This window comes from Methylococcales bacterium, assembly GCA_030949405.1.
GTDB lineage: Bacteria > Pseudomonadota > Gammaproteobacteria > Methylococcales > Methylomonadaceae > WTBX01.
This window is the reverse complement of sequence record JAUZSN010000002.1, coordinates 115,344-230,686: the sequence shown is the minus strand read 5'-3', so window position 1 is coordinate 230,686 and position 115,343 is coordinate 115,344. Positions and strand designations below refer to the sequence as shown.

Below are 115,343 nucleotides of genomic sequence, written 5' to 3'. Positions count from 1 at the left end.
GATAAAGACGAATTAAACCGTGTTTGTAAAAGTGGCAGTTTTCTAGGCGGAATTCCTGATCCAATCATCCCTGGTTATGAAACCGTCAATGGTTCATTAGGGCATGGATTAGGGGTTGCCTGTGGGATAGCATTAGCCTTAAAAACCAAAAGATCCGCTAAGAAAGCCGTCGTATTAACGGGCGATGGTGAGTTAAATGAAGGCGCTAATTGGGAAGCCATTATGTGTGCTGCTCAACACAAGCTGGATAATTTAACCCTGATTGTTGATTACAATAAAGTGTCAATGCTGGATTTTAGCAAAAATATTATTGATTTGAATTCATTATCCGAAAAATTCAAGGCCTTTAATTGGGATGTCTATGAAGTGGAAGACGGTCATAATATCGAACAGGTTTATAACACCTTAAAAACCGCTTTTTTAGATCAACACCAAAAACCGAAAGTTGTGATCGCGCACACCGTAAAAGGCAAAGGAATTCCCTTTTTAGAAACACACCCGTTAAGTCATATATTATCGGTGAAAGAAGGTGATATTGATGGTTTAATTGAGGAGATTAATAATGCAGATTAAAGCGATGCGGGATGTTTTTTTAGCGGCATTACATCAAAAAATGCACGAAGATGAGAGCCTATTTTTTGTATCGGCTGATTTTGGTGCGCCCATTTTAGATAAAATTCGGGCTGATTTTCCTGATCGGTTTATTAATGTCGGGATTGCAGAACAGAATTTAATTAATGTTTCCGTAGGTTTAGCCCTAGAAGGCTTTACGGTTTATGCGTATGCCATTGCCCCGTTCATTACTATGCGTTGTTATGAACAGATTCGAGTCAATATCGCCATTTTATCGCAATTAAGACCGATGAATATTAATCTAATTGGCGTGGGTGCGGGAGTCAGTTATAGCTTAAGCGGACCCACCCATCATTGCCTTGAAGATTTGTCGATTATGCGTACCTTGCCTAATGTGGAAGTTTTTTCACCCAGTGATTACTTACTAACCGAAGCGTATGTTGAACGCACCATCGCTAATAAAACTCCTAAATATTTACGCTTTGATGCCATGCCGATGTTACCCATTTTAGACTTGGTTGAAAATTTTGAGGATGGCTTTAGAGTTTTAAAAACAGGCTCGAAAGCGGCGATTATAGCGACAGGTTATATGAGTCAAAAAGCGAAAAAAATAGCCGCTGATTTTGATGTGATGGTCATTGATCTTTATCTTTTAAATGCTTATGACTTAGAAAAATTACAAGTCTGTTTAGAGAGCATTGAAACTGTGATTACCTTGGAAGAAGGCTTTAAAGGCGTTGGGGGTTTGGATAGTGAAATTAATTCTAAATTGAAAAATAAACAAGTGACTAATTTAGGCTTTGAACAAAAATATACCTTTGAAGTCGGTTCGCGGGAATTTGTTCATGAAGAGAATGGCTTGGGTGAGCAGGATTTAGTGCGGTTATTACAGATAATCTAATGAAGATTAGAAAAATTAGAATCAAAAACTATAAAATGTTTGATGATTTAGAATTAGATTTTACGGATTCTAATGATGGAGCATTGGATACTATTGTCTTAGCAGGGATTAATGGCAGTGGAAAAACGTCTATACTTCAATTATTAGCAAAAATATTTTCAGAAGCAATACCTGTTCAAGGTGAAATATTCATTGAATTTGAAAGCACAGAAATAATTATTAATAATCTCATCGAATTGATGTCTATTTTTATGTCGGAAGGGACACAAATGAATTTTGGTGGAAAACCTCTTTCTTTTAAAAAAATTAATTCTAAATTATTAAAAGCCATTGAAAATGAAAGGGCTATAAAAGTATTCACGTTGAACTATAAAGTAGATGCTAATAATAATCCTATCGTACATGATTTTATTCTATTTACTTGTTTTTCATCTCCTTTATCAAAATATTTTAATATCTTATATTTTGTTTGTAGTTCTTTTGATTTAAACCTTATAGCAGTTGAAAAAAATAGCCTTATTAGGTTAGTTGATATTTTTTCACATAAAAAAGAAATTGAAAGATATCTTGTTGATTCAATTATAAATAGTGTCTTGAAAAATAGAGAGATGAGTGTTAAAGAGGCGGTTGACTCTCGTATTAAAGAAATAAATTACCTTTTAAAAGATGTAAAACTAAACACAAAATTAATTAATATTACCGCTGAAAAAGCAATTTTTGAAAGTTTTAATCATAAAGAAATATCAATGGATGATTTATCCAGTGGTGAAAAACAACTTTATTATCGAGCAGTTCTTTTAAGTCAGCTTAATATAAACAATAGTCTGGTGTTAATTGATGAACCTGAAACATCCCTACACCCTGGATGGCAAAAAGAAATTATTAAACTTTATCAAAATGCAGGAGAAAATAATCAACTTATTATAGCCACCCATTCACCTCATATTATTTCAACAATAGACCCTAAAAACCTTTTTGTACTTAATTGTGATAGTACCGATAATAAAGTAACCATCACTAACATGGAAAAGGAACAAAAATACACCAAAGGCGTTGAACCTAATAGAATTTTGCAAGAAATTATGGGGATGGAATTAAGAGATGATGAGACACAAGAGCGAATTGATGACTATGTCACCCTACTTCGTCAACAGCCCGAAAATAGAAATACCCCTGAAAATGAAGAAAAACTGCGTCAATTAACGGCTGATTTAGGCCCTCAAGACCCCTCAATTATGCGGATTCAGCATCAACTATTTTTATTAAATAGAAAAAGATAATATCATGCGATTTATAGGTAAATCAAAACGTTGTGATGAATTTGATACATATATAAAGGATAATGTTCAGCTTTTATCTTCAACAGGAAAATGGAACTTGCCAACCGATATAAAAACAAAGCTACATAACGATATTTTAAAGCAACAACAAGGGCTTTGTATTTATTGTCAGCAAGAGCTTCCTGAAAAAGAAAATGCTCAATATTTACCTGAATCCATCATAGAACACCTTCGACCTAGAACAAAATACCCTGAACTAACTCATATTTTTTGTAACTTATCAGTTGCTTGTAAAAAACATAAACAAAAAAAAGATAAAAAAGAACTTATTGATTTTTGTGAAGATAGAAAGGATGAGGAATATGATGAAGATAAATTTTTAAACCCTCATGAGTTAGTTGATATTGAAACGTATTTTGAATATGACACCGAGGGTAATATTTTTGCACATCAGTAAGATGAGTGTGCTGATTATATGATTAACAAAGCCCTAAATTTAAGTCATTCAACATTGAAAGAAATGAGAAAAATACAATATGACATTTTTTTAAATATGAGTGAAAACGATCTTGAAGTTTTTGAAGATATTTTATCAGATGATAATGCTGAAAAATTACCGCCATTTTATTCTATGCTGAAGTTTTGCTGTCTCTGAAAGCTGTGGAGAGTGATGCGAGGCAGGTTAGTCCCTAAAAGGATTAGAGTAGCAGATTTTTCAAGTTTATCTTACAGCTCAAATTTAAACCTTGAACTCAAGTAATTACCAAGATTAATCAAACTTTTTTAAGAAAATAAAAATTTCTGACCTCGAATGAGAGCTACTGTAAAATTTTAGCTATCAAACAATAGAATTATCACGTAATGATTCAAGTTGCCTCACTACGCTACGGCGTTATTTTTAAAAAGGTTTTTTCCAAACCCCATATTTTTACCGCCTTCGTCAAAGATATTTTAGGATTGGAAATTGAAATTGATAAAGTCGAAACCGAAAAATCATTTTCACCTGTGATCGGTAATGTCGCTCGCTTTACTTGAACAAATCACCAGTTTGGGAAGCTATAAACCTAAAATGGATGTGTATACCATTGTAATTTTAACCACAGGTGACCGACATAAAACTGACATCTTAATTAATGATTTTCGCCCTCGAAAACTAGATGACAGCTATATTGCTGAAACCTAGCATAAAATTATTTACCTTTGTCCGAAATATGTCACCGATAAAACACCCGAACCTTATCGAGAATGGTTAACCACCATCAATGATAGCCTAGATCAACAGGTTGAAGAAAATGATTATCATAATGAAACTATTAAATAAATATTTTCCTTAATCAAAGATGATAAGGTTAGCCCACAAGAAGCCTTTCGGATGAAAGACGAATATTTGGATGAAGAATATTTACGTGATGAACGAAAAGAGGGCATAAAAGAAGGTATAGAAAAAGGGCTTGAAGAAGGAATGGAAAAAGGCTTGGAAGAGGGAATAGAAAAAGGAAAAAAGAAAAAAGAAAATGCTAAAGCTATGATAAATAAAGGACTTGAGCTATCTTTAGTCTCTGAAATCACAGGATTTTCTAAGAAAAAATTACAGACATTGGGATTATTAAATAATGATTGAAGTTGCCTACCTACGCTACGGCGTTATTTTTAAAAAAGCGAGTAGCCCGTATGTAGCTTTTGGAATACGGGCGTTCCCCCGCTTAGAGGCTGTGAAAATATTCCTAATTCAAGTAAAAAATCGCAGTTCGGTAACGAATAATTAATAATTTACAGCACATTTTTTACTATTTTTAGTGATTTTATTGAATACTTTTACCGTCTCAGGGCGTGGGAGTTTCTACGGGAAAATAATTCTTCCCTGCATAAATTTGTAATAAAGCTAATTGTAATTCATGAGCTTCTGCCGTTTTACAAATATAACCTTTAACACCTAGCTTAAATGCCATTTGTATATCTTCAATTTCAGTAGATGCCGAAATAATAAAAATAATTAGATCAGGATTGTTGATTAATAAACGTTTAAGTTCTTGCTCCCATCAGTGTTGTCTAGGCATGAATAGATCCGATAAAATTAAATCAAAAGGGTGTCGCGATGTTATTTCATAAACATCTATCCAACAATCGCAGTATTGTAATTGACTCAATGGAAAAATATTTTCAATGATTAAAGACAATCCTTGTCTAAATAAGCTGTGATCATCTGCTAATAATAAATTCATTTTTTATTTTAGATATAACATGAAGGGCTAGCATTGTTGAAAGCTACTCTCAATGTTTTCGTTAGGAACGTCCAAATGAGACACTCTTACTTTAACATCGTCAAGCATAATACGGGCTACTTGCTGGAATAATAATATAATATTTATAGTTTTATGGCTTTAGCCAATAATTCAACTAGATAGAGTACAATACCAAATTATCATATCATCCATTGAGAGTTAAAATAATGATCGAAGTTGCTTCTTTACGTTATGGCGTTGTTTTCAAAAAAGCCTTTTCTAAACCGCATATATTTACGGCATTTGTCAAAGATATTCTAGGACTGGACATTGAAATTGATAAAGTAGAAACTGAAAAATCCTTTTCACCCATCATCGGCAATGTTGATAGCCGCTTTGATTTATTTGCCGAAGATAAAAAAAATCGCTTCATTATTGATATTCAACACCGCCGCTACCCAGATCATTATGATCGTTTTTTACATTATCACAGTGTCGCTTTATTAGAACAAATCACCAGCTCGGGTAACTATAAACCCAAAATGGATGTCTATACGATCGTGGTTTTAACATCAGGTGATAAACATAAAACTGATATATTAATCAATGATTTTCGCCCTCAAAAATTAGATAAGAGCTACATCCCCGAAACACAACATAAAATAATTTATCTTTGCCCTAAATATGTCACGGATAAAACCCCAGAACCGTATCGAGAATGGTTAAGAGCCATCAATGACAGTTTAGATACACAGGTTGAAGAAAGTGATTATCATAATGAAACCATTCAAGAAGTCTTTTCACTAATCAAAGAAGATAAAATCAGCCCTCAAGAAGCCTTTAGAATGAAAGATGAGTATTCTGATGAGGAGTATTTACGAGATGAAAGAAGTAAGGGGGTAAAAGAAGGCTTGAAGAAAGGAATGGAAGAGGGGATGGAGAAAGGAATAGAGAAAGGAATAGAGAAAGGAATAGAGAAAGGAATGGAAAAAGGAATGGAAAAAGGAATGGAAAAAGGAATGGAAAAAGGAATGGAAAAAGGAATGGAAAAAGGAATGGAAAAAGGAATGGAAAAAGGAATGGAAAAAGGAATGGAAAAAGGAATGGAAAAAGGGGTAGAAAAAGAAAAAATAGAAAATTCTAAAGCAATGATAAAAGAAGGTCTTGATGTTTTATTAGTTTCTAAAATCACAGGAATTTCTGAGCACGAATTAAAAACATTATAAAATAATAGGCATCTTAAAATAATAATCGAAGTTACCTCTTTACGCTATGGCATTGTTTTCAAATAATATTTTTTTAATCCCGCTATATTTACGGCATTTGTCAACGATATTCTGAGGCTAAACATTGAAATTGATAAAGTAGAAATCGAAAAACTCTTTTCTCCCATCATCGGTAATGTTGGTAGTCTCTTTGATATTCAACACCGATTCGACTATTAAGTAATCATTTTTTCTGTTGATATAAATTAAGTAACCAAGGGGTTCAAGGGCTTGGCGTTGTTGATTTTATTTATGGCTTCTTGTTTTTTGGTTTTTCAACAACGCCGCTCCCTTGATTTAAGCCTCTTGATTCACCTGTGCTTGAAATTTATTTTGTATCCGTGTGGAACGCGGTAGCAAGTAGCCTAGCCTAAGCATTTCTCGAATATCACTTTTATTTGCCTTGCCTACAGTGCCGAACAGGGTATCGGTAAGCGGAAACACGACGTTAAAATTTTTCCCCATGTCTTGGTGATGAATAAAATGATGTCTTGCCAAAAAACGATAGATTTTCCAATTACGAAAAATAACATCTTTTGGAATGTGCATTTGTCTATGGATGGTGTTCCATAAAAAACGATGTATAAAAAACATGCTAATAAAAATAATCCCTGCTAATGGGTTAAACCACATCAAGGTTGCCCAGGCTGGTAGAGTCAAAAGAAGCATGGCAAAAATATCGACCAGTAAAATTTCTAAGTTTTCCTCCCGACCAATAGGGTCAGGTTCATAATCAAATTTACGATACCATATTGAATGATGGCGAACGGCGTGGGATTCAAAAACTTCCAAAAGATAAGGCATACGATCATATACGCGCTCTGGAAATTTCTTGTGATGCATAAAATATTTATGAATGAGGTTTTCAAAGACTGAGATCAGTAAGTAGCTGAAGATAACCCAGAAAATAATTGATAAAAAAACGGACTGAAAAGGTAACAATTTAGTTTTACTCCTTATGAGGGGTTAATATACGAAACGCTTGTTGAAAATCACGCAAAGGGATTTTTTTATATTATATATTTTAACGGCATACTGAAATTTTGGCTTGAGTATTTATCTTGTTTTAAAATTAACACTTGTTTTTTAAGACGACTGGTCGTATTATTAATCCATGAACGCTACTCAGAATAAAGAAAATAAACGCGAAAAATTACTAAAGCAAGGGGTTAGCCTATTGATGGCACAAGGCTATCATGGAACAGGATTAAAAGAAATTTTGAATTCGGTGCAAATTCCTAAAGGTTCTTTTTATAATTATTTTGAGAATAAAGGCTACCAACTTAAGGCGGGACAGCAGTAAATTCAACTACTGCATGGTTATTAACTTTCATTCAACCTTGAAGTTAAAAGTGTCCCGCTTTAAGTTGGTAGCCAGAATAAAGAAGCCTACGGTGCAGAAGTTATTCAGCATTATATTCAGCCCTTTATTTATCAACTCAGCCAGCATTTACAAAACCCAAACTATGATGCGCTCACGGCGCTCACAGTTTATTTTGATGAATTAATCCATTTAAGCGAGCAAGGCAGTTTTAAAGGCGGCTGTTTATTAGGCAATTTGATGGGCGAGTTGGGTGACACTAGCGAAGTTTGTCGTTGTGCTTTAAAAAAAGCGGTTTATGATTATCGAGATTTATTACAGCAAGGTTTAGAAAAAGCCCAGCAACAAGGTCGGATTAGAAAAGATAAATCGGCACAGCAAATGGCAGATTTGCTGGTTGATAGTTGGCAGGGGGCCTTGTTACGGATGAAAATAGAACAATCCATAACCCCTTTAAAACGCTGTTGTGATAACTTATTAAACGATTATTTTAAACCTTAATTTTTATCAAGCCGTAGTCATCATTGCGGCTATTTTTTTATACTTTTTATAAGACGACCAGTCGTATTTATAAATTATAATACAGGAGATATCATGCCAAAATATATTATTGAACGAGAAATTCCCGACGCAGGGGCTTTAACGACTGAACAATTACAAGGTATTTCACAAAAATCTTGCTGCGTACTGTCAGAGATGGGAAGCAAAATCCAATGGCTACAAAGTTATGTCTGCGATGACACGGTGTACTGTATTTATATTGCACCAGATGAGGCGGCTATTTATGAACATGCAAGTAAGGGTGAGTTTCCTGTGACTAAAATTTCACAAATAAAAATCATTATCGACCCTTGCACCGCAGAAAATTAAAATTTCCTTTATAACTCAATAGTTCGGACAGTTTTTGTAACCCATTGATTTAAAAAAGAATTTACCAACACATCTCGTAAATATAAAACCCTTTAAAATCAATGCCTTATAGAATTAAGACCGCTATCTTTTTTAAAACTATCCGAAGTATTGATAACTTAAACATCTCTATAGCGATGTTTACAATTTTGAGAGATATTATGAAAATAATACCCACATTTAAAAAATCATTGTTTGCTTTAACCTTACTTTGCCCAATGATGGCACAAGCTGAAATGTTAGCCTTGGTTAATTATCAAAGTAAACCCGATCAAACACCCAAACGAGAAGGATTAGCAATTATTGACCTTGATTTTGATTCTGAAAATTTTGCAAAAATTATCACCGATATTCCCTTGCCGACTGATTTAGAGGCGCATCATGTTTTTTATAATAAAGATGTCACTAAAGCCTATGTCGCTTCCTTAGGTAGCAACCCTTTGCAAGTGATTGACATGACCAAGCAACCTTATAAACTTAAAACCATTGATGTTCCTGAATGTCAGGTTGCAGAAGACTTGGTTTTTTCAGCCGATAAAAAGCGGTGGTATGTCACCTGTATGGGATCTAGCAATGTCATCATGGGCGATGCTCAAACCGATAAACAAATTAAAGTCATTTCAGCTCCGAAAACAGAGACCAGTAAAAAGTTTATTAGTCACCCGCATGGCATTGGTATAAATGATAAGATTAATCGCATTGTGATTGCGAATACGCTGCATCCTACGGATTTTAGTATTGCAGAAGAGACGGTAACGGTTATTAAAGCGCGTAGTGGTAAAGTGCTTTCCACCCATAAAATGTCAGACAAGCCATCACCTTCTGGTGTTGCCCCTGTTGAAGCCGTCTTTTTACCGAAAGCAAAGCCTGAGCGACTTTATATTAATACCGCATTTGGCAATACATTGTGGACAGGTGTCTGGAATACCATGAGTCAAAATTTTAGTTTTTCACAAATTTTTGATTTTAATTTGTTGAAGCAAGGCGTGCCTCTGGAAATTTATTTTAGTCATAAGCTGGATAAAATGTATGTTACCACTGCAAGTCCTGGGTACTTAAATATTTTCAATATTAAGAATCCAGCTAAACCGATACTTGAAAAAGCCATTCCAACGGCGGAAGGTTCACATCATGTGGTTTTTTCACCCGATGAACGGTATGCTTTTGTCCAAAATAACTTTTTAGATTTACCGGGAATGAATGATGGTTCTATTTCTGTGATTGATTTGCAAAAAGGAAAAGTCAAAATGTCAATTAATACCTTTAAAGATCAAGGTCTTAATCCAAATGCTATTGTTATGATGCCGAAATGGTATCATGATAATGCGCATTGATTTTATAATCATATAGCGGGGGTTACGCAGAGGAGTGGAAAATAAGTTTTTTCACTCCAAACACTAAAAATATTTCCTACCTCTGATTTGGCTATTTACAGTTTTTGCATAACAATCAGTCATATAACTAAGCCACTCAAGTTACAGTTAATACATTCAGACTTTGTTTTTAGGCTGGACTCCAAAACATATTTTGTAAATAAAGGGGAGTATTGTTGATTTTATTTATTATCGTTATATTTTCTATCTCCGTCATACGTTAATGGAGTAATTCATCCTTCATTAGACAATACTTCGGACAGTTTTAAAAAAGATAGCGGTCTTAATTCTATAAGGAATTGATTTTAAAGGGTTTTATATTTACGAGATATGTTGGTAAATTATTTTTTAAATCAATGGGTTACAAAAACTGTCCGAACTATTGTATACTCTAACTCTAACTCTAATTATTAGTTATTTTAACCTCAATTATTAATTTTATAGGAACTGTGAATGAGTACAAATGAAGTGCAAACCCTAACAACCGATGAAGCATCAAAAATAAATGCGTATTGGCGAGCAGCTAATTATTTATCCGTTGGGCAAATTTATTTACTTAACAACCCATTATTACGCGAACCTTTAACGTTAGAGCATGTTAAACCTCGTTTATTAGGGCATTGGGGAACAACGCCCGGGTTAAATTTTATTTATGCACACATGAATCGAGTCATCAATAAGTATGACTTAAATTCTATTTATATCGCAGGCCCTGGACATGGTGGCCCTGGGATTGTTGCTAATACATGGCTAGAAGGCACTTATAGCGAATACTACCCCAATATTTCCGAAAATGCAGAAGGGATGCAGCGTTTATTTAAACAGTTTAGTTTCCCTGGAGGCATTCCTAGTCATGTTGCGCCTGAAACCCCTGGGTCCATTCATGAAGGCGGCGAATTAGGCTATGCTTTATCTCATGCTTACGGTTCAGTCTTTGATAATCCTAACTTAATCACTTGTTGCGTTGTGGGTGATGGTGAAGCCGAAACAGGGCCGTTAGCCACGTCTTGGCATTCAAATAAATTTATTAACCCTATTTCAGATGGGGCTGTGTTGCCTGTTCTGCATTTAAATGGCTATAAAATTGCGAATCCGACGTTATTAGCACGCATTCCTCACGAAGAATTAGAAGCCTTATTTATTGGTTACGGCTATAAACCTTATTTTGTTGAAGGCAGTGATCCTGAGCTCATGCACGAGCGAATGGCAACCGTTTTAGATACGGTGATTGAAGAAATCAAAGCGATTCAAGACCAAGCACGTCAATCGGGTGAAGCCAAACGTCCACAATGGCCAATGATTATTTTGCGTTCCCCTAAAGGATGGACGGGGCCTAAAACAGTTAATGGTTTAAAAGCGGAAGATTTTTGGCGATCACATCAAGTTCCTTTTGCAGGCGTTCGTGAAAATCCAGAACATTTAAAATTATTGGAAAAATGGTTACAAAGTTATGTGCCTGAAGAATTATTCGACGAAAATGGTACTTTATTACCTGAATTAGCGGCACTCGCCCCCACAGGTAATCAACGAATGAGTGCAAATCCACATACGAATGGGGGCTTATTATTAACCAAGTTACGCTTACCTGATTTTTCTCATTATGCCGTTAAGGTTTCAACTCCTGGCGGAACAATTGCTGAAGCCACGCGTGTTCAAGGCGAATTTTTACGAGATGTTTTAAAATTAAACGCCGATCAACAAAATTTTCGCTTATTTGGTCCAGATGAAACCGCCTCTAATCGTTGGAATGCTGCTTTTGAAGCAACGGATAGACGCTGGATGGACAGCACTATTCCAGAAGATGACCATTTGGGAACCGATGGGCGAGTGATGGAAATTTTATCTGAGCATACCTGCCAAGGTTGGTTAGAAGGTTATTTACTCACAGGTCGGCATGGTTTTTTCAATTGTTATGAAGCCTTTATTCATATTATTAACTCCATGTTTAATCAACATGCAAAATGGTTAAAAACCACGAGTCAAGATATTGAATGGCGTAGACCGATTGCCTCCTTAAATTATTTATTATCCTCACATGTTTGGCGACAAGATCACAATGGTTTTTCACATCAAGATCCAGGGTTTATTGACCATGTTGTTAATAAAAAATCTGAAATAATTCGAGTCTATTTACCTGCCGATGCCAACACTTTATTATCGGTTACAGATCATTGTTTGCGTAGTCGAAACTATATCAATGTCATTGTCGCGGGCAAACAACCTGCGGAACAATGGTTGGATATGGATGCAGCGATTAAGCATTGTACACAAGGATTAGGAATTTGGGATTGGGCAAGTAATGATGTCGATACGGGGGAGCCTGATGTAGTGATGGCCTGTGCGGGTGATGTACCAACCTTAGAAACCTTAGCTGCCGTTAAATTATTACGCGAATTTTTACCCGATTTAAAAGTGAGAGTGGTTAACGTCGTTGATTTAATGACCTTAATGCCTAAAGAAGAGCATCCACACGGTTTAGACAATCGCAGCTTTAATGATATTTTCACTACGGATAAACCGATAATTTTTGCCTATCATGGCTACCCTTGGTTAATTCATCGCTTAACCTATAGACGTGACAATCACAACAATTTACATGCACGGGGTTATAAAGAAGAAGGCACAACCTCCACGCCTTTTGATATGGTGGTTATGAATGAACTGGATCGCTTTCATTTAGTGATTGATGTGATTGATCGAGTACCTAAATTACGTCAACGGGCGGCTTATGTTAAACAGTTAATGCAAAATAAATTAGTCGATCATCGTATTTATGTGCGTGAATATGGCGAAGACATGCCTGAAATTAAAAATTGGAAATGGCAGGATTAAAATCAAAATTTAGTTAAATTAACGATCAATGAGCTTGGAAAGTCAGTACGTCAAATTATTGGCTTTCCAGTTTCATGACTTTCAAATCACCGCTCAATAAATCATGAAGATTCTAGTTATTAATTCGGGGAGTTCATCCCTTAAATACACCTTATTTAAATTTCCAGAGCAGATTAGTTTACTTAATGGCCTATTTGAAAATATAGGGACGGATGCAACGATACATCATTTACAATGGGGAACTCAAAAAAAAATCAAACAACCGTTACCCTTAGCCGATCATAAACAAGCCTTATTATGTCTTTTACAAACGATTAAACAACAGCATTCCTTCAAAACAATTAATTTAGTCGCTCATCGAGTCGTGCATGGTGGCGAAAAATTTAAACAGCCCAGCCTCATGAATGCCACTAACTTGGCAGAATTAGAACAATTAAGTCCACTCGCTCCGCTACATAATCCCGCCAATAGTTTAGGGATTAAAATTTTATTGCAGCAGTTACCCGCGATTAAACACATTGCCGTGTTTGATACTGCTTTTCACGCGACCTTACCTGATTACGCTTATCGTTACCCCGTCCCAAATGACTGGTATCAGCAACATAAAATTCGCCGTTACGGATTTCATGGCAGTTCACATGCTTATGTCGCCAAGCAAGCGGCTTTAATGCTTAATAAACCCTTGAATCATTTAAATATTATTAGTTTACATTTGGGTAATGGCGCGAGTGCCTGTGCTATTCAAAATGGAATAAGTATTGATACCTCGATGGGATTTACCCCCAATGAAGGTTTGATGATGGGAACGCGGAGTGGGGATATAGATACCGCAATTTACCCGTATTTACAGGCTCAAACCGATTTATCCATCACAGAAATAGATGGGCTATTAAATAATGCCAGTGGTTTAAAGGCGATTGCAAGCACTAATGATTTACGCGAGGTGCATAAATTGATAGCGGCTAAGGATTCAAAGGCTAAACTTGCGTTTGCAATGCTGTGTTATCGAATTAAAAAATATATTGGGGCGTATTATGCTGTGTTGGGTCATTTGGATGCCTTAATTTTTACAGGCGGCATGGGTGAAAATGATGCAGAATTACGGGCTAAATGTTGTGAAAATTTAGCGGGGTTAGGTTTGAAAATTGATATTGATAAGAACCAAGCGCATGATGATTGTATTCAAGCACCAGAAATGAATATTTCTATTTTAGTCATTCAAACGAATGAAGAGTTAGAAATTGCTCAACAAGCGCACGCAATAATCAATTAACTTACTTACCTATCCATTGCAAGATTAGAAAAACCAAGTTTGTGACAAGAGTTTTTACCCTGTAAGAATGATAAGTTACGCTTGCTGTATCAAGTCTGAGTCTTTCGCTCCAGCTTGGGAATGCCTACCGTCAAGCTCACCGTATAAAGTAAAACTGTAAGAGTAAAAAACTCAAGACCTGACCCTAATGCCTTAATGTCCTAGTTTACTATTTTATAATTAGACCCATTTTTGGCTACCAACTTAAGACGGGACAAGTTGAGGGTAAGCCGTTCGTACTGAGCTTATCGACGTATGAAGGGTTTAACCATCTTAAGAACTTTAAGCGTGCAAAATACAAGACCTGATCCCAATGCCTTTATTTGTTATAGTACCTGTAAACGAATTTCCATTTTATTTTGAGTTGCAAATCTTATTTTAGGCATTATTATTATGAAAAATATATTATCAAGTTCTAGCGAATATGGTCGTGAAGCGGTTGTTTTAAAAGAAATAAATAACTGGAATCATAAGATATTTATTAGAAATAAAAAAGATAAATATCTTAAAATGGCGTATTCGCCTTTTATATTTTTTCGGGGAACCGCTCATTTATTTTGGTCAGGTTTTTCAGGGGATTGGCGATTAAATAAGTTTGGTGACGCAGATACTAGAACATGGGTACAAGGGGATAATCATGTTGAAAATTTTGGAGCATTTCTTAATGCTAAAAAAGAACTTGTTTATGGTTTAAATGATTTTGATGAATCGGTCGTTGCTGATTATCAGCACGACTTATGGCGCATGGCGGTGAGTATTGTCTTGGTGCTTAAACAAAATAAAAACCTCTCGAAAATAGAGCGTGAAAATGTGATTAATACATTTACTAAAGCGTATTTAAAAACGCTTTGCTCTTATCGTGATCTTAAAGATAAAGACTTAAATAAAATTTATTTTACGGAGCATAATACCAAAGGGATATTAAAAAAATTCTTAAAAGAAACTCGAAAAAATAATAGTTACGATAAAATGCTTAAAAAATGGCTTTCGAGTTCTAAAAAAGCAAACACATTTAATTTAAATTTATCAAAGTTAGATTATGTTTCTCAAGATGAATACAGTGATATAAAAGCGGCTATGGTGTCTTATGGAAGAACGTTAACGGGCGGCATTAAATACAATAATGATTTCTTTTCTTTAAAAGATGCGGCTCGACGTTTAGACGCAGGGACAGGTTCTTTAGGAACTTCACGTTATTATATTTTAATTGAAGATAAAACTAAATCGGTTGATGATGACCGTATTTTAGATATAAAACATCAAGGTAAACCGACCCCTTATTATTATTTTAATGAGGCAGAAAAAATAAATTATGATCGAAATATTGAGAATGATGCACAACGACATGCAGAAGCCTATAAAGCGTTATCGCATGATGCGGATGATTTTTTGGGATGGATGAAACTTTCCGATGGGTATTATTCCGTGCGTGAACGCTCGCCTTTTAAAGAAACACTTCCCTCAGATCGTCTTAAAACTGAAAAAGAGTTCATAGAAATGGCTAAGCAGTGGGCAATAGTATTGGCAACAGGGCATGAACATGCTAGTCGATGTTTATATCATCCTTTAGCTAAAAACGTGTATGCGTTGACAAAAGGTCGTAATAAAGAATTCTTGGAAACGGTGCGTGAAGTTGCTTTTGATTATGCCGATCAGGTAGAGCGTGATTGGCATTATTTTGTGGATGCGCTGGCTTTAACCTCTGTTGATTTAAAAAGACAAAAAGGTTTGTTGTAATGTTTAGTTTAAAGGGCGGAGTAGAAAACATGCTTTGTATTCTGAGTCGCTGTTTTATGTAATAAAAAATAGTAATTATTAAACGTCGTTTTTGCTCGCTCCTCAGATCCAACTTGGGAATGCCTACCCTCAAGCTCTGCTTGATGAGTACCCACTCACTCTCTTAAATTAAACGTTATGGGACGAAGCCGCTATAAAATCTTAAACGAAGAATATCCTTATTTTCATACGGTGACGGTTGCAGGCTGGCAACCTATTTTCACTCGAAAAGAAAGTGTCCAAATACTTTTCGATAGCTTTACATGGTTACAAGAAAATACCAGAATAAAGGGGCAATAGGGGGCAGGGCAAAGTTAAATTAAAGACTAAAGGATTTTTAACTTTACATTTTACACAGCCCCCTATACTCTCGTGTTCTAATGACAGGCGTTTGGGCGGCTAAACAACGAAACAACCGCTAGCTCAGGCGGATTATTAGTTCAGGATAAAGGTTTAGGCGAAATAAATGCAGATGATTTAACGGTTGTGAGTAAACTCAGGCCTTCAGAAAATGAATTATCTGATTTATTATTTGCTTGGGAAATGAGCCGTGTTTATTCAGCCAGGAGGGGTAATTCGTGATGATGAAGTGATGCCAAGCGGTTAATGAACATAATCTTGCAATGGTCTTTACAGGAATGCGTCATTTTAGGCATTAAGTGTCAGGAACCGTGTGATTATATACCGACAAGAAGCGGGTCTTTATTCCAAGCAAAAAGCATAATGTCGGAAGTTCTCAACGCTATTAAAAATTAACCAAATCCTATGGCTTATCAACTACATTCTGAAGCACGCACAACACCCAAGATTCGAGCTGAAATTCAGGCCTCAACACTTGGTCTGACAAAGTTAGCTAAAAAATACAATATCACCAAAGCAACCGCTTTAAAATGGCGTGGACGCGATGAGGTTGAAGATCGTTCGCATCGTCCACACAAACTTAATACCACCTTGAACGAGGCTCAGGAAGATATTGTCGTTGAGCTGCGCCGCTTTTTACTGTTACCGATTGATGATTTGTTAGTTGTTACCCGCGAGTTTATTAACCTCGATGTTTCTCGCTCTGGATTAGGACGCTGCTTAACCCGTCATGGCGTGGGTAATATCAGGGCTTTAAGAGCCGAACAGAACCCAAGTGAAGAGAAAACAGTCTCCAAAAAAGCGTTTAAAAATTACGCGCCTGGCTTTATTCATATCGACATCAAATATTTACCCAAAATGCCTGACGAAGCCCATCATCGTTATTTATTTGTCGCCATTGATAGAGCCACACGTTGGGTTTACTTTCGTATTTATGCTGACCAAACCCAAGTCAGTAGCGTTGATTTCCTACGGCGGGTAACTGAAGCTTGCCCCGTTCACATTAATAAAATATTGACGGATAATGGTACTCAATTTACTGATCGCTTTACCAGCAAGGAAAAGCAAGCTACAGGCAATCATGCGTTTGATAAGGCTTGTACCGAACACGCAATTGAACATCGACTCATTCCGCCACGCCACCCACAAACTAACGGCATGGTGGAACGATTTAATGGACGCATCAGCGAACTAAATAAACAAACCCACTTCACCAGTGCGGCTGAACTTGAAGCTACTTTATATGCCTATTTGAAAGTTTACAACCACCAAATTCCGCAACGTGCCTTAAACCATCAAACACCAATACAGGCATTAATGGAATGGCAAAAAACAACCCCCGATATTTTTACTAAAACCGTACATAATCATACGGGTCTTGACAATTAAGCTATTGGTTCATAGTCTTAGGCATTTATGCAATTATTATACAAATTAAGGAAGTATGAAACTCTCTATTTTTATTAAAAGGTTAAAACATCCTCGTGTTAGGAGGCGATTAAAGATAGCACTCTCCGTTTATGCGGTGGTTATTATATTGAGTATAAGCTTTAAGACTGTTTATAATATCGGTTATTTTAATGCCAAAGCACTTGATGATGAAAAAAGAGCGAAACGAAATTCGACTCCTTTTGTGCAAAGAATGATGACAAAAGAATACGCACAACGTATTATCTCAAGCGCATTAAAAGAAAATCCTATTGACCCACAAACTATTGTCGAAAGAATTAGTAACAGCAATCGTAAACTTTCGTCCATTGTTATAAAAAATAATGGGGTAAAAAAAGTTGCTTGGATTATTGATATGCGTTTATTTTTTGTGGGTAATATACTTGATGAAAGAGGCTATAGTTTAACTAAAGCGGTTGAACGAAAACATAATATTATTAATTCTTATTAACTTATCATTTGTTGGCTTATTTATGATTTAAGTAAGCTAGCAACAAGGGCTATTCTCATTACGAGATGGCTGGATTAAGGACTCAGGATTTAATAAAACCCGAAGATACAAGGTCAACAGGGACGGCAACATAATTCCATTGCGGAAATAAGCGATGTTCTATTGGGTTATATTTCGATGTATACGGTGGATAATGGGCGATACGAATATTAATCTTTAATTCCTCTGACAATTTTTCCAAATCTTCTTTGAAAATATAATAGCGTGCATTATTACTACCACCGCAGTCACATAGTAGCAATAAATTTGTCGATCCCTCATACAATGCCTGTCCATGCTCTAACCACCATTGACGAATACATTTGCAGGCAAACTCAGAGGTATCATGACTGACTCCCAGAGTGATATAACCTACGTTACGATTAATATCATACAATCCCATGAGGTACAACTTTACCTTTGGCATAGGATGGAAAATCATGGTCATTTACACGGATAATTTCTTGTGTGTAAAGCGTACCTGCACGAAAGAAATTACCGATTAATTCTTTTTTTTAACATCCATACTCAAAACAGGATCTCCCTGTGTTGTATATTCCTGCTTGAGGCGTTCAATATTCTTAAATTGTTCGTCTCGATAAGGGATATTAGACTTTCCTGCCTCGGCTTTAAAAGCTTGCCGTGGACGAAAATTATGTTTTTTCAACAGTCTATCAACAACCGTTACACTCATTGGAAAGCCTTGTTCCCCAAGCTTTTTCGCGATAGCAGGGCGCGATAAATTTGTCCATTTTATCGTTTCATCCATGGGAGATCCCGCCGTGTTATTTTTCAATACGTCTAAAAATACCTCATCTATTCCATCAAGGGTTGGCAGTAAAAAGTTACGTCCTCCTCCTGATTTGCGAATGCGTTGCTTTTCATTAGATAGGTCGGTTTTTAATTCCTGTTGACCGCGAGTAACGGCGACGGTCTTTTTCCGATAAGCTATTATAAAAATTGCGCATTTGCGCTTCAATGTTTACTGGATAATTTTGTATTTTCATAACAATAGAGCATACTTGATTCAAAGCTTGTTACCAACTAATATAATTTATTAATTTTTGGGTTTTATTAAATCCGCATTCCTAAGTGTCATTACGGTTAGTGAAATGCCCTGTGCGGATCCGCACGCAGGGTGTTGTGGGGGCTGAGGGTGAAATACCCTTGGCTACCCCGATTATAAATTGTACTCACCGATACAGTGTTGTTTGAAATAGCTCTGTACCTGAAAAAGATTTGTTTACTATTTTTTTTGGTAAGTTATTTAAAGTTGGTTGATACATAACTATAAATACTTTTTCAAGCTTGCGTATAAATTCGTTCCCTTTGTTATTAGCATTAATAATCATATATTTGTAGTTATCAATTACGGATACGGCTTCAACATAACCATCAAAATCTTTAGAAAAGCCAAGATTTTCAACTAATTTACTGAGAAAAGTATATTTATAATTTGGTGACATACCAAAATGGAAACCAAGCCTATCTACAAAGTGAGAAGATTCACATTTACCAACATATACACACTTATTTTCGTCATTAAATATAATATAGACACCATGCCTTATTGCTTCATTTGTACGTTTATCTACTAACATACTTAAATCAATACTTCGGACAGTTTTAAAAGTAGAGGAAATCTTCAATTCATAGGAAAATGTAGTTTCTAAAGCAACAATTTCCTGAAAAGAAGATTTCCATGCAACTAATAGAAACGATTTTAGAAAAAATGTCTAGTGGTTCTAAACCACAAAAAAATTTTATCTAGCCTATTAAGTAATTTGATAAGCTTTAGAGGTAAGGCTAACTATACAAATCTCAGCCGTTACAATGAGTTATCAGAAAAAACCTATCGTCGATGGTTTAATAAAAAGTTAGATTTTCTTAAATTTAATCAGGTAGGTAATAATGAAATTCTTTCAACGTCGGGACAAAAAATAGCGGCTTTAGAGTGTAGCTTTGTTAACAAAAGTGGTGAAAAGACTTATGGTTTAGCTAAGTTTTGGGATTCTAAACAAAAGTTTACCCATGGCGTGATCGCTAAAGGTTACCATCAAATTGGAAAATTACGTTGTGATGCTAATTTACGTTTACTCTACGAAGGTGAGCAAAAAGAAAAAGGTCGCCATAAATGTTATGACAGTAAGTGGATTGTGGGTGAGACGAGAAAATTAGAATTAGCAGGTAAACAGGGTGGTGTTAAGATTTATACAGCAATCGTTAATTCTGTCTCATTGAAATGTAATATTCGCATCGCTTATTTAGTTAAAACAACGTCACAAGGTACACGTTATGCCTTGTTGTTTTCAACAGATACAGAGATAGATGCAATGACACTTTATAATTATTACAAGGCACGGTTTCAGATTGAATTTCTATTTCGTGATGCTAAACAATTTACAGGACTTTGTGATTGCCAAGCACGTTCTGAACCTGCTTTACACAGTCATTTTAAGGCAAGTTTTACTGCGCTAAATTTGATTAAATGGCATGACCGACTTTTAAGTCCTAAACGAAAACCAATTTCAATCGGTAGCTGGAAGACTAGATTTTTCAATGAGTTATCGATTGAACGTATTTTATTAAACTCTGGGGTAGACCTGAGTTTAATAAAATGCTCTTCTCAATACGAGGAGCTTTGTAGCTTCGGGGTTATCTCGCATTAAAACTGTCCGAAGTGTTGATAATTTCTTCTTGCGTATTAATATAAAATAGTCTACCTAGTAAATTTAGTCGGTTTATCTTGCCGAAGGGTAACTTATTCATAAAATTTTGTACTCATTTTAAAATAAAAAAATAATACCTGGGGCGGGAGTTGCTGATATTAGATTTATTTAGTGTCTGGTCTCACCACATTATCCAAATTTAGTAGAAAATAAAGCAATAGCTTGATACCATACGAAATCTTTCAGAAAAAAGGATTTATATGTCACAAGTCTATCACTCGAATGCGAGGTTGAACAAGCATTCAAGAGCTATTATACAAAACTCAGCATTAAAGAGTAGTGAGTTAGCAGAAAAATTCTCAGTAAGCCAGAAGACAATTACAAAGTGGAGAGGTAGAGACTTTACAGATGATGATAGCTCAATACCTCATACGATACACTATGCCCTTAACCCACTGGAAAAAAGGCTTATAGAGCTTGTTAGAACAACAACATGGATGAGCTTAGATGATGTAGTGGATACTGTAGTTCCAGTGATACCAAAAGCAAATAGAAGTAATGTTAGCAGAACATTAAAAGCACAAAGTATCAGTCAAGTTCCAGAAGAGAAAAAAGCGAAAGCAAAGAAGTTTAAAGAATATGAACCTGGGTATCTCCATATAGATGTCACCTATATGCCAAAGCTAGAAGGAATCAAATATTACCTCTTTGTCGCCATAGATAGGGCTACACGGCTTATGTACTACAAGGTATATAAAAATAAGACAGCTGATAATGCAGTATCATTTCTAGCAGAGTGTAAAGAGTTCTTTCCTTTTTATCTCTCTCATATACTCACAGACAATGGACTAGAGTTCACAGATAAATGGGCAAGAGGAAAAGGAGTAGTCAGTGGTAATCATAAATTTGATAAGGAGTGCAGTGAGGACAATATAGACCATAGACTAACAGCTCCACATACTCCTGCAACCAACGGAATGGTAGAGAGAGTGAATGGTACTATCAAAAATGCTACAATTAAAGTAGAAGAGTATCAAAATATAGGAGAACTCAAAGAAAGTTTAAATAAGTTTTTGCTATATTATCTTTTTACACGAAGACACGGAAGCCTAAGAAGAGAGTTGAAAGTCAGAACTCCCTACGAAGCTATGGAAAGTTGGTTTAAAACTAAACCTGAATTATTCAAGATTTCGCCTGATGAGTTTAGAGCTAATGCTTTTGAAAAATTGGAACAACGTGGTGAGAATTGACAATATAGTTTGATTACGTTATACTTTTAAGATTTAGATAATTACGGATTAACATGAAAAATAAGATTATAGTTTTATCAGTTTTACTCTTGATGCCTTTGACCAGTTTTGCATCAAGTTTGAAAATTATCAATGATACAGGCAGTAAAATGAGTGTGCATACGGGCAGTGGTATTGCAAATTTAAACAAGGGTGGATCAACTTCTGTTACCTGTAAACCTGGTAAAAAGATTTATACTGCAAATAAGGGGACGAAAGGAAGTTTTCTTTTTAAAGTAACGTCATCACATTGTGGTACAAGTGTAAAGCTGTCTTCTGTTATGTAATTTAGAGGGCTTGTTGATCTCATAGTCGCTCTGATTTTAGGTTGTCTTACGTTTAAATTAAAGGGCGGTTGTTTTTATTTTTAACGCTAGAAAATAAAAAATGAGTCCGCCCTAATAAACAAAAATAATGTATCTACTTTAAATCTCAGGGTAAAACAAATATCAGACCTGCAAACTTTGCGCTTTTTGAGCGATAAGATTCGCCATAGACGGCATTTTGAATTCACCACTAACTCGGTCATAAACATAATCATAAAAACTCACGGCTAGTTTTTTAGCCGTTTCAGCAAGACTCATAAAACTGTCTTTGATTTTCGTGCCTTTCTCATTTCGAGTCTGGAAGCTTATGTCTCGCGCACGCGCTTGTCTTCTTGATTCATCACTGTATTAACAGGTATTTGAGCATCAACTTTTACCCGCGCTTTATCAGCTAACTTGAACTCGTCAAGCAAGGATTGAGCTTGTTGATTGTAGATATAATGGCGTGGCGCATAATCGGTCAGCACGTCCAGAACCGATAAACGGTCTTTGTTTTTAGGGGTGAAATAAGCGGTAAACAAGTCATTGCAGACCACCTGACAATAGTGGTTGTCACCGTTGACTCGCGCACTGGTATCATCAATATGACCGTATCACTGTTGAGAATACCGCTGCGATAAAGCTCGCTTTTTTCCTGAGACTTAAGCATGGGAATTAAGCTACGAAAAAGCCTTTAGATACTAAGTCGCTAGGCAAGCCAGTTTTGTCGAGTAGGCATTTTAGCGTTTGGTCGATTTTAACTCGTGGGATCTTGGGTTTACGGCGGCGTTTTTTCTTATCCGAGTCCGTATTTTCAGTGTCGTTATTAGTTTCTTTTTGCGCGTCAACTTGTGCTTTTTTACGTTCGTCTTCGGATGAAATATCATCACCCTTATTATTTTTATTGGGTTTGATATCAGGCTTTCCCTGCTCACCTTTCAAGCGATTAACCTCGTCACGAAGTTGCTGTAATTCAGTTTCTAAAGACAATTTATCACTGGCTAAGCGTTCAATAAGATTGAATATTTTTTTGACAATATCCTGCGCTTCGCTACTTTCCATTTGAGCGATTGCTTGATAAATGACGTTAGTTTCAGCCTGTCGGTCGTGGATATTCAAAGTATGTAACTGTTCGTTCTTTTATGATATGTTGTCAAATCTATTTTAGAAATTTTATCTTTACCCTGAGATTTAAAGTAGATACAAAACTTGAGCTGTGGGTGCGATGAAAATTCTATGTACTCTGTTTAGAGGGCTTCCCCACCGTTAGGTGGGGCGGCTACTCGACTTATTGGCTATTGTTTAAACAACAACAACTTTATTTGCACAGGGACCTTTTTGTCCTTGACCAACTTCGAATTCAACGGTTTGACCGTCATTCAATGTTGCATACTCGCCATTTGCTTGAATTTCAGAATGATGAACAAACAAATCTTTGCTTCCGTCTTCAGGTGTAATAAAACCAAAACCTTTATCTGCACTAAACCACTTAACTGTGCCTTTACTCATAACGCTCTCTTTAACTTTAGTGAAAAATATAATTCTAATTTGCTATCACCATTACAAAATCAGAACTTGAATCTAATTGAGCACATAACGCTCCAGAATGTACACTAAGACTGATCTTTTTGTACAATGCTTCTGGGACAATGCAGCCCTTGATTATCAATAATATCAGAAAAATAACAATGAAGATAGTTAGGACTATTTTTATCTACTAGAGTCAGGAATAAAAGAGTCAAAATAAAAGGATAAAAAAATACTTTAAAATCATTATATTTCAATATCTTGCCTCAATATAGGTCTTTATTATTTGATGAAAATAGTAGGGCCTTTTTTATTGATTTCTATCGCCCTTTATTGCCTTTTATCGAAAAAGCGGGGGTATTTTAAATTTTTATTCCTAAAAGCACCTCACTTTAAATGGGTAGCCTCAATGTCCTACTACACAAAACAAAGGGGAATAAATTAAAAAGTGTGCGCCATTTTTATAATTATGACGTATTTTTTAACCACTGCGCGGCCTCTTTGGCATAATAACTTAAAATACCATCACAGCCTGCCCGCTTAAAGGCTAATAAGGATTCTAAAACAACCTGCTTTTCATCCAGCCACCCATTCATAGAGGCCGCTTTTAGCATCGCATATTCACCACTGACTTGATACGCGAACGTCGGGACGGAAAACTCATCTTTAACGCGACGGATAACATCTAAATAAGGCATTCCTGGTTTTATCATCACCATATCAGCCCCCTCTTGTAAATCTAAGGCAATTTCACGCAAGGCTTCATCTGAATTTGCAGGATCCATTTGATAACTTTTTTTATCACTTTTACCTAAATTACTCGCAGAACCGACCGCATCCCGAAAAGGCCCATAAAAACTAGAGGCATATTTAGCTGAATACGCCAGAATTTGCGTATGAATATAGTTTTCGCTTTCCAATGCCGTGCGTATTGCGCCAATACGTCCATCCATCATATCAGAGGGGGCAACAATATCAGCCCCAGCTTTTGCATGAGATAAGGCTTGTTTGACCAACACCTCAATGGTCTCATCATTCATGACATACCCTTGCTCATTAACCAACCCATCTTGTCCATGGGTGGTGAAGGGGTCTAAGGCAACATCGGTAATCACCCCTAGTTCGGGAAAGCGTTGTTTTAAGGCTCTAACCGCGCGTTGGGCTAAACCTTCTGGGTTATAAGCTTCTTCGGCTAAAGTGGATTTTTTATCCGTCTCTGTTACGGGAAAAAGTGCCAGTGCGGGAATTCCTAATTGAACCAGCTCTGCCGCTTCCTCTAACAATAAATCAATCGTCAATCGTTCTATATTAGGCATTGAAGCAATGGGTTGACGATTATTTTGCCCTTCAATAATAAAAAAAGGCTGAATTAAATCATCAACCGAAAGTGTGACTTCCTGCATAAGACGGCGAGAAAAATCGTGATAACGCATTCTTCTCATGCGTACAGTGGGAAAATTGATGGTATTATATTTCATCTTGTCCATAATATGAGGATGAGTTATTTTAAAAACAATCTACTCAGGACACCCCTAATTACCGATACCGTATGAGTTGCCCTTTCGTAACTTATAGGGTTTTATTGTATCAGGGTCTCGTGTATTACTGATATTTGAATAAGGATAAGGTTATCCTAAAAGGTGAAAATTTTATGAAAACAAAGCATCACTATCACTCAAAATTTATTTCTTTAGCTCTATTTGGAATACTATTAGCGTGTATTCCATTGACTAAAACTTTGGCGGTCGAGCTGGCTACCCCTCAACTAGGGATTGAAAGTGTCTCAACACAGTTAAAAGAAAAAATGGCTGTGGAAGGGTTTTCGAAGGATTTCAAACAAATTACTAATTTTGTTGAATCGGCTATTTATCCCTACATTGATTTTTACAGCATTTCAGCGTTAGTACTGGGAAAGCATTGGAAAAATGCCACGACGGATGAAAAGAAGCTTTTTGAGCAAGAGTTTAAAACACTCTTAATTAGAACGTATTCACGGGCCTTTGTGGAATTTAAAGATTGGTCTGTACGCTACCTTCCCTTAAATATGGTTGAAGGGGCTAACAAGGTCATTGTAAAAACAGAAATTCTTCAACCTGGCATACAGCCTATTGCGATTAATTATCGAATGCATTTGACTAAAGGCCAATGGAAAGCCTATGACATTATGATTGAAGGCGTTAGTTTAATTACAAACTATCGGACCAGTTTCAAAAATGAAATGACCCGTTTTGGTTCGTTAACTGAAGTTATTGATGCTTTAGCAAAACGAAATCAAACTGCCTTAGCTAAGTAATTAAGGTTCGTTTAAAGCGTTTAAAATTGAGCTGCGTAGAGGGGAATAATCTCATTCTACGCAGCATTCTTCCTCATAAAACGTTCGTTTTTTTAACTTACGTCCATTGAATCCTCTCTTAATCATTTTTCATTCCTCCAGTTAGAGTCTAATTAAACACATCCCCTTTAATAGTTTTAAAATTCGTGTCAATGTCCACTCATAAAGATTCTCTTTACGCTGCCCCCTTTACAACAATTGATAACTTCCAATTTGACGAAGCGGTCGTTAATGTCTTCCCTGACATGATACAACGCTCAGTTCCTGGTTATCAGATCATTATTTCAGCCATTGGTTTATTAGCCGCCCGTTTTGCTCAAGATAACAGCCATTGCTATGATTTGGGGTGTTCTTTAGGCGCGGCAAGTCTTGCTATGCACCAACAAATTACCGCTAAAAACTGTAATATTATTGCGATTGATAATTCACCTGCGATGGTCGATCAATTTCAATCGCATTTAAAACCCGAAACGAATATTAATATAGTCTGTGCGGATATTCGTGATGTCGAAATAAATAATGCCTCCGTCATTGTGTTAAATTTCACCTTACAATTTATTCCACTTGAAGACCGATTGGCTTTTTTACAGCGACTCTATGAAGGGTTATTACCCAACGGGGTTTTAATTTTATCTGAAAAGCTCACTTTTGATGATGAAACTCAACAACGATTACAAACCGATATGCACCATGTTTTCAAGAAATCGCAAGGGTATAGTGACTTAGAAATCAGTCAAAAACGAATGGCGTTAGAGACGGTTTTAATTCCTGAAACCTTTAATCAACATCAACAACGCTTAATGCAAGCAGGCTTTAATAGTGTGGAAGTCTGGTTTCAATATTTTAATTTTGCTTCTATGATTGCCTTAAAATGACGGATTATCAAGCGGTTTACACTCTGTTGGATGCGAGTAATAACAAAGAATGGCTGGAAATATTACCTAATCAAATAGCACAGGCTTTTGATTTTAGTACGCATGGTACCTCGGCTAAATGGCAATCTATTATTGAAACATTAGATTTACCGTCGCCGTCTCATTATGATTTCCAAGGGGATGTCGTAAAAATGGGGGAGGCCAGTGAAATAAGTGCTACGCGACAACAGCAGTTAAAAGCAGACTTAATGGCGTTTCATCCGTGGCGCAAAGGGCCTTATGATTTGTTTGGTATTCATATTGATAGTGAATGGCGATCGGATTGGAAATGGCAGCGTCTTATCCCTCATATAAGCCCACTCAAAAATCGTTTAGTCTTAGACGTAGGGTGTGGTAATGGTTACCATTGCTGGCGAATGCTGGGGGCGGGGGCAAAAAGGGTAATTGGCATTGATCCCACACTGATTAATATTATGCAGTTTCAGTTAATAAAAAAATTAAGGGGTGAGGCTCCTATTCATGTACTCCCGATTACCTTAGAAGCGATTCCTGCGGGGATAAACTTATTTGATAGCGTATTTTCAATGGGCGTACTTTATCATCGACGCTCACCGATTAACCATTTACTGGAGCTAAAAGATACGTTACGTGAAGGCGGTGAATTAATTTTAGAAACGCTTATTATTGAAGGGGCTTTAGGGGAAACCTTACTTCCTGAAGGACGTTATGCAAAAATGCGTAATGTCTGGTTTTTACCCAGCAGTGAAACCTTAGTGAGTTGGATGCAGCGTTGTGGCTTTAAAAATATTCGAGTCGTTGATAGTAATCAAACCTCGACTCAAGAACAACGGAGTACCGAGTGGATGACCTTTTATTCATTAGCGCAGTTTTTGGATGTTAACAATACAGACTTAACCTGTGAAGGATTACCCGCGCCTAGACGAATTATTGTCATTGCTAATAAATAATAAAGCGATGTTTTTAGATTACCGTAAACGATTTCCCGTGACCGCATCATAAATTTTAGATGGTTTTTTATGACCCCCTGTTTCCCCCCTTAAAATTTTCAGGTTGGGTGAGGTTGAAAAATAACCGCGTACTTGCAAGGCCGTATAAGCGGGGCGTTGATGGTGATGATTCGCACTGGTTGAAACAATCGGCCCACAAAAATGTTCACATAAAGCCTTAGATAACGGGTGTGTGGTTATTCTTACGGCAAGTGAAGGATGATTTCCTGTTAGCCAATGAGGAACCCACGATTGAGCAGGAATAACCCATGTAACCACATCGGAAGAACGCGCTTGCATTCGAGCTACTATTTTTTCGTCATAATCCAAAAAAGGGGTCAACTGCTCAAAATTAGCGGCGATTAGAATTAAACCTTGATTAACAGAACGTTGTTTTAAGGCTAATAAATGCATAACCGCCCGCTCATTCAACGGATCACAGCCTAATCCATAAACCGCCTCGGTTGGATACGCAAGGAGCTTACCTGTTTCTAATTGATAACAGGCTTGTTGTACTCTAAACGGGGATAGGTAACGCATAAATAGAAAGAGTTAATGATTTTTTAGAAAAAGAAAGAGCCATCGTTAATAGACAGCTCATCAACTTAGTTTTCAATTAACTTTAATTAACTTTAATTAATTCAACTTCAAAAATTAAAGCCGCATTTGCAGGGATATTTGCCCCCGCACCGCGTTCACCGTAAGCTAAGTCAGAGGGAATAAAGAAACGGTATTTAGCCCCTTCTTTCATTAATTGTAATCCCTCTGTCCATCCTGCAATCACACGATTTAAAGGAAAGGTTGCAGGGGATCCTCGTCCGTAAGAGCTATCAAATTCATTCCCATCCAGCGTTGTTCCTAAATAATGGACGGTGACTTGATTCGATGCCGCAGGGGATCCGCCTGTTCCTTCGGTTAAAATCTCATATTGCAAACCACTCTCTGTGGTAATAATCCCCTCTTTTTTCGCATTTTCAGCTAAAAAAGCAATGCCGGCTGTTTTGTTTTCATCGGGGGTAGACGCGTTAAGTTTATTAAGCACAATATATCCTATAATAATAAAAAATAAAATTGAAAGGGAAAATACAAGTAATTGGGTCGATTTCATAAAATGATCCCTAGAATAAAATAACCCATTATAAATGTTTTTTTAAGTAAATCTTTGTTTATGGCGCGATAACCAATACTGCGACGCTAAATCGGATGCGTGTTGTTGATTCGTTGCCTTCCCTAAAGTTTTTAAAGCAATGGCCGCCGTACTAATAATCGTTGCTTGAGCAAATTCATTTTCTTCATTACCTTGCCAAACATTAATTAATTCGACAGGATCTAAGGTATCGGCTTTCGGATGACGACGAGAAAATAAGGGGGGCCACTGTTCTTCGGTTAATACACCTTCTGTGACACTTTTTACTAAACATTCGACATCAGGATTGCGTTCAGTTTCCCCGCCTTCGCCCTTTAAGACCGCCATATTTTGTTGACCTAATAACAAGGCCGCGTGTTGATGAACATCTCGATAGCTCGGATGAAAAATCCCTTGCAAAGTATGACGGGCATTAAGCGGGTTAAGTAATCGCACTAAGGTATGGACAGGTGAGCGTAATCCCATTAATGAGCGTAATTCAATAATTTCGTATAAAGCAGGGCAAAAATGACGTAAAGGGAGGTAACTAAAATTTTGACTCAATAGCTGTTGATTGGCTTGTTCAAATGAAGTCGCTATCGGGAGGCCTAATGTCTTTAAAACATCTTCCGTATAAACGCGTCCTTCGGTATGTCCGCCTGCGCCATGCATAAAAATGGTGATATTATTTTCAGCTAAAAGCAATATAGATAAAATAAACCACGGTAAATGACGGCGTTTCCCTGCATACGAGGACCAATCTAAATCAATAGTTTGTTGCTGTTTAGGACGCGTCAAGGATTCCCGTGCGGCCTGTACAAAACCTGCGAGTTCTTCGGGGGTTTCTTCTTTAACACGCATTAACATTAAAAATGCGCCGAGTTGTTCGGGTTCAAGGTCACGATTCACGATCATTTTCATCGCTCGATAGGCTTCATCTTGTGTTAAAGGACGTGAGCCACGTTTACCTTTACCAAGGATTTTAATAAATTCTGAAAAGGGATGAGGGGGAATTGAAGTCATATTATTTTAAAGAAGAAAGTGAGATTATTTTATTTGTAAAGTGCAATAGTCCAACACTTCGGACAGTTTTAATGCGAGATAACCCCGAAGCTACAAAGCTCCTCGTATTGAGAAGAGCATTTTATTAAACTCAGGTCTACCCCAGAGTTTAATAAAATACGTTCAATCGATAACTCATTGAAAAATCTAGTCTTCCAGCTACCGATTGAAATTGGTTTTCGTTTAGGACTTAAAAGTCGGTCATGCCATTTGATCAAATTTAGCGCAGTAAAACGTGCCTTAAAATGGCTGTGTAAAGCAGGTTCAGAGCGTGCTTGGCAATCACAAAGTCCTGTAAATTGTTTAGCATCACGAAATAGAAATTCAATCTGAAACCGTGCCTTGTAATAATTATAAAGTGTCATTGCATCTATCTCTGTATCTGTTGAGAACAACAAGGCATAACGTGTACCTTGTGACGTTGTTTTAACTAAATAAGCGATGCGAATATTACATTTCAATGAGACAGAATTAACGATTGCTGTATAAACCTTAACACCACCCTGTTTACCTGCTAATTCTAATTTTCTCGTCTCACCCACAATCCACTTACCGTCATAACATTTGTGGCGACCTTTTTCTTTTTGCACACCTTCGTAGAGTAAACGTAAATTAGCATCACAACGTAATTTTCCAATTTGATGGTAACCTTTAGCAATCACGCCATGGGTAAACTTTTGTTTAGAATCCCAAAACTTAGCTAAACCGTAAGTTTTTTCACCACTTTTGTTAACAAAGCTACACTCTAAAGCCGCTATTTTTTGTCCCGACGTTGAAAGAATTTCATTATTACCTACCTGATTAAATTTAAGAAAATCTAACTTTTTATTAAACCATCGACGATAGGTTTTTTCTGATAACTCATTGTAACGGCTGAGATTTGTATAGTTAGCCTTACCTCTAAAGTTTATCAAATTACTTAATAGGCTAGATAAAATTTTTTTGTGGTTTAGAACCACTAGACATTTTTTCTAAAATCGTTTCTATTAGTTGCATGGAAATCTTCTTTTCAGGAAATTGTTGCTTTAGAAACTACATTTTCCTATGAATTGAAGATTTCCTCTACTTTTAAAACTGTCCGAAGTATTGATATAACCAAGCTCTGGTCTATCAATTAAATCATCTAATTGATGGTAGATAACCGATGGTAAATTATCTGTCATGCTTTACCAACCATTCTGTTATAAATTTTATTTATTTTCTGCATTACCTCATCATAATCAAGCGAACTATCCCCAATATTTTTATCTGGGTGAAACATTCTTTGAAATTTTATTTTCCATTCCTTCGCAGCATTTTTATCTACGTAATGTTTCTTTTTAATACCTAACTCTTCATCAAAAATATTTCCTTGATGTTTTAATATTAGGAAAGCAAACTTATCTTTCTCTGATTTAAAAAATTCCTCATCAGACTGATATTTTAGTATTTTTTGAAATGCCTTAACTACTTTCAAAAGATTATCTTTTGTTTCTATGTTTAATAAACCTTTAAGGCCAGTATCATTGATAACTTCATCTTTTAAACTATCGTATTTATTTTTTAAATCACTTTCAGGTATGGAAAGCCAGAGATACTTATTCATTACGATTTTCCTTAATTAGTGAAATTGTTGAATGTTATTTTGAAACTTAACACCCGCATCAGCGGCAGTTAAAAGCAGAGTGTAGCGAAGCGAAACGCCGCTTTTAACTAATGGAATGGTTCGTCCCACTTTTACAACCGCCCTAAAAGGGATGATAATAACCGTTATTCATTTTCAGCACAAGTGTGAGGTCATAGTCATGAGCAAAGTTAATTCAAACAAAAATATCGCCGTCTTAGGGATTGATTTGGCGAAGAATAGTTTTCAGCTACATGGCGTGGATGAAGACGATAACGTGTGTCTGAAAAAGAAACTCACACGCAACAAGCTGAGTGCCTTTATCGCTAATCTGCCGCCGTGTTTAATTGGCATTGAAGCCTGCGGCGGCGCGAATTATTGGAAGCGCATTTTCTCTCAATTTGGGCATACGGTCAAAATTATGGCTCCACAATTTGTGAAGCCGTATGTGAAATCAAACAAAAGCGATGCCTTGGATGCGGAAGGAATTTGCGAAGCTGTGCAACGGAAGTCGATGCGCTTTGTCCCCAGTAAAAGTGTTGAGCAGCAGGATATTCAATGTATGCATCGCATTCGTAGCCAGTTGATTGGGCGACGCACTGCGCAAGCGAATCAAATTCGCGGCTTGCTGATGGAATATGGCATCATCATTGCGCAAGGCATTCACTCGGTCAGTAAGATTATTCCTGAGTTGCTAGAGGATGCAGAAAACCAACTTTCACCGATATTTCGAGAATTATTGCAAGAGCTTTACGATGAAATGAAGCACCTCAATGAGCGGATTGATTCGATCGAAATCAAGTTAAAACAGGTCTGCGCTCAGAATGAAAACTGCCAACGATTACTCACTATTCCCGGTGTCGGACTGTTAACTGCCACGGCTTTAATCGCTGCGATTGGCGACATCAATGTGTTTAAAAATGGACGCGAACTCGCGGCATGGCTAGGGCTGGTGCCGAGGCAACATTCCACAGGCGGCAAGCCGACATTATTAGGGATTAGCAAACGCGGCGACACTTATCTGCGCACCTTGCTGATTCACGGTGGACGCTCGATGTTACGGGTAGCGCATAAATACGAAGACAAGCGTAATAAATGGATTGTCAGTTTAAAGGAACGACGCGGCGAAAATATTTCCACAGTTGCCATCGCCAACAAAAACGCGCGTATCGCATGGGCGGTATTGAGCAAGCAAGAAGATTACTGCATCAAGAGTACTTAGGATTTTAGTTAGGAAAAATCGAATCCACTTTTTAAAGACGAGCAACAGAACAAACGATCAGTTTACAACGAATTGCGTAGATAAAGTTTAAGTGATGGCATAAAAGGTAACACCTGCATTTCCAGCAACCTGTAGCGGACGGAGACCTTCGAGGTCGTTTAGCTGATGAGGAGAAAATGCGCGGATTCCATCAGGGCTAGAGGGCTTTCAGCGCCTCATTTAAAAGCCGGATATATGGCTGCACTATTTTTTTATGTCACGAAAAAACTTTACTTGCAATACGGGACGAACCATATATGTCCGCTGGATTTTTTTGTTATGTGTTTTAATTTCATATTCACCTGCAGGCTCAAACAAACTCATTTGTTCAGGGTTAGGCTGATAATTTAACTCGAATGACTTGTTAAATAATTGATTATTAACTTCTTTTGCTATTTCAATAACCATAGGTACAACAATTGAATTACCGACCCTGTTATACTGTTTCGATGTAGTTCCAATTTTTTTGAAATCATCTGGAAACCCCATTAAGCGATAGCATTCAAGTAAAGTTAATTTTCTAACTTTGCCATTATGATATATAAAATATCGCCCTGTAGGCTCTTGTGAAGAGAGTGTTGGGTGAGTTCCTTCAGAAGAATAAATTCTATTCGGCTGTTTATGGACCCTTGATAAATGCTCCGTGTTTTCCCTAACACCATTTTTCCTTATTTTTTTGTTTCTATAGCCAGAAAATATAAGACCAGACAATTGTTTTTTAGGCGTTTTTATTAATGTATATTCAGATTCATCAAGGTATTCAAAGTCATCTCGACTTGATTCTAAAATATCAGAAATTTTAGGTGATGGTGATGTTTTTAATTTAGAAAAATCAAATTCAATACCATTTTTAGCTCCCACAATAATAGTTCTTTCCCTATTTTGAGGGACACCAAAATCTTTAGCGTTCAAAAGCTCCCAATTAGTTGAGTAGCCCATATCTTTTAATATTTTTAAAACTGTTTTTAAAGTTCTACCCTTATCATGATTTTTAAAATGCTTCACATTTTCTAAAACAACTACTTTAGGGCTATGGTATTTAATAACCCTAGAAATATCAAAAAATAATGTTCCCCGTGTGTCATTAAACCCCTTTTTATCACCTGCAATACTAAATGGCTGACAAGGAAAACCAGCCAATAAAATATCAAATTTAGGAATTTCAGACTCTTTTATTTGTGTAATATCTCCAAATGGTTTTTCACCAAAATTTTTACAATACATATCTTGAGCATGAGTATCCATTTCCGAAGAAAACACACATTCAAAGCCTTGTTTTTCAAAGCCTTGCCTAAAGCCACCTATACCTGAAAATAAATCTATAAATTTATAAGGCATGTTCTAACCTCAACATTAATTCATTCCATTTTTCTTTATGGCAAGCTTTCAATTCAGAGTCATCCTGAATTAAAGAGGAGTATAACGTAATAAATAGATTTAAATCAGATACCAATCTTAAGTAGTATTTTAAAGTAGGTAAAACCCCATTAATTACGATTTGGCATCCATGTTTTTCTTTTACTCGCTCTATAACTTCATTAATTTGGTTAATTTCACTTTTTTTAGCTGGGAAATATGACAATATGTAATATCTTTGAGGGTTATATCTTATTATTTTCTCTTCTGCAATTCGCAATATATTTGCATCAATTTCTTTATCTAGTTTTATTTCAATGGACTCGAATAAAACTGAATTCTTAAACAACTCTATATCGCCTGAGCTTTTTGATGTTCTGTCTGATGCGGTATGACTACCTAGGTCTTTTAATTCGCAGTCACTGTATCTTGAAACTTCATTTATAATTATTTGATAAATGGCATAAAATGCAATTACTGGCAATTTAGAACCTCCAAAGTCTTCATAATGATATGAAAACTGTGTATCAAGAGATTCAATTATTTTTAAGATAGTTAATCTTTCAGGATTTTTCAGAGGGGTAATAATTATTTTATTTTTTTCTTGAGCTTTAATAACCTGTCGTAATAGCTCTACCATTATATATCTAGGGTTTATATTATTATTTTCTATATCATTTATTATTTCTAAAAAAGCTTTTTTTACTACCTTATTACTTACTTTTCCATTGTAATTTAATAGACTTGTTCTTTAAGAAGAAGTTAATATATCATGTTAAAATTCCATAGGATAGCCGCTAAAAAAGAAAATAAATCTTTTACACCTTCTTTTTTATTTCTAAACTTGTCAACTAGGCATCTATATCTTTTCATTCCACCGATTACATGCTCAACAATGACTCTTTCACGACTCATCTCTTTGTTTTCTTTTTTTTGATTTTCTGTTAATGTTGGGTTTGGATTATGCTTAGATTTATTTGGTTTTTTATGAGGAATATTTACCGAATTAGTTTTATATTCATTATTAAACCCCAAATAACCTAAATCAATAAATATATTAAAATTACTAAACCAATTTAATTCTGGATTAAATTCTTTTTAAACATTCCATAATCATGATTTTTACACGGAAAACTAACCCCAATATATAAAATTAAATGACCTAAAGAAGCTATAGTGGTATTTTTAATTGTATGCTGTTTTTTTACCACTGTAAAATTCATTTTGTTCTTCATAGTCACTAGGGCGTTGTACAGCACGCTCTGTAGCATCTATTATCAATGTTTGAACTCCGCCAAAAGCCTGCTGCATTTCTTCAGGGGTTGAAAAACTTGTTGCAGGTAAAACATTAAATATATCTAACGTCTTTATTAAAATTGGAAATAATTTGTATACATGAGTATGGGCGCATGATTTATTCATATTAAAAGAAAACCCTAAGTGATCGAAAGTAGAATAGCACTTCATATAATTTAATATAAATAATAATTTGTCTGCGGGTTTTTTTAATGTGCTATCTAAACCACTACCGTATTTTCTTTCTTTATTTTCATGTTTTTCTTTTTGATCTTCAATAAGGGTCTTTTCAAATAGAGATAATAGTAAAATAAAATGTTCTGTTTTTAATCCTGTTAAAGCTCTTAACTGTCTATCATCATAAATTCTTGGTAAAATTTCTTTTATTTTCATGTTATACTTTGATTTTTATTTTTTATAGAAATTTATTATAAAGCTTATTTATTATTTTTAATAATTTAATTTAAAGTTTATTTATTAGGCTGTATCAACTGATTGTGAATGTTATCAAGTATATATAAGCAATTGATTTTAATATATTTTATTTAGAAGAACAAGTCTAATGTATATGGGTATGGTTGTTCTAAAGAACGTGTAAGCCACCCACTTTCAGCCATTGATGGTAGTTTTAATTCTTTTAATGTTGGTGTTATAAATTGTGTATCAATTGTCCTACCAGAAAAACCATTTTTGATTTGAGTTTGATGGTTTCGTATATCTTGCTCTGGATGTAATATTTTATAGATAGATAAAGTTATTAATACCGTATAAACACCTTTTTGAGTGAAGCATTTTTCAGAAATCTTTCTAATATTAGCTTGAGTGCTATCACTTAAACTTGAAAGATACGACTTTCCTATATTTGCTTCATTATAGAGTTCGATTAACTGCTCTTTATAATTCATAAATTCCCATTCGCATATCTATTTTTACCTATAATTCCGTGCATAACTGTCCATTTTAAGCTAACGAAGTTCAAAAAGTAATCACTATTTTAACTAAGAGATAGAAGGTTTAGGGAGAAGGTTATCGTTGGTTACTTCTTTAACACATAACGTTTGAATTAACTTGACGGTTTTACACAGAGCAGAGCGATAGCGGCGCGGCGTGTAAAACCGGTCAACGTTAAATGACTTGTTATATTTTTACTTTGCACTCTATCTATGACTTAGAGTACAAGCTGGATTTCGTTCAAGATGCTCAAAATGTGCACCTGTAGAACCACCGTCATTGTGAGCACGCACTGGTTGATTGCATTCAATGCAGAAATAATCTTCTCTATCTGCACCCCTGTTATCTGCTTGATCTCTTAATGTTAGTGCTTCACGTATATCTATTGTGTTTCCATTCATGATGCATGTAGTCATGGTGGGCATTTTTATCTCCTTATTTTGCTTTTAAAACATAACGCCATGCTCAGCGACAGGCTAAAGTGGCGGTTTTTTGTGTAAAATGGAGCTTGCGACTTACACAAAAAAACGACGCTTTAGACTGTCCGCTGGATTTTATTGTTAGCCTTTTATTTATTCGTAAGCAACCAAAGGCGAGTTTTCAATGGTAACGTAAGCGCCCAAATATTTTTTAATAACCATCCAATTAATTCTTCATGCTTAATAGGTATCACTTTTTCCACACTTTTCCCACTATAAGCCTCTTTATTAGTTGAAAAAAGATAAATAAAAGAGTTATTGGTTACATGTTTTTTATAATCACTAGGACATAATTTATTCGGTTTTTTTCCTGATTTTACTTGTACATAACAAACTTCATTTTTACTATTAAGCATTGAAAATTCAAAAACGGGCTTACTTCTAAAACAAGTTGACTTTGTTAAAAACCATTTTTGAGACTGTAAGTAAAATGACACAATATCCTCCATATCATCGGGAGACATCATGGAAAATAGCTCATAAATATCAATTTTTTCTATGTTTTTCTGTAACTCTTTATCATTTATGTTAGGCTTCCACTCTTTATTTTTAGATAGTTCTTTTTCTAACAATAAAGAGTACTTTTTCTCTTTTTCAGAAATTTTAATTCTCTGAATCATTCTTTGAGCAATTGTTCCTCTTTGAATTGCCCCAGACACAAATAACTCGGGGACTTCAATCCACTTTACTTTCCTCACATGACCTAAATCATACTTTAAAAAATCATCTGATATTTCTTTTCCATATTTACTTTCTTCACCAGCAATACACAAGTAATATTTTCCATTTTTATGTACCCACAGGTGGTCATTCTCTTTAACGGATTTAAGCAGGTGCTTTATTTGATACGGAACTTTCCCATACCTGATTTTAACAAGATTTTTTGCATTTTCAGCATCTGAAGGCGTTTCTTTCTCATACGCCCCTGACCAACCTAACCCTATGTATGAATTATCTTTACAAAAATCAAAAGCATTAAACCCTTTTTCACTTGCTGGTTTAATCGTGAATTTCCATGTGTTCATTTTCATACCTATGACTTTTTTTCTTTAGGCTAACGCCAAAATAAGCGGCGGATAAAAGGGGCATGGCTTTTGCGTCTTTTTGCAAAAGACAGTGTGCCTAGCATGGGCTAAAACTTGCTACCTGTAAAGAGGTAGTCGGGGAATGTAACGACAACCGTAGCGAAACGCAAGGGGGAAACCGTGAGGTCAGCCTGAAAGCAGCGCGTAGCAAATGCACGACCGTAGGAACACGAACAAGCAGTGAGGCAGGGTGTGGGCGATAAGTGTGCTGTTAAACACAAAATCCAACTGTTACCGAAAGACACATCAAGTAAAGCTTGGCGGCGCGGGCGGAAAGTTTTAGCAATTACCTAGGGAGGTCTTTGATATGAGAATATCGAAGAAGTCAGCAGATGCCATAGTAGTGTCGAAGCCGCTGTAATGGCGGTGGAGCGAAGGGCTGAAGAATCTAGTTCATTAATCCAAACGAGGCGAATCGGAAGCGAGCAGTACTTTGAAACAGGCAGGCGTTGTTGCGTGCAATAAACTACCTAACTGGTGGGAAATTCAGTATCAAAGTGGATTCTTTGAGAAATAAATTCCATGGGGTGCAAGCGAAGATAATCGGTGAAAAAGGAGAAAGAAAATGACGAACAAGTGTTTGATGGCGAGAATGTTCAATTGGTTAAGTTTTGGCATCGCTTTTGAGGCGGTTAAACGCAATAAAGGCGCGGCAGGAATTGACAGGAAGAGCATTCTTGAGACTGTGCAGCATTGGGAGCAATATGGAACGCAAATCGAAGAAAAGTTAATCGAGGGAACGTATGTTCCAAGTCCTGTTTTGGGCGTGATGATTCCAAAACCAAATGGGGGCGAACGGCTGTTGGGGATTCCTACGGTGCAAGACCGTGTGATTCAGCAAGCGATACAGCAAGAATTAACCACGATTTTTGATAGCGGTTTTAGTGACTCAAGTTACGGTTATCGACCGTTTCGGAGTACGCATGATGCGGTGAAACAAGCGCAAGCCTTTGTCAAACAAGGTAAAACTTGGGTGATCGATATAGACATTAGCAAATTTTTCGATGAAGTAAATCACGATATTTTACTGCATCAAATGAGTCAGAAAGTTGATGAGCCAGAAGTTTTGGCTATTATTAGAAAATACCTGAAAACAGGCATCATGCTGAATGGCAATGTAGAGCGACGAAGCAAGGGCGTGCCGCAAGGCAGTCCGCTTAGTCCTCTGTTAGCGAATATTTATTTAGACCCACTGGACAAAGAACTGGAAACGCGCGGGTTGAGTTTTTGCCGTTATGCGGACGATGTGAGTATTTATGTCGGTAGCGAAAGAAGCGCGAAACGCGTCTTGGAAAGTCTCACTCAATGGATAGAAAAGCACCTAAAACTCAGTGTCAATCAAGATAAAAGTGGAACAGGACGACCTTGGAACGGACAATATTTAGGCTTTCGGATTAACGAAAACGCCGAAATAGAAATCTCACCTAAGAGTATCGAAAGATACAAAGGAAAAGTGCGCCAACTTTGGGATGCACAGCAAAGTCGAACCAGTAAACAACTGGTGAAGCAATGGAGACAATACAGCATTGGCTGGTGGAATTATTTTAAACTGGCTGAAAATCTTTGGAATATCAAAAGGTTGCAAGGCTGGACACGCCGCCACATGCGAAAATGTTTCTGGTTACGCTGGCATAAAAAGAAAGGCAGACTGAATGCTTTACGCCGCCTAGGTGCAACGCCTAGAGTGCAGAAAATCGCGGGCAGTTCACGCGGTGCATGGCGGATAGCAAAAAGTCATGCTTTGCACAGAGTATTAAGCAATTCCACTTTAAGACGTTATGGGTTATTTGCGCCCTCGGATCTTGCAGTAACTTAGGTTGCTGGATTCAACCGCCGTATGCGGAAAACCGCATGTACGGTGGTGTGGGAGAGGTAACGGGCGCAATCCCGTTACCCCGACCCGATTGACGCTTTTAGCTAATGGAATGGTTCGTCCCACTTTTACAACCGCCCTAAAAGGGATGATAATAACCGTTATTCATTTTCAGCACAAGTGTGAGGTCATAGTCATGAGCAAAGTTAATTCAAACAAAAATATCGCCGTCTTAGGGATTGATTTGGCGAAGAATAGTTTTCAGCTACATGGCGTGGATGAAGACGATAACGTGTGTCTGAAAAAGAAACTCACACGCAACAAGCTGAGTGCCTTTATCGCTAATCTGCCGCCGTGTTTAATTGGCATTGAAGCCTGCGGCGGCGCGAATTATTGGAAGCGCATTTTCTCTCAATTTGGGCATACGGTCAAAATTATGGCTCCACAATTTGTGAAGCCGTATGTGAAATCAAACAAAAGCGATGCCTTGGATGCGGAAGGAATTTGCGAAGCTGTGCAACGGAAGTCGATGCGCTTTGTCCCCAGTAAAAGTGTTGAGCAGCAGGATATTCAATGTATGCATCGCATTCGTAGCCAGTTGATTGGGCGACGCACTGCGCAAGCGAATCAAATTCGCGGCTTGCTGATGGAATATGGCATCATCATTGCGCAAGGCATTCACTCGGTCAGTAAGATTATTCCTGAGTTGCTAGAGGATGCAGAAAACCAACTTTCACCGATATTTCGAGAATTATTGCAAGAGCTTTACGATGAAATGAAGCACCTCAATGAGCGGATTGATTCGATCGAAATCAAGTTAAAACAGGTCTGCGCTCAGAATGAAAACTGCCAACGATTACTCACTATTCCCGGTGTCGGACTGTTAACTGCCACGGCTTTAATCGCTGCGATTGGCGACATCAATGTGTTTAAAAATGGACGCGAACTTGCGGCATGGCTAGGGCTGGTGCCGAGGCAACATTCCACAGGCGGCAAGCCGACATTGTTAGGGATTAGCAAACGCGGCGACACTTATCTGCGCACCTTGCTGATTCACGGTGGACGCTCGATGTTACGGGTAGCGCATAAATACGAAGACAAGCGTAATAAATGGATTGTCAGTTTAAAGGAACGGCGCGGCGAAAATATTTTCACAGTTGCCATCGCCAACAAAAACGCGCGTATCGCATGGGCGGTATTGAGCAAGCAAGAAGATTACTGCATCAAGAGTACTTAGGATTTTAGTTAGGAAAAATCGAATCCACTTTTTAAAGACGAGCAACAGAACAAACGATCAGTTTACAACGAATTGCGTAGATAAAGTTTAAGTGATGGCATAAAAGGTAACACCTGCATTTCCAGCAACCTGTAGCGGACGGAGACCTTCGAGGTCGTTTAGCTGATGAGGAGAAAATGCGCGGATTCCATCAGGGCTAGAGGGCTTTCAGCGCCTCATTTAAAAGCCGGATATATGGCTGCACTATTTTTTTATGTCACGAAAAAACTTTACTTGCAATACGGGACGAACCATATATGTCCGCTTGATTTTTTTGTTAAGTGTTGTTTACATTAAACTATTTGCAATTTCTAAGATTGCAAATAATTCAAAACCCGCAAACCAAGAAGTGTAGATTTTCTCTTGATTTGCGGTGTAGAAAAATTAACTTGGTTTTGGTGGGTTATTTCCTCTACCGCCACCAGAAGGATTACCAGTTTTACTTGGAGCATTTACAGGTGCTGTACCAGCATTTAAGTTTTTCATAACATTAGACTTGTTCTTCTAAATAAAATATATTAAAATCAATTGCTTATATATACTTGATAACATTCACAATCAGTTGATACAGCCTAATAAATAAACTTTAAATTAAATTATTAAAAATAATAAATAAGCTTTATAATAAATTTCTATAAAAAATAAAAATCAAAGTATAACATGAAAATAAAAGAAATTTTACCAAGAATTTATGATGATAGACAGTTAAGAGCTTTAACAGGATTAAAAACAGAACATTTTATTTTACTATTATCTCTATTTGAAAAGACCCTTATTGAAGATCAAAAAGAAAAACATGAAAATAAAGAAAGAAAATACGGTAGTGGTTTAGATAGCACATTAAAAAAACCCGCAGACAAATTATTATTTATATTAAATTATATGAAGTGCTATTCTACTTTCGATCACTTAGGGTTTTCTTTTAATATGAATAAATCATGCGCCCATACTCATGTATACAAATTATTTCCAATTTTAATAAAGACGTTAGATATATTTAATGTTTTACCTGCAACAAGTTTTTCAACCCCTGAAGAAATGCAGCAGGCTTTTGGCGGAGTTCAAACATTGATAATAGATGCTACAGAGCGTGCTGTACAACGCCCTAGTGACTATGAAGAACAAAATGAATTTTACAGTGGTAAAAAAACAGCATACAATTAAAAATACCACTATAGCTTCTTTAGGTCATTTAATTTTATATATTGGGGTTAGTTTTCCGGTAAAAATCATGATTATGGAATGTTTAAAAAGAATTTAATCCAGAATTAAATTGGTTTAGTAATTTTAATATATTTATTGATTTAGGTTATTTGGGGTTTAATAATGAATATAAAACTAATTCGGTAAATATTCCTCATAAAAAACCAAATAAATCTAAGCATAATCCAAACCCAACATTAACAGAAAATCAAAAAAAAGAAAACAAAGAGATGAGTCGTGAAAGAGTCATTGTTGAGCATGTAATCGGTGGAATGAAAAGATATAGATGCCTAGTTGACAAGTTTAGAAATAAAAAAGAAGGTGTAAAAGATTTATTTTCTTTTTTAGCGGCTATCCTATGGAATTTTAACATGATATATTAACTTCTTCTTAAAGAACAAGTCTATTAATTCTCCGCATCCAATTAAATAAAAAAATTGTTAGGTGGGATGCACAAAACACTTAATGCGTCTGTGAGCGGCGAAAGAGTTTGCGAGTTTCGTCCGTTCGACAGACTTGTTATCAGGTCGCCGCTTAGGTGCTTGATGGCAAGTTTGGCGTACGGTATCCGCTCACAGACGCATTATCAGGTCGTTGTCTCGCTCGACCTGATAATGCGTCTGTGAGCGGCGAAAGAGTTTGCGAGTTTCGTCCGTTCGACAGACTTGTTATCAGGTCGCCGCTTAGGTGCTTGATGGCAAGTTTGGCGTACGGTATCCGCTCACAGACGCATTATCAGGTCGTTGTCTCGCTCGACCTGATAACAATTTATTAGTAGGCACTTTCGCCCGAATAACCCGACATAGCCAGAAATTCAGGTAATTTTGCCCATTTTTAAATTTTTCAGGTAGATTCACCCACATATTCTGCTATTAGCTGGATATTCAGACGAATATATTTTACTTAAAGAATCATTCTAAACTCTAATTTAAAAATGTCAATAAAAAAATGAAAGGGCTTCCCCTCTATAAGGTGGAACGACTACTAGACTTAGATTAAATGTTGGAGTTAGTCCCTCATTGCCGTACTAGAACTTCCGAATAAACATAGCACGCTATTAAATGTACTTGGGTTTATGACTAAAAATAAAATAGGAGGGGTTACCTTTGAATTCACACTTTTAAAAACTCTGAAAAATGTAAAACCTCTAATACCACAGGCTCAGGTAAACCGTAAGCATTACGGATAATTTTTTCTGCTGTGTTCATACTAAATCCACACCATTAATCAGCCTTATTAAAACAACCCAGAAAAAGCTTGAACATTAACATAATCACCTTTATTAACTGTAGCTTGCTCATGCTCAAGCAAAATAAAAGCATTCGCCAAACTCATCGAATATAAAATTCCCGATCCTTGCCTCCCTGCTGTTTTAACCGTCCATTCCCCCGTTGAATCTTGCTCTAAAATACCCCGTTGTACTTCTGTGCGCCCAGCCCGTTTACGTATCGTTTCTAAGGCCCTTACTTTAAAAATTGGCACAATCGGTTTATCCGTCATCCCTATCATTTTTTCTATCGCAGGAATAACAAATTGATAAAATGTCACCATCACCGCAACAGGATTACCCGGTAACCCAAAAAAAGCCGTTTGATTAATATGTCCAAAAGCCAGCGGCCTACCAGGTTTAATCGCAATCTTCCAAAAATCAACCGTCCCTGTGGCTTGTAACGCCGATTTAGTATAATCCGCATCCCCCACCGAAACCCCGCCTGTCGAGATAATTAAATCAACACGTTTAGCAACCTCTTGAAACGTCGCTAATAACACATAAGGATCATCGGCAATAATACCTAAATCAATAACCTCTATGTCAGGTCGCGTTAAAGCCGCTAATAAACTGTAACGGTTACTATCGTAAAGTCCACTTGACGAACGTTGCTCCCCTAATGCAAAGACCTCGTCCCCACTTGAGGCAATAGCAATCCGTAATTTACGTTTTACGCTCACCTCAGCGAGACCTAATGAGGCCAATAAACCTATATCAGGCGGCGTTAATCGCTTTCCTACCTTTAAAACACACGCTCCTTGTGTTAAATCTTCCCCAGCTAGTCGAACATTTTGACCCAAGTGATGATTCGCGTCTATCTGTATAAAATCACCCTTAGCATCAACGTGTTCTTGCATAATAACCGTATTCATTTTTGAGGGTAAGACGGCCCCAGTCATTATGCGTAAACAGTCACCTGCTTGTATTTCCCCTTGATAAGGCTTTCCTGCAAACGCCTGTCCAACTACTTTTAATTGCAGAGTCCCTTGTTTGGGAATATCGTCATCCAGCACCGCATAACCGTCAACCGCTGAATTCTTATGTGACGGAACATCAAAGGTCGCATAGATGTTTTCAGCTAAACAACACTGAACCGCTTGTTCAATTGGACGTTGTTGCGAATCGTTCAAGGTGTGAACCGACTTCAAAATTGTCTTTAACGCCTGCTCAACAGAAAGTAATCCTGTTTCATAAATATCATCACAACTTATTTGTTTTTTAATCATCGTCGAGTACTCGGAGCATTAATGGGAACACCTTGCCCCATAAAGGTTAAAAAATAGTCTAAATTACGCAATTCAATGGATTGAGCTTCGGGAGCTGTTGCCCGAATTTGCTGATGACACTCAATAAAACGTCGGTGTAATGTTCCCATTTCACCCCATTTTAAACGATATGTCGGCCAACCACTGGTGTGACCTAAAGCAGGGCTTAAGACTTCCGATCGAATATGTTGACCCGCATAAGTAACATGACATAACGCACAGGAAAAATTTAATTGCCCCCGACGTTGATAATAATAGGCTTTACCTTGTTCGTAAGCGGCCAATGCTTTAGGCTTATCAGGAATAGTAATGTTAATTTTTTTTCCCCGCGAAGTATAGGCCATGTAAGCTAATAACTGTGTTATCTCCCCTTTTTGATAGGCTAATTTAGGTAATTGATAGTGAACGCGACAATCATTAATCGCTTTTGCTAAGGTAATTACTTCACCCTGTTTCTCACTCCATAAAGGATAAAGATGCGCAATCCCTAAGCCTTTGTTTTTAAAGCAATCCGCATAGTATACCCCCTCTTTTAACGGCGTTTCAAAAAGCAACTTACCCGCTTCTATTGCAAATTCATAAGGGGGAAATAGTTCAATTTCTAGCCATGATTGTCGAGAAATCGAATCAATCGCATAAAGCCCATCCGCATAATCTTCTAAGATTAATTGGGGGAAACGCTGCTGATAATGGGTTCTAAACGCCTGTAAATCATCTAAAGGGGCCGCATTCAGCGCGAATACAGGGAGTAATAAACATAAATAAATTAATCGAATTATCATTCAGACATCGCTAATAAAGTGTAATCAAATTGAGTTTCTGTTTCTAAAGGGACAACCCCCTTTGCTTTAAGTTGATAAACAGTCTGCTGTGGATTATAAATACAAATCGCACCATAATGTTGAGCATTGATGTCTAATAACCAATAATCCCAATGACTCGAAACCTCTTTTAATTTTTCATCAAAGCTCAGTTTCAATCTCTTTTTATCAAGATTAATACTAAATGAAAATTGCTCTAAAGGCTGCGATAAGCCCATGCCTTTTGCTTTAATATACGACTCTTTTAACGTCCAATATTGAAAAAAACGCTGCCGTTGGCTTGATATTGGCCCCTTTAATAATTCATCCACTTCATGCGGTGAAAAAAATCGTTGGGCAATGTCAACAGGATGGCTTCTATGCTGTTGGGTTTCAACATCTACCCCTATATTAGGTTGCCGACTTAGTGCGCAAACGATCAACGTTTCCGTATTAGAAAGATTAAAAAATAAATCACGAGCGGGCGTTATGCTCGGTTTACCGTATTGATTGGTTGAAAATTGCCAGTTTTCAGGCGGGTCGTCTAAATAGCGTGATAAGGTAGTGCGTACTAATGCCCGTGTCATTAAATATTGATGTTGATGTTGTTGAAAACGAAACCGTTGCCAGCGTTGCTGTTCATCGGAGCTTAAAAGCTGTCGATAGCGTGACAGTAAGTGCAGATCACTGACTTTATGCGGAAAAGTAAACCAAAGGTGAATTTCATTAAAGGGCAAAGTAAGCATTATATTTTTATAACGTAATTTATAATTTTGAGACGGCTGTCACTTAAAATTATACCTGACCGTCAAAAATGCTCAATTCATTCCCTATTAATCAATCCACCTTAGTGGTAGTATTATTTTTTTATTCGCTAAATTTAAAAAGGGTACGCTATGAAATTATTAATTTTACCGTTGCTTATTGCCAGTATTGGTATTGCAGAAGCACGCGTTTATAAATGCCCAGGAAAAGTTGAGGGACGCTATACTTATCAAGAAAAACCCTGTTCTAAAGCCGAGGGGGCCGCTGAAAAAAATAAAGTAGACATTGTCCCCGTCAATAAGAAACGAGTTAAGGCTGCGGTTGAAAAATTAAACCACGATTTAAAAGATCACAAAAAAAAGAAGGATGACGCGGCAAAGGCGAGTGATAAAAGTCATACCGAAATTAACGTAACCATGCCGACTAAAAAGGTTGAGGATAAATCAGAAAATAATCAGTCTGAAGAGGATTCGGGCGAATCTGAAAATTCAGGTGGTTAATTCATAATTAGTGCTAATAAGGACAACAGATGATAGAAATAGGTCGCTTTAATCAGCTCACGACTATTGAACATAATAACGAGCTGTATCTTGACGGCGAAGAATTAGGAAATATTGTACTCCCCGTAAATGAACGCCCTAAAGACTGGGCGGTAGGCAATCCGTTAACTGTTTTTATCTACAACGGTAAAAAAGGCCAACTAACCGCAACGCTACATACCCCAAAAGCACAAGTGGATGAGGTTGCGTGGTTAAAAGTAATTGAAATAGGCGAGGCGGGTGCCTTTTTAGACTGGGGGTTATCAAAAGACTTATTAGTACCGTTTAATGAACAACGTCATTCACTTGAATTAGGTAAATCTTATTTAGTTAAAGTTTTTGTCGATGATAAAAATCGTATTGCAGCGACCGCTCGCTTTGAGCATTTCATTATTGATGAATCCTTTTATTTTAAAGAAGGCCAACAAGTTGATATTATTGTTGTCGATAAAACGGATTTAGGTTTTAAGGTGATTGTTGAAAACAGTCATTGGGGCGTTATTTATGAAAATGAAGTCTTTCAACCGCTTCGTCGAGGTAAAAAACTAACCGCTTACATTAAAAAAATTCGGGACGATAAACGACTTGATATAAGCTTACAACCGCTTGTCCCAGTTCATACTCAAACAGGTGATTTAAGTGATCGCATTTTAGCTCAGTTAACCGCTCAAAATGGTTATTTAGCGTTAGGCGATAAAAGTCCCCCTGAAGATATTTATCGGACGTTTGCGGTCAGTAAAAAAGCCTTTAAACAAGCCATTGGCGCCTTATATAAAAAACAGTTGATTACCACGGATAAGCAATCCATATCTCTACGTTAAAGAGAGAGCCGTCTGGGTCACGGCTCTTTATTTTTTATGAACGATATTTCGCTTCATAATTGGCTTTTCGAGCTAAATAATTTTTCGTAAATTGCTCAATACTTTCTTGATTATAATCCCGCATTCCACTGATTAAAATTCGTTTGGATCCACGGCCTACCTTCTGATGACTCTCTGAGTTAATTTGAAAATGAAACCGCGCATCGCCGCGTTTTCCTTCAATACTTAAGGTATTTTCAATCGCCTGTAATTCAGGGGTTTTAAACGCCATTGTTTCAAGTTCAAATGACATACTTTCATAAATAACTAAAGGCCGTGTGGTATTAATCATCACCTGCTGTTCAGCCATTAAAGGGACAAGAATATGCGGGAAATTAGGCCCTGAAAAAGCCACATAATCCCGAATAAAACTCTCTAGTAAGTCCGCATCATTAGCCACGTCACCCTGACGGTGAACCTGCATATACGTTTTGCCATTGTCATCCGTAATATCAAAACTATCCGCATCCGTCTCAGGAAAATTCAGAGAAATATTATGGCCGACCATTCCTGAAAAAGTAAAACGCATGGATTGACTCAAGCCATATTTAGCAATAACCAGTGATACGAGTAAATCACCGGGAACACAAAAGCGTTTAGCATCTTCATCATGCAAGGGATTAAAGTCTCTTGCAATATCCTTGGCAAAATGACTCGCTTGCTCGGCACTAATTAAAATTTGTTTCTCGTGTATGCAGTGAAATTGGTCTAAAAACATTTGAAAGTAATCATTCAAGTTAGCTAAAAAACTGAATTGTATCACTACTTTTTATTTTATAGAGATTAAAACTTAAATTTGTACCCTATCTTTAAATTTAGCTTAAATTCGAGGTATTTAACACACTAAATATAGGCCATATAACACACTATTTTTCCTCCCTGTCTTTATTCCTAAAAAAGACCTTATATTCAATACGTTACCTTTTGGCCTGAAAATTGCGATCACTAATAAATTACTTTTGATAAATTCCAACATAACGTTGGTAAATATTAACAATTATGACAATACCCTCCCATTAGTTGAACGTTAGTAATCCTAAAATAAAAGGAAAATTTATAATGCAACCTAAATCCCCCCCTAGACAACATAAATGGTTTTTATTACCATTTATGTTGTTTCTATTTACGCAGGTGACCTTAGCCGCCACCGAAAATGCTTATGATAAAACCGTCATGCATCCCGCTATTCCTTTATTAGATGAACAGGGACAACATGTATTAACAACCGGGAATGCTTATAGCCCTCGGTCCAGTTGTGGATCCAGTGGCTGTCATGATTATGATGCGATTACTCATGCTTACCATTTTGAAATGGGGCGTGATGAAGCGGATGATATGTACGGTAAGAAAAGAGGTTTACCTCAATTAGTTTCTCCTGGTTATTTTGGAGGCTACTCTTGTATGGGTGGAAGTCGCCCTAATATTCTTTCAAAAAAATCTAATGCTAATGCGGTTGAATTTAAAGATCGTGGTGCAGCAGGTTTTATAAAAGATTGTGCGGGTTGTCATGCGGGAGGTGGTTTTGGTGAAAAAGATCGTAACGGAATGCGTTATGACCAAAAACAAGAAGCCCATATTACGCCATTAGATGGTGATTATTTTGAACGTAAATCTAATGTTGCAGGGGTAGGACATGACCCTGAATTAAAAAAACAACTTGTTCGCTGGGATTGGAAAAAAACAGGTGTCGTTGAAAATGATTGCATGATGTGTCATGCCGATTTTTCCGCTTTGAAAAAATTTCCAGCAAGTGGCGCAGGATTAGGCTTAAATGATTTATCCGATAAATCCAGTTCTGCTCTTGATTTTTACAAAAGAGCTAGAAGTTCTATTTTAATAGGGAATGATTTTTTCAGAGAGTCTACTTCGCCTATTTGGGAATTTTATAATATCAAACCTGACGCGCCTGAAGGTTTACAGTTAATGCATATGGTGCGTAACTTTAAGGAAGGCAAAGAAGGGGATGCTAGAGGCTATACTTTTGCTTTAGGCGAAAATGGCAAACCAATGATGAATTGGAACCCAGCTGCCTTTGATGAAAATGGCAAAGCCCATATTCCAATGCTACGTTTCCCTGGTAATGATAACTGTATGTTATGTCATCGCACTAGTAATTCACGCCGTGGATTTTATGGTTTTGGTGATGCCGCTGTCGCGTCCTTTGATGATGATGGTGTTATTGAAGAAGACTATCAAGATGACGTTCATAAAGGTAAAGAATTTACTGATGACAACGGTCAAGTTAGAGCGATTGAAAACTGTAATACCTGTCACTCACGTAACTATAAGAAACCGACGTTTTCCAATGCGGAACTAAGTGCCGATCATAACTTTTTGAAAGGTAATTCCGACATGGATGTGCGTAATGATTTAGATTATGCGCCGAATGCAAAAAGCTGTGAGAACTGTCATGACACGATGATAAATAATATTGTCCCATCGGGTCAAGCCAATATGCAGGATGCTCACAGAGAATTGTGGAAAGCAAATGGTGACATGGCAGGTTATGAGCTTGCTCAGTTAGATAGCATTACTAAAACCCATTTGGATGTAATTAGTTGTCAAGCTTGTCATATTACAGGTAAGCAATCCCGTGGCACACCGATTCAAACCTTATTCCGCTACCGTCAAGCCGAAGATGGTAAGTCTAAAATCTTCCCTTATAACCCTAAAATTCGTTATTATTGGAAAGATAAAAACAGTGACTATGTATTATCACGCTTAGACAATGATGCTGTTTTTGAAGTCAGGAAAAATGCAGCGGATGAAGAATATGCCGCAATTGTTGATGCACAAGGGAATGAGTTAGGACAAGTCACCTTTAAACAAGGCAGACATGGCCCATCTTATGGCGCCCCTGAAAACTACGAAACCTTTGTTGCGTTGAAAAAAGCGTATGACAGTGTTTTAGCGAGTAAAGGAATTCCTAACGCCAATGTACAACAAGTTTGGTTAGCCTCGAACATGTATATTATGTCTCATAATGTACGTCCATCAACATCTTCTGTTCCATGTGAAAGTTGTCATACACGCAAACAAAGCGGTGCCTTTAGCGCATTGGTTGCAGCGGATGGTATTTTAGGGACGGGTATTGTTAAAGAAGTGACGACTGTTCCTGATAAACGTTTAGTTGATGAAGGCTATATTGTTTTTAAAATGGATACTTATAAAGTTCATGCGGATGGCAAAGTAACCGAAAATGTCGGCGATATTCTTTACAGTTCACGTCTTGATCCATTTGTTACTTTCTTAAAAGGAAGCAGCGCAAATTTCCAAGAAGCTGAATTTAAAGCCAACACATTAGTTCCCGCGTTGGCTAAAATCGGCATGTTAGGTGGAATTAAAGATCAACTGGTTGCGTCACTCGGTGGTGATGTTCCTATTTTCTTATTAGATACACACCAAGGTAGTAAAGCCCTTAAAGGTTCCAGTGTATTTGGTATTAATAAAGGAATGGCTGGCTTATTATTTCCTAGCTACCGTATTGAAACCCAAGCTATTAGCAGTATTCCTGCTGACTTAGCGGCTTTAGTTGAAAGTGTTATTCCAGGTAGTAAATTAGCCTCAAGCATTCATGGTTTTATTGCTAAAGATAAGGATAGAGCAAGAGTTTCTAATTTACTGGATCCTGTTTATGTGAAAATACCTTATACAGGTAGAGCCTCATCTGCGAGTCAAGTCAATGTCGTTTGTTCTAAAACGGGGGCGCAAATAGGCCGCTTAGATCCAAGCAGTATTGTGTCATTTAACCCGCATACCGAAGCAAGTGATGGTTATTTGATTTTTACCACCACGCAGTTGCAATATTGTGCGATATTGGATGTTATTTAACCTCATTAAATAATTTGTTTTAACTTAATTAATAGAGTGGCGAAAGTCGCTCTATTTTTTATAACCGACCCAAACGAATAAAATGAATACAGAAACTGAAACCGAACAAACAACTCGACTAATGAAAGTCGCGCCTTGGGCCGCAGGGGCTGGGATTGCTGTGGGACATATTCTAACCTCATCCAATTGCACTATTCCTAAACAAGGGCTATGCAGTACCTGTGGAAGTTGTGTTGTTGCGTTAGGCTCATTAGTTGCGTGGGCAATGATAAAAAAACGTCAAGGGAATGATTTTTATTCCGAGGAAAAAATAAGCTAAGAATGTGTATAAAATCACTTAGACTTTTTGTCAAAGTCATTTTATGGACATTACTTTTGTCCGCTACAGCTCACGCAGGTAATTGGAACGGATCACTGACGACTAAAGTTCAAGCAGACAACCGAATCAGTAACGAAACCAGTTATTCCAGTGAGATATGGGGAACCTATGAATATCGAGGGGCTAACAATAATTGGCGAATCGCTTATGATTTTTTATTGCGTGGAAGTGATTTAGACTCCAAAACGGATGATCTAGCGGAATTTGGAATAGGTTATGAAAGTGGCTATAAAACGTATCAAGCCTTCATAGAAAAAACCTTTTCGTTTATGGATACCACTATCAAAGCAGGACGCTTTCAACGCTCTGATAATTTGGGGTTTTATTTATTAGATGGCGCAGAAATTTATTATCAATCTAAAAACAAAGGGCTTGCCTTTAGACTCTATGGCGGCAAACCCAGCCGAATAGATCATTTAAAAACTGAAAAAGCCGATTTATTGTACGGCGCGGATGTCATGTTTCACTATACCCCACGATGGGAAGGAAACAACTGGCTTCCTCTAGCCCTTGATGTTATTGACTTACGCCTAGGGTTTCAACAGTTTAATAATACCACTGACATTGGGCTTTTAATTGATGCGGATGATAGTGTTAAGCTGATTGACCAAACCCGTCTTTCTGTCGGATTTAACACCGAGGGACGGATTCTAAATTGGCTGAGTGATAAATTTGAAATTCGTTTATTAGCCACCTATCGACTGGATAAACATTTTTTTGAAAATATGCTCTTTGAGACTCAATTAGATGTGAATAAAAATTTACGATTACGTTATTCGTATGAACTTTATGATCCTAATCGAATCTCATACCCCAGTTTCAGAGAACGTTTTTATAATTATACCAACTTGGGACATCAAGCGTTATCACGAGCGCGTTTTGATTATCGCTTATTTGAAGCCCTCACGATTTCACTCGGAGGACTCCATAGTAACCGAGAGATTGGAGGAACAGGTAATGGTGTTAATGCGGCTTTAAAAATTAAACCGTGGTCAGGCAATACAACAACTGTTTCGGCTGATTTTCTTGAATTAGGCGATGAAAGTCTTTACACCCTTGGATTCCGATTTAAGCAAGCGATCACCTCAAAACTTTCATTAGAAGTGGAAGCCATTATTCGTAAAGAAGATAAATTACTCTATGGGGATAATAACGTGCTGGGTGGCGAAATCAAAGTGGATTATATGTTAAAAAATAACTTAGTCCTGTCATTGGACACCAACTACATCCGTAACAGTAATTTTGGCGATGAGCATTTAGGGCGTTTTCAAGTGACCTATTATTTCGACAACTTCAAACCTAAAGGTCAATAGTGTTTAAATTATTAATCTTGATCGTCTCCTTACTCCTCGGCTTCACCGCCATCAGTGATGAATTACCCGATAAAAAGCCCGACGATAAAAAAAGCTGGTGGGAAAATCGTAATGCCAAAGAAGAACGTGCCGACATCTTTTATCCTCATAATGCTCACATGCAAGTGATGGATGAAGAAGGTGATAGCTGCATGTTATGTCATACCTTTAATAGCAATAGCACGATTAAAGAAGCGCGTTTAAAAGCCTTAACAACGATTGCCAATGAAGCCTTAGAACCTATTTGTCATGATTGCCATGTCGATGATTTAAGAGCGCCGTGGCGGTGTAATTTATGTCATCCTGATCCTGAAAAAATATGGCCTGATGACCATAATTTTGATTATATTTTACATCACAGTGAAGATGCTCGACAGGATGAAACCATTTGTAAAACCTGTCATTTAGACCTCTCATTTTGTACCAATTGTCACTTACGCCGTGATACCAGTGGTGATGATTATCATCCTATGGGCTACCAATCAAGACATGGGATGGAATCTCGAATGATGTCAGGAAATTGTGGCCGTTGCCATAACACTTTTTTCTGTCGTGATTGCCATCGAAGTAAGGAATAGGAAAAAATGATTAAATTTTATCTAGGGGGGTTATTAAGTTTATTGCTCTTAATTAGTTACCCTGCACAGGCTTTAGAAGAAGGCACTTTATTTTTAACCTCCACTCATGGGGGCGACGGTTCCGCGTGGAGACAAACGCAATGTGATGGTTGTCATCTATTAAACCGTATTCATCAACAGCGCGGGCGTTCAGTTCAAACCATTGTCCGTCGTAAAGGCTATGAAAGTTGTACAGGGTGTCATGGTCGTAATGGCACCGATCTTAAAAAACCCTGCATACTTTGCCATAACCCACAAGATTTACCCACCGCACCCACCTTAACAGGGGCGGAAAACCATAATTTTATCGTAGGTCAAGTCAATGGCTTAACCGATGAACAGTGTATTAGCTGTCATCAAGCTTCCAACATGAATGGACAATTTGAACTTAATGTTGATTTAACCGCCTTTCCTGATGCGAATGGACGTAATGAAGACTATTCACGAATCACTGATTTTTGTCTACGTTGTCATAATTTAGACCATCAACAACCCGGTTATGAAATTTTAAATAAGAATTTTCGAGATCCGTTAGTTGCGATGGAAAAAAATTATAACTTTCTGGATATGCACGGTTATCCCAAAGGCAGTGGCCAGCGAACCTATTTTGGTTTAGTGCCTAATTACCGCTACGCCTCGGTCGTTGAATGTACCGATTGTCATGCGATGCACGGAACTCATAACCCTAAATTAATTATTGATTCCGCCTCAAAAGGAGCGACTCAATTAGCCGACCCCACGGATTACCCTGTGAATGTTATTAATGGGGATTATTCACAACTTTGCGTGTTATGCCATCGAATGCAAAACCCCGTAGAAGATGGCCGTTTAGATACAGGGAATGGATTATCAGGGGTTCATTTAACGGGCGCGGATGAAGATTGTCGTCAATGTCATACGCATGGCCAAGCGGTACAAGTTGGCTTATGAACACCTATTTAGGCTTTTTATTATTACTCCTGAGCTTTAACGCACATAGTTTTGAATACATTGATAAAGAAGGTAAAAAACGAGAAATGCCTGAGTTGCATCATATTTTAGATGTTAAATTATTAGAGACCATGAGACCGCCTAAAGAGTTTGAAGTCAGTGATGATAGAACCTTACAGTGTGTAACCTGTCATGGCACTGAAGAGATAGAAACCCTAGCCATAGAAGATGTGGATAAAGAAGCGGATAACTTTTTACGGGGGGGACGTTATCGCAAACTAACCGATTTTTGTTATAACTGCCATCAAAAAAAGGCCAATACACGTAACAATATTCATATTTTATTAGACGAAAATGATCATATTATTGAACATAAATGTAAATATTGTCATGAAGAAGTTCAAGATCAAAATGAAGCCAAACTGATTGATGAAGTGAAATTAAGACTTCCTGCGGAAATACTTTGTTATGGTTGCCATTTAAAAACCCCGCATTTGAATACAATAGAGCATTTAGTTGAATTAAAAGATAAAAAGCTTGAGCAATGGAAATATACCACTAAAGAAAAAAATATTTATATGCCGTTAACAAAAAAGGGAAAAATTATGTGTATAACCTGTCATGCACCGCATCAAAAAGGGATTTTAAAAGCCAGCTTACCCGCAGCAAAACAAGTTGAAGATGTTGCATTAAAAGAAGGGGTTCTTTATCAAAAACATCCTTGGGCAGACGTTTATAAAACCGATAAAAAAGTGCGTTTGGAGGCCTTTAATCAAAAAACGGGTGAAAATTTACGTTTAGAATATAAACGAATTAAAGCGGAAGTTTTATTACGCTTACCTGCTAAAAATGGGGAGTTATGTTTAAGTTGTCATACGTTTGATTATTAGCGTTATTACTCGCGTCTATTTTAAAGTCATACATTTTATATTTCACATTCCATTTTTATAGTTCAGGTACTTTATGCGTATTCTTAATAATATTAAAGCGATCCCTTTTGTTCAAAAATATCGCTATTCAGTGATATTAATTTCGAGCTTAAGTTTTTTAGGGCCCTTAGCATTCTTACCGCAACTGGTTGGCAATGATGATTTATGTGGCGTACTGTGTATGCGGCGTTTTTATCTGTATTTTCCTGGGATGACTTTTGAGGATTTTTTCACTCATATTAATGTTGCATTTATTGGGGTTATTGCTTTTGCCTTAATTTTATTAACCACTTTTTTTTATGGACGACTTTGGTGTTCGTTTCTCTGTCCTGTGGGCGGACTCGCTGAATTAGGCAGTCGCATGTTAAATGATCGTTGGAAAATTGAATTTCGTGCCTTACCGCAAGTTCAAATTCGCTATGGTTATTTCACGGTTTATTTAGTCTTAATGCCGTTACTGGGAATTAGTGCCTGTACTTTATGTAATTTTATAACCATTCCCCGTTTAATAGAAGCCCTGCAAGGGGAATACCGAGGGATAGTTTATATTGTTTCATCCGTTGGTTTAGTGAATTTAGGCTTATTGTTTATTTTAGGTTTTTTTGCAAGTAAAGGACGGGCTTATTGTCAATTTTTATGTCCGATTGGAGCAGCCGATGGTTTGGTCAATCGTTTAGGGGCAAAATTTAATTTTACCCATCATATTCGGGTTGAAAAAGAACGGTGTACAGGCTGTAACGTCTGTGCGCGAGCGTGTATGTGTGGTGCAATTAAAATGGTTGATCGTGTCGCGGTTGTCGATCAATTATCGTGTATGTCGTGTCATGATTGCGTGGATGTGTGTGATTGGAATGCGATTGAATGGACACCTGCATCGCGTCATAAAGAACCGAAACGGATTAAAAAGCATGTACAAATTTTCCCCGATCCTAATTGGCAATCTATTAATGTACATGATCAGCCTAAAATTAATATTACTTCAAAGAAAGTTAATAGAGCGCGTCTAATTAATGGATTAATTGTTAGTTTTTTTCTTTCTTTTATTGCGGTTACTTCAGTAATGGCAATGGTTTAATTATTTTATTATTCTTTAACTTTTTGATGAGACTATTTATTCAAATTCTAAGCATTGTTTCACAAATTATGATTTATTGTTTAATTGCAGGAACATTATATGCTAATGAACGGCATATTGATCCTGATGGATGTTTATCTTGCCATGCTTTAACAGGATTGCAATTTATAGATAAAAAAGGTTTATTACGGATTAGTACAATTGATAAATCACATTATTATAGCTCGTTACATGGTAGTGTCCCTTGTAAAGATTGTCATCGAAAAATAACCAATTATCCACATAAAGTTGAGAATGGCTATGTTGATTGTGCAGAATCGTGTCATGTTAATGAACCGTCCAAGGGGGAAGCTTATACCCATAAACCTATTGTGGAAGAATTTGAAAAATCGGCACATGGTCAGGGCTTAGTCAAAGATTTTGCGGGTGGAAATCGTTTAAAAGAAGAATTAGAAGAAGTCAATCCTTCTTGTCGTCGTTGTCATGCGAATACGGCTTATATTGCTGACGATCAAATGGAGCAATTTAAAACGGCTTTTATGCACACAGAAACTGAGTGTGGAACATGTCACCAAGGCGATGTATGGCGTGACCAGTTTGGCGGACATATATTAAGACGGCTAGTGGGATCTCGTTGGAAAAAACAAGGCAATAATAAAATGTGTGTGGATTGTCATGCAAATCAAGAACGGATGGCAAAAGTTGAATTAGAAGACCCAGAAACCCACGAAAAGCATAAAGTAGATCGACGATGGATAGATGCCACTGAAAGTTATGATCGCACCTTACATAGTCGAATTTTAAAAACGAAAATCGAAGCAGGAGCATCGTGTTTAGATTGCCACGCGCCGACAGAAAAAGGTAAATTTCGACATAATATTTATCGTGATGAAGATAAACTCTCGGCAACGCACCCTGAAAAATTAGCCAAAACCTGCGCTCAAAGTGGGTGTCATGAATTTGCAAATACACCGCTGAATGCTGGCTTTGTGGAAACGGATTTACATGATGTTGACCAGCTTCAAATTCTTAATTGGTTGAGTTTAATTGATAGTGAACGTTTAGAATCAAATTGGCAACGTGCTTTTTATATCGTTGGAATAGTGGTGATAGTTTTTATTTTTGGGGCCTTTATCTGGTTATTTACGGGCATTAAAGCCAAAAAACAAGCCCCTATTTTAGGAAATGACTCTTTTGAAAAAATTATGATTGGTCGAAAAATAAGAAAAAAACCTAAAAAGAAGCCCGTCGTTAAGAAAAAATCACCCCCTGCTATTAAGCCAGAAGTTGAAGCATCCCCTATTGTTAAATCAGAAGTAAACGATAATTCTATTGAAAAAGCTGAATCTAATAGTGATAAAGGTAAACCCTCTATATGAAAATCATAAAATGGCAACAAAGTTTAACAATTGTTAGTTTGATTTTTGGATTACCCATCGTTTACGCTAATGAGTCACCACTCATTGTTAAATTAATTGAAGCGGCTCAACCAACAACTGATGAGATTGCTCAAGCTAAAAAAATATTAAAGATTAAAAAAGAAATCAAACTGTTAGATGATTTAACTTTAGCCCCGTTTCATAAACGTGATAAATCGGCCATTAAAAATACCGAGCAAATTTATTGTAATAGTTGTCATTTACCCTTGCCACATTCTAAAAGTTTGCGAACCCGTACCTTTATGAACATGCACAGTGAATATATCGCTTGTGAAAGTTGTCATTTTAAACCTAAAAATATCAGCCTTGATTATCGCTGGTATGATTACACAAAGAATCAAGAAGCTGAAAAAAAATCAGGTCGTCTACATTCGGGGCGTAATAAAAATGATGAAACGCCTTTATTAGTAAGAACAGGTGCTGTAAAAATCGCGCCTTTTTTTGAAAATAAACCTGCATTAATTACTCGAAACCATGCGTTTTCTAAAAATTTACAACAGCGTTGGAAACAAGCCGATCTTGATGAAAAATCTGAGATTCAGGCTAACATTCATCAGCCTTTAATCACTAAAGGAACAGAATGTGTTGATTGTCATACGAAAGCATTAGGAAAAGAAAAAGGGTTATTTAATTTATTTTCCTTAGCCGATTCAGAGGAACAAGCAAAATCAATTCAAAGGAATACCATCGCTGATTTTTTCAAACATTATAAACCTGAAAAACCTCTTGCTGCGGGTGAATTACCTAAATTAGAACAACGGATTAAAATGACCGATTTACTTAATTAAAATATGAATAAATCAAGCTTTTTATTTTTACTCCTCATTTTTCTCAGCTTTCCCGTTTTAGCCAACAATATTCCTGTTGTCAATAAAGTAGTTAAGTTTCAAGGCAATTTACAACAACCCAGTGCCGTAGCTATTTCTGAAACAGGACAGGTTTATGTCTTAGACGGGACAAATCACCGAGTGGTGGTTTTTTCTGAAACAGGTCAACGTTTATTTCAATTTGGAGCAAAGGGAAAAAATGGCTTAAATAAACCGATGGATATTAGCCTTTTTGGACAACAAATTGTTGTGGCCGATACAGGATTAGAACGGCTGGTTATTTATAATTTACAAGGTCACTTTATTAAGGAAATTGAGTTAGATAACGGCGGTGACGAAAAAATAAACCCGCCTGTGCCTATTTCTGTTTTTATGGATGAAACCCATATTTATTGGGGTGATCGTCCCAATCATCGCATTTGTAAAACTAAGCTTAAAACGGCACAATTAATTCAATGTTTCGGTAAACGCGGTGAAACCGAGGGCTTATTTCAATATCCGTGGCAAATAGCCAGTGACCGTGATGGTTATTTACATATTGTGGATGTGCTGAATGGACGCGTGCAAATTTTTCATAAAACAGGTCGATTTTTTTCGCAAACCTCACATTTTGGTTTAAATGAAGGCGAACTTTATCGCCCTAATGGTATTGCCATTGATGACACCGATACGGTTTTTATTAGTGACAGTTATTTTGGGACAGTCTCGTTATTTAAAAACAATAAATTTATCACCCCCTTAAGAATGGCAGATGGTTCACTGTTAAAATTTAAAGTTCCAGTTGGCGTGGCTTTACATAAAAATTATCTTTATGTGGCGGATGCCGAAGAAAATAGTGTTTATCAAATAAGTCTTAGCTATGTTGATGAAAAAAGCCTAAATTTAAAACCTAGTCAAAATAAATCACCGTCAATTTCCCAAAAGAATTGTGTTACTTGTCATTTATCATGGGCAAAAGAAAAACAATTAACCTCGCAAGATTATAAAGATGAAGTCTTACCCGTGGCTTCTTTTGAAATGTGCTATAGCTGTCATCATGGGGTTATTTTAGATTCCCGTTTAATGATAAAACACGAGGGACAGCATCCGAGTATTTATGATCCTGAAAAGGACAAATGGACGCTTAAGGAAATGAATAAGCGCACCGATGAAATGCCCAAAGAATTTCCAATCACCCACAACAAGGAAATGTTATGTACCAGTTGCCATACACCGCATAACAGTGATGAAGGGGCGCAAACCTTATATGTTGAACATCAAAATTCATGGATGCGAATCAGCAGTAAAGACGGCGATTTATGTGAGCGGTGTCATGAATCAAAAACTAAAAATGCGCGTGAATTTGATAAAAATAACCGAGGCATTAATCATCCTTTAGCGATTAAATTAGAGCGTCCGTCTAAACAAGGGGATGCGGGTTATGCAACCGAAAAAGCGTTACAAAAAGGCTTACCTGATGATTTGAAAAAAGCGTTAGCCAGTTTAAGCACTCAAAACCAGATTATTTGTCAAAGTTGCCATCAGGTTCATGGTGGCAAGGGTAATGACTTATTAGCGATTACGAAAGATAAAGGGGCGTTGTGTGTTCAATGCCATGCAAAACAAGATTCTAAAGATGAAAAAGAGGCGCGGCGTAAAGGCATTCATCCCGTTAATGTCAAATTAGAAAAACCGATTACTCGAAAAGGTGAAAAAATAACCAAGGTCGCTTGCGATAGTTGCCATAAGGTTCATAACGGTAGTTTAGGCACGGATTTATTGCCTAATAACATGAAAAAATCCGAAGATTTATGTATGGATTGTCATGCGCGTCAACATGCAAAAGATGAGGATGAAGCCTTAGCTAAAGGCGTGCATCCCACTAATGAAAAATTGGAAGACCCTGTAAAGATAGGGGGTAAAAAAATTCATAAATTAGGTTGTCTAAGTTGTCATAGTATTCATGATGGTGAGCCTAACACGCCTGCTTTATTAGAAAAATACAAACAAGATGAAATTTGTAAAAATTGTCATAAAAAATACTTTGCCAAAGATAAAAAAGAAGCGACCAAAAAAGGCTTGCATCCTACGCATGAGAAATTAGAAAAATCGGTTAAAATTGGCGATAACACCATTAAGAAATTAACCTGTCGCAGTTGTCATAGTATTCATAAAGGTAAAAAGAATACACCCGCGTTAGTTCAAACTTATAAAAAAGATAAATTGTGTAAAAACTGCCATAAAAAATATTTTGCTAAAGATAAAAAAGAAGCAGTCAAAAAAGGCTTGCACCCGACGCATCAAAAATTAGAAGAAGCGGTTAAAATTGGTGATAACAAAATTGAAAAATTAACCTGTGGCAGTTGTCATAGTGTTCATGAAGGTAAAAAAAATACACCCGCCCTTGTTCAAGCTTATAAAAAAGATGAATTATGTAAGAACTGTCATAAAAAATATTTTGCTAAAGATAAAAAAGACGCCTTAAAAAAAGGCATTCATCCGATGAATGATAAATTGGATGAAAAAGTTAAAATTGCTGATAAAGACGTACAGCAAATGGGGTGTTTAAGTTGTCATGTGATTCATGAAGACGGAGAGCCTGAAACGCCCGCGTTATTAGAAAAATATAAAAATGGCGAATTGTGTAAACATTGTCATGAAAATAAACGTCCGATTGTGGGAACAGATCATGATTTACGGATTACCGCAAAAGATAAAAAGAATCATTTTGATGAGTTACCGAAAGAGTCGGGGGTTTGTGGAACCTGTCATACAATGCACCGAGGCGATGGCAAACAGCCTCATTTATTCGCCGCTAAAAGGGTTCGTAATACGGATACAGGAAAAGATAAAGGCGACAGTCCTTTATTTGAAGAAGACAAGTTATGTTTAAATTGTCATCAAGAAGGGGGAATGGCGGAGAAAAGAGCGGTTAAATATTTTAGTCATCCGTATCGAGATATGGTTTTGCGCTCGAATGAAAAGATTATGCCGTTATTAGGTAAAAATGGAACGATTAAAGAATTTGGTTCAATTGCGTGTATTACCTGTCATGAGCCACATTTATGGCAGCCTTTAGCCGTTAACAATAACCCTAAGCCTTTTTTAAATAAAAAGAATCTTGAAGGGACGAGTAAAGATAGTTTTTTAAGGCGTTTAGGCGTGATTGATACGTTTTGTGTGGATTGTCATAGTCTTGAGGCATTGCCTAAATATAAGTATTATCATGATAAAGATAAGGTTAGGAATATTGGGGTTGATTATTTGAAATAATAACTGGAAATACCCGAATTTTCGGAGCTGCTTATTGGCGAAAAGGAAAAAAATTTATGAGAAAAAAATTCAATACAGTAATGAACCCATAGGCGAGTTTAAATTGGTAACAGATTTTTTACCTTCTCCCTCTGAATTAGCTTTAAAAAATAAAAAGACAAAAGTGACTACTTCACTTAGTTCAGAGAGTCTTTCTTATTTTAAAGATATTGCCGAAATACATCACATGTAATATCAAAAAATTATTCGGCAATTACTTGATGAGTATGTTTCAAATCAAAGAAAATGTTGATGAAAAACTCAATTGAGAGTCAAAGAGTTATGTTTTTGAGTTGAGGCAGCAACATTATGATTAACCGCAAGATGTCTTCTATTTTTCCCTCGGGTCGTATAAAGAGTTCGTTACGGATTTGCATTTTGTGGAAAAGAATAAAGCGTTTTATCCAATCACAATAGCTGTTTTCGGTATGGATGGAATAATGTTTGGGTCGCATTATATTTTTTACGTCACTAAGCAGTTTCATGTTTTTGTTGACATTTTTTCACAGGGGGCTAGAATCAGTCTTATAATTAAATATAAGGTATATTCGCCTGACAATACCTTCGCCAATTTGAATTTTTAGCCAAAATTTTCCAAAACCTAATATTTTAGGTCTAATAAAATCAATTGGTTACAAACTTTTAAAATGATATTTCAACTTACTTTAATATGTTTGGCGAAGGTATTGGCCTGAATATCCAGTTAATATCAAAATATACTGGTGAATCTATCTGAAAAATTTTAAAAACGGGCAAAGTTACCTGATTTTCTGGCTATATCGGGTTATTCCGGTAAAAGAGCCTACTAATCAATTGTTAGATGCAAAGAGGATTTATGAGTATCGGTAAAACAATAAGGATATATCTTGATGACGGCTCGGTTTCGGGTATTCGTCATGCTGAAATTGTAAATTGGACTGGTCAAGCCGTTTCATCTCCTCGAACTCAAATTAAATCTCTTTCAGCATGGGAAGAGTCAAAAAAACCTGGAGTTTATTTTCTCTTTGGGGTTGATGAAGAAAGTGGTCATGATGCTGTTTATATAGGTGAAGCAGAAAATGTATTGGATCGTTTACAAAACCATATTGCGAATAAAGATTTTTGGAATGAGGTGGTTTTCTTTACAAGCAAAGATGAAAACCTGACAAAATCGCATGTCAAATACCTCGAATCACGCCTAGTCCAGATTGCAAAAATATCGGGTAGATATGTCGTTCTAAATGGTAATGAGCCTCAATTACCAGTGTTACCGAGAGGCGACAGGGATGCAATGGAAGAGTTTATTTCAAATTTAAAAATTTTATTGGGAGCTGTTGGATATAAAGTATTGGAACAGTTAGCAGAGGGAATATCAAATACTGCAGTTTCGGAAGAGGTAGTAGTAGAACTGGATAGTTCAGAATCTATTTCCTTCGAGCTACTATTAAAGGTAAAAGGAATTAATGCAAAATCATATTTAACTAATGAGGGTATTGTTGTATTAACTTCATCACAGGCATCAAAAACAGTTAAAGAAAGTCTTTCTGGAGGATATAAAAAATTACGGGAGCAACTGATAGAAAATGGAGTATTGATGAAAACTGACTCTGGTTATGTTTTTACCAAAAACCAATTATTCAAAAGCCCGTCTCAAGCCGCAGCTATAATTGTCGGGTATGCAATAAATGGAAGACATCATTGGCAAACCCCAAACGGATTAAGTTTAAAAAACATTGAAGAATCTAATGCAAAAAGCATCTAATCGGGTAGCCAAGGGTATCTCACCCTCAGCCCCCACACCACCCTGCGTGCGGATCCGCACAGGGCGATTCATTAACCCAGTGTTACTAACACTTAATCCAGCTATTACTTACATAGAATAGCCCTTGTCGTTTAGACAAGTTTTCATCAAAGGTTGGGGTTATGTTTTCACGCTGACGATGACCTTTTCCTGTCGGAAAATAGGGCTTCTTCAAGTTAAACATTCCTCTTACCTTTTGGTTAATGTTCAGCCCTTCACCGTGTCCCAACCATTACGATGGGCGTTTGATTACTATGGCTTCTGCTGACTTCTGCTTAAACAATCAATCCATTACTGAATTGACCGCCGTCGATTTTCCATCACATTCGCTCTCTTTGGTTGATGGATTCCAAAAAGCCAAGACATTTTCTAACCCTGCGCCTTTTACAGGTTTCTTATCGACTGCCTGTTAAGCAGACCTCCCCAGATAAGAACATGAACTGTCACGCCACAACCTCATCATTTACGTTATCTCACAAACCTTGGGTTTCGTTGTCTTGTGCCAACTCACCTCAGAGACTACGCCTAATATGATATTTCTGTTCGTAGGCTTGTCGTTTTGCACTTAGGCTTCCTTCTCACAAACCCTCGCGGTCTTGCAATTGCCCTCAGCTAGTAGTTATACTTAGCCTACAAATGTACGCTAAGGACTCAGGATTTAATAAAACCCGAAGATACAGGGTCAACAGGGACGGCAACATAATTCCATTGAGGCAAGAATTCATCAAACTGAATTCGCATATTTTCTTTGAAATCATCCGCTACTTTACGCCCTATTTCAAAGGTTGTATTGAGAATGCTCGAAAATACTTTTAAGCCTGTAGTAGTTTTGGCTTTTGCCATCAAATTATTAACCAATTCAACATTTTTAAAAACAACGCCTTTGCAAGCTCTTGTAATATGCGGAAATAAGCGATGTTCTATTGGGTTATATTTCGATGTCAGGAACCGTACATAATCATACGGGTCTTGACAATTAACGAGACTGCGAGTAAACCAATAACAATCATTGAATACATAAATTTGAATGCAGGCTCAAAATAGACCCGACGACTTTCACCTGTAAAAAAAATTAAGGTCGCATTTAAATCAATGTCTAAAACAACATGTCCTTTTAATGAGCCATCATTCTGATAAATTTTTATACACGCAGAAATACATAATTCACGCCCTACACTGGATAAATTAAGGTTCGGTGACCACAGGAATATTACTATCAACACCCGCTAAATAATAAGATCGCCGACTACGATCAATTCCCTCTCCTATCGCAGGAATATTTTTAAAATTAGTTCCTGAAATATTAGGACAAATCTGTTTACCCTTTTCATCTAATAAGTAAAGGATGCTTATGAACGGATAGTGGTCGCAAAGTGAGGTGAGTAATGAGGATAATTCATCATAAGATTGCTCAAACATTTTTTCATTGGCAAAACAACCTAATATAGAGGCTAACAAATAATGAATTGAATCACGATGGTCATCGTACTTTTCAATAATATTAATGTAACTCATTTTAGACATTTATCATTCCTTTTTGCTTATAGTGTGATTACGTTCGTCCATGTTGAAAACTAATTTAAAGTAAACCTAAAATGCCAAAACCACCCAAGTTGTAATAACTTGGGTGGTTTTAAGGGGATGTCTTTAAATGAGCGACTAACTTAAATTGATCGAATTAATTTTAAGGGATAACGTTTAAATTATTTAAAATTAAAATCAAGCGAATAAAGAATTAAAAGCTTACGCCCGCACCAACCCAAATGTTTTGAGCATCAAAACGCCCATTATCGCCTTGAAAATAAGCGTATTTCGCGAGCAAGGAATAATGTTTAGCAAATTTTTTGGTGACTAAAAAATTCCATTCGTTACCATAATCCGTACTGCCTGTATCATCGGTATATTCATGGTAAATACCGACAAGTTTAACGCCTTTTATTTTTGTTCCTAATGAGGCATAAACATCACGTAAACCATCGGCTGGGGTACCTAAAAATTGGTCAGACCACCCATTAAACGCATGGCCTGTTGCTAATGGTGTATCGAAAGTTTTTAAGGCCCCTTTACCATCCAATTGCTCAAAACCCACTTTTGCAGTCACATTAAAGGCTGAAAGTCCGCCCATGACATGGTAATAATCGGCTTCATACTGCGTTGGGTTATCACCATAATCTTTTTGATACGCGTACTCAGCCCGATAAAGTGCTTTTAGGGTCTCGTTAATTTTAGTTCCACCGTTAAAGCTGATGCCATAGGTTTGATTTGACGCGTGTAAATTATAAGGCGCAGGGGTTGAACCATTGATGTCCATCCAATACCCATAAGCGGTTAATGCGCCAATATCTTTAATTTTATAGCTAACATTTAAAAACGGGGTTTGCATCGGTTCAACCATCGAACGAATGTTTTGCGCTTGTGCAATATAACCTACTTTAATGGTGGTATTCGGCAATGATTTATTAGTAATTAAAACCGCATCAAAGGTTTGCTCCATTTGTCGCCAGCCAACATTACCAATGAAGCGATCATTATCTAATTTTATCCGTTGTCGCCCTACTTTAATAACCGTATCCGCTAGGCCGTTATAACTTAACCACAGTTGATTAAGTTCATGTTCTTGAGGGTCAAGAATCGTTTCAAATTCACTTTTTCCATTACGGGTACTGTTATAAGTATTTACGCCAATATCTTGCATCCCTTCGTATTCGGCATAGCCTTGAAAACCATGAAATTCAGGACTTAAATAACCAATCCGCAAACGTACGGTTGAGGCATTACCCACTTTTTTTGAAGGATTTATTGAATCGTCATTTTCATAGCGATAATTTAAATCGAATTTTACTTTTCCATATTTACCTTCACTATTACCAAATTGAAGGGCTTTTTCAATATTTTTATTAATAATGTAGTCAGCGGCGTATAAATTGGAGACCAGTAAAAGTGATAATGTCCCCACTGAAAGCAATGATCCCTTGAGTGACGGGGGGCCAAAAATAGTCATGATATTTCCTTAATATAGATGAAATGATTAATATGAAAAGAGTGTGACACATAAAAAATAATTTAATGTATTTTATCGCATTCCACTAAAAAAGTGAGCAAGATTTCATCATATCTATAACAATCAGGGTGTTCTAATAAACTTTGACGATGATGAAGTCTGGGGCGTTTTATTTCCTCAACCTTACCTATTTTAATCAACGCATCAACGGCTTCTTTAGCTGTTTTTTTGTAAATAAAATTATCAGCCTCGAACAATATTGATTCAATTTAAGCCAACTTTCTAAAATATGATGGATGAGGGCAACCCTATTAATTATTAAAATATCAGGAATCATACTTTTTACAACCAAGCCCTACAAGATATTTAATGGTCTTTTTATCAGTAGGTTAATTAGGTGGATTAGACTATTCCGCTACCCACTCACGGCTTTCTTATAAAAAAATTTTGACAGGCGTATAATAAAGGCACTTTTAATAAGGCAGTGTTCATTGACAAAATAATAAAGATAACCGATAGATGAGAAACGTACCTTAAGGATTGAGGACGTAATGATTTAATGACTTAATTTTTAGATTTAAAATACACTAACATGCTTGATATTATAGATGTTTTTCCTTGGAATGAGAATTTTGAAACCGGTATAAAAATTATTGATTCTTAACATAAGCGATTAGTTGAATTATTAAACTTATTAGCGAGCCATATTGCTTATCAATCAGAAAAACCCACCTTAAATACCATTTTTACAGAGCTTTCAGAATATGCTCTTTATCATTTTGAGACTGAGGAGAAAATTTGGCAACACTATTTTAAAAACGATGACTGGCTAATCAAGCATCAACACGTTCATCAAGAATTTATAACAACCATTAACACGCTAAAAAAAGATAACCCTTCTGAAAAAACACGTGAAGAAATTCTTTCATTTTTAATCCACTGGCTGGCTTTTCATATTTTAAAAAGTGATCAGCGAATGTCTAAGGTCGTGTTAGCACTACAAAATGGCGACTCATTAATGGCGGCCAAAATAAGTGCTGATAAAGAAATGAATGGCGCAATGAGAATTTTAATCGAAACTATTCTCTGTATGTACGATAATTTATCAACCCGAACCTTACAATTAATGCGTGAGGTTGTGGAACGTGAAAAAGCGGAAGAAAAGCTACGATTAGTGGCGAATGTTTTTAATAAAACGCTGGATGCGATTTGCATTACAGATAACGACTTTAAAATTATTGATGCTAACCCGACGTTCTATCAACTTTCAGGACGTACTGAGCTTGAAATATTAGGAAAAACCTTAGAATCTATTGAATTTGGTCTTAAAGATGATAAATTAACCACCATTATCTGGGAGCTTGTTCATGCTCAAGGGTATTGGAATGGCATTGTTTCTTGCCGTGATAAAAGGGGGAATTACAGTCTGAATGGCTTACCCTGTCTTCAATAGACTTGTTCTTCTAAATAAAATATATTAAAATCAATTGCTTATATATACTTGATAACATTCACAATCAGTTGATACAGCCTAATAAATAAACTTTAAATTAAATTATTAAAAATAATAAATAAGCTTTATAATAAATTTCTATAAAAAATAAAAATCAAAGTATAACATGAAAATAAAAGAAATTTTACCAAGAATTTATGATGATAGACAGTTAAGAGCTTTAACAGGATTAAAAACAGAACATTTTATTTTACTATTATCTCTATTTGAAAAGACCCTTATTGAAGATCAAAAAGAAAAACATGAAAATAAAGAAAGAAAATACGGTAGTGGTTTAGATAGCACATTAAAAAAACCCGCAGACAAATTATTATTTATATTAAATTATATGAAGTGCTATTCTACTTTCGATCACTTAGGGTTTTCTTTTAATATGAATAAATCATGCGCCCATACTCATGTATACAAATTATTTCCAATTTTAATAAAGACGTTAGATATATTTAATGTTTTACCTGCAACAAGTTTTTCAACCCCTGAAGAAATGCAGCAGGCTTTTGGCGGAGTTCAAACATTGATAATAGATGCTACAGAGCGTGCTGTACAACGCCCTAGTGACTATGAAGAACAAAATGAATTTTACAGTGGTAAAAAAAACAGCATACAATTAAAAATACCACTATAGCTTCTTTAGGTCATTTAATTTTATATATTGGGGTTAGTTTTCCAGGTAAAAATCATGATTATGGAATGTTTAAAAAAGAATTTAATCCAGAATTAAATTGGTTTAGTAATTTTAATATATTTATTGATTTAGGTTATTTGGGGTTTAATAATGAATATAAAACTAATTCGGTAAATATTCCTCATAAAAAACCAAATAAATCTAAGCATAATCCAAACCCAACATTAACAGAAAATCAAAAAAAAAGAAAACAAAGAGATGAGTCGTGAAAGAGTCATTGTTGAGCATGTAATCGGTGGAATGAAAAGATATAGATGCCTAGTTGACAAGTTTAGAAATAAAAAAGAAGGTGTAAAAGATTTATTTTCTTTTTTTAGCGGCTATCCTATGGAATTTTAACATGATATATTAACTTCTTCTTAAAGAACAAGTCTAATTAAAAATGATTTAAACCAATTGACTCATTATGTTGCCGTTTTTTCTAATGTCACTAATTTATTAAAAAACAGCATAATCTGGAACGTATCGCTCATTATGATCCCTTAACAGGGCTGGCAAATCGTCTCTTATTTTCTGACCGTATAAAATTAGCGATAGCACATGCCGAACGGACAGGAACTTTTTTAGCCATCTGTTATCTTGATTTAGATGGCTTTAAATTAATTAACGACCAATTAGGTCACGCCGCAGGTGACATTCTGTTAAAGGTAATCGCCCAACGCTTTTTAAAAACCGTTCGTACCGATGATACCGTCGCACGTTTAGGCGGCGATGAATTCGTTATTTTATTAGGCGATTTAAAACAAACCCATGAAATCAAACAATTATTAGACCGATTATTATCAAAAATAGCCGCTCCAATCATTATTCAGGCGAATACAGTTCATGTTTCTACCAGTATTGGGGTCACTTTTTATCCCAAAGATGATAGTGATGCACACAGCCTTTTACAACATGCCGATGAAGCAATGTATGAAGCAAAACGCTTGGGAAAATCAAGGTATTGTTTATTTGGTTCAAAGCAACATTAATATAGTGTAATATGATTTTCTATATTAAATAATTTTCCCTTGGGTAACTAAAAATATGAGTGATATTCCAAACGATTTACACTATGCAAAGACTCATGAGTGGATCAAACTTGAATCGGATAACATTGCCCGTGTGGGGATTAGTGATTTTGCACAATCTCAATTAGGCGATTTAGTGTATGTTGAACTTCCGAGTATCGGTGACAAGGTTGATACCAGTCATTCTTGTGCTGTTGTCGAATCCGTAAAAGCGGCCTCTGATTTATTTGCCCCCGTTTCAGGTATTATTACCGCCGTTAATACCGACCTAACGGACAGCCCTGAATTGGTTAACGACGAACCTTATGAAAGCTGGATATTTTGTCTTAAAATTGATGACCTTGAGGCGTTAAAAACATTGATGAGTGCCAATGATTATCAAACATTAACCAACGATAGTTAGCGCATGGCCAATCAAAACACAGAAGGATTAAAAAGACTGATTAATGCCTGTTATTTTTCGATTGCAGGATTAAAAGCCACGTGGCAACATGAAGAAGCCTTTAGGCAAGAAGTCGTCTTATTAACCGTATCCATTCCGTGCGCTTTATGGCTCGGTGAAACTGTTATCGAACGACTTTTACTCATTGGCAGTATCGTCCTTATTTTAGTGATTGAACTTCTCAATTCAGCTATTGAGGCCGTCGTTGATAGAATAAGTTTAGACCCGCATGAGTTATCAGGTCGAGCTAAAGACATGGGATCCGCTGCGGTGATGGTATCAACAATCTGGGCAATAATCACCTGGATATTTATCTTAATTTAAAAAGGAAAACAATGAGTGCGTTAATTTGTGGATCAATGGCTTATGACACCATTATGGTATTTCATGATAAGTTTAAAAATCATATTTTGCCTGATAAAGTACACATGCTAAATGTCTCTTTTTTAGTCCCCGCAATGCGTCGAGAATATGGCGGTTGTGCTGGGAATATTGCTTACAATTTAAAACTATTAGGTGAAGATCCTTTAATTATGGCTACCGTTGGTCATGATTTTGAACCGTATTCACAATGGTTGTGTTTATGCGATTTATCCCGAAAATATATTCGCGTCGTCGATGATAACTATACGGGACAAGCCTACATCACCACCGATGAAGATGATAATCAAATTACCGCTTTTCATCCAGGGGCCATGAATTCATCGCATTTAAATTCAGTCCCGACGGAGGCAGGGATCAGCTTAGGGATTGTCTCACCTGATGGTCGCGCTGGAATGCTGCAACATGCCACCGAACTTGCAGAAGCTAACATTGATTTTATTTTTGATCCAGGTCAAGGAATGCCCATGTTTAGTGGCGATGAGCTGTTAAATTTTATGCAGCAAGCAAAATGGGCTATTTTTAATGATTATGAATCCGAATTAATGCAAAAGCAAACAGGACTCTCATTAAAAGCCTTAGCTGAACAGGTTGAAACCTTAATCGTGACACGCGGTGGTCAAGGTTCTCAAATTTATACCCAAGGTCAAATGCTAGAAATCCCAGCCGCTCACCCTAAAGCCTTAAATGATCCCACAGGCTGTGGCGATGCTTATCGTGCAGGACTCATGTTTGGCCTTATAAATGGGTATGGTTGGGAAGAAACAGGACGTATTGCGTCATTAATGGGGGCGATTAAAATAGAACATCATGGAACCCAAAACCATAAATTCACCCTAAAAGCATTTAGAGAGCGTTATCAAGAAAACTTTGGCTCTCAATTTTGAGCTTAAAAAACACGGAAAAGCTGCTCAGAATCATGTCACAATTACGTGATTCTGAAATGGGTTGTGCTTGGGATTTAAAGCAAGATTTTATAAGCTTAATTCCCCATACCATTGAGGAGGCTTATGAAGTCGCTGATGCCGCCGAACGTAATGACATGGGCGACTTACGGTCTGAATTAGGTGACTTACTACTTCAAGTTGTCTTTTATTCGCAAATGGCAACAGAAGAAGGTCTTTTTAATTTTGAGCAAGTAGCCGAAACTATTTGTGAAAAATTAATTAATCGTCATCCTCATATTTTTGCAGGGGCTGTATTTAAAAATGATGATGAACGGAAACAGGCGTGGGAAATGGCAAAAGAACGTGAACGCGCCGCTAAAAAAACCGAGACACCGTCCACCAGCGTTTTAGAGGGCATTGCTAATACTATTCCAGCCCTCATTAAATGTGAAAAAATACAAGATCGTGCCGCTCATCATGGTTTTGATTGGCAACAAACCGAACCTGTTTTTGATAAAGTTTTAGAAGAATTAAATGAAATCAAGGAGGCTTGGAAAAGTGGTAATCAGGCACATATTCAAGAAGAGGTGGGGGATTTATTATTAGTGACGGTAAACCTTGCCCGCCATCTAAAGGTGAATCCAGAAATCGCATTAAAAGAAAGTAACCAAAAATTTACACGTCGTTTTCATTATATAGAGCAGCAAGTCAAACAGTCAGGGCGAACATTACGGGAGTGTAAGCTCAGTGAATTAGATGCGTATTGGGATCAAGCAAAAATCGTGTTAAAAAAATAAACGAAATAATGAGCATCCTTCATTTTTCGGTTTACAGTTTAAATCGGAGTCCAATCACTTTAGCTGTTGGTTAGGTCACGAAAATAGTTAAAGCTATTTTTACTCCCCACTCTTTTTTAAAAATAAAGTGTAAACTACTTTTAAGCTAAATGAAGGATGCCAAATAATGAGTTTAATCACCCTAGAAAAAAATTTATCGTTGTTGAAAAAATGCCTGTTTTTGTCATAGAAAACAGGGTTAAGTTCACGGGGATGATTATTTTTTTTAGCGTGTTTTTTAGTCTAAGCGTTTACAGCCTATTTTTTTATCTAAAGATAGCAATCTTGCCAAGCAAATCGTTATCTTTTGTTTACTTTTTACAGCGTTTATTTTAGCGATAGGCTATAGCTTAAAACGGTGTTGGGATTATTTTGTAATGTCAGCGGATGATAAGGGCATTTATTATCAAACTAAATGGCGGGATCATAACGTCATTTTATTACAATGGGAATTTATTAGCTTTATTGATCTATCCGAAAATGACGGTCTCTATTTTTTAGAAATTTCAACCCTAATAAAAAAATTACCATCCCCTTGGAACAGCTATCAATCCAGTCAACCTCGCCCCATTTACTTTTGGGAAAAAACACTTTTTCAACACCAAGGTAATACGCTATTATCTTTTTCAATGCTCTCTGAAAAAGAAGCTCATCTTACAAAACAAAAAATAATCATGCTAAAAATTGCCTCTGGAATGGCAATCTTGGCTTAATAGTTTCTTTTCAGCTAACGTGTTTTTAACCTCGCCGCCTTAAGCTATAAAAAATGGATCTAAGAACTAAAATTGAGCATACCTCAGAACAGATTATGTATATGAGTCGTTGGATATTAGCCCCTATTTATATGGGATTAAGTTTAACGTTATTCGCCTTATCTCTAAAATTTTTCCAAGAAATCTACCATTTTTTACCTCATATTTTTCAAATGGAAGAAACCGACTTAGTTCTTAAAATACTATCACTCATTGATCTTGCTTTAGTCGGCGGCATGGTGGTTATTGTGATGTTTAGTGGTTATGAAAATTTTGTTTCTGAAATGAATATTGGGAAAACAACAGAAAAATTAGATTGGCTAGGAACCCATGATTACGGCTCATTAAAAATGAAAGTGGCCGCCTCCGTAGTCGCTATTTCATCCATTCATTTACTCAAAATATTCATGAACGTAGAAAATACCAGTAACGACAAATTACTATGGTATGTTGTTATCCACTTAACAATGGTTTTATCCGCTTTTTTAATGGGGTATTTAGATAAATTAACCAAACATTAACTACCCCCCCCGCCCCGTTGAAAAACTTAATTTAGTTGGAACTCCCCCATGAAAACACCCCCCATTTTTAATTACCCCTTGTTTAACTTAGGATTTAGAGCTTTTTTTTGCATTAGCGGGTTTATCCGCACTTGCATTAATTTCATTATGGTCATCTATTTTTAACGGTACCCTTGAGCTTGATAATTATTATCCGAGTCTTTACTGGCATAGCCATGAAATGTTATTTGGTTATGCAACCGCTGTTATTAGTGGTTTTTTATTGACGGCTGTAAAAAATTGGACAGGAAAGCCGACCCTTCAAGGGGATAAACTAGCATTACTGTGTTTATTATGGATTTATGGGCGTATTGTGCCTTTTTATTCGGAATTACTCCCTGATTTATGGATTGCTCTAATCGACTTTGCTTATTTACCCGTTTTAATTATTTGCCTCATCAAACCGATTGCCGAAGTCGATAAGCCTAAAATGTTATTATTTCCCACCTTATTATCTATTATGATGTTAGGTAATGCGCTGGTACATTTACAATTAGTCGGTTTTATAGAAGAAACAGCAACCCTTGGAATCAACCTTGCGTTGACCATGATTATTATGATAATTTTAATTATTTCAGGGCGTATTTTTCCATTTTTTACTGAACGCGCTTTATCAGGCGTTTTAATTATTAGAAAACCTTTACTTGATATCCTCGCCATTATTTCAGCATTTATCGTTTTCGCCTTATTACTTACTAATGTAACGGGAACCTTATTAGCGGTCGCAGCTTCAATAGCAGCCATTATCAATAGCATTCGTCTTTATTTTTGGTACGTGCATAGAATTTGGTATCTTCCCTTGTTATGGGTTTTGTATATGGGCTATTGTTGGATTATCTTAGGCTTCATTTTAACCGCACTGGCCGCGTATCAAATTTTATTACCCTCTATAGCCACCCATGCGTTTACCGTAGGAGGCATTGGCGTATTAACACTAGGAATGATGGCTAGAGTATCCCTAGGACACACAGGACGAGCTTTACGTGTTTCTAATGGGATTGCATTAGCCTTTGTTTTAATTAATTTGGCCGTTCTATTTCGTGTTTTAATGCCGTTTATTATTCCTGAATGGTATTCAGATTTTGTTTATTTTTCAACGCTGTGTTGGTTAGCCGCCTTTTCATTATTTCTGGTCATTTATACTCCTATATTAACCAGCGATCGAGTCGATGGTAAAGCCGAATAAGTGAATTCTAAGTTTTAAAAATTATAAAATAAAAGGCATCCTTCCTTTAGCTTCCCAAAAATAGCTACTAACTTAAGACGGGACAAGTTGACGTTAAGCCGCTCGTACTGAGCTTGTCGAAGTATGAACGGCTTAACCGTCCGCCCTTCGACTAGGCTTAGGACGAACGGTTAAGTTTCGCCTCCATAGCATCCCATTTTAAGTTGGTAGCCCGAAAAATGAAGGCGACCCATAAAAAGACCCTTTTAGTCATTTTCAATAAACATCTCTCACTATAAAGCTTATTTTCTAGCATCAAGCGATTAAGAAACCGTCCAAAAAAAGGACGTATAAAAATAGGTGTGTTTTTCCTGATGATGAGTAAACTGGTCAGAACGCCATATTTCTTGGTGTTCTTTTTTCCCTTTATGATACTTAATCGTATCTTTCAAATTATGATGAACTCGCTTTGAAACCCCAATATGTCCCGAAATAGATAATTTTTTAGCAATATCAACCGCAACGGTTAAAGCCTCCCCACTCCAAACCAAGCCGTTTTCGTCCGTTTGAACACACAACACCTTGCCATCATCAATTCCCATGACAAAATTTAACGCATCATAACTATCCAGCATCTTTTTAACTTGTGAGTATTCATTCGTCAGCATATATTTTATTTTCATAGCCGCTTTCACCGCACCATTCAATGAATCTTGTGTTGAACCTTGAAAAAAAATATAAAAACCATCATCATGCGCTCTACGAACCTTTCCCCCTAAGCTACGTACAATTTCGATCATCACATAAAAATAACTCATCCTAATTTTTTCTAACATAACAGGCGTATTTCGACTGAGTATTAACATCGTATTGCGTATTTCTAAATAAATGATGGTCGCTTCAAAGCGTAATCCTTTATTTTCAAAACATAAACGTGAGTCATTAAATTCAGGAATAGTTTTAATTTCCTCTATTTCAAAAGGTGCCTCAATCATCCGTTGTACTTTTTTTTCTATATCGACTTTCATTTAAAACCTTGTAAGAGAAATGGCCATTTAACAAACTCTATTTATTTCAATACTTCGGACAGTTTTAAAAAAGATAGCGGTCTTAATTCTATAAGGAATTGATTTTAAAGGGTTTTATATTTACAAGATGTGTTGGTAAATTCTTTTTTAAATCAATGGGTTACAAAAACTGTCCGAACTATTGTTTATTTGTTATTGGGTTTCTCCGATTTCGATTTCATAATCAATAAATAACGCTTTTCATCAATGAGTTGCTGTTTTTCTGTTTCCCCCCTATCTGTACATATTGATTCTAATTTTAATTGATCTTGCTGCATTTTAGTTTCAATTTCTAAAACAACCGCGTGTTCTTTTTTCAACGCCTCTTTATTCTCTTGATTAGTATTTGCAAGCTTTTCTTTCTGCTTTATGAGGGCTTCTTTTTGTAAAATAAGGCCATCATCTAAGGCTTGTATGCTCATATCCAAGGATTTTAACCGACCTTTATGGCTTATTTGCATAAACTCAAAACTATCAAAGGTGCTTCGTAAAAATTTATCCCGCTTATGTTGTTTATCTAAGGCTATTTTTTGTTTCACTTTTAACGCTTCATCACGTGCCTCCGCAATTAAATCGTCTTTAGTCTTTACTTTTATTTTTTTAACTTCTTTTTTTTCTACTTGTTGAATAACCTGAGCATTTTTATTTAATTGTTCACGCTCCAAATGTTTTTGAGTCGGCGGCACTTTATCAGAAAAAAACAGTTTGCCATTTTCATCAACCCATTTATACATTTTTGCATAACTCGGCTGACAAAAACACGTTATCAAGACCATAAAACCAATACTTTTAATAAAAACAGCGTTTTTTTTCATAATATTTTTTACACAATTAAGGGATCAATAAAAATCATTTTAAACGCTGAATCTATCATAGAGAGACCACATAAACAATGACTTTTCTATCAAAAATTAGCGTATCGTTAACGTATCAACGCCTTTATTTGCAAGCTCATCTGCTTTTTCATTGCCTTTATTTCCTGAATGACCTTTAACCCATTTCCAACTTACCTCATGAGACTCTCTCGCAGCATCCAACCTTCGCCATAAATCCTCATTTTTAACAGGCTGTTTATTAGCCGTTTTCCAACCCCGTTTTTTCCAGTTTGAAATCCATTTGTTAATCCCATCTTTCAAATAAACAGAATCCGTATACAATTCAACGACACACGGTTTTGTTAACGTTTCTAATGCTTGAATAGCCGCCATTAACTCCATACGATTATTTGTTGTATTCGCCTCACCGCCGTACAATTCTTTTTCATGGGTTTTATATTGCAACCAAGCTCCCCAGCCGCCCTTGCCAGGATTGCCTTTACACGCGCCATCGGTATAAATAATTACAGGTTTTTCACTCATCTTCTTTTATCCGTTGAATTAATTTTAAAGGGGGTTGCTACATTTAACCTCATGGGTGCGACAACACGCGCAGGGGCTAATGGAATAAGGGTATAACGACGTTTTACCGCGTTAATGGCATAGGCTGTCGCTAATAAGGTATTTTTATTAACGCTAAATTGATTTCTATGCGTTTTAAATGAATTTACTTCAAACTCAGTCGTTGTCTTCAATTCAAAATTAAGTAATTTCAACCAATCTAAAATACGCGAACGACTGATAAAATGTCCCCGCCATGATTCTGCAAGCCGTTTATCACGCACATATTGTGAACGTAACCAAATACTCCACGGATTAAAATTCAAAATAATCAAATGTCCTTCAGGCTTTAAAACGCGTTCTATTTCGCGCATAGATTGAAACCGATGAGCATCAAATTCCAATAAATGCGGTAAAATAATCATATCAATACTTTCTGATTGTATCGGTAAATTAAAAGCTTTAGCCTGAATTTTAGTTGCAAGACACGTCCCCTCTGCAAAATTATCTAAAATGGTAAAGCGTTTATAGAGGTCACAATCCATATAATCATCTTCAAAACCTAAAGCTCCAATTTGTAGCACTGTTTGCTGACAACTTATATCAATCGATTTTTTCAAATACTTGATTTCTAATGCTTGTAATAGCTTACCCTTTGGGGATTGGTAGCAGGAAAATAAAAATTCTCGTTTCATATTTTTAAGAGATAAATAGAAAAACAATAGTAAAATCAACAACCCTGATGATACAATTGATAACTTACGGTAACTATTTTTTAAAGTGGGGTAACAAGTGATTTTAGCTAATTCTAACAGGTCATTACGTTATTTATTATTTTTGAGTGCTTTATCAACCTCAGGTTGTTCTCAGCAAGCAACAAAGTATGTTTCAATTAACACCTTTGATAAAGACGGGGTCATTATTTCCCAGCTTGATAAAGACGGTGTTTTTGTTGCTAAAAATAAAAATAAGAATGAAAAACTAGAAAAGATTGCGCTAAAAAAGGTTGCGCTAAAAGAAAATATTGCACTAAAAAAGGTTGCATTAGAAAAGATTTCACTGCAAAAAATTGCGATTAAAAAAGAGCTACCCAAAAAACAGATCAAAGAGCGTAAAACCGTAAACTTAGTTAAAGAAACAAAAAGGACAGAACTCAATAAAGATGGAACTCAATCCATTTGGAGTCGAATGTTTGCATTATACGCGCTTCCTGACATTGATAATAAACGCGTCGATGAAGAAATGAAAAAATTCCTAAAACATCCGAGCCATTTAGTTAAGATTCAACGCCGTGCAGAACCCTATTTGCATCTTATCATGGATGAAATAGAATCAAAAAATATTCCGGGCGAACTTGCTTTATTACCTATTATAGAAAGCTCTTACAGGGCCAATGTTACCTCCCCTGCAAGTGCGGCGGGTTTATGGCAGTTTATTCCGTCAACGGGACTATCCTTTGGCCTAAAGCAAAACTGGTGGTATGACGGTCGTCGTGATGTCTATGCGTCAACCCGTGCTGCAACTAAGTATTTAAAAAAACTAAGCAAATCGTTTGATGGTGATTGGTTTCTCGCCTTAGCCTCTTACAATGTCGGCATTGGAAATGTTAAAAAAGCCATTAGACGTAATAAAAAACAGGATTTAAACACCAATTACTGGTCTTTAAAACTTCCTAAAGAAACACGTGATTATGTCCCTAAGTTATTAGCCCTCGCTAAATTATTTGCGAATGCTGAAAAATACAAGCTTCCTTTAAAATCTATTCCTGATCGACCTTTTTTTAAAGTCGTTAATATTGGATCACAATTAGGTTTATCCAAAGCGGCCAAAATGGCGAACATGAAGTTTGATGAGTTTTTTATATTAAACCCCGCTTTTAACCGTGTCACGACACCGCCTAATGGACCTCATCGCTTATTAGTAAAAATACGTGATGCTAAAAACTTTAAATATCGACTCAATAAATTACCTAAAAATCAACGTGTTGACTGGATTAAGCACAAAATTAAAAAAGGTGATAGCTTAAAAATTATTGCCAAATTACATAAAACACACATTAAAGACATTGTTAAAATTAACAAGTTAAATAGAGAACAAGTTAAAAATATCGAAGTAGGGAAGGTTTTAAAAATTCCACCCGCGTCGATTAGAACCTTAGTTAAAACTCGGGCTTAATAATTAATCTTTAAATCTTTAAATTAAAAGACTAGCCACTTAAAACGGGACAGCAGTCCATTCAGTTACTGCGGGTATTTAAGTTTCATCGAATTTTGATGTTAAAAGCATCCCGCTTTAAGTTGGTAGCCCATTAAAACCTCGGAAGTTTTTAAAACGACCGAGGTTTTTTTATTTTAGGTCTTTAAAAATAACTCTTTTTAATGTTAGCCTGTAGCGCATATTTCATTTTTAAAATAACTCGCGTAAAATAATACCCCCTTGAGATAAAATAAGCTCTTAAGGAATATAGAATTTAATAACATCTGAATTTTTTTGTAAGGCTGGGGCATCTTTCATTTAGCTCAAAAGTAGTTTACACTTTATTCTTAAAAAATAGCGTGGCGTAAAATAGCTTTAGCTATTTTCGTAACTCGGTAACAGTTAAAGCTATTGGACTCCGATTTAAACTGTAAATCGAAAAATGAAGAAGGCCGGCCTAGGCTGGGTTAGTTTTTTTGCGATCGTAAAAAACGTAACCTAGCCTACAAAATATCTTTTGATTTTGTAGCCGATTTTCAGACGTTATTAATCTCTTATTTCTAAGGCGACTTTTATCAACGAATGTAAAGATGATAATTTTTGATTATTTCTTAGGATTCTATTTTCTTAACTCTTGTCTAAAATATAAATGAAAACAAAAAATATTGGTTTTATTGGTGGCGGCAACATGGCCTCTAGCCTTATTAATGGTTTGATCGCTAGTGGACACTCACCACAGCAAATTTGGGTTGCTGATGTTAATCCAGACACCTTACAGCAACTTGCCTCGACACTTAATGTTAATATTTCTAATGATAATGAAACCGTTATAAACGAAGTCGATGTGGTTGTTTTTGCGGTAAAGCCCCAAGTTTTACGTAGCGTTGCAGAAACAATAACGACACCACTACAAACAAAGCAACCCTTAGTCATTTCAATTGCCGCAGGTATTAACCAACAAAGCTTAAGCCAATGGGTAGGGGATAATATGGCTATTGTTCGCTGTATGCCTAATACACCAGCCTTAGTTTTAACGGGTGCGACGGCACTTCATGCAAATTCAAATGTAAATAACGAGCAAAAAAGTCTTGCTGAAAATATTTTACGGGCCGTTGGTCTATCACTTTGGGTTGATGATGAAGCGGAATTAGATGCAGTAACGGCTATTTCAGGGAGTGGGCCTGCGTATTATTTTTTATTAATGGAAGCGATGGAAAAAACAGCGCAAGCGTTAGGACTTAGCCAAAAAACAGCCCGATTACTAATTCAACAAACCGCATTAGGCGCTGCAAAAATTGCTTTAGAGTCCGATGAGTCGCCTGAACAATTGCGCCAACGGGTTACATCTCCAGGTGGAACCACACAAAAGGCAATAGAAATCTTTGAAGCGGGAAATTTTAGTGAATTGGTTTCAAAAGCATTACACGCGGCAAAAGAACGCTCTATAGAACTGTCTAAAGAACTGGGAGATGCCTAAATGTCGGCCTCTTATTTTTCTCAGCCCGCTATTTTTTTAATTGATAGTTTATTTTCACTCTATATTTTAGCCGTTATTTTACGCTTTTTACTTCAATGGGTTGGAGCCGATTTTTATAACCCTATTTCACAATTTTTAGTTAAAATTACGCACCCTCCCTTAAAAATAATGCGCCGTGTTGTTCCATCTATCGGAAAAATAGATACATCTTCTATTTTATTAGCGTTTATTTTACAAATTATCAGTAACTTTTGTGTATTTTTACTGCAAGGTTTTTTACCGAGTATTCCTGTATTAATTATTATTTCATTTAGCGGTTTACTCAGTTTAATTTTTGATGTTTTTATCTTTTCTATTTTTATTCTTGCGTTATTAAGTTGGTTTAACCCTGGAAATTATAACGCGTTGCATGATTTATTAGTTAAGCTAACTGGGCCTATTTTAGACAATTGCCGTAAATTTATACCCGATTTAGGTGGCATGGATATTTCACCTTTAGTTGCGCTTATTGGTTTGCAAATGATTAAAATGATGATTTTACCGCCGTTACAAGAATTAGCTAATCTAATTGCTTAAGAATCCTTTTTTTATCAATACCGATGCCCAATGTCAAAACTAAGATTACCCTAAAATAGGGATCGGTATTGATTATGTCAATAACTAGTTAACACCTCCTATGTATACAGAAAAACTTCCTTATACCCATTATATTAAAGGAATTGATGGTTTACGTGCCATCGCTGTTTTAGCAGTCATGTTATTTCATCTCAAAGAATCGTATTTACCTGGTGGATTTTCAGGCGTAGATATATTTTTTGTTATCTCAGGCTATGTTGTTAGTGGTTCGCTCGCTAGAAATTATAAGACTAATTTATTTAGTTTTACGCTTGATTTTTATTCACGACGAATTATTAGAATTTTTCCTGCATTAATCGTATGTCTTGTCTTTACCAGTTTTATTGCATCACTTTTTATACCTGAATCATGGTTAAGCTCAACAAGTGAAAAAACAGGTCTTTATGCTTTCTTTGGACTCAGTAATTACGCGCTTATTTGGTTTAATGATGGTTATTTTTCGCCTAGAGTCGATTTTAACCCGTTTACACATACGTGGTCTTTAGGACTTGAAGAACAATTTTATCTGATATATCCCTTATTATTTTTTATATGGTTTAAATATAAAAAAAGACAGGGAATTTTAGGCGTTATCTCGAATGGGCTGTTAATTGCTCTTTTATTTATATCCTTATATTTTTCATGGTATGAAACCACTAATAACCCTGATAATGCCTTTTATTTATTACCCAGTCGTTTTTGGGAATTAGCCAGTGGAGCATTACTGTATCGATTAAAGGGGTATGAAAAATTAACCTCGCCGTGGGTTATTTTATCTAAATTATATTTATTTTTCGGACTTGCTCTTATTTTATTAGGGTTTATTTTTTCTAATAAAGCATCTTTTCCTTTTCCGTGGGCTATCTTGTCAGTAAGTGGTGCATTATTATTAATTTTAGGATTAACCCACCCGTTTAATAAAAAATTTATAATTCAAAGAGTTTTTGAAAATTCAATCATGGTTTATATAGGGAAAATTTCATATTCTCTCTATTTATGGCACTGGGCTGTTTATGTTATTTTCAGATGGACACTCGGTCTTGAAACTATTTTAAATAGGACTCTTGCAATATTTATCACCCTTTTTTTTGCAATGATGTCTTATCATTTTATTGAAGTGTTCATTGCAAAAAATAAATTTATTAGGCGTAAAGAAAATTGGAAGATTTTCATCATGGGTCTGATTATTCTTTCGGGAGCGTTTAAATTATCGTCAACTATTTTTAAGTTTCAACCTGATATAAGTCTTAGTGTTACGAAAGATCAAGCAACATGGTATCCGCTTCCGTGGACAGAAAACGATAATTCTACGCTTAAAAATGAATTTTCGGGTCGTAACTTATTTGTGCTGGGTGATTCTCACACGAGTGCCTATAGCACCTTATTTAAAAAACTAACCGATGAGCAGGGGGTTCAAATTCATCAGTATGCGGTCGGCTGTAGTTATGCAAACCTTATTTATCCTGTTGATCCCGCATGTAAAAATAAACTAAAAACGTTGATTCCCATCATTAAAAAGTTATCATCGCCGAATGATATTATTTTTTTAGCGTCTTTACGCCTAAATAGAGTGGGGACGCAATGGGGTTCATTTAAAGAGCAAAGTAATCAATTAACGAGTTGGGGTGTTAAAGTACAGAAAGTTGCTTTAAATGAAGCGAGTGCATTAATTCAAGAATTTCGTCGTTTATCATTGAATGTTATGATTGATGCCCCTAAGCCTGTTTTTAGATCCCCTCCTTTTCGTTGTTCTGACTGGTTTAATAAAAACAATCCTATTTGCGCATCGGGGTTCACTATAAAACGTAAATTTCTTTTAGAGCGAAGAAAGCCGATTATGGATTCATTGGATTTATTAGCCATTAAGTTTCCTCAACTCATTATATGGGATCCTTTTCCGATTTTATGTAAAACAATGACGTGTTCAGCTTTCGAGAAAACCATTCCTTTGTTTTTTGATGGAGATCATTTGAGTGCGTATGGGAATCGTCTTTTATACCCTAGTTTTGAATCTAAAGTGAAACAAATATGGTCATCTAAAGGCAATACTTCGGACAGTTTTAAAAGTAGAGGAAATCTTCAATTCATAGGAAAATGTAGTTTCTAAAGCAACAATTTCCTGAAAAGAAGATTTCCATGCAACTAATAGAAACCAACACTTCGGACAGTTTTAATGCGAGATAACCCCGAAGCTACAAAGCTCCTCGTATTGAGAAGAGCATTTTATTAAACTCAGGTCTACCCCAGAGTTTGAAAAAATACGTTTAATCAATAACTCATTGAAAAATCTAGTTTTCCAGCTACCGATTGAAATTGGTTTTCGTTTAGGACTTAAAAGTCGGTCATGCCATTTAATCAAATTTAGCGCAGTAAAACGTGCCTTAAAATGGCTGTGTAAAGCAGGTTCAGAACGTGCTTGGCAATCACAAAGTCCTGTAAATTGTTTAGCATCACGAAATAGAAATTCAATCTGAAACCGTGCCTTGTAATAATTATAAAGTGTCATTGCATCTATCTCTGTATCTGTTGAAAACAACAAGGCATAACGTGTACCTTGTGACGTTGTTTTAACTAAATAAGCGATGCGAATATTACATTTCAATGAGACAGAATTAACGATTGCTGTATAAATTTTAACACCACCCTGTTTACCTGCTAATTCTAATTTTCTCGTCTCACCCACAATCCACTTACCGTCATAACATTTATGACGACCTTTTTCTTTTTGCACACCTTCGTAGAGTAAACGTAAATTAGCATCACAACGTAATTTTCCAATTTGATGGTAACCTTTAGCGATCACGCCATGGGTAAACTTTTGTTTAGAATCCCAAAACTTAGCTAAACCGTAAGTTTTTTCACCACTTTTGTTAACAAAGCTACACTCTAAAGCCGCTATTTTTTGTCCCGACGTTGAAAGAATTTCATTATTACCTACCTGATTAAATTTAAGAAAATCTAACTTTTTATTAAACCATCGACGATAGGTTTTTTCTGATAACTCATTGTAACAGCTGAGATTTGTATAGTTAGCCTTACCTCTAAAGCTTATCAAATTACTTAATAGGCTAGATAAAATTTTTTTGTGGTTTAGAACCACTAGACATTTTTTCTAAAATCGTTTCTATTAGTTGCATGGAAATCTTCTTTTCAGGAAATTGTTGCTTTAGAAACTACATTTTCCTATGAATTGAAGATTTCCTCTACTTTTAAAACTGTCCGAAGTGTTGATGTATAGCCTCGAGTACTGAGTAAAATAGCATGAGCACGCTACCTTGTTTTAAAGGTAGAATGGCTCGTATAAATTTTATGTAGTTGTTCTTGCATGTTTTTAGAAAGTGGCTTTATAAATTTCATGCTATTTTGGTTTAAATTATTATATTGTATACCTGATAATTTTTATTTGGGTACTTGAATTTACGTTAGAAACAGATATTAGACTTGTTCTTCTAAATAAAATATATTAAAATCAATTGCTTATATATACTTGATAACATTCACAATCAGTTGATACAGCCTAATAAATAAACTTTAAATTAAATTATTAAAAATAATAAATAAGCTTTATAATAAATTTCTATAAAAAATAAAAATCAAAGTATAACATGAAAATAAAAGAAATTTTACCAAGAATTTATGATGATAGACAGTTAAGAGCTTTAACAGGATTAAAAACAGAACATTTTATTTTACTATTATCTCTATTTGAAAAGACCCTTATTGAAGATCAAAAAGAAAAACATGAAAATAAAGAAAGAAAATACGGTAGTGGTTTAGATAGCACATTAAAAACACCCGCAGACAAATTATTATTTATATTAAATTATATGAAGTGCTATTCTACTTTCGATCACTTAGGGTTTTCTTTTAATATGAATAAATCATGCGCCCATACTCATGTATACAAATTATTTCCAATTTTAATAAAGACGTTAGATATATTTAATGTTTTACCTGCAACAAGTTTTTCAACCCCTGAAGAAATGCAGCAGGCTTTTGGCGGAGTTCAAACATTGATAATAGATGCTACAGAGCGTGCTGTACAACGCCCTAGTGACTATGAAGAACAAAATGAATTTTACAGTGGTAAAAAAACAGCATACAATTAAAAATACCACTATAGCTTCTTTAGGTCATTTAATTTTATATATTGGGGTTAGTTTTCCGGTAAAAATCATGATTATGGAATGTTTAAAAAGAATTTAATCCAGAATTAAATTGGTTTAGTAATTTTAATATATTTATTGATTTAGGTTATTTGGGGTTTAATAATGAATATAAAACTAATTCGGTAAATATTCCTCATAAAAAACCAAATAAATCTAAGCATAATCCAAACCCAACATTAACAGAAAATCAAAAAAAAGAAAACAAAGAGATGAGTCGTGAAAGAGTCATTGTTGAGCATGTAATCGGTGGAATGAAAAGATATAGATGCCTAGTTGACAAGTTTAGAAATAAAAAAGAAGGTGTAAAAGATTTATTTTCTTTTTTAGCGGCTATCCTATGGAATTTTAACATGATATATTAACTTCTTCTTAAAGAACAAGTCTATTATCTGACGAGTTTACATCACTTGATATTTAACGAATCAATAACGCCCTATTTTTTATGATTGATGCCTCGTACTGGTCGTTCATTAAAAGACTATTTTTAGAGGGAGACTACAAAAAACCTATGTTTTTTATGGCTTTAAACCAACTAGAGCTATTTGGTAGCTAGTTCAAAGTTTTTTAAATTCAAAAATAAAAAACATGAATCTTAAATTAAAATACAGTACAATATTTGATTGACTAATTATTGACTAAGGCGTATGAGACAAAAAGGCATAAAATCTGATTTGCAGGAAGCATTAATGCTTTGTAAGGGGGCGTTTTTTTCCGCAGCAGGATTTAGCATGATTATTAACCTACTTATGTTAACCCCGACCATTTACATGCTACAACTTTATGATCGTGTCTTGAGTTCACGCAGTGAAACGACCTTATTAATGTTAACGCTTATTGTAATTGCAATATTTCTTACCCAAGGCGCATTAGAAATGATTCGCTCACAGATATTAGTCAGAGTGAGCGCGCGACTTGAAGTCCTCTTAAATCAACGACTTTTTAAAATAGCGTACAAACGTTCCCTCTATACAGGCGGGCAACAAGCGTCATCTCAACCTTTAGATGATTTAACCTCATTGAGACAGTTTTTAACAGGAAACGGCTTATTTGCTTTTTTTGATGCCCCGTGGCTCCCGTTTTATGTCGGGTTAATGTTCCTCTTTCATCCTTATTTTGGCTGGGCTGCGATTATTGCCGCGATTATCTTAAGTATCCTTGCTGTTGTTAACGAAAAATCAACCAGTAAAACCCTTGCAGAAGCGAATACGCTATCCGCAGGTAATCGAATGCAGCTTAATAAAAATTTAAAAAATGCAGAAGTGATTGAGTCAATGGGAATGTTAGATAACATTTTTAAACGCTGGTTACATAAAAGTAGTCGTGTTTTAGAATTACAAGCAAAAGCGAGTTCTAAGGCGGGTTTTTTTAGTGCGTTGTCTAAAACCTTACGGGGCATGTTTCAATCATTAGTTTTAGGACTGGGTGCTTATCTTGCGATTCAACAAGAAATTAGCCCTGGACTGATGATTGCGGGCTCTATTTTATTAGGAAAGGCGTTAGGCCCGATTGATCAAATGATTGGCGGCTGGAAAGGCTTTGTGGTTGCCAGAACTCAATATGCCCGTTTGAATGAATTACTCACTCAAATCCCCGAAGACAAAGAAAAAATGAGCTTGCAAGCTCCTGAAGGTAAAATTCAAGTTGAACAAGCGGTTATTGTTCCACCCGGTTCTAAAGTGCCTGCGGTTAAAGGGGTCTCCTTTACAATTGAACCCGGTGATACCGTTGGGATTTTAGGCCCAAGTGGAGCAGGAAAATCAAGTTTAGTTCGCGCATTACTCGGTATTTGGCCGACTGCGAATGGAAAGGTTCGCCTTGATGGAGCTGATATTTTTGATTGGGATCGAATGGAATTGGGCGAGCATATTGGCTATTTACCTCAAGATATTGAATTGTTTGAAGGAACAATCAGTGAAAATATCGCTCGTTTTGGCAGTGTCGATGCGAATGAAGTTATTGATGCTGCAAAAATGGCCGATGTTCATGAAATGATTTTACGTCTACCCGATGGCTATGATACGTTAATTGGGGCTTCTGGAAGTAATCTTTCAGGGGGACAACGACAGCGTATTGGTTTGGCACGTGCCATTTATGGTCGTCCTCAGTTAATTGTGTTAGATGAGCCGAACTCTAATCTTGATGACCAAGGTGAGTTAGCGTTAGGTAATGCCATTTCTCAATTAAAAGTTATTAATGCAACCATTATCATCGTCACCCATCGACATAATATATTGGGTAATTTGGATAAACTGTTAGTCTTACAAGATGGGTTGTTGGCTTTATATGGTGAGCGGGATGCCGTCCTTGCTAAGTTAGCTGAAGCGACTCAACCTAATAAAGCGGCTCCTGCTAAAAAACGCCCGCCTTCAACCTTTACGGTGCCTATTTGAATTATCGGGGTGAATTTATTTTTCACTTGCAAATAAATTTTAATGAACCCCTTGTTTCTCTCGTTTTAACAACAGGGAAGCTAAACACTTTAACGATACTTACCGACTAAATGACTATCAAAGACGCTTCAACTAATACTGTTCCAGAAATAACGATTAAATCGGATGATCGGCCTGTCCGCCGTCTAGGTTATTTTATTTTATTTTTTACGCTAGGCATTTTTGGTGTTTGGAGTGCGATGGCTCCAATCGACAGCTCGTCATTAGCAACGGGGGTCGTCAAAGTAAAATCGCATCGTAAAACAGTACAGCATTTAGAAGGCGGGATTGTTAAAAACCTTTGGGTTAAAGATGGGGATAAAGTTAGCATCGGGGATCGTTTAATTACGCTTGATAATACGCAGTTTAAAGCACAGGTTGAAATATTACGCGGACAATTTATTGTTAAATCCGCTTTAAACTCGCGTTTGAAAGCCGAACGTCAACAAAAAAATAAGATTGATTTTTCTGCCCTTAAAAAATTAAATGATGTCAGAGTTAAAGATGCCATAGAAGGGCAAGCTTATATTTTTAAAACCCGAAAAAATAGTTATAACGGTGAAATTGGTTTATTAAGACAACGAATAAAACAATTAGGTTCTCGTGTTCAAGGACTCATCGCTCAAAAAGGAAGTAAGCTGACATTAACTGTTTCTTATAAAGAGGAAATAAAAGATTTAAAGGAACTTTTAAAAGAAGGCTTTGCCGATAAGCAACGACTGAGAGAATTACAACGGACTCACACCAGTTTATACGGTGAAATCGCTAGTTTAAAGGCAGAAATTTCATCGACACAAATGCAAAAAGGTGAAACTGAATTACAGATCATCCAGACAAAACGTAAGTTTCAAGAAGAAGTTGCAGAGCAATTAGAACGGGTTAATGCCGAGTTATTGGATATTGGCGAACGATTACATGCCGAAGAAGATAGGGTCACGCGAACAGAAATTATAGCCCCTGAGAACGGTATTATTTTAGGTTTGGAAATGCATACTGAAGGCGGCGTTATTATCGCAGGACGGCCTATTTTAGATATTGTCCCTGAGAATGCCGTTTTAATTATTGATGCGCAAGTTCCTTTAATTGATATTGATAAAGTGATGGTAGGCTCGCACGCAGAAATTCGTTTTAGTGCATTCAGTAGTAAAACTACACCGACTATGGAAGGGGTGGTTCAAAAACTTTCAGCCGATAGTCTTATTAATGAAAAAACAGGGTTCCAATACTATCAAGCAACGATTGGATTAACCAAAGAGAGTCAAGACAAATTAGGCGATTTAATCCTTATTTCAGGAATGCCCGCAGAAGTCTTAATTAATACCGGTGAAAGAACCTTATTTGAATATTTAGTTCAGCCTGCAACTAATGCAATGGCCCGTTCTTTTATTGAAGAATAGACTGAAAAGCCGTCTTAAAGGCGGCTTTTTGAAATTATAAATTAACTTTGTACCCACGGTAAATCATGATAACGCCAGCCACCTCTATTTCCGCGCTGCTTATTGCTATCTAAATCCCCTTCAAAGCCTTCAACAATATTAATTAAATGAGAATAACCGTTATTTTCTAAAGCACTGGCTGCGGCAAGTGACCGCTGACCACTACGACAGAGTAATAAAATAGGGGTTTCTTTCTTTGGAACTAGTTTATTAACATGGGCCATAAACTCAGGGTTTTCTTGCCAATCGGGGGCTTCTTTCCACGCAATATGAATAGCACTTAAGGGATGCCCTACAAAATGGTGTTCTATTTTTGTTCGCACATCAATTAAAATAGCGGTCGTATTTTGCTGCATAAAAGCAACGCTTTGCTTGGGGTTTAAGTTTTCAATCATTAATCGGTATCCTTCATTTAGCTCAAAAGTAGTTTACACTTTATTCTTAAAAATAGAGTGTGGAGTAAAATAGCTTTAGCTATTTTCGTGACTCGCCAAGAGTTAAAGCTATTGGACTCCAATTTAAACTGTAAACTGAAAAATGAAGGATGTCCATTAATCTATCGTCTTTATTTTTTGGCCAATATATAAGGCTTCATTTCGATTGCCCTTAGTAGGATCCCCGATTAAAGCGTCTTCTTGATAATAGATGGTTTTTAAGGCTGAAAATAAAGTTAATAACTCATTTTCAGCTAATAAATAATCTGGGTTATTAGGCGGCGCATTGCTTAGTTTAGATTGCGTAAAGGTTTGGTAAAATAATAATCCCTCTGGCTTTAAAGCTGCGATGATACTCGTTGATAAGGCTCGGTTTAGAAAACGACTTATAACAATGACATCAAATTTATTTTTAGCTAAAGTGGTTTGTTCAATATTTTGCTGCTGACAATGAACCGTAAGGTTTTTCAGCAACGCTTGTTGGTTTAATTTTTCAAGCGCGACCGTTGAAATATCAAAAGCATGAACCGTTAATCCTAGTTTAGCAAGCAATAAGGCATTTGCCCCCAAACCGCAAGCTAAATCTAAGGCAAGTCCTTTTTTAGGCAGCAAGTAGCGATGATTTTCAAGAACCGTGGCCGCTTGAGTATTCGTATAATCCGCCGTCGCATAAACGTTGTCCCATTTTATTTCTAATGTCATTATTCACTCAATTTCTGTTGTAACCATGGTTCTAAAAATTCTAAAAATAAACGTACTTTGGCTGATAAATATTTACGATGGGGATACAGTGCGTAAATTTCTAATGCAGGGGGACTGTAACGTTCGAGTACGGTTTTTAACTTTCCTTTTTTTATATCATTACCGACAATATAACGCGGTAACATAATTAATCCTAAGCCCCCAATCGCTGCAATTCGCATGGGGTCTGCGATATTTGCTTGCATTCGTCCTGAAACTTTAATTTTTTTTATAGATTTTCCCTCTGAAAAATACCATAGATCACGCGGGGGTAAAGCCCAATTAACGAGGCAACTATGCTTATTTAAATCATCGGGGGTTTCAGGCGTTCCGTGCTGTTGCAAATAACGCGGGGACGCACAGACCACAAGGGGGGAGCTTGCTAGCTTTCGAGCAATTAAACTACTATCGTTTAATTTACCTAAATGAATGGCTATATCAAGCACATCATCAATTAAATCACTCGCCGTTGCTTTTAGAACCATATCAACTGAAAGTTCGGGATGAATTTTTAAAAATTCAGCCAAAGCCAATGCAATATGAACGGCCCCGATGACAGGCGGCGCACTTATTTTTAGCGTCCCCTTCGGTTCTGTTTGCAAATGTGTGACCGCCGCTTCCATTTCTTCGACATCTTGTAAAACTTGCTGGCAGCGTTCTAAATAAGCACTTCCTACTTCAGTAAGACTTAAACTGCGTGTTGTCCGATTAAAAAGTCGGGTTCCTAACTTACTTTCTAATTGCATCACATGCTTTGTAACCATAGATCTTGATAATCCTAAGTCTCTGGCAGCATTAACAAAACTTCCCAGCTTTGCGACACGAACAAAAACATTCATACTCGTTAGCTTGTCCATTTATGGCCTCTTAGTTGTCATATAACTGTCATAAAGATTGACAATACCCATAGTTTCATAATAGTAAATAATGAATTTAGTATTTGCAGTATTGTAAACATTTTTATCCACTGTATACTACGCACAACTTTAAGATATTTTATATTATTAATTAGGAACTAACTTTAATTATGAGTGACTTTAACAAAGATATTGTTATTGGTTTATTATTTATCATCGGTGTCTGGAGTTTTATTTCAGGCCAGTTTATTGTTTCAACCGTTTTATTTGGCATTGCGGCTATTTATAGTAACATTGTCATGCAAGTCAAATTGAAAAATTAGCTTTGCAAATGTTTTAACCTCCTAGTGTGTTGTACAAACAAGTAACTACTCCTCATTATAGTTTGCTTGACATTTTTATCCCCTTTACTTTTAACAATTGTTTAAAGTACTGGGGATTTTTTTTGCTTAAAAAATGAGCTTGTTGAGCATAATCATTTTTCAAAAAGATTATTGCTATTTTAGGTGGTTTTTATAATTACTTAGGCAACCAGTCTATCGCTATAATTAGTAGACATAAAAAAGCCGACACTAAAAATAGTGCCGGCTGGTTATAAGCTAAACTCGTTTATTCAGTAACCGGTGCTTCTTCTGTTGTTGTGGCTTCTTTTACAGCGTCTACAGCCGCCTCTTTAGCTTCAGTCGCTGTTGCTGCAACCGCTTCTGTTGTTTCTGCCACAGCAGTCGCTGCTGAATCAGTCGCATCATTAACAGCCGCTGCTGTTGTTGCTGTCGCATCGGCAACTGCATCTTTAGCTGCATCAGCTGACTCAATAACAGAGGCCGTTGCCGTATCAGCCGCATTAGTTACTGCAGTAGCAACAGATGCTTTAGCTGCATCAAGCGTTGCAGTAGCATCAGTTGGTGCTTCAGTAACGACTGCAGGAGCTGGAGCCGCGCTTTTAGCAGCAGGTTCGCTTCCTTGGTCACAACCTGATAGTAGTGCTAAACTGATTAAGCTTGTTGCAATAATTTTTGTTGTTGTCATGTAACTACCCTATTTTTGTTAAGTGTTGAAAATATATACTAAGTAATAACCTATTATATATTTAGTCATAAAATGAAGGAAGTTTATTCTTTTTTTTGTGAAAAATTAATAAAAAATAAAATTTACCTTCATCCTTACATGGTAACTTATTTTTAATGATTAAGTAAGTTTAATCATTTATTTAACAAGTCATTAGAAACTATAGATGACGTTATATTAGAGCTTACTAACGTTGCTTATTTTAACCATAATTAGGCGGTATCATGACGAGATTGTTTGTCTATTAACATCAGTAAAGGGGGTAAAAATAATAAATCCAGAAATAAGGCCACTGCGATCGTAATTGCTGTCATTAAACCCATATCGGAATTCATCGAAAAATGTGATTGACTTAAGACAATAAAACCACAAGTTAAAACCAACGACGTAACCCATAATGCGATTCCAACAGTTGAAAAAGCATAGCGAACCGCTTCTTCGGAGTTTAAGTTTTTTTCAACTCGCGCTCGTTGATATTTGCTAATAAAATGAACGGTATCATCCACGACTATTCCAAGTGTCATTCCAATAATCGTGGACAAGCTTAACCCCACATGCCCATTAACCATTCCCCAAATTCCAAACGCAATGGCGGCGGGTAACAAGTTAGGGATAAGGCTTAAAAACCCTAATTTAACTGATTTAAAAGCAAACATTAATAAAAATGAAATAAATACTAAGGCAAGCGTGGTTCCAATCATCATTCGTGAAATATTACGTTGGCCTAAATGTGAAAACATGAGGACGGTACTCGCTATTTCAAATTTGGTTTCAGGAGTGTTTTCATTTAACCAGTATTTAATTCGTTGTTCTAACGCTAATATTTGGTTTGAACTTAGCGGTTTAATGATCACAATGCTTCGCGTTCCCGATTTATTAATGTTAATTTGATTATTTAAATCTAACCCATACGGCAATGACATTTCATAAAGTAACAAATATTGAGCCGCTAACTCTTTATTTTCGGGTAATTTATACCAATTAATATCATCGCCATGCATATTTTTATTTAAACGCTTAAATGTATGCTCAAGACTATTAAGATGAACCACTTCAGGTTGAGCAAGTAACCAGTCACCTAATTTTTGTAAATTTTTCAAATAAAGAGGGTCATTAATTCCGCCTTCATCTTTACTTACCATTGAAATTTCTAGGGTATAAATGCCACCCACATTTTCATTCAAAAAATCGGTTCCTTGTCGAAATTCATAGCTTTTATCAAAAAACTTTATAAATTGATCGTCAAGTTCATTCATAGGAATAAAACAACTTAAACTAATGGCAATAACCGCATTAATAATGAGTAATGGCTTACGATTTTTAATCGTAAAATTCGCTAAACGTAACATGATATTATTATCTAACTCATCTTTAACCCGAACTTTTAAGGGTAAAACAATCATTAAAGCGGGTAATAAGGTGATGGACAAGAGCCACGCAACAATAACTCCGATCGCAACAATGTTACCTAAATGCTGAAACGGGGGCGAATCACTAAAATTCATTGATAAAAAACCAATGGCGGTGGTTAGGCTGGTTAAAAATATCGGCTGAAAATTAATCCGAATACTTTCTTGCATCGCCTGTTTTTTCTCATGACCTAGGCGCATATTATGTAAAAAAGTCACTAAAATATGAACACAATCCGCGACCGCCATTGTTAATATAATGGTCGGAGAAATTGCCGAGGTTGGGGTTAAAAATATACCCATCCATGTCGCAAGCCCTAACGCACTGAAAACTGAAAAGACAATTAATAAAATAACACTAAAAATACTACTGAAGGAACGTAAACATAAAAATAAGACAGCGACCAAAACTCCGTACATAATGGGGAGTAAGGTCATATTATCATCCATCGCAGATTCTGCAAATGCATTATCCATCATGGCCATGCCTGTTAAATAAACCCGAAGGTTAGGGTTACTGGATTCAACCATGTCTGCTAGACGACGTGTTGCTATGGCTATTTCTTTTGATTCGGTAAAGTGTTTTCCTGGAAGCTCTAAGGTAACGGAAACCGTCGTTACATGGGCAGTTTTTGAGAGTAAACGATTAATTAATAAAGGTTCCGCCAGTGCAATTTGTTTAATTTTTAAACGCGCTTCAGCGGTTAATAAAGCAGGTTTCGTAATCAGGTCTTCAACAATTAAGTTATCTTCAATGGCATGAGAATATTGAAAATTACTAATGGAATCTACTCGAGTAGAATAAGGAATTTTCCAAGCATCCTGCGTTAGCTTAATAACGGTTTCCAGTGTTTTAACCTCAAAAACATCACCGTTTAACGGCTCTAATATAAAGATAACATTATCTGTTTTATTATAGGTTTCCTGCATGGTATTAAAGGCTTGTAACTGGGGGTTATCCGCCCCAAAATAGACACGATAATTATTTTTAAAGGTTAAATTAATAACACCTGAACCCAAGGCACTAATGATTAATAACGATAATAAAATTGTCCACCAAGGGTGATTAGTTACAACCAGAGCGAGCCGATAACTCAATTTATTTTTTAGCATAAGCAATGAAATAGACGTTTTAGTTGAAGTAGGGCGCATGAGAATTATTATGAGACCTAGCGTAATAAAGGACCTGAAAATTTTTGTTTTCTATTGAGTTAATTCGACAAAGGTGACCTGATTTAGTTTGATTTGTTTTCGATACCATAGGTATAAATAGTGGCTGCAATTACCGAAAGGGGAGAAACCACAATGTTAAAAAAAGGAATCGTTAAGCCTAATAAGCTGACACCACCAAAGGTTAAAGCGCCTAAACGAACACTTTGAACTAATTTTTTTTGCTCAGGAAAGCGTAAACCCCGATTATCAAGCGGGTAAGCTAAATATTCTAAAGCCATTCCCCACGCGCCAAATATCCCCCATAACAGCGGTGCAATTAAATTAATCACAGGGATAAGGGAAAAAATTAATAAAAAAATCGCCCATAATAATAAGTAACGTATTCGTTGCCACTCCCCTTGTAAATTTTTTAGCCAGGATTCGTCGGTTAATCGCTCGGGCATTTGAGGCGTTTGTCCTACGGGCGTATCACGTTCGATAAGTAATTCTAACGTACGTGCTGATAATTTATCATAAAAGGGCGATGCGATGAGGTTAGCTAAAATCGTAAAGGTAAAGAAAGTAATAATTAAAATACTAATAAAAATTAACCCTCCGATTATTTTCGATAGCCAACGTAACCACGAAATAGATTCAATCCAATCAGGTAACAAGAAAGCCGTTAAATCATCCTTATAAATAAAGGCTAAACCAAAGGCTAAACTGTATAGGAGTAAATTAATAAAAATAGGAATTAAAATAAATTTACGCAATTGCTTTTTAGTTAAAAAATGAACGCTTTTTAATAAACAGCCGATAACATAAAATGGATTATTGCCTTTCTGGGTAAATGTAATCATTGTAAATTTTTTACACCATTTTGTTCGGATGGATTTAAAACAACGCCCCGTTCAGTGACAATCGCAGAAATTAACGCGGCGGGTGTTACGTCAAAAACAGGATTCCATGCGGTGACTAACGAGCCGTCTTTAAGGTAGCACGCATTGAGTAACTCACTCGGTTGACGTTGTTCTATTTCAATTTTTTCTCCAGAGTCCATCGCCCAATCAATCGTTGAGGTCGGGGCAACCACCATCACTTTAACGCCGTGGTGTTGAGCCAAAACAGATAATGAATACGTGCCTATTTTATTGGCCACATCGCCATTAGCGGCAATTCGATCCGCCCCAACAATCACCCACTCTATCGCCCCTGATTTCATTAACCATGCCGCCGCTGAATCGGCTATTAAGGTTGATGAAATTCCCTCTTGAGCTAACTCCCAAACACTGAGCCTTGCCCCTTGTAACCACGGACGAGTTTCACCGGCATAAATATTTTTTAAACCGCGTTTAGAGGCACTTCTAATAACGCCTAATGCCGTTCCATAGCCACCTGTTGCTAAAGCGCCCGCATTACAATGTGTCATCACGCCGTTCACATTTGTTAGTAAATCAGCCCCTAACTCCCCCATTTTATGATTCGCGGCAATATCATCGCTATGAATTTTTTTAGCTAATTGTTCTAAGTGGGCAATGGGGTTTCCTTTGCCTTTTTCTTTTTCCAATGCCGTTTTCATGGTATCTAAAGCCCAAAATAAATTAACAGCGGTGGGGCGAGAGGCGGCCAGTTGTTTAATATCCTCATAAACGTTTTGTGGCCAATCATTATTTGTTTCTGAGTAATGGGTTTTAACCGATAAAACGACTGCGTACGCCGCAGCAATTCCAATCGCAGGGGCGCCACGAACACGCATTGAGGTAATTGCTTCGGTAACGCCTTGAGCATCCGAATAACGTTCATAAGTCACCGTTTCAGGTAAGACACGCTGATCTAAAACCTGTAAATAATCGCTTTTCCAGGTTAAAGCATCGGTAGTTTGTGTGTTGTTTACAGTCATAAGTAGTGATATTACGGTTAATATAGTAAGAATTTGGCGTAAAAAATAAGTTTTTTACCTTTTCCTTAAAGCCAGTTTGAGTTGATGATAATGGAATATACCGCAGATGCAATCCCTCTTGCCGCCCGATTTAGACCCCAAACCATTGCCGATTATGTCGGTCAACAACATATTTTAGCGTTAGGTAAACCACTGAGGACGGCACTTGATAAAGGTCCGCTGCATTCAATGATTTTTTGGGGCCCCTCCAGGGGTTGGAAAAACGACCTTGGCTAAAATTTTAGCCCACCATTCCAATGCGCATTATATAGAACTTTCCGCTGTTTTAGCAGGGGTAAAAGACATTCGCGCGGCGGTTTCTCAGGCAGAGGAATCAAAAAAAACTCGGAATGAAGACTCTTTTATTTATTGATGAAATTCATCGTTTTTCTAAAAGTCAGCAAGATTCCTTACTCGCGCCTGTTGAGCAAGGGACGGTTATTTTAATTGGAGCGACCACTGAAAATCCCTCGTTTGAACTCAATAATGCCTTATTATCACGTTTAAGGGTCTATGTTTTGCGCTCGCTCAGTCTTGATTGCCTCATTAATTTACTCAAATCAGCATTAACGGATAAAGAACGGGGATTAGGCAACCAATCTATCTATATTTCTGATGCGTTACTTACGATCATTGCACGCAGTGCCGAAGGGGATGCTCGGCGCAGTTTAAATTTATTGCAAATAGCCGTTGATTTAGCCGATGAAGAAGACGGGGTGGCTCAAGTCAATGAAGCCGTTGTTAATGAGGCATTACAAGGACATCTACGACGTTTTGATAATAAAGGGGAGCAGTTTTATGACCAAATTTCGGCCTTACATAAATCTATTCGAGGAAGTAATCCCGATGCCGCTTTATATTGGTTTTGCTGCATGATTGAAGGCGGCTGCGACCCACTTTATATTGCCCGACGAATGGTAAGAGTGGCTTCTGAAGATGTGGGTAATGCTGACCCTAGAGCGTTGAGTTTAACGCTTTCGGCATGGGAATGTTATGAGCGATTAGGCAGTCCAGAAGGTGAATTAGGCCTTGCTCAAGCCATTGTTTACCTCGCCATTGCCGCAAAAAGTAATGCGGTTTACACCGCGTATAACCAAGCGTTAAGCGAGGCAAAACAGGGCGGCTCATTCGATGTTCCCTTGCATTTACGTAACGCCCCCACGAAATTAATGAAGGATTTAGACTATGGTAAACAGTATCGTTATGCACATGATGAACCTGAAGGTTATGCCGCAGGTGAACATTATTTTCCAGACGAATTAGGGGATCGACCTTATTATCAACCTGTTGAGCGAGGCTTAGAAATAAAAATTAAAAAAAAGTTAGATTATTTGCGCGGGTTAGATTTAAAAATGGGCGGGTAATAAAAAAACATTTATCCATCGTTGAAAATGTTAAAATGAGTCGTTTTTTAATGTCACTGGTTATTATACAAACTTACTTATTTACATGACTAAATTTATATTTATTACAGGTGGGGTGGTTTCCTCATTAGGCAAAGGTATTGCCGCATCTTCATTAGCCGCCATTCTTGAAGAGCGCGGCTTAAAAGTAACCATGACTAAATTAGACCCTTATATTAATGTGGACCCCGGTACGATGAGTCCATTTCAGCATGGGGAGGTTTTTGTGACGGGGGATGGCGCAGAAACCGATTTAGATTTGGGGCATTATGAGCGTTTTTTAAAAACCACAATGTCTAAAAAAAATAATTTCACCACAGGTCAAGTCTATGAATCTGTACTACGTAAAGAACGTAGAGGGGAATATTTAGGCGCGACGGTTCAGGTAATTCCTCATATTACGGATGAAATTAAACGCCGTGTTTATGCGAGTGCCGAAGGGATGGATGTCGCGCTTATTGAAGTCGGTGGAACGGTGGGTGATATTGAATCCCTGCCTTTTTTGGAAGCGATTCGTCAAATTCGAGTGGAACAGGGGATGGATAAAGCTCTTTTTATTCATTTAACGCTGGTCCCTTATATTGCCTCTGCGGGTGAAATAAAAACCAAACCTACCCAGCATTCGGTTAAAGAATTAAGAACGATTGGAATTCAACCCGATATTTTAATTTGTCGTTCGGCTCATGCTATTCCTGCGAATGAACGACGTAAAATTGCCTTGTTTACCAATGTTTCCGAAAATGCGGTTATTTCAGCGATTGATGCGGATACCATTTATCGTATTCCGTTATTACTTCACGAACAAAATTTAGATGATATTGTGGTGACGCAATTACGTTTGGATGTTCCTGCTGCGGACTTATCTGAGTGGGAAGCCGTTGTTGATGCGGTCACTCATCCGCATAATGAAGTGACGATTGCGATTGTCGGAAAATATGTTGAACATACAGATGCCTATAAATCGCTTGATGAAGCCCTTATTCATGCAGGGATTCAAACACGCAATAAGATAATAATTAAATACATTGATTCTGAAACCATCGAAGATGAAGGCTTAGGACAACTTCATAATGTTGATGCGATTTTAGTTCCAGGAGGATTTGGCGAGCGAGGGGTTGAAGGAAAAATTGCAACGGTGCGTTTTGCAAGAGAACATCAAATTCCTTATCTGGGGATTTGTTTAGGAATGCAAGTCGCGGTGATTGAATTTGCCCGTAATGTCGTGGGATTGGAAGGAACGCATAGTACCGAATTTTTACAAAATACCCCGCATCCTGTTATTGGATTAATTACCGAATGGATGGATGATTGTGGCACGGTAGAAACCCGCGCTGAAAATTCAGATTTAGGCGGAACAATGCGTTTAGGAAGTCAAAAATGCCGTTTGGTTTCTGATTCCTTGGTTTCAACCTTGTATCAAAAAGATGTGATTACAGAGCGTCATCGTCATCGTTATGAGTTTAACAATCATTATATAGAGGCGTTAGAGGCCAAAGGAATGCGTTTTTCAGGGAAGTCAATTGACGGGCGATTAGTTGAGGTGATTGAAATTCCTGAACACCCTTGGTTTTTAGCCTGTCAATTTCATCCTGAGTTTACGTCAACACCTAGAAAAGGACATCCTTTATTTTCTGGGTTTATTAATGCCGCAGTGGATCATAAAGAACGGGAATAAAATAATCTGAAAATATCAGTTAATCATTTGAACGCCATTTTTAGAACATAATTCATAATAAATGGACGGCTTTACAAGGGTTACAGACGCTATCTAATCATTCAATTTAAGGAATAAAGATGTCCAGACGATTACCGATTTATATTGCAATTGATACTTCAGGTTCGATGAATGGCGAGCCTATCTTATCGGTCAATGTGGGCTTACAAGCTATGATTCATGCGCTGAGACAAGATCCTCATGCGTTAGAAACGGTTCATTTATCCCTTGTTACCTTTGATAATACCGTCCAAGAAATTTTTCCATTAACCGCTTTAGAGGCGGTTCAAATTCCTGAAATTAGTTGCCCTCGATCGGGGGCAACAAACTTAGGTGCGGCTTTAGCCTTAGTGACTAGTCGCATGGAAGAAGAAACCATTAAAAGTGCGGCGGATAAAAAAAGAGATTGGCGACCGATGTTATTTTTAATGACCGATGGCTCTCCGTCCGATACGGCCTTATTTAATGAAATGGTTATTAAAATTCGCCAACATGATTTTGGAAAAATTATTGCTTGTGCCGCAGGCCCTAAAGCCAAGGAATCTTTTTTAAAACAAATTACGGATGTCGTTGTCAGTTTAGATACAACAGATAGTGCCTCATTTTCAAACTTTTTTAAATGGGTTTCAGCGAGTGTCGAACAAAGTAGCGTCGGTATTGGTGCGGGAACAGACTATTCCAATCATCTACCCCCGCCGCCTGATGAAATTCAAATTGTTATTTAAGGAATAATCTATGCGTCGCCTACCTGTTTTTTTAGTGCTGGATATTTCAGATTCGATGATAGGAGATCCGCATCGTTATTTGGAAGCGGGGGTTACTGAATTAATTAAAAAATTACGCCAAGACCCTCACGCATTGGAATCGGTTTTTTTATCTATTATTGCCTTTGCAGGTCAAGTTAAAACCCTCGTTCCCCTCATTGATTTACCTACCTTTTACCCGCCTAAACTTCCCATGGGTTCAGGAACGTCTTTTGGGGCGGCTTTAGCGCATTTAATGATTGAAATTGATGAAAATGTTGTTAAAACCACCCCTTTTTTTAAAGGCGATTGGAAACCTGTTATTTATTTTTTAACGGATGGCAAACCGACCGATCAATATCATCAGGCGATTGATAAATGGAAACGCGCTTATAGCCACCGTTGTCATTTTATTGCCATTGGATTAGGACACTATGCGGATTTAAGGGTGTTATCAAGCATTGCCGATGACGCATTTGTCTATAACGGCGAGCAGGAAACTGATTTTACCCAATTTATACAATGGATGACTTTATCAGTAAAATCTCAAAGTGTTGCGGTAGATAAAAAACAGCAACCTTCAGGTTGTGTCTCTTTGGAAAAAGCAGGCGGTTTTTTAGAAAAATTTGATTTTAATAGTTCTTACAGCGATGATGATTGTGTCGTTTTTATTGGGCGTTGTCAAAAATCAAAACAGGCTTATTTGGTTAAATACGACCGTCTACCCACCTTTATGGAAATGGGATTGGATTTATCCAAAATAAAAGAAGGGCAAAAAATATTTCAGGTTTCAGGCTGCTACCCTGTGGATGAAAGCTATTTTGAATGGTCAGAAAAAGACAATGTCAATCCAATGATTAATGTTAAAAACTTATTAGGCAGTGTTGGCTGCCCCTATTGTGGTAATCCTTATGCTTTAGGCGTTTGTATGTGCGATGAAATTTTTTGTGTCGATAATGGTGATGATGCGCAATGCCCTTGGTGTGAGGCGACGTTAAAAATGAAAAGTAATACGGATGATGCGGGGTTTAATATTACACGGTCAAAAGGATGAGTCGAGCAAATGATGTTATCGCCCTTAAATTATGTTTAGAGACCCTACAAGCAACGTCCTCCTCGTTAGATTTAAACCAACTTGAATCATTTATTCGCTTATCGAGTACCCAACTATTAATTGATAAATTTAGTACTGAATTACAACAAGCGTGGGATCTGTATTCTTTAGATCCCCCGACTGAAAATCTTGAAACCGTGACTAAACAGGACCTTCCGATGATTTTTGATAAGCCCTCTTGGGTAAGCTTTAAACTGCCTAATGCAACGGTTGGAAAGTCCTACGCGTCGGGTTTAGAAATAGTCACTCAGAAAGCGATAACCGTCACTAAAATAGAGAATTTAGATGATTTGGGCTTATGTTATCGGGCTGAGGAAAATTTATTAACGGGAGACCCATTAATCGCAGGGGATCATTCCTTAATTATTCATTATGTGCATCAACAACAGTCTTATCAGCAATCCATCCCCTTTGTTATTAATAATAACCCTAGAAATTTATGGAAAAATATTGCCTCGGATCCACAGGTTAACTATTGGAAAGCCGATGATGATTTCCAAGGTTTAGACGGCGTTTATCAGTGGAAATTAGTGGCTGCAAGTAAACGAGGTCGTTCTCATGCGCATGTAGGCGGCTGTCGTGATGATGATTTTTGTTTAAAGGTTGATTAAAAAACGCAATGGCATAGTGCCGCCGTTGCGGATGGCGCGGGGAGTTGTGAGTATTCACGGGAAGGCGCGCGTTTACTGGTTAATCATAGCACTAAAATTTTAATGCAACAGTTGATACGGTACGATAGTCAATTAAATACGCATATTAATGCTTGGCAACAAGATACCAGTGATGTGGATGAGGTCATTTTTAATGAGCTTTTATATGAAATTTTTGCCCCTGTTATTCAGGAAACCATTCAACACTTAACGGAATTAGCAAAAAATGACCATAAGGATCTCAGCGACTATTCGTCAACGTTATTAATTGCAGCCCACAAACCGTTAGTAAAAGGCGTTTTAACCTTAGCTTATTGGATAGGCGATGGCGCACTGGCTATTTATAAGGCAGGGGAAAACATCAAATTACTGGGGGTGGGGGACAGTGGTGATTATGCAGGACAAACGCGATTTTTAGATATAGAGGCACAAGAGCCTAAAGATATAAAAAAACGCGTACAATTCAGTTTTGATACCGACTTAACCGCTTTAATTTTAATGAGTGATGGCATCTCAGATCCTATTTTTGAAACCGATCATAACCTGCATCATATTAATTCTTGGGATATGTTTTGGCATAATGATATTCAGCCCCATTTATCAACCTCGCCTGAAACGAGTGCACTTAAATTACATGAATGGCTCGATTTTTGGTCAGCAGGTAATCATGATGATCGTACACTCGCATTAATTTACCGCTAAGGTGCTGATATGAATAAGCGATTAAAAGCCTACACTATGGATGGGCGTGAATTTGAGTATGAGGATGAAATAAAAAGTTCCGGTGGAATGAAGGATATGTATATTACCTCGGACAAAAAAAATGTTGTCCTCTTTTTTAGAGAGCCACAAACCCCTCAATGCCTTGAACGATTGCAGTTAATTACAGGCCGTTATCGTGAACGAATTTTTAACCAAGAAGGCGGTGATTATTGGCAATCATTGTTTCGGTGGCCTGTCGAGGTGGTTGAAAATGATGCAGGGCAGGTGGGTATTATTGAACCGATTTATCAACCGCATTTCTTTTTTGAACACGGCTCAATAAATAATGATTTTTTAGATATTAAAGGTTGTGAAAAAGAAGGAAAATGGTTTTCATCGCCTACAAATCGTTATAAATATTTAGACCCAAAAGAACGGGGCGATTGGCTTAATTATATTCGAGTTTCTCTTTTAATTAGTCGTGCTGTTAGACGGTTACATGCGGCGGGTTTAGCGCATTCTGATTTATCGTATAAAAATGTATTAATTGATCCCAAAGGCGGACATGCGTGTCTTGTCGATATTGATGGCTTGGTTGTTCCTGGAAAATTTCCCCCTGATGTCGCAGGAACGCCTGATTTTTTTGCGCCTGAAGTAGTTAAAAGCGCGCATCGACATAAATCTGATCCTGATCGCGTTCTCCCCAGTATCAACACCGATCGTCATGCCTTAGCGGTGCTTATTTATATGTATTTATTTTTACGCCATCCTTTGCGAGGCGATAAAGTTCATGATATGAATGACCCACAGCGTGATGAGGATTTATCCATGGGACATAATGCTCTTTTTATTGAACATAAAGAAAACCGTTCTAATCGTATCAATAAAGCCTTTGTACAGGCCGCAGAATTACCGTGGAAAGATACCGACGCACTCCCCTATCAAATTGCAGGGCCGTATTTAGCCTCGCTTTTTGAACGGGCATTTATCACAGGGCTTCATAGTCCAACCCTAAGACCAACAGCGGATGAATGGGAACATGCCTTAGTCAAGACTGTTGATCTTATTCAACCCTGTCAAAATACAGCATGTGAACAAAAGTGGTATGTTTTTGATAATACCCAATTCCCTCAATGTCCTTTTTGTGGCACTAAATTTCAGGGAAAACTACCTATTTTGAATTTGTATTCTAATTTACATCACGGAAAATATAAGCCTGATAATCATCGTTTGATGATTTATAACGGGCAATCACTTTATAAGTGGCATATTGATAGAAAAATTATTCCCAATGAACGCTTAAGCGATGAAAATCGTCAACGCATGGGGTATTTTATATTCCATGAGAATCACTGGTTATTAGTCAATGAAAAAATGGTTAATCTTTTTAAAGTTGAAACAGGCAAAAAAAAAGCCGTGCAGATTGAAAAAAAACAAAGTGTGATCCTTGAGGAAGGCTTGCAACTTTTATTTTCCAAAGGTGAGGAAAATTCACGTTTAGCGGTAGTACAGTTAATTAGTGTTTAATCGTGGCGCGAGTGATTTCTTATAAAAAATTATGGATTGGTTGCCTGAATTTAGATCACCGAGGTTTTAAAAAACCTCGGTGATTTGTCCCGTTTTAAGGGGGGGGGCGATGTTTCGGAGTCCTTGAATAAAAAGACGTTAGTTATTTCCAAATAAATCACGGGTGTAAACTTTGTCTTGAACATCGCTTATTTCTTCTGATAAACGATTTGCGACAATAATATCCGCCGAAGCCTTAAATTCACTTAAACTTTTAACAACGGTTAGCTCGTCATAACACGCTTCTTTTAACAAAGGTTCATAGATAATAATAGGAACGCCTTGATCTTTAATCCGTTTAATAATGCCTTGAATAGAGGAGGCGCGAAAGTTATCGGAATTGCTTTTCATGATAAGGCGAAAAATTCCAACCACCTTGGGTTTCATTTTAAGAATAGAATTGGCAATAAAATCCTTACGCGTTGCATTGGCTTCCACAATCGCACTGATTAGTGAATTTGGAATTTTTTCGTAATTGGCTCTTAATTGCTTGGTATCTTTAGGTAAACAGTACCCCCCATAACCAAAAGAAGGGTTGTTATAATGATCGCCAATGCGGGGATCTAAACCCACCCCATCAATAATTTGCTTGGTATTAAGCCCATGAACTTCGGCATAACTATCTAACTCATTAAAATAAGCAATTCGCATCGCTAAATAAGTATTAGAAAATAACTTAATGGCTTCAGCTTCGGTTGCATCCGTATATAAAACTGAAATATCTTTTTTTAAGGCCCCGTTGATTAATAGACCGACATACTCTTCTGCCCGTTGAGAGCGTTCCCCAATGACAATTCGTGACGGATAAAGATTATCATATAAGGCTTTACCCTCTCTTAAAAATTCAGGGGAAAATATAATATTATCACAGCCAAATTGCTGTTTTATTTTAGCGGTATAACCCACAGGAACCGTTGATTTGATTATCATTAGCGCATTTGGATTAATACGAATAACATCCTTAATAACGGCTTCAATAGACTGGGTATCAAAATAATTATTTTCAACATTATAGTCAGTTGGCGTGGCTATAATAATCAAATCAGCATTTTTATACGCGTCTTTCTTATCAAGCGTTGCTCTGAAATCAAGGACTTTATTGTTTAAAAAATCGGTGATTTCGTTGTCAATAATGGGTGATTTTTTTAGATTAAGTAACTCAACTTTTTCCTTAATAATATCAATGGCAATAACTTCATTATTTTGGGCTAAAAGCATGGCATTAGAAAGTCCGACATACCCTGTCCCGACAACCGCTATTTTTTTCTTACTCGTTGTTTTCACTTGTGTTTAGACCTTATTCATTATAAACAATATCATGCTATACTATACGCCGAATTTGGATCATCCTCAAATACTAGAATAGCTATTAAACAAGACGGTTGTTTACTAAATAGCTCATTATAAGTGACTACTTACACAAGGTAGAGCGGCATAAATGGACTCTTTTTTAATGACTGCAAAATTTTAAAGAAATAACGCCTCGTATCTTTGGCATTCATAGACTAAACTTACTTTATGACATAGTGCATTTCTATCGTTTAAAGTACTAGCCACCTAAATTAATTTTCTCCTAAGACTATGATCCACTTAACTAATAATAGATCAACGAACAGGGATCTATTTTCTATTAAAAATAGTGTTCTAATGGCTTTAGCCGTTGGACTCGTGATCCTTATGTATTGGGATGTCTTCGATACATTAATACAAATCTGGAGTGTTAAAGAAGAATATGGGCATGGGTTTATGATCCCTGTCATTGCACTTTATTTTATTTGGCAAAAGAAACAAATTATCCAGAAAGAAAAGCTGGCAGGCTCATGGGCAGGGGTTGCGATTATTATTTTTGCAATGTCAGGGTATTTTATTGGTACGGTTGGGGATGTTGATTTTTTATTACGATTTTCATTTATTTTTACGTTATTAGGGTTGTCACTGGCAATAGCAGGTTACAAAGTCACCCAAATTATCTTAATTCCCATTCTAATCTTAATCTTTTCTTTTCCACTTCCACCGGTTTTACAGGCAGAATTAACCTCAGAACTCCAGCTTATCTCCTCAAAACTTGGGGTCGCCGTTATTCGATTTTGTGATATTCCTGTTTATTTGGAAGGCAATATTATTGATTTAGGTAATTATCAATTACAAGTGGTCGAAGCCTGTAGCGGTTTAAACTATTTATTTCCGTTGATGAGTTTAGCTTTTATTTGTGCCTATATGTTTCAAGTCGTTTTTTGGAAACGAACCCTCCTCTTTTTAAGCTCAATTCCTTTAACCATATTGATGAATAGTTTTAGAATTGGGGTTGTAGGTATTCTCATCGAATACTGGGGCATTGAGATGGCAGAAGGCTTCATTCATGATTTTGAAGGCTGGATTATTTTTATGGGTTGCTTAATTATTTTAATATTTGAAATGTGGTTATTGTCATGGTACGACAGAAAAAAACACGGATGGGATGTTATCTTTAATTTAAATTCAGAGCAATCACTCGCGCCGTCGTATAAAGCTCAATTTTCAAATACCTTCCCCTTGGTTTCCGTTACTGTATTAATGTTAGTCGCCACTATTTTTATTAACCCGTTAACGAAACGCGTCGATATTATTCCACCTAGACAAACATTTAAGACATTTCCATTACAATTAGCAGAGTTCACAGGAAAAACGGCCTCCTTAGAAACAAAAACAACGGATTTTTTAGGGTTAACGGATTATCTTCTGATTGATTTTAGGAATAAGCAGAATAAACACGTCAATTTTTATGTGGCTTATTATCAAACTCAAAAAGATGGGGCGGTTCCTCATTCACCTAAACTATGTATACCTGGTGGCGGATGGCAAATTATGGATTTATCGGAGACAGAATTTGACCAAACAATCTTTAATAGGGTCGTGATTAAAATGGGAAAAAATGAACAGCTCGTTTATTATTGGTATCAGCAACGAGGTCAAAGTATTGCGAGTGAATATGCATTGAAATGGCATACTTTTTTAGGGGCGCTTAATCATCAACGCACGGATGGAGCCTTGATTCGTTTAACAACGAGAATTCAACTTGGTGAAGATATTGCAGCGGCAGATAATCGTTTACAACAATTCATGTTGCTCATTAATAATCAATTAGCCCCTTATATTCCTAATTAATGGAAATACTCAGGTTTAAACAGGACAAGGTGAGTCTAACGCACTGCATTCCTCTAAGTTAAACGTGATTAAATTTTTTTAAAAATGAACCCTTTTATTTGATTTGCGTTCAGAGAAAAATTTAATTGCGACATAATCAGCTATCAACGAAAGATAAGTTATTGGTTTAAAAAATAAACTAAAGCATATTTTCAGTGGGTAATTAAATAATTAATGATAAAATTAAAAAATAGACAAGGTTAAATAATGCACTTTATAAAAATACTTATTTTTTTTATAGCTTCTTTATTAGTAGGTTGCGGGGATTCTAATACGCCTCAATCGTATATCGAAAGTGGAAAAACACTGTATGAACAAAAAGACTATGACAAAGCCCAATTAGAATTTAAAAATGCCCTTCAACTTGATGATCAACAGGCGGATGCTTTTTATTATTTAGCCCTTATTTACCTAAATGAAAAAAAATGGGACTCTGCGAGGATGCAGTTGTTGCTGGCACTTCAAGTAAATCCAAAGCATGTTAACTCACATTTACAGTTAGCAACCTTATTTTTTATTAATAAAGATTATGAGGAGGCGTTAAAGAGAATTAACACGCTACTGGCTTTTGATGAAAATAACCTTGAGGCTCAGATAATAAGAGGTAGTATTTTATTAAAGCAAAATAAAGTCGATGAGGCTTTAATTATTTCGGAGACTATTTTATCAAAAAACCCAGGTAATTTTAATGCAACTTCTTTAAAGGTAGGTATTTATTTAGAGCAAGAAAAATATGCTGAATCATTAGAAATCATTGAAAATTCACTTAAAGCTAACCCGACTGAAATTTTATTAAATTTGCGTAAGTTAGATATTCTTAACAAAATGGGAGATAACGAAGCCATTAAAAAGTATTATGTAACTTTAATTGATCGTTTCCCAACGAATTTTGAATTTAGTTTTAAGCTCGGGAAATATTATATACAACATAAAGAAGATAATAAAGCGTTCGCTATTTTTGAAAATGTAGTCAATAAAAACCCTGAGCATATCGAGCCGAAGTTAGCTTTTATTGAATTTTTAACCATTAAAAAACCGCAATTAGTTGAACAAACCATAAAAGACTATTTACTGCAAATGCCAAAAGAAGCTAAATTTTATTTTAAATTAGCACGTTTTTATTTTGCTCAGAAACAACCTGAAAAAGCTAAAACGCAACTTAATTTACTGATTAAAAATACAGAGGATAAAGGGGCAGTTTTAAATGCAAAAATCAAACTAGCGGCACTTGAAACGGATGTAACGCTTGCCTCTGCCCTTATTGAAGAGGTTCTAGCCGAAAATAATCAACATCTTACTGGGCTTTTGTTAAAAAGTGTATTGAAATTAAAAGATGGCTTATATGATGAGGCTATTGCTGATTTACTGGATATTTTAAAAAATAACCCCAATTCTGATGATGCTATGGTCTTATTAGCACAGGCTTATTTAAAAAGAAGTTCCCCCGAATTAGCCAACGATTATTTTCGTAAAGCCCTTGAAACAAACCCTGGTAACAAAATGGCAATTATACCTGTTCTTTCAGCGTTAAAAAAGAAAGGAGAACTTGTGCGAGCTGAAAATATATTAATAGGGTATTTATCAAAAAATGAGGACAGTCCACAAATATTATTAGAACTTGCTGATATTAGACTTAGACAAGGAGATTGGAAGGGAACACAGGAGGTTGCTAAATTTATGAATACAAAATCAGAAGGGATTTATTATTCTAAGTATGTTGAGGCAAAGATTTTACAAGGACAAAAAAAATATAAGCAGGCTGCTGATACCTATAAAGAAGTTTTAATTAAGTTCCCTAATTTATCCGATGCGCTGAAAAGTATGTTGTTGTGTTATGAAGCTTTGAAGCAACGGCCTTTAATGCATAGTTATTTGGTTGAATATATAAAATTACATCCAGAAAATCCTTATGCCATTGCTTTACAAGTCCATTTATTTGCAAAAGACAAAAATTTTGATAGCATTTTTTCGACGCTAACGAAGGCGAATAATAAGTGGCCAAAAATACCCGAATTCTATGAGGATTTAGCTAAATATTTTAGAACAAAAAAAGAGCCAGAAAAGATGATGGCTACCTATCGAAGAGGAATGAAAAATCTTCCACAGGAAACTTCATTTGTCGTGAATTTAGCCACGGTTTATTATAATAATCATAAGTATAAAGAGGCTGTGAAGGTTTATGATGATTTTTTAATAATATCCCCTAAAAATGAACGCGTAACAAATAATTTAGCTTCCTTGTTAGTTGATTATTTCCCTACGAAGGCAAATTTAGCGCGCGCCTTAGTGTTAACTCAGGATATTAAAAATTTAGAAAATGTTTACGCGCTTGATACCTATGCTTGGGTATTATTTAAGAACAATCGTGATAAAGAAGCCTTAGAAATTCTTACCGAGGTGATTGCTAAAGAGCGTAAAATCGCTGTTTTTAGATACCATTTAGCAAAAATAAATTATAAAATGAATAATTTATCAGGAGCCATTTCTCAACTTGAAAAGGCGTTATTAATTGGTGAGAAAACCAATAATTTTGCTGAAAAAGAACAAGCGATTGCTTTTATGAAAGAACTTAAAAATACAACGAACTAAAATTAAAGGAGCGTGATAGCTGACAGGGTGTCGGCTATCATACTCTGGCGCATTTGTTTTTAATTCGCATCCCTCAATCGACGCGCCTTTACGTTATTTTAACGCAGGTAATCCTGATTTAACGTCATTATTTTGTCCTCTGTGACGCAAAAAATGATCCATAATAACAAGGGCCATCATCGCTTCTGCAATCGGCGTGGCTCGAATACCCACACAAGGATCATGACGACCTTGAGTGACCACTTCAATGGCCTCACCTTCGGTATTAATACTCCGTCCTACTAATCGTAAACTTGAGGTTGGTTTTAACGCGATACTCGCAACGATATTTTGACCACTAGAAATACCGCCTAAGATTCCGCCCGCATGGTTACTTAAAAACTCATCTGGGGTGATTTCATCACGAAACTCGGTTCCTTTTGCAGGAACACAGTCAAATCCATCGCCAATCTCAACGCCTTTAACCGCATTAATGCTCATTAATGCATGAGCTAAGTCAGCATCTAACCGATCAAAAATAGGCTCACCTAACCCCGCTGGAACATTATTTGCAATCACATTAACTTTCGCGCCAACAGAATTGCCTTCTTTGCGTAACGTATCCATATAATCCGCCAGTTGCTGCTCTTTACTGGCATCAGGGGCAAAAAATGAACTGGTTTCTCGATCAGCCCAGTCAATTAAGTCTATTTTAATCGGGCCTAATTGAGATAAGTAGCCTTTTATTTCTATTTCGGCGTGTTCTTTTAAATATTTTTTAGCAATGGCCCCCGCTGCAACTCGCATAGCAGTTTCTCTGGCAGAAGAACGTCCCCCGCCACGGTAATCTCGAAAACCATATTTAGCTTGATAAGTAAAATCTGCATGACCGGGGCGAAATGTTTTTGCAATCTCTGAATAGTCTTTAGAACGTTGATCGGTATTTTTAATTAATAAGCCAATGGGCGTTCCTGTCGTCTTACCCTCAAAAACCCCTGATAAAATTTCGACCTCATCCGCTTCACGGCGTTGAGTCGTATGTCTTGATGTACCAGGTTTTCGTCTGTCTAAATCGGCTTGAATATCCGCTTCGGACAATGACATTCCAGGAGGACACCCATCAACAATACAGCCTAAAGCAACGCCATGACTTTCGCCAAACGTCGTCACAGTAAATAATTTTCCTAGGGTATTTCCAGACATAATATGTAGTTGTAACCAATTAAGGGAGATTAAAGAAAGGGCTTAAATTCTGAATGATAAGTTTTGAGTTGGTTAGCGGTCAATAAAAATACGCCATCGCCTCCTCGTTCAAAATTTAACCAATAAAAAGGAATTTGTGGGAATTTATTCTGTAAAGTTTCGGAACTGCTGCCGACTTCAACCACCAAAATACCTTGTTCAGATAAATATTCAGGGGCATGAGCTAAAATTTTTAAAACCAAATCAAGCCCTGATTCGCCGCCTGTAAAGCCCATTTCAGGTTCCGCATGAAATTCGGTAGGAAGCTGTTGCCATTCGCTAATGCTAACATAAGGCGGGTTACTCACAATAATATCGTAAGGTTTCTTGTCTAATTCAGTGAATAAATCCGAATGATAAAGGGTTAACCGATCTTCTAACTGGTGCTTTTTACGGTTCATTTCTGCAACTTCCAGTGCATCGGTCGATAAATCAACCGCATCAACATGAGCTTCAGGGAAGGCATACGCACAGGCAATCGCAATACAGGCACTCCCTGTGCATAAATCTAAAAGAGTAAAAACCTCAGACTCATTAACCCACGGTTGAAAAAAATCTTCAATTAATTCAGCAATGGGTGAACGTGGAATTAAAACCCGTTCATCAACATAAAAAGAAAGCCCTGCAAAAATAGCTTCATAGGTTAAATAGGCGGAAGGTTTTCTATCAACGATGCGTTTTTCAATCAAGCTAATAATCTGTTGACGCTCATCTAAGGTAAGAACGGCATCTAAATAGTGGTCGGCTAAATTATAAGGCTGATGTAGGGTATGCAATACAATGGCCGCCGCCTCATCTAAAGGGCTTTCGGTTCCATGACCTAAAAAAATATTTGTATTCGCAAAACGGCTCGATGCCCAGCGGATATAATCCTTTATCGTGGTTAGGGTTTCACTGACATCCGTATGGGTACTGTTCATAGTTTAAAGAGTAAGATAAAAAGAGATTTATTTTAAACTAAATTAATCAAAAATTATTAATTAATCTATATTTTGGGCTTTTAATTGCGCTTCTTTTGCACCTTCATAATTTTGTTGTAAGCGTCTTGCTTTGGCAATTAAGAGCCAACTTTGTTTTTTTAACACTTTATCACCCGCAGCTAATAACGCGGATTTTCTAGCAATATTTTCAGCTAATTGAGGTTGTTGCTGTTTAAGTCGTAAATCTGCTAATTTATAGGTTAAGTGAGCATTTCTAGGTTCAATTCTTAAGGCGCGTTCTATATTGACCACAGCAGATTCTAACTGCCCTGTGCTTATATTTTTATCCGCTTTTGAGACCAAAGCAATCACAGCAGGGGATAAAGGTTTTGGTTGAGGTCGGTTGATAATGGTTTTTCTAAGGGGAATTTTCTTTTCAATAATAACAGGTGGGAGGGGGTTATTGTTAGGTTGCGGTCGATTACTGACGATAGGTGGCTGTTTTATAGGGGCTGGAACCGAGGGGAGACGCGAGGGAAAAATGGGAAGGGGTTGTGAGCGTCCCGTACAACTTATTTGAAGCGATGCTAATAAACTTAGCATTAAAAACTTTTTATTTTGCATAATTTTAAACCTGACTATTAAAAATATTATTCAATGATTCGGCATCCTTCATTTAGCTTAAAAGTAGTTTACACTTTATTCTTAAAAAATAGTGGGGAGTAAAATAGCTTTAGCTATTTTCGTGACTCGCCAACCGCTAAAGCTATTGGACTCCGACCATAGTGTCCCGTCTTAAATTGGTAAGGATCTAAACTTAAATTTTCATCTATTGAGAACAACAACTTTTTATACACTGAATCGTTATATTTTACAGGCTATTTAGTGACGAAACTCACAATTCCAAGAAATTTTTGCAATTAAATAAACAAATAGTTAGCTATCATTAGGGAATAAGAAATTAAGAGCGTTTGGATGTTATTAAATTCTTATCCTTAAATTAAATTAAATAACGATAAGGAGTCAAACAATGAATGAATGGTTTTTTTCACAAAAAGAGACAATAACAGGCCCCCATAATAGGGATTATGCTAAAGCCTTTGTTAGAGAGAACCCTGGGGCTTATTGTTGGAAGCAAGGATGGGCGGATTGGCAGCTCGTTTTTGAGGTTTCTGAAATTCGGCGGATGAAAAAAGATGGGATTACGCCATTTCCTCCGCCACCTGCCACGATGATTACCTCAAAACCAACCACGTTACCCATTATTGAATCCGCGCCTATAACCTCAATGCCTGTCCCCTCATCAATTAATCGATCTGAAACCTCGTCTGATGCGGTTTCAATTGGGTTTGGGTGTGGGGATTATACTGAGGGGATAGATTATAAAATTTATGGTGCAGAAACCCAGTTTATT

Annotated in this window: 119 protein-coding genes and 5 pseudogenes (2 of these 124 cut by a window edge); 75 read left to right on the top strand and 49 right to left on the bottom strand. The window is 36.6% G+C overall.

Features of this window, described 5'->3' with window-relative positions:
• From Q9M50_01285 to Q9M50_01255, 7 genes are all read left to right on the top strand, one after another.
• Positions 1–573, top strand: the 3' portion of a protein-coding gene (locus Q9M50_01285) for a transketolase (protein ID MDQ7089270.1). 255 nt of this gene lie to the left of the window's left edge; only the last 573 of its 828 coding nucleotides appear in the window; its start codon lies beyond the left edge, outside the window; its stop codon occupies positions 571–573.
• Positions 563–1,474: a transketolase C-terminal domain-containing protein gene (locus Q9M50_01280; protein ID MDQ7089269.1), complete on the top strand. Its 912-nt coding sequence runs from the start codon at positions 563–565 to the stop codon at positions 1,472–1,474. The genes Q9M50_01285 and Q9M50_01280 overlap by 11 nt, the downstream gene beginning before the upstream one ends.
• Positions 1,474–2,754 (top strand): AAA family ATPase, encoded by a 1,281-nt coding sequence (locus Q9M50_01275; GenBank protein MDQ7089268.1) that lies wholly within the window; start codon positions 1,474–1,476, stop codon positions 2,752–2,754. Before Q9M50_01280 ends, Q9M50_01275 begins: the two co-directional genes overlap by 1 nt.
• A gap of 4 nt (positions 2,755–2,758) precedes the next feature.
• Positions 2,759–3,211 (top strand): retron system putative HNH endonuclease, encoded by a 453-nt coding sequence (locus tag Q9M50_01270; protein MDQ7089267.1) that lies wholly within the window; start codon positions 2,759–2,761, stop codon positions 3,209–3,211.
• Between the two features lie 404 nt (positions 3,212–3,615).
• Positions 3,616–3,789 carry a hypothetical protein gene (locus tag Q9M50_01265; protein ID MDQ7089266.1) on the top strand — a complete coding sequence of 58 codons (174 nt, stop codon included), beginning with the start codon at positions 3,616–3,618 and terminating at the stop codon, positions 3,787–3,789.
• The gene (locus Q9M50_01260; GenBank protein MDQ7089265.1) at positions 3,770–3,937 is read left to right on the top strand and encodes a hypothetical protein; all 168 of its coding nucleotides are present in this window, start codon (positions 3,770–3,772) and stop codon (positions 3,935–3,937) included. Before Q9M50_01265 ends, Q9M50_01260 begins: the two co-directional genes overlap by 20 nt.
• Before the next feature lie 189 nt (positions 3,938–4,126).
• The gene (locus tag Q9M50_01255; GenBank protein ID MDQ7089264.1) at positions 4,127–4,375 is read left to right on the top strand and encodes a hypothetical protein; all 249 of its coding nucleotides are present in this window, start codon (positions 4,127–4,129) and stop codon (positions 4,373–4,375) included.
• A gap of 202 nt (positions 4,376–4,577) precedes the next feature.
• Here the strand turns inward: Q9M50_01255 and Q9M50_01250 are convergent, their stop codons facing one another.
• Complete coding sequence (locus Q9M50_01250; protein MDQ7089263.1) at positions 4,578–4,703, bottom strand: hypothetical protein; 126 nt, start codon at positions 4,701–4,703, stop codon at positions 4,578–4,580.
• 500 nt (positions 4,704–5,203) lie between these two features.
• On the opposite strand from Q9M50_01250, the gene Q9M50_01245 reads away from it, so the two are divergent.
• Positions 5,204–6,202, top strand: coding sequence for a PD-(D/E)XK nuclease family transposase (locus Q9M50_01245; protein ID MDQ7089262.1), 999 nt, complete (start codon positions 5,204–5,206; stop codon positions 6,200–6,202).
• Positions 6,203–6,538: 336 nt separating this feature from the next.
• Here Q9M50_01245 and Q9M50_01240 read toward each other — a convergent pair whose 3' ends face one another.
• The gene (locus Q9M50_01240) at positions 6,539–7,084 is read right to left on the bottom strand and encodes a hypothetical protein (GenBank protein ID MDQ7089261.1); all 546 of its coding nucleotides are present in this window, start codon (positions 7,082–7,084) and stop codon (positions 6,539–6,541) included.
• Positions 7,085–7,355: 271 nt separating this feature from the next.
• Here Q9M50_01240 and Q9M50_01235 point away from each other — a divergent pair.
• From Q9M50_01235 to Q9M50_01190, 10 genes and pseudogenes are all read left to right on the top strand, one after another.
• Positions 7,356–7,514 (top strand): annotated as a pseudogene (locus Q9M50_01235) (TetR/AcrR family transcriptional regulator).
• 156 nt (positions 7,515–7,670) lie between these two features.
• On the top strand, positions 7,671–8,063 hold the full coding sequence (locus tag Q9M50_01230) for a TetR family transcriptional regulator C-terminal domain-containing protein (GenBank protein MDQ7089260.1): 393 nt from the start codon (positions 7,671–7,673) through the stop codon (positions 8,061–8,063).
• A gap of 93 nt (positions 8,064–8,156) precedes the next feature.
• Positions 8,157–8,432 carry a DUF4242 domain-containing protein gene (locus tag Q9M50_01225; GenBank protein MDQ7089259.1) on the top strand — a complete coding sequence of 92 codons (276 nt, stop codon included), beginning with the start codon at positions 8,157–8,159 and terminating at the stop codon, positions 8,430–8,432.
• Between the two features lie 200 nt (positions 8,433–8,632).
• Entirely contained in the window at positions 8,633–9,805 is a 1,173-nt protein-coding gene (locus Q9M50_01220; GenBank protein ID MDQ7089258.1) for a YncE family protein, read from the top strand.
• 492 nt (positions 9,806–10,297) lie between these two features.
• Positions 10,298–12,676, top strand: a complete 2,379-nt coding sequence (locus Q9M50_01215; GenBank protein MDQ7089257.1) for a phosphoketolase family protein — start codon at positions 10,298–10,300, stop codon at positions 12,674–12,676.
• Positions 12,677–12,779: 103 nt separating this feature from the next.
• Positions 12,780–13,949 (top strand): acetate kinase, encoded by a 1,170-nt coding sequence (locus Q9M50_01210; GenBank protein MDQ7089256.1) that lies wholly within the window; start codon positions 12,780–12,782, stop codon positions 13,947–13,949.
• Between the two features lie 432 nt (positions 13,950–14,381).
• On the top strand, positions 14,382–15,725 hold the full coding sequence (locus Q9M50_01205; protein MDQ7089255.1) for a DUF2252 family protein: 1,344 nt from the start codon (positions 14,382–14,384) through the stop codon (positions 15,723–15,725).
• A gap of 501 nt (positions 15,726–16,226) precedes the next feature.
• Complete coding sequence (locus Q9M50_01200) at positions 16,227–16,346, top strand: hypothetical protein (GenBank protein ID MDQ7089254.1); 120 nt, start codon at positions 16,227–16,229, stop codon at positions 16,344–16,346.
• Between the two features lie 183 nt (positions 16,347–16,529).
• Positions 16,530–17,513 carry an IS481 family transposase gene (locus Q9M50_01195; GenBank protein ID MDQ7089253.1) on the top strand — a complete coding sequence of 328 codons (984 nt, stop codon included), beginning with the start codon at positions 16,530–16,532 and terminating at the stop codon, positions 17,511–17,513.
• A 55-nt stretch (positions 17,514–17,568) separates the two neighbouring features.
• On the top strand, positions 17,569–18,024 hold the full coding sequence (locus Q9M50_01190) for a hypothetical protein (GenBank protein ID MDQ7089252.1): 456 nt from the start codon (positions 17,569–17,571) through the stop codon (positions 18,022–18,024).
• A gap of 82 nt (positions 18,025–18,106) precedes the next feature.
• On the opposite strand, the gene Q9M50_01185 is transcribed toward Q9M50_01190, so the two are convergent.
• The 3 genes from Q9M50_01185 to Q9M50_01175 all read right to left on the bottom strand — a co-directional run bounded on the left by Q9M50_01185 (position 18,107) and on the right by Q9M50_01175 (position 19,664).
• Positions 18,107–18,505 carry a hypothetical protein gene (locus Q9M50_01185; protein ID MDQ7089251.1) on the bottom strand — a complete coding sequence of 133 codons (399 nt, stop codon included), beginning with the start codon at positions 18,503–18,505 and terminating at the stop codon, positions 18,107–18,109.
• A gap of 60 nt (positions 18,506–18,565) precedes the next feature.
• Complete coding sequence (locus tag Q9M50_01180) at positions 18,566–19,042, bottom strand: hypothetical protein (protein ID MDQ7089250.1); 477 nt, start codon at positions 19,040–19,042, stop codon at positions 18,566–18,568.
• 214 nt (positions 19,043–19,256) lie between these two features.
• Complete coding sequence (locus tag Q9M50_01175) at positions 19,257–19,664, bottom strand: GIY-YIG nuclease family protein (GenBank protein ID MDQ7089249.1); 408 nt, start codon at positions 19,662–19,664, stop codon at positions 19,257–19,259.
• Between the two features lie 183 nt (positions 19,665–19,847).
• On the opposite strand from Q9M50_01175, the gene Q9M50_01170 reads away from it, so the two are divergent.
• From Q9M50_01170 to Q9M50_01160, 3 genes are all read left to right on the top strand, one after another.
• On the top strand, positions 19,848–20,732 hold the full coding sequence (locus Q9M50_01170) for a transposase (protein MDQ7089248.1): 885 nt from the start codon (positions 19,848–19,850) through the stop codon (positions 20,730–20,732).
• Between the two features lie 260 nt (positions 20,733–20,992).
• Complete coding sequence (locus Q9M50_01165; protein ID MDQ7089247.1) at positions 20,993–21,982, top strand: DDE-type integrase/transposase/recombinase; 990 nt, start codon at positions 20,993–20,995, stop codon at positions 21,980–21,982.
• Positions 21,983–22,074: 92 nt separating this feature from the next.
• Positions 22,075–22,308 (top strand): hypothetical protein, encoded by a 234-nt coding sequence (locus tag Q9M50_01160; protein ID MDQ7089246.1) that lies wholly within the window; start codon positions 22,075–22,077, stop codon positions 22,306–22,308.
• Between the two features lie 162 nt (positions 22,309–22,470).
• Here the strand turns inward: Q9M50_01160 and Q9M50_01155 are convergent, their stop codons facing one another.
• The 5 genes from Q9M50_01155 to hemB form a co-directional block, all read right to left on the bottom strand.
• Positions 22,471–22,605: a hypothetical protein gene (locus tag Q9M50_01155; protein MDQ7089245.1), complete on the bottom strand. Its 135-nt coding sequence runs from the start codon at positions 22,603–22,605 to the stop codon at positions 22,471–22,473.
• Positions 22,606–22,652: 47 nt separating this feature from the next.
• Positions 22,653–22,883, bottom strand: a complete 231-nt coding sequence (locus Q9M50_01150) for a hypothetical protein (protein ID MDQ7089244.1) — start codon at positions 22,881–22,883, stop codon at positions 22,653–22,655.
• Between the two features lie 118 nt (positions 22,884–23,001).
• Positions 23,002–23,445: a hypothetical protein gene (locus tag Q9M50_01145; protein ID MDQ7089243.1), complete on the bottom strand. Its 444-nt coding sequence runs from the start codon at positions 23,443–23,445 to the stop codon at positions 23,002–23,004.
• Positions 23,446–23,628: 183 nt separating this feature from the next.
• On the bottom strand, positions 23,629–23,835 hold the full coding sequence (locus Q9M50_01140) for a cold-shock protein (protein ID MDQ7089242.1): 207 nt from the start codon (positions 23,833–23,835) through the stop codon (positions 23,629–23,631).
• A 485-nt stretch (positions 23,836–24,320) separates the two neighbouring features.
• Positions 24,321–25,340, bottom strand: a complete 1,020-nt coding sequence (hemB, locus tag Q9M50_01135; GenBank protein MDQ7089241.1) for a porphobilinogen synthase — start codon at positions 25,338–25,340, stop codon at positions 24,321–24,323.
• A gap of 164 nt (positions 25,341–25,504) precedes the next feature.
• Between hemB and Q9M50_01130 the strand changes: the two genes are divergently transcribed.
• From Q9M50_01130 to cmoB, 3 genes are all read left to right on the top strand, one after another.
• Complete coding sequence (locus Q9M50_01130) at positions 25,505–26,146, top strand: ABC transporter substrate-binding protein (GenBank protein ID MDQ7089240.1); 642 nt, start codon at positions 25,505–25,507, stop codon at positions 26,144–26,146.
• A 191-nt stretch (positions 26,147–26,337) separates the two neighbouring features.
• Positions 26,338–27,060, top strand: a complete 723-nt coding sequence (gene cmoA, locus Q9M50_01125; protein MDQ7089239.1) for a carboxy-S-adenosyl-L-methionine synthase CmoA — start codon at positions 26,338–26,340, stop codon at positions 27,058–27,060.
• Positions 27,057–28,028 carry a tRNA 5-methoxyuridine(34)/uridine 5-oxyacetic acid(34) synthase CmoB gene (gene cmoB / locus Q9M50_01120; protein MDQ7089238.1) on the top strand — a complete coding sequence of 324 codons (972 nt, stop codon included), beginning with the start codon at positions 27,057–27,059 and terminating at the stop codon, positions 28,026–28,028. The genes cmoA and cmoB overlap by 4 nt, the downstream gene beginning before the upstream one ends.
• A gap of 18 nt (positions 28,029–28,046) precedes the next feature.
• Here the strand turns inward: cmoB and Q9M50_01115 are convergent, their stop codons facing one another.
• The 5 genes from Q9M50_01115 to Q9M50_01095 all read right to left on the bottom strand — a co-directional run bounded on the left by Q9M50_01115 (position 28,047) and on the right by Q9M50_01095 (position 31,840).
• Positions 28,047–28,607: a Sua5/YciO/YrdC/YwlC family protein gene (locus Q9M50_01115; protein ID MDQ7089237.1), complete on the bottom strand. Its 561-nt coding sequence runs from the start codon at positions 28,605–28,607 to the stop codon at positions 28,047–28,049.
• 82 nt (positions 28,608–28,689) lie between these two features.
• A complete protein-coding gene (locus tag Q9M50_01110; GenBank protein ID MDQ7089236.1) occupies positions 28,690–29,175 on the bottom strand; it encodes an FKBP-type peptidyl-prolyl cis-trans isomerase in 486 nt (161 codons plus the stop codon).
• 42 nt (positions 29,176–29,217) lie between these two features.
• Positions 29,218–30,216, bottom strand: a complete 999-nt coding sequence (locus Q9M50_01105; protein MDQ7089235.1) for a glycosyl transferase family protein — start codon at positions 30,214–30,216, stop codon at positions 29,218–29,220.
• Positions 30,217–30,284: 68 nt separating this feature from the next.
• Entirely contained in the window at positions 30,285–31,169 is an 885-nt protein-coding gene (locus tag Q9M50_01100) for a transposase (GenBank protein ID MDQ7089234.1), read from the bottom strand.
• Positions 31,170–31,414: 245 nt separating this feature from the next.
• On the bottom strand, positions 31,415–31,840 hold the full coding sequence (locus Q9M50_01095) for a hypothetical protein (protein MDQ7089233.1): 426 nt from the start codon (positions 31,838–31,840) through the stop codon (positions 31,415–31,417).
• Between the two features lie 199 nt (positions 31,841–32,039).
• Between Q9M50_01095 and Q9M50_01090 the strand changes: the two genes are divergently transcribed.
• Positions 32,040–33,080 (top strand): IS110 family transposase, encoded by a 1,041-nt coding sequence (locus Q9M50_01090; GenBank protein MDQ7089232.1) that lies wholly within the window; start codon positions 32,040–32,042, stop codon positions 33,078–33,080.
• 243 nt (positions 33,081–33,323) lie between these two features.
• On the opposite strand, the gene Q9M50_01085 is transcribed toward Q9M50_01090, so the two are convergent.
• From Q9M50_01085 to Q9M50_01060, 6 genes are all read right to left on the bottom strand, one after another.
• Positions 33,324–34,457: a DNA cytosine methyltransferase gene (locus Q9M50_01085; GenBank protein MDQ7089231.1), complete on the bottom strand. Its 1,134-nt coding sequence runs from the start codon at positions 34,455–34,457 to the stop codon at positions 33,324–33,326.
• On the bottom strand, positions 34,447–35,115 hold the full coding sequence (locus Q9M50_01080; GenBank protein ID MDQ7089230.1) for a hypothetical protein: 669 nt from the start codon (positions 35,113–35,115) through the stop codon (positions 34,447–34,449). The genes Q9M50_01085 and Q9M50_01080 overlap by 11 nt, the downstream gene beginning before the upstream one ends.
• A gap of 122 nt (positions 35,116–35,237) precedes the next feature.
• On the bottom strand, positions 35,238–35,510 hold the full coding sequence (locus Q9M50_01075) for a transposase family protein (protein MDQ7089229.1): 273 nt from the start codon (positions 35,508–35,510) through the stop codon (positions 35,238–35,240).
• Positions 35,511–35,660: 150 nt separating this feature from the next.
• Positions 35,661–36,164 (bottom strand): transposase family protein, encoded by a 504-nt coding sequence (locus Q9M50_01070; GenBank protein MDQ7089228.1) that lies wholly within the window; start codon positions 36,162–36,164, stop codon positions 35,661–35,663.
• A gap of 152 nt (positions 36,165–36,316) precedes the next feature.
• The gene (locus Q9M50_01065) at positions 36,317–36,676 is read right to left on the bottom strand and encodes a hypothetical protein (protein MDQ7089227.1); all 360 of its coding nucleotides are present in this window, start codon (positions 36,674–36,676) and stop codon (positions 36,317–36,319) included.
• A 614-nt stretch (positions 36,677–37,290) separates the two neighbouring features.
• The gene (locus Q9M50_01060; protein MDQ7089226.1) at positions 37,291–38,226 is read right to left on the bottom strand and encodes a hypothetical protein; all 936 of its coding nucleotides are present in this window, start codon (positions 38,224–38,226) and stop codon (positions 37,291–37,293) included.
• A gap of 625 nt (positions 38,227–38,851) precedes the next feature.
• Here Q9M50_01060 and ltrA point away from each other — a divergent pair.
• The 4 genes from ltrA (at position 38,852) to Q9M50_01040 (ending at position 42,961) form a co-directional block, all read left to right on the top strand.
• The gene (gene ltrA / locus Q9M50_01055) at positions 38,852–40,102 is read left to right on the top strand and encodes a group II intron reverse transcriptase/maturase (protein ID MDQ7089225.1); all 1,251 of its coding nucleotides are present in this window, start codon (positions 38,852–38,854) and stop codon (positions 40,100–40,102) included.
• A 193-nt stretch (positions 40,103–40,295) separates the two neighbouring features.
• Positions 40,296–41,336: an IS110 family transposase gene (locus Q9M50_01050; GenBank protein MDQ7089224.1), complete on the top strand. Its 1,041-nt coding sequence runs from the start codon at positions 40,296–40,298 to the stop codon at positions 41,334–41,336.
• A gap of 699 nt (positions 41,337–42,035) precedes the next feature.
• Entirely contained in the window at positions 42,036–42,539 is a 504-nt protein-coding gene (locus tag Q9M50_01045; GenBank protein MDQ7089223.1) for a transposase family protein, read from the top strand.
• Positions 42,540–42,688: 149 nt separating this feature from the next.
• A complete protein-coding gene (locus Q9M50_01040) occupies positions 42,689–42,961 on the top strand; it encodes a transposase family protein (protein MDQ7089222.1) in 273 nt (90 codons plus the stop codon).
• 853 nt (positions 42,962–43,814) lie between these two features.
• Here the strand turns inward: Q9M50_01040 and Q9M50_01035 are convergent.
• The 3 genes from Q9M50_01035 to Q9M50_01025 are packed head-to-tail and all read right to left on the bottom strand — an operon-like array spanning position 43,815 to position 46,659.
• Positions 43,815–45,074 carry a molybdopterin molybdotransferase MoeA gene (locus Q9M50_01035; GenBank protein ID MDQ7089221.1) on the bottom strand — a complete coding sequence of 420 codons (1,260 nt, stop codon included), beginning with the start codon at positions 45,072–45,074 and terminating at the stop codon, positions 43,815–43,817.
• Complete coding sequence (soxA, locus tag Q9M50_01030; protein MDQ7089220.1) at positions 45,071–45,895, bottom strand: sulfur oxidation c-type cytochrome SoxA; 825 nt, start codon at positions 45,893–45,895, stop codon at positions 45,071–45,073. The genes Q9M50_01035 and soxA overlap by 4 nt, the downstream gene beginning before the upstream one ends.
• Positions 45,892–46,659, bottom strand: a complete 768-nt coding sequence (locus tag Q9M50_01025) for a 4'-phosphopantetheinyl transferase superfamily protein (protein ID MDQ7089219.1) — start codon at positions 46,657–46,659, stop codon at positions 45,892–45,894. Before Q9M50_01025 ends, soxA begins: the two co-directional genes overlap by 4 nt.
• 150 nt (positions 46,660–46,809) lie before the next feature.
• On the opposite strand from Q9M50_01025, the gene Q9M50_01020 reads away from it, so the two are divergent.
• Positions 46,810–47,178, top strand: coding sequence for a hypothetical protein (locus tag Q9M50_01020; GenBank protein ID MDQ7089218.1), 369 nt, complete (start codon positions 46,810–46,812; stop codon positions 47,176–47,178).
• Positions 47,179–47,207: 29 nt separating this feature from the next.
• Positions 47,208–48,038 carry a S1-like domain-containing RNA-binding protein gene (locus Q9M50_01015; protein MDQ7089217.1) on the top strand — a complete coding sequence of 277 codons (831 nt, stop codon included), beginning with the start codon at positions 47,208–47,210 and terminating at the stop codon, positions 48,036–48,038.
• A gap of 34 nt (positions 48,039–48,072) precedes the next feature.
• On the opposite strand, the gene Q9M50_01010 is transcribed toward Q9M50_01015, so the two are convergent.
• Positions 48,073–48,813 (bottom strand): DUF3581 family protein, encoded by a 741-nt coding sequence (locus Q9M50_01010; protein MDQ7089216.1) that lies wholly within the window; start codon positions 48,811–48,813, stop codon positions 48,073–48,075.
• A gap of 323 nt (positions 48,814–49,136) precedes the next feature.
• On the opposite strand from Q9M50_01010, the gene Q9M50_01005 reads away from it, so the two are divergent.
• The 11 genes from Q9M50_01005 (at position 49,137) to Q9M50_00955 (ending at position 62,940) form a co-directional block, all read left to right on the top strand.
• Positions 49,137–51,908: a cytochrome C gene (locus Q9M50_01005; protein MDQ7089215.1), complete on the top strand. Its 2,772-nt coding sequence runs from the start codon at positions 49,137–49,139 to the stop codon at positions 51,906–51,908.
• 82 nt (positions 51,909–51,990) lie between these two features.
• A complete protein-coding gene (locus tag Q9M50_01000) occupies positions 51,991–52,227 on the top strand; it encodes a hypothetical protein (protein ID MDQ7089214.1) in 237 nt (78 codons plus the stop codon).
• Positions 52,228–52,229: 2 nt separating this feature from the next.
• On the top strand, positions 52,230–53,600 hold the full coding sequence (locus Q9M50_00995) for a hypothetical protein (protein MDQ7089213.1): 1,371 nt from the start codon (positions 52,230–52,232) through the stop codon (positions 53,598–53,600).
• Positions 53,600–54,217: a hypothetical protein gene (locus tag Q9M50_00990; protein MDQ7089212.1), complete on the top strand. Its 618-nt coding sequence runs from the start codon at positions 53,600–53,602 to the stop codon at positions 54,215–54,217. Before Q9M50_00995 ends, Q9M50_00990 begins: the two co-directional genes overlap by 1 nt.
• Positions 54,218–54,223: 6 nt before the next feature.
• Entirely contained in the window at positions 54,224–55,186 is a 963-nt protein-coding gene (locus Q9M50_00985) for a cytochrome c3 family protein (protein MDQ7089211.1), read from the top strand.
• The gene (locus Q9M50_00980) at positions 55,183–56,076 is read left to right on the top strand and encodes a hypothetical protein (protein ID MDQ7089210.1); all 894 of its coding nucleotides are present in this window, start codon (positions 55,183–55,185) and stop codon (positions 56,074–56,076) included. The genes Q9M50_00985 and Q9M50_00980 overlap by 4 nt, the downstream gene beginning before the upstream one ends.
• A gap of 73 nt (positions 56,077–56,149) precedes the next feature.
• Positions 56,150–57,190 (top strand): 4Fe-4S binding protein, encoded by a 1,041-nt coding sequence (locus tag Q9M50_00975; GenBank protein ID MDQ7089209.1) that lies wholly within the window; start codon positions 56,150–56,152, stop codon positions 57,188–57,190.
• A 68-nt stretch (positions 57,191–57,258) separates the two neighbouring features.
• On the top strand, positions 57,259–58,569 hold the full coding sequence (locus Q9M50_00970; protein MDQ7089208.1) for a hypothetical protein: 1,311 nt from the start codon (positions 57,259–57,261) through the stop codon (positions 58,567–58,569).
• Positions 58,566–59,417 carry a hypothetical protein gene (locus tag Q9M50_00965; protein ID MDQ7089207.1) on the top strand — a complete coding sequence of 284 codons (852 nt, stop codon included), beginning with the start codon at positions 58,566–58,568 and terminating at the stop codon, positions 59,415–59,417. Before Q9M50_00970 ends, Q9M50_00965 begins: the two co-directional genes overlap by 4 nt.
• 3 nt (positions 59,418–59,420) lie before the next feature.
• Positions 59,421–62,708, top strand: a complete 3,288-nt coding sequence (locus Q9M50_00960) for a cytochrome c3 family protein (protein ID MDQ7089206.1) — start codon at positions 59,421–59,423, stop codon at positions 62,706–62,708.
• Positions 62,709–62,742: 34 nt separating this feature from the next.
• A complete protein-coding gene (locus Q9M50_00955; protein MDQ7089205.1) occupies positions 62,743–62,940 on the top strand; it encodes a hypothetical protein in 198 nt (65 codons plus the stop codon).
• A 79-nt stretch (positions 62,941–63,019) separates the two neighbouring features.
• Here the strand turns inward: Q9M50_00955 and Q9M50_00950 are convergent, their stop codons facing one another.
• Positions 63,020–63,232 carry a phage integrase N-terminal SAM-like domain-containing protein gene (locus Q9M50_00950; GenBank protein ID MDQ7089204.1) on the bottom strand — a complete coding sequence of 71 codons (213 nt, stop codon included), beginning with the start codon at positions 63,230–63,232 and terminating at the stop codon, positions 63,020–63,022.
• Positions 63,233–63,582: 350 nt separating this feature from the next.
• Here Q9M50_00950 and Q9M50_00945 point away from each other — a divergent pair, with 350 nt between their 5' ends.
• Positions 63,583–64,488: a GIY-YIG nuclease family protein gene (locus Q9M50_00945; protein MDQ7089203.1), complete on the top strand. Its 906-nt coding sequence runs from the start codon at positions 63,583–63,585 to the stop codon at positions 64,486–64,488.
• 85 nt (positions 64,489–64,573) lie between these two features.
• On the opposite strand, the gene Q9M50_00940 is transcribed toward Q9M50_00945, so the two are convergent.
• Complete coding sequence (locus tag Q9M50_00940; protein MDQ7089202.1) at positions 64,574–64,711, bottom strand: hypothetical protein; 138 nt, start codon at positions 64,709–64,711, stop codon at positions 64,574–64,576.
• 70 nt (positions 64,712–64,781) lie between these two features.
• On the opposite strand from Q9M50_00940, the gene Q9M50_00935 reads away from it, so the two are divergent.
• On the top strand, positions 64,782–64,940 hold the full coding sequence (locus Q9M50_00935) for a hypothetical protein (GenBank protein MDQ7089201.1): 159 nt from the start codon (positions 64,782–64,784) through the stop codon (positions 64,938–64,940).
• 238 nt (positions 64,941–65,178) lie between these two features.
• On the opposite strand, the gene Q9M50_00930 is transcribed toward Q9M50_00935, so the two are convergent.
• From Q9M50_00930 to Q9M50_00910, 5 genes are all read right to left on the bottom strand, one after another.
• Positions 65,179–65,472: a hypothetical protein gene (locus tag Q9M50_00930; GenBank protein ID MDQ7089200.1), complete on the bottom strand. Its 294-nt coding sequence runs from the start codon at positions 65,470–65,472 to the stop codon at positions 65,179–65,181.
• Positions 65,469–65,747, bottom strand: a complete 279-nt coding sequence (locus Q9M50_00925; GenBank protein MDQ7089199.1) for a hypothetical protein — start codon at positions 65,745–65,747, stop codon at positions 65,469–65,471. The genes Q9M50_00930 and Q9M50_00925 overlap by 4 nt, the downstream gene beginning before the upstream one ends.
• Entirely contained in the window at positions 65,713–66,051 is a 339-nt protein-coding gene (locus Q9M50_00920) for a PDC sensor domain-containing protein (protein MDQ7089198.1), read from the bottom strand. Before Q9M50_00920 ends, Q9M50_00925 begins: the two co-directional genes overlap by 35 nt.
• Before the next feature lie 211 nt (positions 66,052–66,262).
• A complete protein-coding gene (locus Q9M50_00915; protein ID MDQ7089197.1) occupies positions 66,263–67,528 on the bottom strand; it encodes an alginate export family protein in 1,266 nt (421 codons plus the stop codon).
• 62 nt (positions 67,529–67,590) lie between these two features.
• The gene (locus tag Q9M50_00910) at positions 67,591–67,785 is read right to left on the bottom strand and encodes a hypothetical protein (protein MDQ7089196.1); all 195 of its coding nucleotides are present in this window, start codon (positions 67,783–67,785) and stop codon (positions 67,591–67,593) included.
• Between the two features lie 719 nt (positions 67,786–68,504).
• Between Q9M50_00910 and Q9M50_00905 the strand changes: the two genes are divergently transcribed.
• From Q9M50_00905 to Q9M50_00890, 4 genes are all read left to right on the top strand, one after another.
• A complete protein-coding gene (locus Q9M50_00905) occupies positions 68,505–68,981 on the top strand; it encodes a PAS domain S-box protein (GenBank protein MDQ7089195.1) in 477 nt (158 codons plus the stop codon).
• A 166-nt stretch (positions 68,982–69,147) separates the two neighbouring features.
• A complete protein-coding gene (locus Q9M50_00900) occupies positions 69,148–69,666 on the top strand; it encodes a transposase family protein (protein MDQ7089194.1) in 519 nt (172 codons plus the stop codon).
• 65 nt (positions 69,667–69,731) lie between these two features.
• Entirely contained in the window at positions 69,732–69,935 is a 204-nt protein-coding gene (locus Q9M50_00895; GenBank protein ID MDQ7089193.1) for a hypothetical protein, read from the top strand.
• The gene (locus Q9M50_00890; protein MDQ7089192.1) at positions 69,925–70,065 is read left to right on the top strand and encodes a hypothetical protein; all 141 of its coding nucleotides are present in this window, start codon (positions 69,925–69,927) and stop codon (positions 70,063–70,065) included. Before Q9M50_00895 ends, Q9M50_00890 begins: the two co-directional genes overlap by 11 nt.
• A 280-nt stretch (positions 70,066–70,345) precedes the next feature.
• Here Q9M50_00890 and Q9M50_00885 read toward each other — a convergent pair whose 3' ends face one another.
• Positions 70,346–70,531: a hypothetical protein gene (locus Q9M50_00885; GenBank protein MDQ7089191.1), complete on the bottom strand. Its 186-nt coding sequence runs from the start codon at positions 70,529–70,531 to the stop codon at positions 70,346–70,348.
• A 221-nt stretch (positions 70,532–70,752) separates the two neighbouring features.
• Between Q9M50_00885 and gcvH the strand changes: the two genes are divergently transcribed.
• The 7 genes and pseudogenes from gcvH to Q9M50_00850 all read left to right on the top strand — a co-directional run bounded on the left by gcvH (position 70,753) and on the right by Q9M50_00850 (position 75,780).
• On the top strand, positions 70,753–71,139 hold the full coding sequence (gene gcvH / locus Q9M50_00880; protein MDQ7089190.1) for a glycine cleavage system protein GcvH: 387 nt from the start codon (positions 70,753–70,755) through the stop codon (positions 71,137–71,139).
• A 3-nt stretch (positions 71,140–71,142) separates the two neighbouring features.
• Positions 71,143–71,502: a diacylglycerol kinase gene (locus Q9M50_00875; protein MDQ7089189.1), complete on the top strand. Its 360-nt coding sequence runs from the start codon at positions 71,143–71,145 to the stop codon at positions 71,500–71,502.
• A gap of 11 nt (positions 71,503–71,513) precedes the next feature.
• Positions 71,514–72,446 carry a carbohydrate kinase family protein gene (locus tag Q9M50_00870; protein ID MDQ7089188.1) on the top strand — a complete coding sequence of 311 codons (933 nt, stop codon included), beginning with the start codon at positions 71,514–71,516 and terminating at the stop codon, positions 72,444–72,446.
• Positions 72,443–73,243: a nucleoside triphosphate pyrophosphohydrolase gene (gene mazG / locus Q9M50_00865; protein ID MDQ7089187.1), complete on the top strand. Its 801-nt coding sequence runs from the start codon at positions 72,443–72,445 to the stop codon at positions 73,241–73,243. The genes Q9M50_00870 and mazG overlap by 4 nt, the downstream gene beginning before the upstream one ends.
• Before the next feature lie 416 nt (positions 73,244–73,659).
• Complete coding sequence (locus tag Q9M50_00860) at positions 73,660–73,995, top strand: hypothetical protein (GenBank protein ID MDQ7089186.1); 336 nt, start codon at positions 73,660–73,662, stop codon at positions 73,993–73,995.
• 53 nt (positions 73,996–74,048) lie between these two features.
• Positions 74,049–74,555, top strand: coding sequence for a TIGR00645 family protein (locus Q9M50_00855; GenBank protein MDQ7089185.1), 507 nt, complete (start codon positions 74,049–74,051; stop codon positions 74,553–74,555).
• A gap of 48 nt (positions 74,556–74,603) precedes the next feature.
• Positions 74,604–75,780 (top strand): annotated as a pseudogene (locus Q9M50_00850) (NnrS family protein).
• 302 nt (positions 75,781–76,082) lie between these two features.
• On the opposite strand, the gene Q9M50_00845 reads toward Q9M50_00850, so the two are convergent.
• From Q9M50_00845 to Q9M50_00830, 4 genes are all read right to left on the bottom strand, one after another.
• A complete protein-coding gene (locus Q9M50_00845; protein ID MDQ7089184.1) occupies positions 76,083–76,787 on the bottom strand; it encodes a hypothetical protein in 705 nt (234 codons plus the stop codon).
• Between the two features lie 185 nt (positions 76,788–76,972).
• Positions 76,973–77,641, bottom strand: a complete 669-nt coding sequence (locus Q9M50_00840) for a DUF4124 domain-containing protein (GenBank protein MDQ7089183.1) — start codon at positions 77,639–77,641, stop codon at positions 76,973–76,975.
• A gap of 96 nt (positions 77,642–77,737) precedes the next feature.
• A complete protein-coding gene (rnhA, locus tag Q9M50_00835) occupies positions 77,738–78,184 on the bottom strand; it encodes a ribonuclease HI (GenBank protein MDQ7089182.1) in 447 nt (148 codons plus the stop codon).
• Positions 78,181–78,822 carry a methyltransferase domain-containing protein gene (locus tag Q9M50_00830; protein ID MDQ7089181.1) on the bottom strand — a complete coding sequence of 214 codons (642 nt, stop codon included), beginning with the start codon at positions 78,820–78,822 and terminating at the stop codon, positions 78,181–78,183. The genes rnhA and Q9M50_00830 overlap by 4 nt, the downstream gene beginning before the upstream one ends.
• Positions 78,823–78,994: 172 nt before the next feature.
• Here Q9M50_00830 and Q9M50_00825 point away from each other — a divergent pair, with 172 nt between their 5' ends.
• The 4 genes from Q9M50_00825 to Q9M50_00810 all read left to right on the top strand — a co-directional run bounded on the left by Q9M50_00825 (position 78,995) and on the right by Q9M50_00810 (position 84,597).
• The gene (locus tag Q9M50_00825) at positions 78,995–80,377 is read left to right on the top strand and encodes a transglycosylase SLT domain-containing protein (protein ID MDQ7089180.1); all 1,383 of its coding nucleotides are present in this window, start codon (positions 78,995–78,997) and stop codon (positions 80,375–80,377) included.
• A gap of 670 nt (positions 80,378–81,047) precedes the next feature.
• Complete coding sequence (gene proC / locus Q9M50_00820; GenBank protein ID MDQ7089179.1) at positions 81,048–81,875, top strand: pyrroline-5-carboxylate reductase; 828 nt, start codon at positions 81,048–81,050, stop codon at positions 81,873–81,875.
• A complete protein-coding gene (locus Q9M50_00815) occupies positions 81,876–82,451 on the top strand; it encodes a YggT family protein (protein MDQ7089178.1) in 576 nt (191 codons plus the stop codon).
• Between the two features lie 100 nt (positions 82,452–82,551).
• Positions 82,552–84,597, top strand: a complete 2,046-nt coding sequence (locus Q9M50_00810; protein MDQ7089177.1) for an acyltransferase family protein — start codon at positions 82,552–82,554, stop codon at positions 84,595–84,597.
• Positions 84,598–84,660: 63 nt separating this feature from the next.
• Here the strand turns inward: Q9M50_00810 and Q9M50_00805 are convergent, their stop codons facing one another.
• Positions 84,661–85,545 carry a transposase gene (locus tag Q9M50_00805; protein MDQ7089176.1) on the bottom strand — a complete coding sequence of 295 codons (885 nt, stop codon included), beginning with the start codon at positions 85,543–85,545 and terminating at the stop codon, positions 84,661–84,663.
• A 550-nt stretch (positions 85,546–86,095) separates the two neighbouring features.
• On the opposite strand from Q9M50_00805, the gene Q9M50_00800 reads away from it, so the two are divergent.
• The 4 genes from Q9M50_00800 (at position 86,096) to Q9M50_00785 (ending at position 90,485) form a co-directional block, all read left to right on the top strand.
• Positions 86,096–86,599: a transposase family protein gene (locus tag Q9M50_00800; GenBank protein MDQ7089175.1), complete on the top strand. Its 504-nt coding sequence runs from the start codon at positions 86,096–86,098 to the stop codon at positions 86,597–86,599.
• 149 nt (positions 86,600–86,748) lie between these two features.
• On the top strand, positions 86,749–87,021 hold the full coding sequence (locus tag Q9M50_00795; GenBank protein ID MDQ7089174.1) for a transposase family protein: 273 nt from the start codon (positions 86,749–86,751) through the stop codon (positions 87,019–87,021).
• A 282-nt stretch (positions 87,022–87,303) separates the two neighbouring features.
• Positions 87,304–89,049: a type I secretion system permease/ATPase gene (locus Q9M50_00790; protein ID MDQ7089173.1), complete on the top strand. Its 1,746-nt coding sequence runs from the start codon at positions 87,304–87,306 to the stop codon at positions 89,047–89,049.
• A gap of 110 nt (positions 89,050–89,159) precedes the next feature.
• Positions 89,160–90,485 (top strand): HlyD family type I secretion periplasmic adaptor subunit, encoded by a 1,326-nt coding sequence (locus Q9M50_00785; protein MDQ7089172.1) that lies wholly within the window; start codon positions 89,160–89,162, stop codon positions 90,483–90,485.
• 41 nt (positions 90,486–90,526) lie between these two features.
• Here Q9M50_00785 and Q9M50_00780 read toward each other — a convergent pair whose 3' ends face one another.
• From Q9M50_00780 to Q9M50_00770, 3 genes are all read right to left on the bottom strand, one after another.
• Positions 90,527–90,919, bottom strand: coding sequence for a rhodanese-like domain-containing protein (locus Q9M50_00780; GenBank protein MDQ7089171.1), 393 nt, complete (start codon positions 90,917–90,919; stop codon positions 90,527–90,529).
• 156 nt (positions 90,920–91,075) lie between these two features.
• Complete coding sequence (locus tag Q9M50_00775) at positions 91,076–91,660, bottom strand: class I SAM-dependent methyltransferase (GenBank protein ID MDQ7089170.1); 585 nt, start codon at positions 91,658–91,660, stop codon at positions 91,076–91,078.
• Positions 91,660–92,556 carry a LysR family transcriptional regulator gene (locus Q9M50_00770; protein ID MDQ7089169.1) on the bottom strand — a complete coding sequence of 299 codons (897 nt, stop codon included), beginning with the start codon at positions 92,554–92,556 and terminating at the stop codon, positions 91,660–91,662. The genes Q9M50_00775 and Q9M50_00770 overlap by 1 nt, the downstream gene beginning before the upstream one ends.
• Before the next feature lie 170 nt (positions 92,557–92,726).
• Here Q9M50_00770 and Q9M50_00765 point away from each other — a divergent pair, with 170 nt between their 5' ends.
• Complete coding sequence (locus tag Q9M50_00765) at positions 92,727–92,879, top strand: hypothetical protein (protein ID MDQ7089168.1); 153 nt, start codon at positions 92,727–92,729, stop codon at positions 92,877–92,879.
• A 286-nt stretch (positions 92,880–93,165) separates the two neighbouring features.
• Here Q9M50_00765 and Q9M50_00760 read toward each other — a convergent pair whose 3' ends face one another.
• The 4 genes from Q9M50_00760 to mtnA all read right to left on the bottom strand — a co-directional run bounded on the left by Q9M50_00760 (position 93,166) and on the right by mtnA (position 98,085).
• Positions 93,166–93,585 (bottom strand): hypothetical protein, encoded by a 420-nt coding sequence (locus Q9M50_00760; GenBank protein ID MDQ7089167.1) that lies wholly within the window; start codon positions 93,583–93,585, stop codon positions 93,166–93,168.
• Positions 93,586–93,836: 251 nt separating this feature from the next.
• Entirely contained in the window at positions 93,837–96,185 is a 2,349-nt protein-coding gene (locus Q9M50_00755) for an MMPL family transporter (GenBank protein MDQ7089166.1), read from the bottom strand.
• A gap of 83 nt (positions 96,186–96,268) precedes the next feature.
• Positions 96,269–97,045: a sulfate transporter CysZ gene (gene cysZ, locus Q9M50_00750; protein ID MDQ7089165.1), complete on the bottom strand. Its 777-nt coding sequence runs from the start codon at positions 97,043–97,045 to the stop codon at positions 96,269–96,271.
• The gene (gene mtnA, locus Q9M50_00745; GenBank protein MDQ7089164.1) at positions 97,042–98,085 is read right to left on the bottom strand and encodes an S-methyl-5-thioribose-1-phosphate isomerase; all 1,044 of its coding nucleotides are present in this window, start codon (positions 98,083–98,085) and stop codon (positions 97,042–97,044) included. Before mtnA ends, cysZ begins: the two co-directional genes overlap by 4 nt.
• 84 nt (positions 98,086–98,169) lie before the next feature.
• On the opposite strand from mtnA, the pseudogene Q9M50_00740 reads away from it, so the two are divergent.
• From Q9M50_00740 to Q9M50_00710, 7 genes and pseudogenes are all read left to right on the top strand, one after another.
• A pseudogene (locus Q9M50_00740) lies at positions 98,170–99,488 on the top strand (replication-associated recombination protein A).
• Positions 99,489–99,573: 85 nt separating this feature from the next.
• Positions 99,574–101,202: a CTP synthase gene (locus Q9M50_00735; protein ID MDQ7089163.1), complete on the top strand. Its 1,629-nt coding sequence runs from the start codon at positions 99,574–99,576 to the stop codon at positions 101,200–101,202.
• Between the two features lie 119 nt (positions 101,203–101,321).
• Positions 101,322–101,966 (top strand): VWA domain-containing protein, encoded by a 645-nt coding sequence (locus tag Q9M50_00730; protein ID MDQ7089162.1) that lies wholly within the window; start codon positions 101,322–101,324, stop codon positions 101,964–101,966.
• A 10-nt stretch (positions 101,967–101,976) separates the two neighbouring features.
• Positions 101,977–103,038, top strand: a complete 1,062-nt coding sequence (locus Q9M50_00725; protein ID MDQ7089161.1) for a TerY-C metal binding domain-containing protein — start codon at positions 101,977–101,979, stop codon at positions 103,036–103,038.
• Complete coding sequence (locus tag Q9M50_00720) at positions 103,035–103,709, top strand: hypothetical protein (GenBank protein ID MDQ7089160.1); 675 nt, start codon at positions 103,035–103,037, stop codon at positions 103,707–103,709. Before Q9M50_00725 ends, Q9M50_00720 begins: the two co-directional genes overlap by 4 nt.
• A gap of 18 nt (positions 103,710–103,727) precedes the next feature.
• Positions 103,728–104,450 (top strand): annotated as a pseudogene (locus tag Q9M50_00715) (protein phosphatase 2C domain-containing protein).
• 9 nt (positions 104,451–104,459) lie between these two features.
• Entirely contained in the window at positions 104,460–105,977 is a 1,518-nt protein-coding gene (locus Q9M50_00710) for a hypothetical protein (GenBank protein MDQ7089159.1), read from the top strand.
• Positions 105,978–106,115: 138 nt separating this feature from the next.
• Here the strand turns inward: Q9M50_00710 and Q9M50_00705 are convergent, their stop codons facing one another.
• Positions 106,116–107,300 carry a nucleotide sugar dehydrogenase gene (locus Q9M50_00705; GenBank protein MDQ7089158.1) on the bottom strand — a complete coding sequence of 395 codons (1,185 nt, stop codon included), beginning with the start codon at positions 107,298–107,300 and terminating at the stop codon, positions 106,116–106,118.
• Between the two features lie 363 nt (positions 107,301–107,663).
• Between Q9M50_00705 and xrtD the strand changes: the two genes are divergently transcribed.
• Positions 107,664–109,160 carry a VPLPA-CTERM-specific exosortase XrtD gene (gene xrtD, locus Q9M50_00700; GenBank protein MDQ7089157.1) on the top strand — a complete coding sequence of 499 codons (1,497 nt, stop codon included), beginning with the start codon at positions 107,664–107,666 and terminating at the stop codon, positions 109,158–109,160.
• A gap of 246 nt (positions 109,161–109,406) precedes the next feature.
• The gene (locus tag Q9M50_00695; protein ID MDQ7089156.1) at positions 109,407–111,788 is read left to right on the top strand and encodes a tetratricopeptide repeat protein; all 2,382 of its coding nucleotides are present in this window, start codon (positions 109,407–109,409) and stop codon (positions 111,786–111,788) included.
• Between the two features lie 93 nt (positions 111,789–111,881).
• Here Q9M50_00695 and aroC read toward each other — a convergent pair whose 3' ends face one another.
• Genes aroC through Q9M50_00680 form a run of 3 tightly spaced genes read right to left on the bottom strand, consistent with a single transcriptional unit; the run spans position 111,882 to position 114,553 of the window.
• Positions 111,882–112,970, bottom strand: a complete 1,089-nt coding sequence (gene aroC, locus Q9M50_00690; GenBank protein MDQ7089155.1) for a chorismate synthase — start codon at positions 112,968–112,970, stop codon at positions 111,882–111,884.
• A gap of 29 nt (positions 112,971–112,999) precedes the next feature.
• On the bottom strand, positions 113,000–113,929 hold the full coding sequence (gene prmB, locus Q9M50_00685; protein ID MDQ7089154.1) for a 50S ribosomal protein L3 N(5)-glutamine methyltransferase: 930 nt from the start codon (positions 113,927–113,929) through the stop codon (positions 113,000–113,002).
• Between the two features lie 60 nt (positions 113,930–113,989).
• Entirely contained in the window at positions 113,990–114,553 is a 564-nt protein-coding gene (locus tag Q9M50_00680) for a hypothetical protein (protein ID MDQ7089153.1), read from the bottom strand.
• Positions 114,554–114,959: 406 nt separating this feature from the next.
• On the opposite strand from Q9M50_00680, the pseudogene Q9M50_00675 reads away from it, so the two are divergent.
• Positions 114,960–115,094 (top strand): annotated as a pseudogene (locus Q9M50_00675) (GYF domain-containing protein).
• Between the two features lie 210 nt (positions 115,095–115,304).
• Positions 115,305–115,343: the 5' end (the start) of a TIGR00266 family protein gene (locus Q9M50_00670; GenBank protein MDQ7089152.1), read on the top strand. 744 nt of this gene lie beyond the right edge of the window; only the first 39 of its 783 coding nucleotides appear in the window; its start codon is at positions 115,305–115,307; its stop codon lies beyond the right edge, outside the window.

What these genes read in the sequence shown, in the direction of transcription:
- Q9M50_01280 (MDQ7089269.1), top strand. Translation starts at nt 563, where the DNA reads ATGCAGATTAAAGCGATGCGGGATGTTTTTTTAGCGGCATTACATCAA.
- Q9M50_01275 (MDQ7089268.1), top strand. Translation starts at nt 1,474, where the DNA reads ATGAAGATTAGAAAAATTAGAATCAAAAACTATAAAATGTTTGATGAT.
- Q9M50_01270 (MDQ7089267.1), top strand. Translation starts at nt 2,759, where the DNA reads ATGCGATTTATAGGTAAATCAAAACGTTGTGATGAATTTGATACATAT.
- Q9M50_01265 (MDQ7089266.1), top strand. Translation starts at nt 3,616, where the DNA reads ATGATTCAAGTTGCCTCACTACGCTACGGCGTTATTTTTAAAAAGGTT.
- Q9M50_01260 (MDQ7089265.1), top strand. Translation starts at nt 3,770, where the DNA reads ATGTCGCTCGCTTTACTTGAACAAATCACCAGTTTGGGAAGCTATAAA.
- Q9M50_01255 (MDQ7089264.1), top strand. Translation starts at nt 4,127, where the DNA reads ATGAAAGACGAATATTTGGATGAAGAATATTTACGTGATGAACGAAAA.
- Q9M50_01250 (MDQ7089263.1), bottom strand. Translation starts at nt 4,703, where the DNA reads ATGGCATTTAAGCTAGGTGTTAAAGGTTATATTTGTAAAACGGCAGAA.
- Q9M50_01245 (MDQ7089262.1), top strand. Translation starts at nt 5,204, where the DNA reads ATGATCGAAGTTGCTTCTTTACGTTATGGCGTTGTTTTCAAAAAAGCC.
- Q9M50_01240 (MDQ7089261.1), bottom strand. Translation starts at nt 7,084, where the DNA reads ATGCATCACAAGAAATTTCCAGAGCGCGTATATGATCGTATGCCTTAT.
- Q9M50_01225 (MDQ7089259.1), top strand. Translation starts at nt 8,157, where the DNA reads ATGCCAAAATATATTATTGAACGAGAAATTCCCGACGCAGGGGCTTTA.
- Q9M50_01220 (MDQ7089258.1), top strand. Translation starts at nt 8,633, where the DNA reads ATGAAAATAATACCCACATTTAAAAAATCATTGTTTGCTTTAACCTTA.
- Q9M50_01215 (MDQ7089257.1), top strand. Translation starts at nt 10,298, where the DNA reads ATGAGTACAAATGAAGTGCAAACCCTAACAACCGATGAAGCATCAAAA.
- Q9M50_01210 (MDQ7089256.1), top strand. Translation starts at nt 12,780, where the DNA reads ATGAAGATTCTAGTTATTAATTCGGGGAGTTCATCCCTTAAATACACC.
- Q9M50_01205 (MDQ7089255.1), top strand. Translation starts at nt 14,382, where the DNA reads ATGAAAAATATATTATCAAGTTCTAGCGAATATGGTCGTGAAGCGGTT.
- Q9M50_01195 (MDQ7089253.1), top strand. Translation starts at nt 16,530, where the DNA reads ATGGCTTATCAACTACATTCTGAAGCACGCACAACACCCAAGATTCGA.
- Q9M50_01190 (MDQ7089252.1), top strand. Translation starts at nt 17,569, where the DNA reads ATGAAACTCTCTATTTTTATTAAAAGGTTAAAACATCCTCGTGTTAGG.
- Q9M50_01185 (MDQ7089251.1), bottom strand. Translation starts at nt 18,505, where the DNA reads ATGATTTTCCATCCTATGCCAAAGGTAAAGTTGTACCTCATGGGATTG.
- Q9M50_01175 (MDQ7089249.1), bottom strand. Translation starts at nt 19,664, where the DNA reads ATGTTAGTAGATAAACGTACAAATGAAGCAATAAGGCATGGTGTCTAT.
- Q9M50_01165 (MDQ7089247.1), top strand. Translation starts at nt 20,993, where the DNA reads ATGTCACAAGTCTATCACTCGAATGCGAGGTTGAACAAGCATTCAAGA.
- Q9M50_01160 (MDQ7089246.1), top strand. Translation starts at nt 22,075, where the DNA reads ATGCCTTTGACCAGTTTTGCATCAAGTTTGAAAATTATCAATGATACA.
- Q9M50_01155 (MDQ7089245.1), bottom strand. Translation starts at nt 22,605, where the DNA reads ATGAGTCTTGCTGAAACGGCTAAAAAACTAGCCGTGAGTTTTTATGAT.
- Q9M50_01140 (MDQ7089242.1), bottom strand. Translation starts at nt 23,835, where the DNA reads ATGAGTAAAGGCACAGTTAAGTGGTTTAGTGCAGATAAAGGTTTTGGT.
- hemB (MDQ7089241.1), bottom strand. Translation starts at nt 25,340, where the DNA reads ATGGACAAGATGAAATATAATACCATCAATTTTCCCACTGTACGCATG.
- Q9M50_01130 (MDQ7089240.1), top strand. Translation starts at nt 25,505, where the DNA reads ATGAAAACAAAGCATCACTATCACTCAAAATTTATTTCTTTAGCTCTA.
- cmoA (MDQ7089239.1), top strand. Translation starts at nt 26,338, where the DNA reads ATGTCCACTCATAAAGATTCTCTTTACGCTGCCCCCTTTACAACAATT.
- cmoB (MDQ7089238.1), top strand. Translation starts at nt 27,057, where the DNA reads ATGACGGATTATCAAGCGGTTTACACTCTGTTGGATGCGAGTAATAAC.
- Q9M50_01115 (MDQ7089237.1), bottom strand. Translation starts at nt 28,607, where the DNA reads ATGCGTTACCTATCCCCGTTTAGAGTACAACAAGCCTGTTATCAATTA.
- Q9M50_01110 (MDQ7089236.1), bottom strand. Translation starts at nt 29,175, where the DNA reads ATGAAATCGACCCAATTACTTGTATTTTCCCTTTCAATTTTATTTTTT.
- Q9M50_01105 (MDQ7089235.1), bottom strand. Translation starts at nt 30,216, where the DNA reads ATGACTTCAATTCCCCCTCATCCCTTTTCAGAATTTATTAAAATCCTT.
- Q9M50_01095 (MDQ7089233.1), bottom strand. Translation starts at nt 31,840, where the DNA reads ATGAATAAGTATCTCTGGCTTTCCATACCTGAAAGTGATTTAAAAAAT.
- Q9M50_01090 (MDQ7089232.1), top strand. Translation starts at nt 32,040, where the DNA reads ATGAGCAAAGTTAATTCAAACAAAAATATCGCCGTCTTAGGGATTGAT.
- Q9M50_01085 (MDQ7089231.1), bottom strand. Translation starts at nt 34,457, where the DNA reads ATGCCTTATAAATTTATAGATTTATTTTCAGGTATAGGTGGCTTTAGG.
- Q9M50_01080 (MDQ7089230.1), bottom strand. Translation starts at nt 35,115, where the DNA reads ATGGTAGAGCTATTACGACAGGTTATTAAAGCTCAAGAAAAAAATAAA.
- Q9M50_01070 (MDQ7089228.1), bottom strand. Translation starts at nt 36,164, where the DNA reads ATGAAAATAAAAGAAATTTTACCAAGAATTTATGATGATAGACAGTTA.
- Q9M50_01065 (MDQ7089227.1), bottom strand. Translation starts at nt 36,676, where the DNA reads ATGAATTATAAAGAGCAGTTAATCGAACTCTATAATGAAGCAAATATA.
- Q9M50_01060 (MDQ7089226.1), bottom strand. Translation starts at nt 38,226, where the DNA reads ATGAACACATGGAAATTCACGATTAAACCAGCAAGTGAAAAAGGGTTT.
- ltrA (MDQ7089225.1), top strand. Translation starts at nt 38,852, where the DNA reads ATGACGAACAAGTGTTTGATGGCGAGAATGTTCAATTGGTTAAGTTTT.
- Q9M50_01050 (MDQ7089224.1), top strand. Translation starts at nt 40,296, where the DNA reads ATGAGCAAAGTTAATTCAAACAAAAATATCGCCGTCTTAGGGATTGAT.
- Q9M50_01045 (MDQ7089223.1), top strand. Translation starts at nt 42,036, where the DNA reads ATGAAAATAAAAGAAATTTTACCAAGAATTTATGATGATAGACAGTTA.
- Q9M50_01035 (MDQ7089221.1), bottom strand. Translation starts at nt 45,074, where the DNA reads ATGATTAAAAAACAAATAAGTTGTGATGATATTTATGAAACAGGATTA.
- soxA (MDQ7089220.1), bottom strand. Translation starts at nt 45,895, where the DNA reads ATGATAATTCGATTAATTTATTTATGTTTATTACTCCCTGTATTCGCG.
- Q9M50_01025 (MDQ7089219.1), bottom strand. Translation starts at nt 46,659, where the DNA reads ATGCTTACTTTGCCCTTTAATGAAATTCACCTTTGGTTTACTTTTCCG.
- Q9M50_01020 (MDQ7089218.1), top strand. Translation starts at nt 46,810, where the DNA reads ATGAAATTATTAATTTTACCGTTGCTTATTGCCAGTATTGGTATTGCA.
- Q9M50_01015 (MDQ7089217.1), top strand. Translation starts at nt 47,208, where the DNA reads ATGATAGAAATAGGTCGCTTTAATCAGCTCACGACTATTGAACATAAT.
- Q9M50_01005 (MDQ7089215.1), top strand. Translation starts at nt 49,137, where the DNA reads ATGCAACCTAAATCCCCCCCTAGACAACATAAATGGTTTTTATTACCA.
- Q9M50_01000 (MDQ7089214.1), top strand. Translation starts at nt 51,991, where the DNA reads ATGAATACAGAAACTGAAACCGAACAAACAACTCGACTAATGAAAGTC.
- Q9M50_00995 (MDQ7089213.1), top strand. Translation starts at nt 52,230, where the DNA reads ATGTGTATAAAATCACTTAGACTTTTTGTCAAAGTCATTTTATGGACA.
- Q9M50_00985 (MDQ7089211.1), top strand. Translation starts at nt 54,224, where the DNA reads ATGATTAAATTTTATCTAGGGGGGTTATTAAGTTTATTGCTCTTAATT.
- Q9M50_00980 (MDQ7089210.1), top strand. Translation starts at nt 55,183, where the DNA reads ATGAACACCTATTTAGGCTTTTTATTATTACTCCTGAGCTTTAACGCA.
- Q9M50_00975 (MDQ7089209.1), top strand. Translation starts at nt 56,150, where the DNA reads ATGCGTATTCTTAATAATATTAAAGCGATCCCTTTTGTTCAAAAATAT.
- Q9M50_00970 (MDQ7089208.1), top strand. Translation starts at nt 57,259, where the DNA reads ATGATTTATTGTTTAATTGCAGGAACATTATATGCTAATGAACGGCAT.
- Q9M50_00965 (MDQ7089207.1), top strand. Translation starts at nt 58,566, where the DNA reads ATGAAAATCATAAAATGGCAACAAAGTTTAACAATTGTTAGTTTGATT.
- Q9M50_00960 (MDQ7089206.1), top strand. Translation starts at nt 59,421, where the DNA reads ATGAATAAATCAAGCTTTTTATTTTTACTCCTCATTTTTCTCAGCTTT.
- Q9M50_00950 (MDQ7089204.1), bottom strand. Translation starts at nt 63,232, where the DNA reads ATGAAACTGCTTAGTGACGTAAAAAATATAATGCGACCCAAACATTAT.
- Q9M50_00945 (MDQ7089203.1), top strand. Translation starts at nt 63,583, where the DNA reads ATGAGTATCGGTAAAACAATAAGGATATATCTTGATGACGGCTCGGTT.
- Q9M50_00940 (MDQ7089202.1), bottom strand. Translation starts at nt 64,711, where the DNA reads ATGTTTAACTTGAAGAAGCCCTATTTTCCGACAGGAAAAGGTCATCGT.
- Q9M50_00935 (MDQ7089201.1), top strand. Translation starts at nt 64,782, where the DNA reads ATGGCTTCTGCTGACTTCTGCTTAAACAATCAATCCATTACTGAATTG.
- Q9M50_00920 (MDQ7089198.1), bottom strand. Translation starts at nt 66,051, where the DNA reads ATGTCTAAAATGAGTTACATTAATATTATTGAAAAGTACGATGACCAT.
- Q9M50_00915 (MDQ7089197.1), bottom strand. Translation starts at nt 67,528, where the DNA reads ATGACTATTTTTGGCCCCCCGTCACTCAAGGGATCATTGCTTTCAGTG.
- Q9M50_00905 (MDQ7089195.1), top strand. Translation starts at nt 68,505, where the DNA reads ATGTCTAAGGTCGTGTTAGCACTACAAAATGGCGACTCATTAATGGCG.
- Q9M50_00900 (MDQ7089194.1), top strand. Translation starts at nt 69,148, where the DNA reads ATGAAAATAAAAGAAATTTTACCAAGAATTTATGATGATAGACAGTTA.
- Q9M50_00895 (MDQ7089193.1), top strand. Translation starts at nt 69,732, where the DNA reads ATGTTTAAAAAAGAATTTAATCCAGAATTAAATTGGTTTAGTAATTTT.
- Q9M50_00890 (MDQ7089192.1), top strand. Translation starts at nt 69,925, where the DNA reads ATGAGTCGTGAAAGAGTCATTGTTGAGCATGTAATCGGTGGAATGAAA.
- Q9M50_00885 (MDQ7089191.1), bottom strand. Translation starts at nt 70,531, where the DNA reads ATGATTGGAGCGGCTATTTTTGATAATAATCGGTCTAATAATTGTTTG.
- gcvH (MDQ7089190.1), top strand. Translation starts at nt 70,753, where the DNA reads ATGAGTGATATTCCAAACGATTTACACTATGCAAAGACTCATGAGTGG.
- Q9M50_00875 (MDQ7089189.1), top strand. Translation starts at nt 71,143, where the DNA reads ATGGCCAATCAAAACACAGAAGGATTAAAAAGACTGATTAATGCCTGT.
- Q9M50_00870 (MDQ7089188.1), top strand. Translation starts at nt 71,514, where the DNA reads ATGAGTGCGTTAATTTGTGGATCAATGGCTTATGACACCATTATGGTA.
- Q9M50_00860 (MDQ7089186.1), top strand. Translation starts at nt 73,660, where the DNA reads ATGTCAGCGGATGATAAGGGCATTTATTATCAAACTAAATGGCGGGAT.
- Q9M50_00855 (MDQ7089185.1), top strand. Translation starts at nt 74,049, where the DNA reads ATGGATCTAAGAACTAAAATTGAGCATACCTCAGAACAGATTATGTAT.
- Q9M50_00845 (MDQ7089184.1), bottom strand. Translation starts at nt 76,787, where the DNA reads ATGAAAGTCGATATAGAAAAAAAAGTACAACGGATGATTGAGGCACCT.
- Q9M50_00840 (MDQ7089183.1), bottom strand. Translation starts at nt 77,641, where the DNA reads ATGAAAAAAAACGCTGTTTTTATTAAAAGTATTGGTTTTATGGTCTTG.
- rnhA (MDQ7089182.1), bottom strand. Translation starts at nt 78,184, where the DNA reads ATGAGTGAAAAACCTGTAATTATTTATACCGATGGCGCGTGTAAAGGC.
- proC (MDQ7089179.1), top strand. Translation starts at nt 81,048, where the DNA reads ATGAAAACAAAAAATATTGGTTTTATTGGTGGCGGCAACATGGCCTCT.
- Q9M50_00815 (MDQ7089178.1), top strand. Translation starts at nt 81,876, where the DNA reads ATGTCGGCCTCTTATTTTTCTCAGCCCGCTATTTTTTTAATTGATAGT.
- Q9M50_00810 (MDQ7089177.1), top strand. Translation starts at nt 82,552, where the DNA reads ATGTATACAGAAAAACTTCCTTATACCCATTATATTAAAGGAATTGAT.
- Q9M50_00800 (MDQ7089175.1), top strand. Translation starts at nt 86,096, where the DNA reads ATGAAAATAAAAGAAATTTTACCAAGAATTTATGATGATAGACAGTTA.
- Q9M50_00790 (MDQ7089173.1), top strand. Translation starts at nt 87,304, where the DNA reads ATGAGACAAAAAGGCATAAAATCTGATTTGCAGGAAGCATTAATGCTT.
- Q9M50_00785 (MDQ7089172.1), top strand. Translation starts at nt 89,160, where the DNA reads ATGACTATCAAAGACGCTTCAACTAATACTGTTCCAGAAATAACGATT.
- Q9M50_00780 (MDQ7089171.1), bottom strand. Translation starts at nt 90,919, where the DNA reads ATGATTGAAAACTTAAACCCCAAGCAAAGCGTTGCTTTTATGCAGCAA.
- Q9M50_00775 (MDQ7089170.1), bottom strand. Translation starts at nt 91,660, where the DNA reads ATGACATTAGAAATAAAATGGGACAACGTTTATGCGACGGCGGATTAT.
- Q9M50_00770 (MDQ7089169.1), bottom strand. Translation starts at nt 92,556, where the DNA reads ATGGACAAGCTAACGAGTATGAATGTTTTTGTTCGTGTCGCAAAGCTG.
- Q9M50_00765 (MDQ7089168.1), top strand. Translation starts at nt 92,727, where the DNA reads ATGAGTGACTTTAACAAAGATATTGTTATTGGTTTATTATTTATCATC.
- Q9M50_00760 (MDQ7089167.1), bottom strand. Translation starts at nt 93,585, where the DNA reads ATGACAACAACAAAAATTATTGCAACAAGCTTAATCAGTTTAGCACTA.
- Q9M50_00755 (MDQ7089166.1), bottom strand. Translation starts at nt 96,185, where the DNA reads ATGCGCCCTACTTCAACTAAAACGTCTATTTCATTGCTTATGCTAAAA.
- cysZ (MDQ7089165.1), bottom strand. Translation starts at nt 97,045, where the DNA reads ATGATTACATTTACCCAGAAAGGCAATAATCCATTTTATGTTATCGGC.
- mtnA (MDQ7089164.1), bottom strand. Translation starts at nt 98,085, where the DNA reads ATGACTGTAAACAACACACAAACTACCGATGCTTTAACCTGGAAAAGC.
- Q9M50_00735 (MDQ7089163.1), top strand. Translation starts at nt 99,574, where the DNA reads ATGACTAAATTTATATTTATTACAGGTGGGGTGGTTTCCTCATTAGGC.
- Q9M50_00730 (MDQ7089162.1), top strand. Translation starts at nt 101,322, where the DNA reads ATGTCCAGACGATTACCGATTTATATTGCAATTGATACTTCAGGTTCG.
- Q9M50_00725 (MDQ7089161.1), top strand. Translation starts at nt 101,977, where the DNA reads ATGCGTCGCCTACCTGTTTTTTTAGTGCTGGATATTTCAGATTCGATG.
- Q9M50_00720 (MDQ7089160.1), top strand. Translation starts at nt 103,035, where the DNA reads ATGAGTCGAGCAAATGATGTTATCGCCCTTAAATTATGTTTAGAGACC.
- Q9M50_00710 (MDQ7089159.1), top strand. Translation starts at nt 104,460, where the DNA reads ATGAATAAGCGATTAAAAGCCTACACTATGGATGGGCGTGAATTTGAG.
- xrtD (MDQ7089157.1), top strand. Translation starts at nt 107,664, where the DNA reads ATGGCTTTAGCCGTTGGACTCGTGATCCTTATGTATTGGGATGTCTTC.
- Q9M50_00695 (MDQ7089156.1), top strand. Translation starts at nt 109,407, where the DNA reads ATGCACTTTATAAAAATACTTATTTTTTTTATAGCTTCTTTATTAGTA.
- aroC (MDQ7089155.1), bottom strand. Translation starts at nt 112,970, where the DNA reads ATGTCTGGAAATACCCTAGGAAAATTATTTACTGTGACGACGTTTGGC.
- prmB (MDQ7089154.1), bottom strand. Translation starts at nt 113,929, where the DNA reads ATGAACAGTACCCATACGGATGTCAGTGAAACCCTAACCACGATAAAG.
- Q9M50_00680 (MDQ7089153.1), bottom strand. Translation starts at nt 114,553, where the DNA reads ATGCAAAATAAAAAGTTTTTAATGCTAAGTTTATTAGCATCGCTTCAA.